The sequence below is a fragment of the Pseudomonas sp. N040 genome, assembly GCF_015637705.1.
GTDB lineage: Bacteria > Pseudomonadota > Gammaproteobacteria > Pseudomonadales > Pseudomonadaceae > Aquipseudomonas.
In genome coordinates, this window is record NZ_JADOBE010000001.1 from 229,412 (window position 1) to 341,373 (window position 111,962).

Below are 111,962 nucleotides of genomic sequence, written 5' to 3' on the forward strand. Positions count from 1 at the left end.
CACACGGAAACGCCGGCAGCCACCGCCAGGATCAGGCCAAGCAGCAACACCCGGTGGGCGCGGTATTCGTGCCCTGACTGCTCGATCATCTGCGCCAGACCTTCCATTGTTGGCAGCTGCTCCAGCCATGCCGCCATCGGCGACATGCGGGTCAGGTACTTCTGCCGCAATACGGTCTGCAGATTTGGCTGATTGCTGGCTCGCTCCAGCAGCTGCAGGCGGTCACGAATCCGCTTGCGCACCTTGCTCGCTTCACCGAACACCGGCACCGTCAGCCCCTGGCTAAGCAGGAACACGGCAGTGAACACCATGCCGAGAAAAGCCAGGATATATTCGTTGGGAATCTGGTTCATGACTGCGCCTCCATCCACTCCGGACGGAACAAGCTGAGGGGCAACTCGATGGCACGCTTGGCCAGTACATCCCGGAAGCCCGGAACCATGCCGGTGGGATGATACTCGCCGAGCACCTCGCCATGCTCACCGATGCCGCGGCGGGTGAAGGCAAAGATCTCGGTCATGGTAATGATGTCGCCTTCCATGCCATTGATCTCCTGCACGCTGACCAGCCGCCGCTTGCCATCTTCCTGGCGCTCCAGCTGGATCACCACATCGATGGCCGAGGCGATCTGCTGGCGCAGGGCCTTGATCGGAAAAGTGGCACCGGCCATCGACACCATGTTCTCGATCCGTCCCAAGGCATCGCGCGGGGTGTTGGCGTGAATGGTGGTCAGCGAGCCATCGTGACCAGTATTCATTGCCGTCAGCATGTCCAGCGCCTCGGCGCCGCGCACCTCGCCGACAACAATACGGTCCGGACGCATGCGCAAACTGTTGCGCACCAGTTCGCGCTGGCTGACCTCGCCACGGCCCTCGATATTCGCCGGACGGGTTTCCAGGCGCACCACATGCGGCTGCTGCAGTTGCAGTTCAGCCGAGTCCTCGATGGTGACGATCCGCTCGTTCAGAGGAATGAAGCTGGACAGCACATTGAGCAGGGTAGTCTTGCCGCTGCCGGTACCGCCGGAAATCAGCACATTCAGCCGGCCGCGAACTATCGCCTTGAGCATCAGGGCCATCGCCGGCGTCAGGGTGCCACTCTGAACCAGGCTGTCGGCATTCAGCAAATCTACCGCGAAGCGACGAATCGACAGGCTTGGCCCGTCGATGGCCAGCGGCGGGATAATCGCATTGACCCGCGATCCATCCTTGAGGCGGGCGTCCACCAGTGGCGACGACTCGTCGATGCGCCGCCCAAGGCTGGAGACGATGCGGTCGATGATGTTCAACAGATGCTGATCGTCGCGAAAATGGACGTCTGTCCGTTGCAGTTTGCCGAAGCGCTCGACATACACCGAGGCATGACCATTGACCAGGATATCCGACACACTGCGATCAGCCAGCAGCGGCTCCAGCGGCCCAAGACCAAGCACTTCATCGCTGATCTGCTTGATCACCAGCTGGCGACTTTGAGCGCTGACCGGAGCCGCATGCTCATCCAGCAGGCGCTGGCATATCTCGCGAATCTGCCGCACAGCATCGTCCGGCTCCAGCGAGTCCAGCAGGGACAGGTCCATGACCTTGAGCAGCTGCTGGTAGATTTTCTCCCGCCACTCGGTCTCGACAGGGCTGAGGTGGGATTTGGTCTCGTACAACGTTTCCGGCGCGACGCGCTCCCACGCCAGCATCTCATCAACCACCGCGTCATCAACACTCGTTTCGGGCGACGACTTGGTCTCGGCTTTGCCTGCCTGCACACGCAGGCGATTTCGCAAGTCACTAAACACGGGTCACTCCCTGCACAAAATGCTGAAAACGCTGAAGCAGGCCTGGCTCACTGACCAACGAGGTGCCGAGCAACTCTTTACTCAGCTGATCCAGCGCTTGGGTGATCGGCGCCCGCGGCGCCTGCATGGCCAGCGGGATCCCGCTGTTTTGACTCTCGGTGACCGCAACGAAGTCATTGGGTAGCTTGTGCAGCAAGCTGCACTGCAGCGCCGTCGAAATATCCTGCAGACTGATGGATGCCGCCTTGTTGTAGCGGTTCACCACAACATGCAGATTTCCGCTCTGCACGCCCAGCTCATCACGCAGGATGCGCACCAGCCGGCTGGCATCATGCAGATGACTAAGACTTTGCTGCACCACGACATACACCCGGTCAGCCTGCTCCAGAGTGATTCCGGTAAGGTGATCGATCTGCCGTGGCAGATCCACCACCACCCAGTCGTAACTGTTGCGTGCCAGCAGTAGCAAGGCTTCGAGTTGTTCGAGACGAACATCCGAAGACAGGCACAATTCGTTTTCGCGCCCGCCCAGCACATGCAATGCCGGGCTGAAATGGCTACAGAACCCGCGCAAGGCCATGCTGTCCATGCCATCGATCTGCTGCAACACCTCGACATGACTGTGGGTGGTTTTCACATCGAGACAATTGGCCACGCTGCCGAATTGCAAATCCAGATCGAGCAGCAGGGTGCTGCCGCCATTGACACTCAGCTGGTGGGCCAGATTGCAAGCCAGCAACGTGGCCCCCGACCCTCCTTTGGCGTTGATCACCGCCACCAGCTTGCCGCCGCTATCGCTGTTAACGCGCGACTCTTTGAGCATGCGACTAAGCGCGGCCAGCAACTCCTCGGCCGCCACTGGCTCAGGCAGAAAATCGCGCGCGCCCGCCTGCATCGCCAGGCGCATACCTTCGCGCTCATCCAGTGGCCCGCAAACCAGCAACGGCGGGCGCTCGTGCGCCGGACGGCGCAATAGCGCCGCCAGCTCCTCACGCCACAGATTACTGACCCTGAGCAAAAGGAAATCCGGCAGCTGTTCCAGATCATGCAACGGATCGGTATGGCCATTACTCACCAGACGCGTACTTACCAGCAAGCCCGGCGCAGCTTGGCAGATACCTTCCAAGTGATGCAGGGCATCCGCATCACGACTGGTGATCAACAGGCGCAAACCCTGTTTTTTGTGCTTGCCCAAGGGCAGCGAGACTTCTCTGGAACTCAACATGGTGTTATCTCCGGTACTACACCCTCCTCGGCATGCCGGCCAAGGCTTTCTCGCGGCAAGGTGGCCCTGAATGCTGGCAGGGTGAACCCCTCACCAAACCCAGGGATCAACAAGGTAAAGGGGAAATTGACAATACTCAGCTGAACGTAACGGATCGAGGAAAAGCCGGCACCGCCATCATTGGGGCTAGCCACTACAGCACCGTTTGCATCCAGATAAACCAGGGTCACATCGGAGGTATCGAGACTATTGATCAGATTGCTTGCCCCGCTCTCGGTCGCCGCATTGAAAATCGCCCGGCGCAGTATCAGTGGCTCGTGGATATCGCATACTGCCGCCAGCCGTGTGCCACGGCGAACCACTTCGTTGAGCGTTCCAACAGTGAAAAACAGGCGGCCCATTTCCAGCACACCGAACAGCAGAACGAACAGCATCAGACCGACAATGGCGAACTCGACCACATAGACCCCGCGCATGTGTTTTCTGTTCATCAGAGCACCCTCATCACGGTGCTGGCGACCAGCGGAATGCCCAACCCAAGCGCTCCCCCATAGAAGCCAGGTAACTGCCCGGTGCAATTGCCACCACCAATCACCGGGCAGAAGGTGTAATTGATGCTCACCTGGACATGCTCGGCGCCCTGCGCGCTGACCTGCACATTGGCAGCCGTCAGTCCCGTCACCACTGCCGGATAACCGCCCGGATTGGCCGGCACACCATAGAGGGCTACGTTTTGCGCCTGCGCCAGCAAGGTGGCGTTCAAATCGATCTGTCCAGTGGTTGCATTCCAGGCCTGACCGGCAACGAACCGCACGCTATCGCGACTGGCCTGCAGCAGGGAGTTGTACTGGTAGAGCATGCGGCCGAACTCCCCGATGGCCAGCAACAGCAACAGCAACAGCGGCAGGGTAATGGCGAACTCAACCATGGCCACACCACGCTGGGCCCTCGATCGTCCGCACCCACGAGATTGCATGAAATGTCTCCTAGGAATCCGTGCTCGGTGTCTGACTGTTGTCGATATAGGTCTTGTACAGCTGGATGATCTGCGGCCCGGCATCCTCCACCGGATTCGGGCCGGGGAAATCATCCCCCTCGCACACACTGGAAAACTGGCCGAGCAACCAGGCCTGTCCGCCCGTCTGGTCCATTGGTTGCAAAGCGAAGAAACAGGCAAAACCCAGTACCGGTACCGATGCCGTGCCACCATCGGTACCGCTGCACTGGCCGATGACAATCTTCAGCATCCGCCGCTCGAAAACCCCGTCACTCTGGCAGCCGCTGGCCGATGGATTGGCAACGCAGTCCGCCGAGGCGGCCTTCCAGTCGTTGAGATCGAACAGTCCGGTACCACTTGCTGTCAGGATATTGCCGGCCGAGTCCGAGTGCACCAGACCGCCCCCGGTGCCGAGGTAGCTGACACTGTCGTCGGTCAGGTCGACGGTCAGCGCGCCATTGCCATTGCCCAGCTGGTTAAAGGTGGTCACCAGATCTGGTGGATAAATGCTCTCGGTTCCGCCCATTGGACCGACGTACTGACCGAAGCGGGTATTGAACCCTTGCGCGGATGGCCCCACGGTGTTGCCGGGCTTGGTTCCGACATTCTCGCCAGCGGCCGGACAGAGCGTTCCCCCGCCGGCTAGCGCCTCTCTGACGGTCTGGCCACCCGACCCGAAATCCAGCAGCTGGAAATTGCCCGGACCAATCCCGGAGGTATTGTTCTTTGCCGATTTCAGCACCTCAAGCTCGCCAAGCTGGTAGCCCCAGAAGAGCCCTGTGTCCGGGTCGTGCTGGGTGGTATCACCACAGACCATCAGCGGCGCCAAGTCGCAGGGACTGGTCGGGCTCGGTCCTGCCGTAGCGATGGCCGCCACCGCCTTGGCCCCTAGTCCGCCACCCGCAAAGGCCTGGGCGAAGTTCCAGAAGAAGCCGCTCAAGGGATAGTTCGGCACTGAAACCCGCACGTAACTGGCATTGGCAGGGCCAGGAAAAGAAAATGGTCCATAGACGCTATTGGCCAGTTCCACCACGGCAAAGGCACCGGCTCCCCCCGCCGCGGTGACTGCGGTCGCCAACTCGCTATTGCCGCTGGCATTGGCATTCAGTGTCAGGGTCGCCAGCGCGGCACTGCGACTCACGATCGCGGCGTTACTCGAACCCAGTACCTGCTGGAGGGTCTTGGCGCCGCTGAGGGCTGCGGCATCCACGCTGTTCTGCAGGCGCGTCTTGTTCACCAGCATGTGTCCACCATCCAGCGCCAGCGCGGCCATCAGCAGCATGGCAACCATGGCCAGCGTCACCAGCACTATCACCGCCCCCCGCTGGCGCTCGGGAGCCGTGTAGGACGGCCACTGCTTACAGGGGTTCATGGCTGCAATCCTCAGTTACTGACGGTGGTACCCATATCGATCTCGATCGGCTGCTCGACCTGTTGCGCATCGCCGGTCACGCCGCGGTAGTTATCCATCACCCGCTCGGTCAGCGGACCATCGGTGCCTGTCGGCGAAATTTCGGTGCCCGGATTGGCGGCAAGCGCCTTGTTGTCGATCTGCTGGTACAACGTCTGATTGACACTGGAACCGAATGGTCCGACCCGGGCCTCGTCGTAACCCATGCACCCGGAGAGGGCCGATAGCAGCAAACCAGACAAGATAATCATGCGTTTCATGCGCAGGCTCTCCGCTTCAGTTGAGGTCATGGCCAAACTGGCCACCGGTAACTCCGAGACTGACAGGAACCGCACGTCCCGGCCCGGTGCCCTTGGTTCTGCCCAGCAGGTAAAAGTCGAGATCGCTCGGCTCGACGAAGTTCTGCGTGGGCAGCTGCACGGTTTTTGCGTCCAGTGGCCGGACCAGATGCGGGGTCACCAGAATCACCAGCTCGGTCTGGCCGTTACGGTATTCCTGGCTGCGAAACAGAAAGCCGAGAATCGGAATATCACCCAGGCCGGGGAAACGATTGACCAGATCGCGGGTGTTCTCGCTGATCAGGCCGGCAATGGCGATGGTCTGCCCATCCCCCAGTTCAAGGGTGGACTGGGCGCTGCGTTTGGTCAGCGACGGAACCAGCTGGGTTATCCGCTGATCCACTACGCCGCCACCCTCACCGCTATCCACACCGGTATCCAGCAGCAGCGAGTTGCTATTGGAAATCTCGCTGACCGAGACATTCAGGTTGAGATTGATCCGCCCCGTGTCCAACGCCACCGGGATGAATTTCAGGCCGACACCGAACTCCTTGTACTCGATAGTGGTGCCGTTATCGCCATCATCGACCGGGACCGGAAACTCGCCGCCTGAAATAAATTCCGCCTGCTGCCCGGTCAGGGTGGTCAGCGTCGGCTCAGCCAGTACCTTGGCAGAACCATCGTTCTTGGCTGCGTCCAGCACCATGTTGAATTGAAAGCTGTCGGAAGCGAACTGCGCCAGCAGGGCCTTGCCGCTGCCCGGCGAGATACCCCGGTTGATGCCGCCCAGCACCCAGTTCCCCGCCCCCGTGCCCAGTGCGGCAAAGTTGATGTTCATGCTCTTGAGCAGGCTGCGCTGCACTTCCGCCACCTTGACCTCCAGCATGACCTGCTGGCTGCCGCCGATGGTCATCAGGTTGACCACATCCGGCGCATCGCCGGGTGCAGCGCCTGCTGCGGCGCCCTTGCCCTTGTCATCGACTACGCCGGCGGTTTGCGCGGTATAGGTCTTGGCCAGCCTGAGCGCCGTATCCATGGCCGCCGCACTGGTTACCTGGCCGCGCAATACCAGCGCCCCCTGGGCGCTGAAGACCTCGATCTTCTCGTTCGGCATCAACTGATGCAGCTTGTCCTTGAGGCCGCTCAAGTCATGGCCAACCTCGACGTCGAGGCTGTCGATCAAGCGATTGCCATGGTCCCAGAGCAGCACATTGGTACTGCCCAGTTTGCGGCCGAGCAGGTACAGCTGGGTGGGGCTGGTGACCAGGATATCGGCAATTTCCGGGTTGCCCACCGAGACCCGCTTCACCGCCGCGCGGGTCGCCAGCACGCGCGACTTGTAGATCGGCACCTGAATGATGTTGACATTGGCCGCGGGCATCGGACTGACCGGGGGCGCCGGCGGAGCCGCCTGGGCAATCCCCGGCAGCAGCAGACCGGCGGCCAGCAGCTGCAGCAGGTAGATCCTGATCCTGTGGATGGTCGCCATACGTGACTCCTTGATTGCTATCGCACTCTTGCCGGAAAACCGCTCGTCCCATGGGCCACATCGACCCATGGCGCACTACAACCTGGCCTTCGATGGTTCGACACTGGTACTGGTACCGCGGATAACGGTGACCCCGCCACCGCTGCTCATGACTCGCTTGGTTGCGACCGGTGCCGGAGCCGCCACCGCAGCCGGTGGCGGCTCCGGCACTGGCTTCTTCTGGTTATCCAGCGGATTGCGCAGGGCCAGTTGCAACTTGCCCTCGGTTTGCGCCTTGACCAGAATTTCCGCCTCGGCGCTGCTCATCTCCAGAGTCACCGCACGCACCACCACCGGCTGGGTCTTGTCGGTGCCCGCGGTCTGGTCCACCGCCAGCACACGCAGATCCTCGAGGATGGTTTTCGACTCGGCTTCATTGCTGGTCCCGATCTTCTTGGTCGCCAGCACATCGACCCGGTTGCCCGGCAGCAGGAAGCCGGCGACACCGACGACATCATCCACACGTACCGAGATGGCGCGCATTTGTGGCGCAATCAATGAGGCCAGCGTGCTGCCGCCAAGGTGCTCGGCCAGACGCGCGCCACGGACGATATCGCCGCGCAGGATATCGAAGGTGGCGATCTTGCCGACCACCTTTTCGCTGGCATCGAACGCATCGTCAGGCACCGTTTCCTTGGGCATGCGCACCACGCTGACATGCTGGGTATCGATCATCTGGCCGAAGGGGATCTGCGTCGTGGCCACCACCACTCCCTGCAGATTGTCGTCAGAACTGGCATTCAGGCGTGCGCTCAGCCAGCTATTGGCCAGGAACGCCGCACCCAGGCCAAAGACCAGTGAAAGAACAATCAACACAAGGGTGCGCGAGTGCATGGTGATGTCTCCTGAATTCAGCTGGTTTCGAGGCTGACGAAGTAATTGCGCCAGGCCCAGCTGAGGGTCTCGGCGCAGAGGGCTGCAGTTTTGTCCCCGCCCAGGTAGCGCTGGCGATCCAGCGCCATGCCCAGCAGATCGCGTGGATGACAGGGCAGTAGCGGCGTCTGCGTTGGCTGGTGCAAGTGCTCGATCACGTATGTCACCAGCTCGGGGTCATACGGCACACCCTGCTTTTCACATTCCTGCTGCCAGATACGCGCGTACTCATCGGCGCGTAGATGCTCGAAATGCAGTTTGTAACCAATCCGCCGCAGGAAGGCTTCGTCGGCCAGCGTCAATGGATTGAGGTTAGTCGAAAAAACCAGGAGCAGATCGAAAGGGATCTCGCAATGCCGGCCACCGCCCAGATTGAGAAAATCCTTCTTTTCCTCCATCGGCACTATCCAGCGGTTGAACAGCTCTAACGGCGGCATGCGCTGACGACCCAGGTCGTCGATGATGAAAATTCCGTTGCTGGCCTTGAGCTGCAGCGGTGCCTGGTACTGCCGGTTGTAGGGATCGAAACGGACGTCCAGCATGTCCATGGTCAGCTCGCCACCGGTAATGACGATCGGGCGCTGGCAGCGCACCAGCCGCCGGTCCACGCCCTGATCCAGGCGCAGGTTGGGTTTCTTCGGTTCCAGCGGCAGCGGCTTGTGCAGCTGTGGATCGAGGATCTCCAGCACCGTCTCGTTGATGGCGATGGCATGCGGTATCCACACCGCGTCACTGAACAGCCGGATCAGCCGCTGGCTGATATAAGTCTTGCCCGTGCCTGGCGGACCGTAAATCATCATCGCCCGCCCGGAGTTCATCGCCGGGCCGAGTTGATCAAGCAGCTCGTCGCGAATCACGATGTCGGCAAAGGCCTCATGCATGCTGTGCGCGTCGATTTCACAGTGGTGCACCGTCTGTGCCAGCAGCAGTTGCCGGTAACGGTCAACCGGATAGGGCGCCGGGCCGAGGTAACCACTGCGTGCCAAGGCATCCCTGGCCGCACTGCGACCGCGCTCGGTCAAGCCATAACGCAGCCCCTGGCTACCCACCTGACCCAGCACCTCGATGCGGCCATCCTTGCGCAAAAACGCCAGCAGCTCCTCCAGCACCGGACCAGGCAGGGCCAGGCGCTCCACCAGTTGCGGCATGTCCAGCACCCCGGCGTCATGCAGATGCTTGCAGAGCAGATCAACCAGCAGAACTTCTGTCAGTCCGGTATCCGCCACGCTGCAGGGTTGCGGTGCCAGTTGCTGCAGCGCATCGGCCTGGGCTTGAGCCTGCTCTTGATAACGGCTCAGCGAACTGAGTACTGGCATGGCTAGCCCCCCACACGAGCGAATCGCAAACAAGCACTGACCAGGCTGCCGAGCAGAATGGCGCTACTGTAGGGGAAGCGTTGCCGGGCGACTGCATCATCAGGCGGGGCGATGTAGGTTCTTAAACTGGCAATCGCCCAGTAGCGCTGCAAGAAACGCAGCAACTGTTTCTTGTAGAGCAGAAACAACACCCCCAGAACTCCACCGGCAAGCAAACTGTAAACCGCCGCCCACCAAGCACCGGTGGCGCCCAGATAACTGCCTGCGACCGCCATCAGCTTCACATCGCCGGCGGCCATGCCGCCCAGCAGGTACAGCGGCAGAAAACACAGCAAGCCGACAACCAGGCCAGCAGCCCAGACCAGCAAACCGTCCAGACCACCGAGCACTAGCTGTCCTGCCATGGCAACCACCACGCCCAGCGCCAAATAAAGATTGGGAATACGGTGCGTACGAATATCGCTGTACACCGCACTCCCCAGCATCACGCTCAGCGAAACCAGCAGCACCAAGTCCACAGGAATGCTCCACACCCAGACTGCAGGACATAACAAACACTGACTTTCCAATGTCTAAAGGCAACAACCATCAAGGACCGTTAATCGCATCGGTAAGGTCGGTGATAGCATTCGCAACGGCAGTACCCAGATCGGTAAATGCTATGACTGTAGCCCCAGCAACCAAGGCCCCAGCCACGGCATACTCCACAGTGGTCAGGCCTTCCTCATCCTGCAAAAACTTCAACACAGCCGTTTTGATCATTTGCAGATTCATTTTCCCACCTCACTCAATTGCAGATTCTTGAAAAGCGGCGCCCTCTGCACCTGCCTCCGATTACAACGCTAGTTGTCAGGCCAGCATGCGGTTAGGACTTTTTCGCAGATCAACAGGAGGCTTTTGCAGGCGACCCCTGGCGCCGCGTGAACGCCAGGAACAAACAGGTTCAGACGGCTACTGAGCTTCTGCCGGAAGACGACTGCTGGAGGTTCCCTGCCCGGAACTTCCACCAAGTATTAAGCCCAGCGTTGCTTATAAGGATTCAATCTTTACACCAGCCGTTTTTGGCTATTCCCTTGCGTTGCGTGAGGGCTATTCCGGCTAAAGTAAAAAGTATCTTTATCAACCGCCGAGATACACATGATCCCGCACGCGCCCATCTCACCGCGGCTGTTGTGGTTCGATCTCACCCATGACCAGTCTGGTCCGAACTGCCTGACAGCCTTTGCTGACACCTGCCAGATCACCTTGGTGCGCGATCTGCAGGCCTGCCGACAGAGACTGAACACGGGGCAATCTCCGGACATGATCTGCATGCACTACGACCGTCCGGATGCGGTGGGCCTCGATCTGCTGCTGCAAGTAAAACGCGCCGCTCCGTCCATTCCGATCACCATGCTGAGCCTGCAGCACTCGGAGGAACTGGCTACTTGGGCTTTCCGCTCCGGGGTCTGGGAGTTCTTGCCTTGGCCGTTGCCGCCCGCTGAGCGGCAACGCTATCTGCAGGTATTGCACCAACTCTGCCAGTTACGCGGCTCGCAGCACGCGGAATGCAGACAGCCCCTGTTACGCACCAACAGCTTGCCGGATAGCGTGCGCCTCACCGCACAATACCAGCGCCAACAGCCACTGCTCAGCGCAGTCCACTATATCGAGGAGCATTTTCACGAGCACATCGAGCAGAAGGCCGTGGCCGAGCAATGCGGCATGACACCGTTCCGCTTCAGCCGGCTGTTCAAGCAGACCTATGGCATTGGTTACCTCGAATTCATCCAGCGCAAACGCATGGAGAAAGCCGAAGAGCTGCTGTGCAACAGCGAAATGCCAATCACCAGCATCGCCTATGCCGTCGGCTTCCAGGATCCGTCTTATTTCGCGCGCGCCTTCAAGCAATATTTCGGCTGCTGCCCCAGCCAGCTTCGACAGGAAGACTCAGCCCCCTCACTGTTCACTGACGAGAGCACCAGCTGCCCAGTCGAACAGTAGTTGCCGGCTTCAACCACCAATGCAGCAGTCGGCGTCGAGTCAACCCGCAAAGGCCAAAGCTCGCGCCGGGGGTGGCGCTCCCAGCAGAGCCAAGCAGCGCGAATCACCCAACGCGGCAGTGTTGCTTGCCGCGCACCTAACCGCCGGTCATGTTCATGAAGCGCAGCACCTGCACCTCGTCGTTCCGGCGGAAGTCGTGGCCCCAGGGCTTGCGGGCGATGGCACCAAGCAGGGCGTCGCGGATGCGCGCCGGCTCGCCGGGGTAGCGGCGCAGGATGGCTTTCAGGTCCAGCCCCTGTTCGTTGCCCAGGCACAGCAGCAGGCGGCCCTCGGCCGTCAGGCGCACGCGGTTGCAGCTGGAGCAGAAGTTATGGCTGTGCGGCGAAATAAAGCCGATGCGGGTGTTGTCCACGCCGGGTATGCGCCAGTAACGCGATGGCCCCTGGGTTGATTCGGCGGACTCCACCAGACTGTGGCGCTGCTCGATCAGCCCGCGCACTTCGGCACTCGAACAGAAGGCTTCGGCACGGCTGTGCTCGCTGATGCTGCCCAGCGGCATTTCCTCGATGAAGCTGATGTCCAGCCGGTTGGCGATGGCGAAGTCGACCAGCGCCGGTACTTCGTCATCGTTGCGCCCCTTCATCACCACCACGTTGAGCTTGATGTGGGCAAAGCCTGCGTCCTGTGCTGCGCTAATTCCGGCCAGCACCTGCGCCAGATCGCCGGTGCGGGTTATGGATCGGAAACGTTCGGCGTCGAGGCTGTCGAGGCTGATGTTGAGACGCTTGACCCCGGCGCCGAACAGCCCGTCAGCGTAATGCTTAAGCTGCGAGCCGTTGGTGGTCAGCACCAGTTCGCGCAGGCCCGGCAGACTGGCAATACGCTCGCACAGGCCGACAATGCCGTTGCGCACCAGCGGCTCGCCGCCGGTCAGGCGGATCTTCTTCACCCCCAGGCCGACGAACTGCTCGGCCAGCAGGTACAGCTCTTCCAGCCCCAGCACCTGCTGGCGCGGCAGGAAGGTCATGTCCTCGGCCATGCAGTAGACGCAGCGGAAGTCGCAGCGATCGGTCACCGACATGCGCACATAGTCGATCTGCCGGCCGAAGCCGTCCTGCAACAAGCTGCCCATCTCCACCCCTCCTGTGGGTGAGTGATCCGTAGGTTGGGTTGAGGCGCGAAGCGCCGAAGCCCAACATTAGCGACACATGACTTTCGTTGGGCTTCGCTGCGCTCAACCGCAACCTACGGGCGTGCGACAGCGGTTCCAAGTTCAGCCAGCGCTTTACTGCAGCAATGGCGAATCGGCGCCGGCCAGCTGAATGCTCTGGATATCCGCCGCCCCTATCAGGGTCTGGATGTACTGCGCCACGGCCTTCTGCCAGACGCGCTGATACAGCTCGCGGCGGATATCCTGCGCCACCGTCTCGTAGGGCAATTGCACGCCCTCGATGCGCTGATCGACATAAACCAGATGAAAGCCATAACGGCTTTCCAGCGGCTGGGTCACCAGACCTTGCGGCTGGCGAAACAACTGCTTCTCGAACTCGGGCACGGTCTGGCCCTTGCTCAGCTGGCCGAGGGCGCCACCCTGCGCTTTCGACGGGCAGGCCGAATGAGCCAGGGCCAACTCGGTGAAACGCTGCGGGTCGGCCTGCAACTGCAGCAACAGGGCGTCGGCCTGCTCGCGCCTGGCAATACGCGCCTCGATATCGTCCGGCGCACAGTCCAGCAGGATGTGCCGGGCGGCCAGCAGCGGCGCACTGACAAAACGCGCCAGATTGCTCTGGTAGAAATGCGTGCAGGCTGCCTCATCGGCTTCCGGCACCGGCACTTCACGCTCGATCAACTGGCGCAGCGCCGCCTCTTCGGCACTTTCACCCGCCACCGGGCTGGGCTGAATCGCCAGTTCGCGGCTGCGTTGCTGCAACAGCTCGCGAATCACCAGCGCCTGCGCGGCAAGGAACATCGCCTCGCTCTGTTCGGCGGCCGGGTGATATTGCAGTTCCAGCGCCAGTGCTTCCGGCTCGATCAGCACGCCATTCACGCGAATCCGCGGCCAGTCCTGCTCGCTGCTGGCGATCAGCAACGGCTCGGCTGGCTGTTGGGCTTCGCTGAGCTCAACCCAACCTACGGGCTCATGCGCCAGCTCGGTTGCCAGCAAAGGATTGGCCAATGGCTTGTCGCCACCGCAACCACCGGAACCACCATTCGCACCACCACATCCACAAGCCATCACAACCTCCAACCTTTTCACTCGTAGGGTGGATAACGGCGCAGCCTTATCCACCAAGCGGATCACGCTGTGGACAAGCCGCAAGCGGCGTTGTCCACCCTACAAACCGGTTTCAATTCAACATACCAAGGATCGAGCGAGCTAGAGCCAGGCTAGGCGCAATCAGGCGAGGGACGCGGAGTTTACGGGCTGTAAATGAGCAGTCCCGAGCCTGATTGCAACGACGCATGGCCGACGCGCAGCCGATCCGATCACTTCTGCCGCACGATCTGGTAGCGCCGTCCCAGGTACCACACCGGCGCACTGACGATGTGCACCAGGCGGGTGAAGGGAAACAGCACGAACAGGGTCAGGCCGAGGAACACGTGCAGCTTGTACACCAGGCTCACCGAGGCGATGGCTTCAGCGGCCTGCACCGGCTGCAGGGTCACGGTGTATTGCGCCCAGTTGGCCAGCAGCACCATCACCGAACCGTCCATGTGCTGAGTCGAAGCGAAGATGGTGCCCAGCCCGAGCAGCAGCTGCGCCAGCAGTACCAGCAGGATCATGATGTCCGAGGGATTGGACGAAGCCCGCACGCGCTCATCGGTCAGCCGGCGTTTCACCAGCATCAGCAAGCCGATCAGGCACAGGGTGCCAAACAGGCCACCGGAAACCATCGCCAGCAACTGCTTGTTCTCGGTACTGATCACATGGTGATAGACCGACTCGGGCGTCAGCAGGCCGACAAAGTGTCCGGCCAGCACGAACAGCACGCCGACGTGGAACAGGTTGCTGGCGATGCGCATATAGCGCTGCTCGGCCGCCGTGCGGTTGAAGATCTGGCTGGAGCCGGCCTTCCAAGTGTATTGCGACAGATCGAAACGCGCCCAGCTGCCGATCAGGCAGATGGCCAGCGCGATGTACGGGTAAACCCCGAACAGCAACAAGTTCAACTTAGACATGACGTGCCTCCTGAGTCAGCTCGGTGGCCAACCCGTCCTGTTGGAAATCCACCCAGTGCAGCGGAATCGGTGATTCTTCGCGGGCCTTGCCCGGGGCGCTGGCCATGCTCGGGCAGCGGTCCTGCTGCTCGGCCTGCATGAAGTCCACCGCCTCCTCTTCCCAGAGCTTGTCGAGGGCCTCCAGCGAGTCGTCGCGCACTTCCGCGGCGACCTGCTCACGCACCTCGGCCAGTGCCACCTGCGGCTCGACGCCGGCAATCTGCAGCAAGGCGCGGAAGCAGCCGGCATAGGCGCTTTCGCGCTCGTCCAGCCGTGCTGCCAGCAGCGTCAGCAGATGCGCGACATCGGCCAGCCCCTCGCGGGCTTCGAGGTCGGCGCGGGTGGCGAGAAACTCCAGATACAAAGGGATGTAATCCGGCAGCTCCCTGACGCCGATGGCAAAGCCGGCGGCTTCGTACTGCGCCATCAGGTCAACCATCGCCTGACCACGGTCGCGCGACTCGCCGTGCACATGCTCGAACATCAGCAGCGACAGCGAGCGACCACGGCCGAACAGGGCGCCGTAGTGCTCCTGGCCGTCCATCAGGTCGTTGGCGCAGATCAGTTCGAGCAGTTCGTGCAATGCACTGCGCTGCTGCGGACTGATTTCGCGACTGGCAGCAATCGCCTGATCCAGTTCGTCACGCCCGGCCAGCAGCTGCTCGGCCGGGTAATCCAGCAGCAGGGAAATCACCTTGAGGATTTGCATGCTCATTCCTCCCATACCTGCACGGTTTTCAGGATGTCGCGCTGGTTGGCCTTCTTCGCCCCGAACAGGTTGGTGTCGGAGCCGCTGCTGCAACCGCTGCCGAAGCTGAAGCCGCAACCGGAACGTTCGGCAAAGGCATCGCTCATGGCGTCCTCGCGGTGTGCGCTGGGCACCACGAAACGGTCTTCGTAGTTGGCAATCGCCAGGTAGCGGTACATCTGCTCGACCTGATCGACCGACAGCCCTACGTCTTCCAGCACCTTGAGGTCTTGCACGCCATCCACTTGCTCGGAGCGCTTGTAGGCGCGCATCGCCAGCAAGCGCTTGAGCGCCAGTTTGACCGGGGCCACATCGCCGGCAGTCAGCAGGTTGGCCAGGTAGCGCAGCGGAATGCGCAGGCTGTCGACATCAGGGATCACCCCGTTCATGCCTACAGTGCCAGCGGTCGCGGCGTTCTGGATCGGAGACAACGGCGGCACGTACCAGACCATCGGCAGCGTGCGGTATTCCGGGTGCAGCGGCAGTGCCAGCTTCCAGTCCACCGCCATCATGTACACCGGCGAGCGCTTGGCCGCCTCGAGCACCGAATGCGGCACACCGTCGGCCAGCGCCTGCTTGATCACCGCTGGATCATGCGGGTCGAGGAAGATATCCAGCTGCTTCTGATACAGGTCCTGCTCGTTCGGCGTGCTGGCCACTTCGTGGATGCGGTCGGCGTCGTACAGCAACACGCCGAGGTAGCGGATGCGGCCGACGCAGGTTTCCGAACAGACGGTCGGCATGCCAGCTTCAATGCGCGGGTAGCAGAAGATGCACTTCTCGGATTTGCCGCTCTTCCAGTTGAAGTAGATCTTCTTGTACGGGCAGCCGCTGATGCACATGCGCCAGCCGCGGCACTTGTCCTGATCGATGAGGACGATGCCATCTTCTTCACGCTTGTAGATCGCACCACTCGGGCACGAGGCTGCGCAGGTCGGGTTGAGGCAGTGCTCGCACAGCCGCGGCAGGTACATCATGAAGGTATTTTCATACTCGCCGTAGATGTCGGCCTGGATCTGGTCGAAGTTCTTGTCCTTGCGCCGTTTGGCGAACTCGGTACCGAGAATCTCTTCCCAGTTCGGGCCCCACTCGATCTTCTGCATGCGCTTGCCGGTCAGCACCGAACGCGGCCGCGCGGTCGGCTGGTGCTCGCCCAGCGGCGCGGTGTGCAGGTGCTGGTAGTCGAAGTCGAATGGCTCGTAGTAGTCGTCGATGCTCGGCAGATCCGGGTTGGCGAAGATGTTCGCCAGCACGCGGAACTTGCCGCCAATACGCGGGTTGATCGAGCCGTCCTTGTTGCGTACCCAGCCGCCTTTCCACTTGTCCTGGTTTTCCCACTCTTTCGGGTAACCGATACCCGGCTTGGTCTCGACGTTGTTGAACCAGGCGTATTCCATGCCTTCACGGCTGGTCCAGACGTTCTTGCAGGTGATCGAGCAGGTGTGGCAACCGATGCACTTGTCGAGGTTCAGGACCATTCCAACTTGTGAACGAATCTTCATGGCATTAATCCTCAGAGGTCTTTGGGCAGGGGTTGTGGCAGAGCGTCATCGCCCAGACCGCCGACATCGGTGCCGTCGAGCCAGTTGACCTTGTCCATCTTGCGCACCACGACGAATTCGTCGCGGTTGCAACCGACCGTGCCGTAGTAGTTGAAGCCGTAGGCCTGCTGGGCGTAGCCACCGATCATGTGGGTCGGCTTGAGCACCACGCGGGTCACCGAGTTGTGGTGGCCGCCGCGGGTCTTGGTGGTCTCCGCGCCCGGCATGTTCACGATGCGTTCCTGGGCGTGGTACATCATCACCATGCCGTCTTTCACGCGCTGGCTGACTACCGCGCGGGCGACCAGCGCACCGTTGGCGTTGAAGCATTCGACCCAGTCGTTGTCCTCGATGCCGGCACGCCTGGCGTCGGTCTCGGAGAGCCAGATGATCGGCCCGCCACGGCTCAGGGTGAGCATGATCAGGTTGTCGCTGTAGGTGCTGTGGATGCCCCACTTCTGGTGCGGGGTGATCCAGTTGAGGACGATCTCGGTGTTGCCGTTCGGCCGTTTGCCCTTCACGTAGTCGATGGTGCGGGTGTTGATCGGCGGCCGGTAGCTCATCATCTGCTCGCCGAAGGCCTGCATCCACGGGTGATCCTGGAAGAACTGCTGGCGACCGGTGATGGTGCGCCACGGGATGTACTCGTGAACGTTGGTGTAGCCGGCGTTGTAGCTGACGTGTTCGTCTTCAAGTCCCGACCAGGTCGGGCTGGAGATGATCTTGCGCGGCTGCGCCTGGATGTCGCGGAAGCGGATCGCTTCGTGCTCTTTCGGCAAGGCCAAGTGGCTGTGATCCAGACCGGTGAACTCGGAGAGCGCCGCCCACGCCTTGACCGCCACGTGGCCGTTGGTTTCCGGCGCCAATGACAAGATCACTTCGGCCGCGTCGATGGCCGAGTCAATCTGCGGCCGCCCTTTGCTCACGCCTTCATCACGCACGGTATGGTTCAGTTCGCCGAGGAACTTGACCTCATGCTCGGTGTTCCAGTTGATGCCCTTGCCGCCATTGCCGAGTTTTTCCAGCAGCGGCCCGAGCGAGCTGAATTTCTTGTAGATGTTCGGGTAGTCGCGCTCGACCACCGTCATGTTCGGGCAGTTCTTGCCCGGCTTGGGCGCCTCGCCGGCGGTTTTCCAGTCGGTGCCGCCAAACGGTTGCGCCAGTTCGCCGGGACTGTCGTGCAGCAGCGGTATGGTGACCAGATCCTGCTCGACGCCCAGATGGCCCACGGCCATTTCCGAGAAGCGCTTGGCGATGCCCTTGTAGATTTCCCAGTCCGAACGCGATTCCCACGCCGGGTCGATCGCCGCCGACAGCGGGTGGATGAACGGGTGCATGTCCGAGGTGTTCATGTCGTCCTTCTCGTACCAGGTTGCCGTCGGCAGCACGATGTCCGAGTAGACGCAGGTGGAGGACATGCGGAAGTCCAGGGTGGTGACCAGATCGAGCTTGCCGATCGCGCCATCCTCAACCCACTCGGCCTCGCCCGGCTTGACCCCGCCACGCTTGCCGAGGTCTTCGTTCATCACGCCGTTTTTGGTGCCCAGCAGGTACTTGAGCATGTACTCGTGGCCCTTGCCCGACGAACCGAGCAGGTTGGAACGCCAGATAAACATGTTGCGCGGGAAGTTCTCCGGGCTGTCCGGCTGCTCGCAGGCAAAGCGCAGGCTGCCGTCCTGCAGGGATTTGGTCACGTAGTCGACCGGTGACATGCCGGCGGCAGCCGCGTCACGGGTGATCTGCAGCGGGTTGCGATTGAGCTGCGGTGCACTCGGCAACCAGCCGGCGCGTTCGGCGCGGATGTTGTAATCCAGCGCGTGCTCGGGGAACTGCGCCTTGTCGGCCAGCGGCGAGAGCACTTCGTGCATGCTCATCTTCTCGTGGCGCCACTGCGAGCTGTGGTTGTAGAAGAAGCTGGTGCCGTTCATCTGGCGTGGCGGCCGGCTCCAGTCCAGGCCGAAGGCCAATGGCAGCCAGCCGCACTGCGGACGCAGTTTTTCCTGACCCACGTAATGCGCCCAACCGCCACCGGTCTGGCCGACGCAACCGCACAACATCAGCATGTTGATCAGGCCGCGGTAGTTCATGTCCATGTGGTACCAGTGGTTCATCGCCGCACCGACGATGATCATGCTGCGACCCTTGGTCTTGTCGGCGTTGTCGGCGAATTCGCGGGCGATCTGGATCGCCTTCTCGCGGGAAACCCCGGTGATCTGCTCCTGCCAGGCTGGCGTGCCCGGTACGCTGGCGTCGTCGTAGTCCCGGGCGACGTTGCCGCCACCCAGACCACGGTCTATCGCCAGATTGGCGGCGGACAGGTCAAACACCGTAGTGACCTTGGCCTGTGTACCATCGGCCAGAGTGATGCTGCGCACCGGCACCCGGCGCAGTTGCACATCGTCACCAGCCACATGCTGGAAGTGCTCGTGGGTCTGGCCGCCGAAATACGGGAAGGCCACTTCGGCAACGTCTTCGCCGATCAGGCTCAGCTGCAGCTTGACCTCATTCCCGGCACCGCCTTCGCGGGCCTGAATGTTCCACTTGCCCTTCTCGCCCCAGCGGTAGCCGATCGAACCCAGCGGCGACACCAGCTGGTTGGTTTCGCTGTCCAGCGCGATGGTTTTCCACTCGGGGTTGTTGTCCTGCTCGAGGTTGGCGGTGAGGTCGGCGGCGCGCAGGAAGCGGTCGGGCTGGTAGTTACCTTCGCCATGATCCTTGAGCAGCACCAGCATCGGGAAGTCGGTGTAGCGGCGCACGTAGTCGGTGAAGTACTCGCTCGGCTGGTCGAGGTGGAATTCCTTGAAAATGACGTGGTTGAACGCCTGCGCCAGCGCCGCGTCGGTGCCCTGCTTGGGGTTCAGCCAGAGGTCGGTGAGCTTGGCCACCTCGGAGTAGTCCGGGGTGATCGACACGGTCTTGGTGCCCTTGTAACGCACCTCGGTGAAGAAGTGCGCATCCGGGGTGCGCGTCTGCGGCACGTTGGAGCCCCAGGCGATGATGTAGTTGGAGTTGTACCAGTCGGCCGACTCCGGCACGTCGGTCTGCTCGCCCCACACCTGTGGCGAGGCGGGCGGCAGGTCGCAATACCAGTCGTAGAAGGACAGGCAGACGCCGCCGATCAGCGACAGGTAACGTGAGCCGGCGGCATAGCTGACCATCGACATCGCCGGGATCGGCGAGAAGCCCACCACCCGGTCCGGGCCGAATTTCTTGACCGTGTAGACGTTGGCGGCAGCGATGATTTCATTCGCCTCGTCCCAGCTGGAACGGATGAAGCCGCCCATGCCGCGCTTGCTCTTGTACGACTCGGCTTTCACCGGGTCGCTGACGATGCTGGCCCAGGCTTCCACCGGCGCCATGGTCAGGCGCGCCTCACGCCACAACTTGAGCAGCGGCTTGCGGATCTTCGGGTACTTCAACCGATTGGCGCTGTAGATGTACCAGCTGTAGCTGGCCCCGCGCGGACAACCGCGCGGCTCGTGGTTGGGCAGGTCGTTGCGGGTGCGCGGGTAGTCGGTCTGCTGGGTTTCCCAGGTGATCAGGCCGTTCTTCACGTAGATCTTCCACGAGCAGGAACCGGTGCAGTTCACCCCGTGGGTAGAGCGCACGATCTTGTCGTACTGCCAGCGCGAACGGTAACCGTTTTCCCAGTCGCGGGATTCCTGGCGGGTCTCGCCATGGCCGTCGGCAAATTCACCCTGCTTGCGATTGAAGAAGCGCAGCTGGTCGAGTAAGTGGCTCATTGTGGTGTCCTCAACAAATTTCAACACGTAGGGTGGGCTTCAGCCCACCATGTGCACGGCTATCTGGTGGGCTGAAGCCCACCCTACGAATGTCACGGCCTCAGCAGGGCGTCTCGGCGCCCTTGCGCGAGTACCACCACCAGGTCACCAGGATGCAGCTGACGTAGTAGGCGACGAACAGGTACAGCGCCGCCTGCGGGCCGCCGGTCAGGGCCATCGAGGTGCCGAAGGATTTCGGGATGAAGAAGGCGCCGTAGGCACCCACCGCGGAGCTGAAGCCGAGTACCGCGGCGGCTTCCTTGCCGGCGTTCTTGATCGCCGCGTCCTTGCCCGCTGCGCCCTGGCTGCTGCTCAGGCGCTCGTGGAGGGTGCGGAAGATCACCGGGATCATGCGGAAGGTCGAACCGTTGCCGACCCCGGTGGTGACGAACAGCAGCATGAACATGATCAGGAAGCCGTAGAAGTTGCCCTCGCTGCCGGCCTGCGGCAGGAACTGCAGCACGCCGAACACCGCGGCGATCATCACCCCGAAGTTCCACAGGGTGACGCGCGCGCCGCCCAGCTTGTCGGCCAGCCAGCCCCCGACCGGACGGATCAGCGCACCAACCAGCGGGCCGAGGAAGGCGAACTTGAGCGGATCGACACCTGGAAACTGGGTCTTGATCAGCATCGGGAAACCGGCGGCGAAACCGATAAACGAACCGAAGGTGGCCAGGTACAGCCAGCACATCAGCCAGTTGTGCTTGCGCTTGAAGATCACCGCCTGCTCGCTGAACGAGGCGCGCGCCGAGCTCAGGTCATTCATGCCGAACCAGGCGGCCACGGTCACCGCGAGGATGAACGGCACCCAGATGAAGCCGGCGTTCTGCAGCCACAGCTGGCTGCCCCCGGCGACTTCCTGCGGGCTGCCACCGACGGCGCCAAACAGGCCGGCACCGATCACCAGCGGCACACCGAACTGCATCACCGACACGCCGAGGTTGCCCAGGCCGGCGTTCAGACCCAGCGCGGTGCCCTGCTGGGCCTTGGGGTAGAAGAAACTGATGTTGGACATCGATGAGGCGAAGTTGCCGCCACCGAAGCCGCAGAGCAGCGCGATGATCACGAACACGCTGTACGGCGTGCTCGGGTCCTGCACGGCAAAGCCCATCCACAGCGCCGGCAGGAGCAGGGAAGCAGTGCTCAGCGCGGTCCAGCGCCGGCCGCCGAAGATCGGCACCATGAACGAGTAGAAGATGCGCAGGGTGGCGCCGGACAAGCCGGGCAGCGCGGCCAGCCAGAACAGCTGGTCGGTGCTGAAGCTGAAACCGATGGCCGGCAGGCGCACGGTCACCGCGCTCCACACCATCCACACGGCAAACGCCAGCAGCAGCGCCGGGATCGAGATCCACAGGTTGCGCGAGGCCACGGCCTTGCCGCCATTGGCCCAGAAGGTGGGATCTTCCGGACGCCAGTCGTGGATCACCGGTCCGGTATTGGGCAGCCCGGCTGCCGGGGCACTTTTGGTTACGGACATGTTGAATCTCCTTCAGGCGTCAGAAGCGATGGCCATGGGGCTGCTGGAGCCCTGGCCCATCATTGGGGTCTTGCGAACTTCGCTGAGGTACATCCAGATCAGGGAGACCCAGACCACGCCGTACATCAGCATGAAACAGGAAGAGCGCACGCCGGTGAGGTCGACCAGCGCTCCGAACAGGATCGGCAGGACAAAGCCGCCCAGGCCGCCGGCCAGGCCGACGATGCCGGACACCGCGCCCATGTTGGTGGGGAACTCGTCGGAGATGTACTTGAACACCGAGGCCTTGCCGAACGCCCAGGCGATGCCCATCAGGAACATCAGCGCGGTGAACAGGTAGACGTTGAGGCCGATGTGGAAGGTCTCGGGGCCGGTGACGGTGTGGATGGTGAAATCGGTCTGCGGATAGGACAGCAGGAACAGGCAGATCCAGCTCACCCACATCACCCACCAGGTCACGCTGTGCGCGCCCCACTTGTCCGACAGCCAGCCGCCGATGGCGCGCAGCACGCCGCCCGGCAGGGAGAAGCAGGCGGCCAGCAGGGCCGCGGACTGCAGGTTGAAGCCGTATTCCTGCACGTAGTACTTGGTCATCCACAGCGACATGGCCACGTAACCGCCGAAGACGATCGAGTAGTACTGGCAATAGCGCCACACGCGCGGGTCGCGCAGGGTTTTCAGCTGCTCGGCCAGCGGCACGCTACCGGCCACACGGTGGTTCTTGTCCTCGTAGGTGAGGAACCAGAACAGCAGCGCGGTGACGAACATCACCAGCGAGTAGACCTTGGGCACCATCTGCCAGCTGGCCGCAGCGATGATCGCCGGCGCCGCAAATTTGGTTACCGCAGCACCGGCGTTGCCGGCACCGAAGATGCCCATCGCCGTGCCCTGGGTGGATTTGTCGAACCACTTGGCGACGTAGGCGATCCCCACCGAAAACGAGCCGCCGGCCATGCCGACAAACAGCCCCAGCAGCAGGAAGTGCCAGAACTCGGTGGCCATGCTGATCAGGTAGATCGGCAGCACACAGACCAGCATCAGCACGAAGAACACGATGCGCCCGCCGAACTTGTCGGTGAGCAGACCGAGCGGCAGGCGGATCAGCGAGCCGGTCAGCACCGGGGTCGCCGCCAGCAGGCCGAACTGGGTTTCATTGAGCTGCAGCAGTTCCTTGATCGGCACGCCGAGTACGGCGAACATCATCCAGACCATGAAGCAGACGGTGAATGCCGTGGTACTCATGCCCAGCACCAGGCCTTGCTTGAGTTTCTGACCAGCCATGACCGGTTCCTTTTTCAGTTGTCATGGCGGCACACTAGACCGGGAACCCCGCAGAAAGTTGATCTGCATCAAGCTCGGCGCTGCTGGCGAAACCCGCCGACAGCGTGCTCTACCTCCAAAGAGGTAGAGCTGAAATTTCAAATTAACTCCATTATTTTCAACAAGTTAATTGCTCCCCCAGCAGCCCTTCAGGGATCCCTGGGGCATACCGAACTCTTTAGGGGTAGCCCACCCATGTTGCAGTGGCTGAAAAGCTCGTTACCGGCGCGCGCCGGCCTCGCGGTGATCCTGATCGCCGTGCTGGCCCTCTCCAGCGCGATCAGTGCCGGGTTGCTGGCCTGGGTCAGCGAAGACGATGCGGCGGCGATCAACACCGCCGGTTCGCTGCGCATGGCCACTTACCGGCTGAGCTGGAAACTCGAGAGCGGCGCCAGCCCGGAGCAGATCGGCGCATTGCAGGCCGATCTCGACCAGCGCCTGCACAGCAAGGCGCTGCGCAAACTGCTCAGCGGCAAGGCCGACGACGCGCTGCAGCAGTCCTTCAACCAGCTGCTGGGCAACTGGCAGGACAACCTGCGCCCGGCGCTCGAGCGCGGCGACAAGGCCTTCTTCCAGCAGCAGGCCGACACCTTCGTCGCCCAGCTCGAGCATTTCGTCTCCCTCCTGCAGCAGCAGAGCGAGCGCCGCCAGGGCTGGCAGCAGAGCATCCAGGGCGCCGCCCTGCTGCTAACGGTGTTCATCCTGCTGGTCGGCATGTACCAGTTGCAGAACGGCGTGATCATCCCGCTGAACGACCTGGTCAGCGCCACCGAGCGCTTCCGTGCCGGCGATCTGGATGCGCGCATCGAGTACCGCTCCGAGGACGAGCTGGGGCTGATGGCGCTGAGCTTCAACGCCATGGCCGATGCCATCGAGGAATCGCACCGCACCCTGGAAAGCCGCGTGCGCGAAAAGACCCAGAACCTGGCACAGAGCAACGCCGCGCTGGAACTGCTCTACCTGAGCAGCCGCAGCTTCGCCAGCAGCCCGGCCAACGCCGCGCAACTGGACCAGCTGATCGACCGCTTCCAGCAGCGCCTGCCCGGCCTGCGCCTGAGCCTGTGCCTGCATGGCAACCCGCTGGAGCCGGGCGAGCAGCTGATCGCCCTGCATGGCAACCAGTCACGCGAGGTCTGCTCGATCAACGACTGCGACAGCTGCGAGCGCCAGAACCAGCCGAGCGTGCAGTCATTTAGCATTACCAGCCAGGGCCACAACTTCGGTGACCTGCGCGCCCATTACGATGACGGCCATGCGCCGCAGACCTGGGAGCGCGAACTGATCGGCGCGCTGACCAACCTGATCGGCACCGCGCTGTCGCTGGAACGCCAGCGCGAGCAGGACAACCGTCTGCTGCTGCTGGATGAACGCACCACCATTGCCCGCGAACTGCACGACTCGCTGGCGCAGGCGCTGTCCTACATGAAGCTGCAGGTCAGCCGCCTGCAGACCCTGATCCGCCGCGGCGAGAGCGCCGAGCAACTGGAAGCGGTCAGCGAGGAAATTCGCGAAGGGCTGAACAACGCCTACCGCCAGCTGCGCGAACTGCTGACCACCTTCCGCCTGCAGATCCAGGACGGCGGGCTGCAGCAGGCCCTCGAGGATACCGCCCACGAATTCGCCAGCCGCGGCAACTTCGAGGTGCAGCTGGACTGCGCGTCACTGCCGTTCAGCCTGACCGCCACCGAGCAGATCCACCTGCTGCAAATCGCCCGCGAAGCGCTGTCCAACTGTGCCCGCCACGCCGCTGCCGCGCATGCCTGGATCAGCCTGCGGCAGCACGAAGAGGACCTCGAACTGCTGATCGAGGACGACGGCTGCGGCATCACTCCCGGCTTCGACAGCCGCCAGCACCATGGCCTGACCATCATGCAGGAGCGTGCCCGCAGCCTCCACGGACGCCTGCAGATGGGCGCCAGGGCGGGCGGCGGGACACGTATCGAGCTGCACTTCCGCCCGCACTTTCTCAGCCAGCACAGTGACAAGGAGTCCGCATGAACAGCCCCGTGGCCCATACCCTGCTGCTGGTCGACGATCACCCGATGATGCGCCGCGGCCTGCGCCAGCTGCTCGACCTGGAAGACGACCTGCTGGTGATCGGCGAGGCCGGCAATGGCCTGGAAGCCCTGCAGCTGGTCGCCGAGCTGCAGCCGCAGCTGGTACTGCTGGACAACAACATGCCGGAAATGAACGGCGTGGAAACTCTCAAGCGCCTGCGCGAACAGGGCTACAAGGGCAAGATCCTGCTGTTTACCGTGTCCGACGATGAAACCGACGTGCGCGACGCCCTGCGCTTTGGCGCCGATGGCTACCTGCTCAAGGACATGGAACCGGAGAAACTCATCCAGCAGCTGCGCGAGGCCCTGCAGGGCGCGCTGGTGATCAGCCCGGCACTCACCCGCGTACTGGCTCAGGCGCTGCGCACCCCGCCGAGCGCCAGCCAGCTGGACCTCACCGACCGTGAACGGCAGGTGCTGAAGATGATCGCCGGCGGCAACAGCAACAAGGTGATCGGCAACAAGCTGGGCATCACCGAAGGCACGGTGAAAGTCCACGTGAAAAACCTGCTGCACAAGCTCGGCCTGCGCTCGCGCGTCGAAGCCGCCGTATGGGCCATGGAGCATATGCGCTGAAGCTTGGCGCAACCCCACAACCCCTGTAGGAGCGGCGCCCTCGCCGCGACAAGGCCAGCTCCGCACGGCCGGACCAGAGCCGGGGTGCCGCCCAGCCGGCGCCGCTGACTGTCACCCGAGCGTCCCGAAAAGTTGCCGTTACACCGCGATTATGCTGTGATGCCGCCGCCATCTGCGCGCCAGGCGCAGGCTGCGCAGAGCACTCTCTCCGGATGACTTGAGCATGACTGAACCGATCTGCCCGCCGGCAACCGCCCGACGGGCCAGACCCCTTGCGGACGCGGCCCAGCGCTGATGGAACTGCGCACCTTGCTGGCCTACGCCACACCCTACCGCTGGCCGCTGACGCTGGTGGCCCTGCTGATGCTCTGCAGCTCGGCGCTGACCCTCGCCGTGCCGTGGCTGGCCGGGCAACTGCTGGGCGGCCTCTTCACCGGGCAGGGCGCGGTTCCCGACGCACTGGTCGGTTGGCTGCTGCTGGCGCTGGGGTTGATTGCCGCGCTGAAGATCGTCAGCGCCTGGCTGTCCGGCTCGATCTCGACACGCCTGCTGGCCGACCTGCGCCAGCGCGTCTACGACCATTTGCAAAGCCTGCCGCTGGCCTTCCACCAGGCGCACCGGCAGGGCGATACCCTGGCTTTGATGACCTGGGAAGTGTCACGCCTCAGCCAGTTCCTCAGCGGCACCCTGGTCAGCGTGCCGCCGCTACTGCTCACCGCGCTCGGTGCCTGCGTGCTGATGCTGCGCATCGATCCGCTGCTGGCGTTACTGGTGCCGCTGCTGGTGCCGGCCTTCTACCTGATCCTGAAGATCGTTGGCCGGCGCCTGCGCGGGCTGGCGCAGGCCCTGCAGGAGGCCGAAGCCGGCGTGGTCAGCCTAGCCGAGGAGAACCTGGAAATGCTCCCGGCGCTGAAAAGCTTTACCCGTGAAGCCGCAGAGTCGCACCGCTATCGCACCCAGATCGACCAGGCCATGCGCCTGACCCTGCGGCAAAACCGCATCTACGCCGCCATGGAGCCGCTGATCGGTTTCATCGCCGCCGCGGCCGCCGTGCTGCTGCTGTTCTTCGCCGGGCAGAGCCTGCACGCCGGCAACCTGAGCGCCGCCGAGCTGTTCAGTTTCCTCTTCTATGCCGCGCTGCTGACCCAGCCGGTCGGCGCGCTGGCCAACCTGTACGGGCAGATCCAGACCACCCGCGGCACCCTGGCGCGTTTGCAGAACGTCCTGCAGGAACCACCCGAGCCCGGCTATGCCGCCACTGGCCGCTTGCCCGCGGCGCATGGCGAGATCCGCTTCGAGGGGCTGCGCTTTGCCTACCCGGGCCGCGAACTGACGCTGGACGGCGTCGACCTGCTGCTCCGCGCTGGCGAAACCGTGGCCCTGACCGGGCCCAACGGCGCCGGCAAGAGCACCCTGGTCGCGCTGCTGCTGCGCCTGTACGAGCCCCAGGGCGGGCGCATCCTGCTCGACGGCCAGGATATCGCCGGCATCCAGCTGCAGGACCTGCGCCGGCAGATCGGCGTGGTCCCGCAGCGCGCGCTGCTGTTCAACGGCAGCGTGCGCGCCAATATCGCCTACGGCCTGCCCGGCGCCAGCGAGGCGCAGATCGAGCACGCCGCTCGCCTGGCCCAGGCCTGGGCGTTCATCCAGCACCTGCCGCAGGGCCTCGACACCGAGATTGGCGACCATGGCGTGCGCCTCTCCGGCGGCCAGCGCCAACGCATCGCCCTGGCCCGCGCCTTCGTCAAGGACCCGCCGATCCTGGTGCTCGACGAAGCCACCTCGATGTACGACCTGGAAGGCGAGAGCGCCTTCATCGAAGCCTGCGCCGACGCCCTGCACGGCCGCACGGTGATCCTGATCACCCACCGCCCGGCCAGCCTGGCGCTGGCCCAGCGCATCCTGCGGGTGGAAAATGGCAGGGTGATCGAAACCGGGGAAACACGGCCATGAGCGGTATTTGCGGATATGTCAGCCTCGCCGGCCAGGCGCCCGAGTCCGGCCAGATCGAGGCCATGACCCGGGTGCTGCAACGGCGCGGCCCGGACGGCAGTCACCAGTGGCAGGATGGCCCGGCCGCGCTCGGTCACACACTGCTGGCCACCACCCCCGAGGCGCTGCACGAAGTCCTGCCGCTGACAGATGTCGCCAGCGGCTGCAGCATCACCGCCGACGTGCGCCTGGACAACCGCGAAGAGCTGCTGCCGGCCCTCGGCCTGGCCGGGGAAAGCCGGGTGATCGGCGATGGCGAACTGCTGCTGCGCGCCTACCTGCAGTGGGGCGAGGCCTGCCTTGAGCATTTCCTTGGCGACTTCGCCTTCGCCATCTGGGACCCGCGCCACCAGCGCCTGTTCGCCGCCCGCGACCAGATGGGCATGCGCCAGCTGATCCACTGCCACCTGCCCGGGCAGCTGTTCGCCTTTGCCACCGAACCGGAAGCCATTCTTGCCCTGCAGGCGGTGCCGGAGCGGATCAACCAGGCCCGCATCGCCGACTTCCTCGAAGACCTGGAAGCCGCGGACTTCACCTCGACCTTCTATGAAGACCTCTACCGCCTGCCACCCGCGCACTGCCTGAGCCTGGACGCCAGCGGCCTGCAGATCCGCCGCTACTGGACCCTGCAGCCGGTTCCGGAGCTCAAGCTGGGCAGCGACGAAGCCTACGCGGCGGCCTTCCTCAAGGTGTTTACCGAAGCGGTGCGCAGCCGCCTGCGCAGCGCCGGGCCGGTCGGCTCGATGCTCTCCGGCGGCATGGACTCCGGTTCGGTGGTGGCGGTGGCCAGCCGCCTGCTGCAGGCCGAGGGCCGCGGCCCACTGCACACGTTTTCCGCCATCGGCCCGGACCCGCAAACCTGCATCGAAACCCGCACCCTCTTCGAGTCGCTGAAAACCCCGGGGCTCGAACCGCATCTGGTCAACTGGGCGGAACTGGAGCCCTGGGCCGACGACCTGCTGCGCCTGCTCGAGGAAGAGTCCGAACCGTTCGATGGCCATATGACCCTGCCGCGCGCGGCCTATCTGGCGGCCCGGCGTGCTGGCCTCAAGGTGGTGCTGGATGGGGTGGCAGGGGATGTGGTGCTGGGTGCCGGCAACCTGATTCCGCGCCTGTTGCGCCGCGGCCAGTGGCGCCAGGCCTGGCGCGAGATGCGCGGCGAGCGACGCTTCTGGGGACCCTATTTCTCCATGCGACGACAACTCTTCATTAATTTTCGCAGCGCTCTGACCCCGAACTGGGTCCGCCATGCCCGGCGGCATATCCAGCGCCAGCTGAGCAAGCTGCGACCCAAGCTCGGCAGCGTCATCAACCCGACCCTTGCCAAGCAGGTAAACCTGGCCGCGCGCCATGAGGGCTTCCGCAATCTGTTCCAGGTGGGCTGGCGCGATCCGGCCAGCGAGCGTGTCGACGGCATGACGCATATCTACCTGCCGGTAGGCCGCGAACGCTATGACCGGGTCAGCGCCGCGCTGGCCATCGAGCCACGCGACCCGTTCATGGACCTGCGACTGATCAACTTTTGCCTGTCATTACCGGCCAGCCAGCTGCAATTCGATGGCTGGCCAAAGATGATCCTGCGCCGCTCAATGGCAGGCCTGCTGCCGGACAGCGTTCGCTGGCGCTGCGGCAAGGAGCATCTGGGCTGGGCCTTTACCCAGCAACTGGTGCAATCAAGACCTGAATGGCGGCAACAGCACACTGAGAGCATGCCGCTACTGCGGCCATTGGTCTCTGCTGACGCACTCAAAGAGTCGCTGGAGATGCTGAGCGACCGCGAGAGCTTTACCACTGTGCACCAGCTTGCAATCTGGATTCGCCAGATAGTTGGCGCCAAAAATAATTATCCGCGAAGCTCGCCGTTACTGAACCCTGAACGCCACCAGAGCCAAGCAACCCTAGCAAGCGTTACCCACAATAAAGCTTGATCTGACGCAATTTTCAAAGCAAATTGTTTGATAGTAAACTTCTGTCAAATTTCAGGCATATCAGACACTTTTAGTACTGAAACTCCGAATTCCATGAAGGGGATTTAACAATGAGCAATGCGAAAATACAGAAACTCAAATCCAAGCACGCCTACAAGGCACCACAACTTAAAGTTTATGGCGAGCTAACCAAACTAACTTTATCGGGTACTGGTTCCGTTCTAGAACCCGCTAACAGTGGTCAGGGCTCGCCCCAAAAGCGCGCGTAACTTTTCGGGGTGACTTAGCCTGACTGTGTTTTGACCACTTTGAAGTGCGCAATTCAGTGCGTGGATTTTTACAATTTCAGTAAAAGAGCCAAAACCATGCCTTCTATTATTATGGGAAGCTGGTCGGCGAGTTTGTTTTCATCACTAGATCAGTCCACAACACTTCCTGCTGGGCAAATCCGATGGACAGACTCCGACTGGAGCCTTACTCAATATGGCTCCAGGACTGATACTGAATTCCGTTTACAGTTCTGGGATCAAGCCCTGGCGCAGATCAACCCCGAGAAAAAAACCATCCGCATGCACGCGCTTTCCGCGGATACAACACAAGCGACCCTTGAGCATCTGCTGTACGACCAAGTATTTCCGCGCGTACTGGGTCAGGAAGGGCTGCTGATTCTGCATAGCGGCGCGGTGCAGATAGAGGGCAATCTAGCGCTGTTTCTTGGCAAATCAGGAATGGGCAAATCGACCATGGTGGCCAGCCTGTACCAGGCTGGCGCTACGCTGCTGGGGGATGACGCGCTGTTGATCACCGCGGATGCCCAAGGCTTTACCGGGCAGGAGTTGTATCGCGGCCTGCGCCTGCTGCCGGACTCGATGAGCAGACTGTTTCCACAGCAACCCAAAACCACCCAGATGGCCCATTACAGCCTGAAGCAACGGCTGAATGTATCTGTAGCAGCAACAGACGACAGCGCCCCCAAGCCTGTAGGCGCGCTGTTCTTCCTAGCTCCCGCCAGAGGTGACGCGGAAGTTACCCTGCGTCGGATGTCCGCAGCGGAAACCTGTATGGGCATCATCACCAACAGCTTCAGCCTGGATCCAACCGACCCCCTGCTGGCGCGGCAGAAACTGCAACAGGCTGCCGCCTTGGCCAACGGTGTGGCCGCCTTCGAACTCAGCTACCCGCGCGACTACGCGGTACTGCCGCAAGTGCATGAAAAAATCCGCAAGCAGATGACAATGTGCTGCAGCCAGGGGGGCGAACCCAAATCAGTTTCTGCAGTGCGAGGATAGCGTCGCTCCAATTCGATGAGCGGGCTGCACCAAGCTGCTGCAACCCTTGTACATAACTTGAAAGAGGCAGAATCATGGACAACCCAACGCGCAATGAGCCCAAACGCGCCCCCCGTTACAAAGCGCCACGGCTTTCATTGTATGGAGACATGGGCAAGTTGACTGCCAACGGGAGTGGCTCAATGGCTGAAAGCACGGACGTAAACGGCGCTTGTGTGATCAACAAAAACAAGAGCAGGTGCTGAAGCAGGGCAACAGCCCTCAATGAAAACCTGATTGGTGCCTGACTCAATTGTTCTTCCCCCAGGCCAATGTCGTTGTTGCTTGCAGATAGCCTTGTACGCCTTGAACTCCTCCACAATCCCTGCAGATACGGGCACCCAGTGAGCGGACCCACCGACTACTCCGTCAGTTCCTACGGCGACATGATTACCTGCGAGCCACGCATGCCGGCCTATGCCGAAGCCCTGCGCCAGGCGATAGTGCCGGGCTGCACGGTGATCGACATCGGCGCCGGTACCGGCATCTTTTCCCTGCTGGCCTGCCGGTACGGGGCAGGCAAAGTGACAGCCATCGAGCCCGCCGATCCCGTCTTGCTGCTGCAGGAAACTGCCATCGCCAATGGCTGTGCCGAGCGAATCAGCATCGACCAGGGGCTGTCGACCGCACATCTGCCCGAGCAAAAGGCCGATGTTATCGTCTCGGACCTTCGTGGCAGTCTGCCGCTGTTCGAGAACCACATCGCCACCATCGTCGATGCCCGGGAGCGCCTGCTGGCGCCCGGCGGCACGCTGATCCCGATGCGCGACACGCTCCACGCGGCATTGGCGAATAATCCGGACAACTACAAGTTCTGCGAGGAGCCCTGGCTGCGCAACCGCTATGGTCTGGACCTGCGTGCGGGCCATCGCTATGCCGTGAATAACTGGAGCAGGGTCCATCTGCAGCCGGGGCAACTGCTGTCCACCAGCGCCGAATTGGCGGAGCTGGACTATCGGACCATCCGCGACCCGAACATGAGCGGCAAGGTGGTATTGCAGGCCGAGCGCGATGGCACCGCCCATGGCCTGCTGCTCTGGTTCGACGCCGAACTGGCTCCCGGTATCGGCTTCTCCAACGCGCCGGACCAACCCAGCCTGGTGTACGGCCAATCCTTCTTTCCCTTCGAGCAACCGCTGACGCTGAGCAAAGGCGACCGCGTCGAAGCCACGATCAAGGCCAATCTGGTCGATGGCTCTTATATATGGTCGTGGACCAGCCAGCTGTTTAGCGGCGCAGCAGACAAACCCGAGCTGACCATGCGCCAGTCCAGTTTCCTCTCCCAGGTGCTGTCACCAGAGAAACTGGCCAGGCGCGCCGACAGCCATATCCCCCAGCCCACTTCGGCCCATGCCGTCGACCAGCTGTGCCTGGCGCTGATTGACGGCCAGCACTCGCTGGGCGAGATTGCCGATATCCTGCTGCAGCGCTTCCCGGAGCGCTTCAGCCAGCGCACGGCGGCGCTCAACCATATTGCCGGGCTGGCTGCACGTTATTGACTGGGCCGACGCTGTAGGGTGGAAACCGGCGATAGCCTTTTCCACCAATGCGGAGCTGGTGGACATTCGTTGCACGCGATGTCCACCCTACGTTGCCGCCACTTTGACGTGCGCTCAGCCCCAACCATTTCAGCAATGCATACAGGCCTCATCCAATGGACATCCTCACCAGCAAACTGACCCCCTCCGACCAGGCCATTGAAAGCAGTGTCGGTGACGAAACCGTGCTGCTCAACCTGGAAAACGGCACCTATTACGGGCTCGATCCGGTGGGTACGCGGATCTGGGCCCTGCTCAAGCAGGAGCACTCGCCCGCGGAAATCTGCGACCTGCTCAGCGCCGAGTACGAGGTGGAGCAGGTGACGATCGAGAATGACGTGCGCAGCTTCCTTACCGACCTCAAGACCCACGGCATCGTGATCGAGGGCTGAGGTTGATGCCCCTGCTGCGTACTATCCGCGCCGTGCTCGAGCTGGGTCTGGTGGGATGGGGCGACTTGGTCCGCGCCGCCTTCGAGCTGGCCCTGGCGCGTTACCGTCTGAGCGCGAAGCACCCGCAAGAACTGCTGCGCCAGGCCCGCCAACTCGGCCGGCCGAGCCGGACGCCGCCAGCGGACGCCCATGCCATCGCCGCACGGGTTGCCTTTGCCGTGCCGCGGGTTGCCGCGCGGGTGCCCTGGCGTGCCGACTGCTTCGTGCAGGCCATGGCCGCGCAGCGCTGGCTGCAGCGCCGGGGCATCGCCAGCAGCCTGAGCATTGGCACGCGCAAGGATCCGCACGGCGCGTTCCAGGCCCATGCCTGGCTGACCTGTGACGGCATGAGCATCACCGGCGGCGACAGCCGCAGCTACGTGCCGCTGGTGACTGCGGAAACTCCGCTGCCGGATGACGGCAGGCGTTAGCCAGACCGCTTCAGCGCGGCGAGGGAACCGACAAAAACCCCTCTCCCCAACCCTCTCCCGCAGGCGGGAGAGGGGGTGGCTCCGGGTGTGCGTTGCCCCCGGCGCGAGCTGTTGCATGTTGCAGCCCGCCGGACGGCGACCCGCGGGTTGCACCCGCCCTACAACAGCGCCCACCGGAAGTGTTTGAGCCGGGACGACGGGTGGCGTTGCGGCTTGTGTGGGCGGCGCTTGCGCCGCGCTGAAGGCCGGCAAGCCCGCAGGGCGGGTGCAACCCGCCGGGCAGGGGTGCGCGGGCTGCACCCGCCCTGCGCCAGCCGCGGTTCAGTCTTCGTAGAGAAAGCTGGCGTCGAGCTGGCCGGCCGCGTCGATGGTCACGCCGAGGTCCTTGACCAGCCCGTCCTCCAGGCCGTAGATCCAGCCGTGCACGGTCAGTGGCTGGGCGCGCTTCCAGGCGTTCTGCACGATGGTGGTGTGGCACACGTTGCGCACCTGGCGCTGCACGTTGAGCTCGCACAGCAGGTTGACCTGCGCCTCCTCATCCAGCCCGGCAAACCGGTCGAGATGCTGGTGATACAGCCCCTTGAGCGCGCGCAGCCAGTTGTCGATCAGGCCCAGCTCGGCGTGCCCGAGCGCGGCCCGCACGCCGCCGCAGCCGTAGTGGCCGCAGACGATGACCTGCCGGACCTGCAGCACATCCACCGCATACTGCAGCACCGAAAGAAAATTCATGTCGGTGGCCACCACCATGTTGGCCACATTGCGGTGCACGAACAGCTCGCCGGGCATCAGGCCGACCACCTCGTTGGCCGGCACGCGGCTGTCGGAGCAACCGACCCAGAGGAACTCCGGACGCTGCTGGCTGGCCAGGCGGGCAAAGAACTCCGGGTCGCGCGCGCGCAGGGATTCCGACCAGAACCGGTTGTTGTCGAGCAGTTGCTTGATGTCCATCGGGCCTCCGGGCGTTTGCTTGGTTTGTGCCTGTCTGTTGTCCGCGCCGGCGCGAGCCTGGCCCCAGGCACAGTGGCATGCCAGGCGCTGAATGTAACGCCACTTGGCCAGGCTGCGCCCACCTCTTTGGAGGTAGTGCGGCAGAGGAATGGGCACTGCTGGCCGGGCACCATAGGATGCAGGTCACGGAGGTGTCTCATGCTCACCGATCCCGCCATCCTTGCCGCACTGCGCCAGCATCACCTGTTCGCCCGCCTGCCCGAGCCGGCGTTTCAGGAAGTCTGCAGCCTGGCCAACCTGCGCCGCCTGGAAGTCGCTGACTGTCTGTTCCATCAGGGCGACCCGGCCGAGCGCTTCTACCTGCTGCTCGATGGCCAGATGAAGCTGATCCGCACCCTGCCCGAGGGCCAGGAAAAGCTGGTGGAAGTCATCCAGCCCGGGCAGAGCTTCGCCGAAGCCCTGCTGTTCAGTGGCGCGCGCTGTTACCCGGTGACCGCCAGCGCACTGCGCGGCAGCAGCCTGCTCAGCATCGACGGCGCGCACTACCGGCACCTGCTGGAAGAGCAGCCGAAGATCTGCCTGGACCTGCTGGCCAGCTTCAGCATTCGCCTGCACCAGCGCCTCAACGAGATCGACACCCTGACCCTGGCCAACGCCAGCCGCCGCGTGGTGCGCTACCTGTCGCAGGCGCCGCAGGACGCCAACGGCGAGATCCAGCTGGGCGTGTCCAAGCGCCTGATCGCCTCCCAGCTGGGCATCCAGCCGGAAACCTTTTCGCGGATCCTGCACCGTCTGATCGACGCCGGGCTGATCGCCATGCAGCAGCGCAGCATCCAGATTCTCGACCGGCCCAGCCTGGCCGGCTATTGCGACTGAACGCGCAGAGGAGAACCCCGCATGTCCAAACCTGCCTTGCCCCTGGTGTATTCCTGCTCCGGCTGTTCCAACGTCGCGCAACTGGCCAACACCCTGGCGGTGCGCCTGGACCGTGCCGGGCTGGCCGAGATGTCCTGCATCGCCGGGGTCGGCGGACGGGTCTCCTCGCTGGTCGACAAGGCCAATTCCGGCCGGCCGATCCTGGCCATCGACGGCTGCCCGCTGCAGTGCGTCAAGGGCTGCCTGGCGCAACACGGGGTGAGCGCCAGCTACCACCTGATTCTCAGCCAGCGCGGCCTGAAGAAGCGCTACGGCGAGGACTGCAGCAGCGCGGACGCCGACCAGCTGTTCGCCGAACTCGGCGAGCTGATCGCCAGCGACCGCCTGCAGCCGAAACCCCCGCGCCAACCACTGCGCCCGGTGAGCTGAACCGGTAGCGACACCGGTCCATCGGCCCCGACGCCGCACTGTCGCGCAACCAACACTGTAGGAGCCAGCTTGCTGGCGATGCTTTTGACCTGCCAGGATCGCCAGCAAGCTGGCTCCTACAGGGCCCGTTATTTTATTAATTCATATATAAAACAACGATTTATTTATTTCCAAGCGCGGCTTGAGCCGTTGACGGCGCACAGCTCGTCCCCCAGATCACCCAGCAGGCGCCACAGCGGCGCCGGCAGATCATCCGGATCAAGGCTGTCGATCAGGTTCTTCAGCGCCAGGCCCAGCTCGGTATCGCCTTCGATCAGCAGACGCCGACGGAAGAACAGGGTGTCCGGATCCTCGCGGCGGCTGGCCAGCAGCAGGAACTCGCGCCAGTTGCCGCGGATGCACACATCCACCGGCGCCTGCGCCGCCACCTGCAGGCCCGCCGGGCCGCGGCTGACGCACCAGGCCAGGCCGAGGTCGCTGACCTCCAGGCGCAGCCAGCGCCCGCGCAGCAGTTCGAAACGGCCATCGGCCAGCGCCGCGGCAAACAGCCAGCCGGTCAGCTGCTGCAGCGCCTGCTGCTGCAGCACGAAGGGCAGATGACGCCCCAGCGGCAACAGTCGCTCGCCCAGGCGCAAGGCCAGGCCCGCCGGCTTCAGCATAAGCCGGCCGCCTCGGCCCGCAGCATGCCCGGAAGGCCGTGCCAGTAGCCGTTGCAGCCGTCGACGGCGAGCGGTGGCAGCGCGCCGTTGCGCACCCGGTCGAAGGCCGCGACCACTTCGCGCATGCCGCTGGCCCGCGGGCTCAGGCGCAGCATGTCGACGCCCAGCGCCTGCAGCCGCGGGTAGTCGGCCAGCAGGTTGCTGACCCCCGCCGACAGGGTCTGGATGCCGTTGAGGGTGAACAGTTCGGCGCCTTCCTGGCTGCGCAACGCAATGCCCTCCGGGTAGTTGCGGCAGCACAGCGCGCAATCGTCCTTCGGCCGGTTCTCCGCCCGCGCGCTGAAGCAGCGCGCCGAGTAGGCCAGCGGCAGGTGGCCGTAGGCGAATACTTCCACCTCGGGGCGGGCCACGCCTAGGCTGTCGAGCTGCTGCAGGGTGGCCTCGAGCAGTGCCGCGGAACACTCCACCGGCGGCACCCAGCGCTGCAGGCCGCAATCGATCAGTTCGGCCAGGGCATGGCCGTTGTACAGGTTCAGTGCCGGACCGGCGACGAAGGGCAGGCCGCGCTCGCGCAGGAACTGCACCGCGCCCATGTCGTTGGCCTCGACGCGCAGCTCACCGTTGTCGCACAGGCGCCGCAGGCTGGACAGCTCGGAACCGGCCTCGACCAGCGCCAGCCCGGACAGCAGCAGTTCGGCCCTGCTGCACTGGCGCAGCTCGCGGGCCAGCCCGAGCCAGTCATCCAGGCCCAGTTCGCGGCGCTTGGAGCAGACCGTCTCGCCCAGGTAGATGGCGTCCAGCGGCTGGGGCGCCAGCTCGGCATAGAATTCCAGCAGCGTTGCGCGCGGCCAGAAGAACAGCAGCGGCCCCAGACTCAGTTTCATCGCGTGTTCCTCATTGCCAGGCCCGATGGTAGGCGCCCAGGGTGGTCTGGCTGCCTTCGGAGACTGCCTGCAGCGCCCGCTGCCACTGCGGCTGCACGCTGAACGCCTGCGGGGCGCGGGCATGCGCATCCAGCGCCGCGCGCCAGACCCGGGTGACCTGCTCGACATAGGCCGGGCTGCGCTGGCGGCCCTCGATCTTCACCGCCGCGATGCCGAGCGCGGCCAGCTGCGGAATCAGGTCGAGGGTGTTCAGGCTGGTCGGTTCCTCCAGCGCATGAAAGCGCTGGCCATTGACCAGGAAGCGGCCCTTGCACAGGGTCGGATAGCCCGCAGGCTCAGCGGCTCCATAGCGGTCGATCAACACGCCGTTGAGCCTGGCACTGAGCCCGTCGGCGTCTTCCTGCCAGCGCACCGCGCTGGCCGGCGAACAGACCCCGCACAGGTTCGGCGACTCGCCGGTCAGGTAGGACGACAGGTGGCAGCGGCCCTCGGCCATGATGCACAGGCTGCCGAAGGCGAACACCTCCAGCGGTACCGGGCTCTTGCCGGCCAGTTGCCGCACCTGCGCCAGCGACAGCACCCGCGGCAACACCGCCCGGCGAATGTTGTAGCGCTGCTGGTACAGCAGCAGGGCCGCCAGGTTGGTCGCCGAGCCCTGCACCGAAAGATGCAGGTTGAGCCCGGGATGGCGCCGGCTGGCATAGGCCAGCACCCCGGGATCGGCCGCGATCAGCGCATCCACGCCGAGGTCGGCGGCACAATCCACCGCCCGCTGCCAGCGCGCCCAGCCGGCCGGCTGCGCGTAGGTATTCACCGCCAGGTAGAGCTTGCGGCGCTGCTGGCGGATCAGCTGCAGGCCGCTATCCAGCTGCTGTTCATCCAGGTTGAGGCCAGCGAAATGGCGTGCATTGGTGTCATCGCGAAAGCCCGCGTAGATCGCATCGGCACCTTCGCGCACGGCGGCCTTGAGTGCGGGCAGGCTGCCTGCCGGACAAACCAGTTGCATGGGATTCACTCCATCACTAATCGGTGGCGGCCACTTTAGGCGCTGGCGCGGCAATCACCATGATGCCGGTCAAGGCTGCCAAAATGCCGAAGGGATCGGCAGCGCAAAGGGCTTGCTGGGGTGTGCCGCGGCAGCGGGGTGCGCGGCCAGCGGAGTCCGGCTCCGTGCCCGGCGGCTGCCGCCTCAAGGGCCGAGCAGGGCGCTGAACGGCAGGTAAGCGACCGCTTCGCCGGCGTCCAGCAGCTGGCCAGCCTCGACCAGTGCCAGACCATCGGCCCAGCAGGCCGAGGTCAGCATGGCCGAGCCCTGGCGCGGGTGCAGGCACACGCACAACTGGCCATCATGGGTTTCCAGACGCGCGCGCAGGTACTGGCGGCGGCCGTTGGCCTTGTGCCAGGCAAACCCCGCCGGCAGGCGCAACGCCTGCGGCAACACGTCCTGGCAACCCTGGGCGCGCAGCAGGAAGGGCCGCGCCACCACCAGCGCGGTGATCAGCGCTGCCGCCGGATTGCCCGGCAGGCCGAGCCACGGCTTGCCGGCCACCGCGCCGAATGCCAGCGGCTTGCCCGGCTGGATCGCCAGGCGCCACAGCTGCAGCTCGCCCAGCTCGGCCACCGCCTGCTTGAGATGGTCTTCCTCGCCCACCGAAACGCCGCCGGAGCTGAGCAGTACATCGCATTCGGCCGCTGCGCGCAGCAAGGCTGCACGGGTGGCCGCCAGGTCGTCGGTGCTGCAGCCGTAGTCACGCACCTCCAGCCCCAGGCCCTGCAGCACGCCGCGCAGGCTGTAGCGGTTGGCGTCGTAGATCTGCCCGGGCCGCAACGGCTCGCCGGGCTCGCGCAGTTCGTCGCCGCTGCTCAGCAGACCCACGCGCAGGCGCCGGTAGACCGCCACCCGGGCCAGGCCGCAGCTGGCCAGCAAGCCCAGTTCCTGCGCGCGCAGGCGTTGGCCGGCGGCCAGCAGCGGGGCGCCGGCGGCGAGTTCTTCGCCCTGCCGGCGCACATGCTGGCCCGGCACCACGGCGGGCAGCCAGACGCGCCCGTCCGCCAGCCGGCAATCTTCCTGCGCCACCACGCTGTCAGCGCCCGACGGCAACGGCGCGCCGGTGAAGATCCGCGCGACATGCCCGGCGAGCAGCGCCTGTTGCGCGCTATCGCCGGCGGCAATCCGCCCGCCCAGCGGCAGGCTGCCGCCGCCCGGCGCCAGGTCGGCGGCACGCAGGGCATAGCCGTCCATGGCGCTGTTGTCCCACTGCGGGACGGCGAAGGGCGCCGCCACTGACTCGGCCAGCACCCGGCCGAGCGCGTCCGCCAGCGCCACTTGCTCCACTGCTGGGAGGGGCGGAACCCGTGCCAGCAGCTCGGCGATGGCCTGGTCGACCGGGCGCAGGCCGTCGGCAGCGCAGCCGCAGGCACTCATGTGCGCGTCCCGCAGAGCGGCGTTGGCTGCTCGGCCTGGCGCTTGAGATGGGGGACGAAATTGCACGGCCGGGTACGGCTGTCGAGCTGTTCGAGGAGGATCTTCTGCCAGCCGGTACGGCAGGCATTCGGCGAGCCGGGCAGGCAGCAGACCAGGGTGCCGTTGCTGATCCCGGCCAGCGCCCGCGACTGCAGGCTGGAGGTGCCGATTTCTTCCAGCGAGAGCAGGCGGAACAGTTCGCCGAAACCGTCCACCTGCTTGTCCAGCAGCGGGGCCACCGCCTGCGGCGTGTTGTCCCGCGCGGTGAAGCCGGTGCCGCCGGTCAGCAGCACGACCTGTACCAGCGGGTCGGCAATCCACTGGCTGACCCGCGCGCGGATCTGCCAGATGTCGTCCACCACCAGGGCGCGGCCGGCGAGCTGATGGCCGGCGGACTGCAGGCCATTGACCAGCACCTGCCCCGAGGTATCGGTCTCCATGGTGCGCGTATCGCTGATGGTCAGCACGGCAATCTGCAGGGGCTGGAATTCGCTAACGGACAGGTGGGCCATGACGGGAGTCTCCGGAAAAGGTCTGCCGGCAGACTGCCTGTCCCGGCGCCGTTCAACCATTCCCCGTTGGAGGTATGACCTGGAACCGCGCCGGCCTCAGCCGGGATGGCCGTCCGCCCGCGTGCGGCAGAGCATCGGCGCATAGCGCCAGAGGAACAGGCCGAATGCCAGCGTCCAGCACAGCAGCGCCAGCCACAGGCTGCCCTGCGGCCACAGGCCGACCAGGAATACCCGGGCGAACGCCCCGGCATTGAGCAGGGCAAAGGCCCACGACATGCCCCTGGGCAGCACCAGCGGACGCCCGGTGTGCCCCAGGCTGACCCGCGCCAGCATGGCCAGAATCAGCCCGGCCATGCCACCCACCGTCAGCGCGTGCAGCGCCTGGCTCGAACTGGCCAGCCAGCCGGCGTGCCACAGCGCCATGCCGGCGCAGGCCAGCACCAGCCAGGCATAGGCCAGGTACAGCGACCACAGCAGCGGCACCCGCCACAGGCCGCGATCCTGCCAGCGCAGCAGGCGCAGGCCATGACCGAGCGCCAGCAGCAGGAACAGCAGCCCGACCAGCGGGCTCGGCTGCAGGGCCACACCGCCGGCATGCAACAGCGCCACCAGCGCGGTGCCCAGCAACAGCGCCCAGTCCAGCCACACCAGCGGCGCCACCGCGGTCGCCCGGTTCAGCCCGCGCTGGATGAAGAACGGAATCACCCGCCCGCCGATCAGCGTCATCATTGCCGCCACCAGCCACACCGCCGCCAGCACCGCGCGGCGCTGCCAGTCCTGGTCGTCCAGCGCCAGGCCGGCCAGACACTGCGCATCGGCGAGCCACAGCAACAGCAGGATGGCCACCACCGGGTAGTTCTTCTGCTGCCGCACCGCCCACAGCAGGCGTGCCATGGCCAGCGCCACCAGCAGCAGGAACAGCAGGTTCAGCGCCAGCAGCAGCCACAGCGGCGAACCCGGCAGCCAGCTCAGGCGCGCCCCCAGCCAGACGCCGAACAAACCGGCCAGCGGCCAGCCGGACAGGCTCGGCCGCCCGGTCCAGGTCTGCACCGCGGTGAGCAGGAAGCCGGCGATGATCGCCGCGGCAAAGCCGAACACCAGCTCATGCCGGTGCCAGGCCAGCCAGCCGCCCTGCGGTTGCCAGCCGCCCGTCATGCCGAGGTACGCATGCACCCACAGGGTGATCGCCAGCACGGCGAACAGGCTGCCGAACAGGAAGAACGGACGGAATGCCAGACGCAGCAATGGCGGGATTTTCAGGGCCTGGCGTTTTTCCACGATCTGCATGGGTCTGCCTGCAAGAGGTTAGGGGAGTGACACTGTGCCCGGCCCGGCGCAACCGGCCTTGACCGTGGTCAAGCCTGGCCTGCGCAGGCCGGCGAGTTAACCGGCCGTTGAACAATTACCGGCGTTGCCGATTCTGCGTTTGCCCAGGTGTTGTCCGCGTGAGTGGTTGAACCTGCTGTTTCCCGCATAGGGTCGGCGTAGGGTGGGCGTAGGGTGGGCTTCAGCCCACCATTTGCGCGGCCTGTTTTGGTGGGCTGAAGCCCACCCTGCGACAAGCACGCGTACAGATCCTTTTCAACGGCGTGTTAAGCACGCATTTGCCGGACCGGCTGGCTCAGCGCGCCGTTTGTTCGAGGTATTGCTCCAGTCCCGGCTGCAGGTTGCCCGGCTTGAGCAACGCCTCGGTCAGTGCCAACGCCTGCTTGACCTCGTCCAGCGGCATCTGGTTGGCCAGGCCCTGGCGGTTCTGCGCGGCCTGGGTCTGGCCGTTGCCGGCATAGGCGACCGAAACGTTGTACAGCGCCAGCGCCAGCACCTTGTCCTGCGCCACCCCCTGGCCGTTCTGATAGAGCACGCCGAGGTTGCTCAAGGCATCGATGTCGCCCTGCTCGGCAGCCGGACGATACCAGCGTGCCGCCTCCGGGTAGTTCACCGGCATGCCGACGCCGTGTTCGTGCATCGCGCCGAGGTTGTACTGCGCATCGCTGTTGCCCTGCTCGGCCGCCTTCAGGTACCAGGCCGCGGCCTGCGGCAGATCCTTGCTGACCCCGAAGCCGTTCTCATAGAGCACGCCCATGGCGTACTGGGCGCGCGGGTCGTGCTTGTCCAGAAGCGGGCGCAACTCGCTCTGCGCCGTGGCGTAGTCGGCCGCGGCAAAGGCCGCCGCCGCTTCGTCGAAACCGGCCAGGACGGCTGGAGCAGCCAGGGCCAGCAGCAGGCCGAGACCGGCACAGGTTGGTTTCGGGGTCATGCAAACTCCTTGAGCAAGGCCCGCAGGCCGAACATAAAAACGGGGCGCCAAGCGCCCCGCATTCTAACGCCAGGGAGGTTCAGTCCTTGGTCTGCATGGCCGTCTCAAGCTTCTTGATGTCTTCCGGCGTGAGTTTCGGCCGGTCGATATCGACGGTCAACTTGTTGAGCTTGCCGGTGAAAGTGAAGGGCGGCTGGTAATCGGCATCGTTCACCCCGGTCAGGGTGTCGGAACCGATATCGAAGCTCTCGTCCCACTGCAGGATCATCGGCAGGGTCTTGTTCATCTCTTGCGTGGCGACCACCTTGCCGTCCACCTTCAGCGTGCCAACCCCCGGCCGGCCTACGCCGGAGAAGTTGTTGTACGCCAGGGTCCCGGCGCCCAGGCCTGAGTACCTGAAGTCAAACTCAAGGGTATGGCGGCCCGGGGACAGCGCCTCGCTGCCCTCCCACTTCAGGCGCTCCAGGTCGACCAGATTCCACAGAAACACCGGCTTGCTGTCTTTCAGGTAGAAGCCATACCCGGCAAACCGGCCACCGGAGGTCACCAGCATGCCTTCGGCGCCACCCTGCGGCACCTCGATGTCGGCGCTGATGGTGTAGGACGCATTGAGAATGCTCGGCGAGTCGCCTTGCGGCAGGCCAACCATCGGCTGGGTGTAGACGAACTGGCTGCGCCCGGCGGTGATATTCGGGCGCGGCGCGACGATCCGCGCGGCCACCGAGGCATCCATCGGCAGTACCTGATGCTGCTTCGCTTCGGCGAGGAACCTGGCGCGCATTGCCTCGACCTTCTGCGGGTACTTGGCAGCCACATCTTCCGTCTGGTTGAAGTTTTCATTCAGGTTGTACAGCTGGAACACCTGATTGTTCAGCGGGTCCGGATTGGCCGGCCCGAACGCCTGCCACGGGGCCCGGTTGACCTTGGTGCTGAGCAGCCAGCCATCTTCATACAGCGCCCATTGGCCCATCATCTCGAAGTACTGGACCTTGTGCTGCGACGGCACCTTGGCGTTGGCCTTGTCGAAGGTGTAGAGGAAGCTGGTGCCCTCGATTGGCGCCTGCTTGATCCCGTCGACCACTTCAGGCGCCTTGATCCCAGCGGCCTGCAGAATGGTTGGCACCACGTCGATGACATGCACGAACTGTTCGCGCAGCGCGCCCTTGTCCTTGATCCGCGCCGGCCACGACACCACCATGTTCTGGTTGATGCCGCCCAGGCGCGAGGCGTTCTGCTTGAACCAGTCGAACGGCGTATCGAAGGCCCACGACCAGCCGGCCGACATGTGGTTGTAGGTCTGCTCGGTGCCCCAGACGTCGTACCACTTCATTTGCATTTCGGCCGGCATCGCACCGATGCCATTGAAGAACGCCACCTCATTCGGGGTGCCCAGCGGCCCGCCTTCGGCCGAAGTGCCATTGTCACCGTTGATGTAGATGACCAGCGTATTGTCGAGCCGCCCCAGATCCTCAAAGCCCTGGATCACACGGCCGATCTCATGGTCGTTGTAGGCCGCGAAAGCAGCGAACACCTCGACCTGGCGGATGAACAGCTTCTTCTCCACGTCGGTGAGCTGATCCCAGGGCTTGATCACCTCGCTCGGCCAGGGGGTCAAGGTCAGATCCTTGGGAATCACACCCAGCTTTTGCTGGTTGGCGAAGATGCGCTCGCGCAGTTTCTCGTAACCATCATCGAACAGGTGCATGGCGCTGATCTTGTCCACCCACTCCTTGGTCGGGTGGTGTGGTGCGTGGGTGGCACCCGGCGCGTACTTGATGAAGATCGGCTTGGTCGGGGCGATCTGGTGCATCCGCGTCATGTAATCGATCGCGTCATCGGCCATGGCCGTGACCAGGTTCCACTTGCCTTCCTGGCCTTGGAACGGGTAGATCTGCGTGGTGTTGCGGAACAGGTTCGGCGCCCACTGGTTGGCATCACCACCGACAAAACCGTAGAAATACTCGAAGCCCATGCCGGTTGGCCATTGATCAAACGGGCCGGATTGACTGGCGGCAAAAGCCGGAGTGTTGTGGTCCTTGCCGAACCAAGCGGTGGAGTAGCCATTGTCTTTGAGGATACGGCCGATGGTGGCCTTGTCCTCGGCGATGATCGAGTTGTAACCGGGGTAGCCCGTGGACTGCTCGGAGATCACCCCAAAGCCGGCGGAGTGATGGTTGCGTCCGGTGATCAGCGCCGCGCGGGTTGGCGAGCAGAGTGCGGTGGAGAACATGCGGTTGTAGCGCAGGCCCTCGGCGGCAATACGGTCCATGGTCGGCGTGGGAATCACCCCGCCGAAGGTGCTGGGCACACCAAAACCGGCGTCATCGGTGATCACCAGCAGCACGTTGGGCGCACCCTCGGGCGGCACGATGCGCGGCTCCCACCAGGGCGTGGACTGCAGCGCACCCTCCTTGATTGTGCCAGCGAAGGGCATCTCCGGCGCCGGCAGCTGCTGACCGGAGAGCACGCGGCTGGCACTGGGAGAGCCGGACGTGCCAATGATCTGGTCGGCGTGGAGCGCCGGGGCCAACTGGGCGCACCAAGCGGCCAGGGCAAGGCTGAGCCCTGCACTACCGCGCCGCCAATTGAAGCTGTACATATGCGTGACTCCTTTGCCTGTTGCAGATGATCTGTTTGCGCCTTGACGCCAATCAGGAGGATAGCCCGGCATTGACTATTGATCGGGCCCTTGAATAGTAGTCCCGCGGGTAGAAACGCCATCCCGCAGGCTGTGTGAGAACTACTGCGCTGCAGGCAGGACAGGATCCACCCCGCCCGCCGTCATCTCCGTCGAAGCCGCTGGCTCGCGACCGCCGCCAGCACTCAGAAGCGCCAGGTCATGCTGCCGCTGAAGGCCTGGATCCAGGCATCATTGAAGCTGCCGGAAACCTGGGCCGGGTCACTCGCCGGCAGTGTCCGGGTCTGTGAAACCGAGATATCGCCGAACCACACCAGCGCATAGCTGAAATTGACATCGGTCTGCGGGTCCAGCGCATAGGTCAGTCCGGTGCCCAGCCGCCAGACGTCGCCCATGGGCAACGCCCAGCTGCGCTTGCTGTCAGAGACAGGCGAACTGTCATAGGCCACGCCGAGGTTCCACAATAGTTGCTCGGTCGCCTGGTACTGGCTGCCCACCGAGAGGTGCCAGGTATCGTCATACTCTTGGTCGAGCGTGGTCGCGCGCTGGGTATCGGTATCCAGCTGGACATACACCTCGCCGAACTCCGACCAGTCCTGCCAGCCGGCGCTGGCCAGCATTGCCCAGCGCGGCGTGACCTGCTGGTACAGGCTCAGGGTCGCGGTCTGCGGCACGGTCATATCCAGCTTGGTATTCACCCCGTTGAGCGGCTCGTAAAGCGCATCGATACTGGAGAAATCCAGGCCGTCCTCGAAATCCAGATCAATCTTGCTGGTGTAGCTGAGGCCGATCCGGGTGCCTTGCCGCGGGGCGAAAATCAGTCCGAGATTGCCGCCATAGCCCCAGTCCTCGTCCTTGTACTTGAGCTGCCCGTCCGGGCGGTTGAGCACGCCGAGCGGATCGTTGTTGACGGCCATCTGGCTCTCGACGATGCCGTACATGGCCTGCAGGCCAACACCCAGCGACCACTGCTCGTCGAGCCTGTAGGCCGCGCCGGGCACGAAGGACAAGCCGCCCAGGGTGGCGTTCTGCATGTAGTAGCGGCCCGACCAGTCATTGTCGTAGTTCTCGCTCAGGCCGAAGTTGCTGAAGGTTCCGAAGCCCAGCGTCCACTGCTCGTCCAGCCGGTGGCTGGCAAAGAAGCTGGCGCCGGGAATGAACTCCACCGCATTGCCGCTGTTGCCGCCCGGAACATTGGTGCTGGCGTCGTAATCCACCTCCAGATGCCCTACCAGCCCCACCAGGCCACCGCTGACCTGAGTGCCTTCCAGGTAGCTGAGCCCGGCAATGTTGCTGGCGATGGTGGCGGGGCCCTGGGCCCGTGCGGCGGCGCCGGCGTTGGCCAGGCCGGTATTGTCGCTACCGATTTCATAGAGCATCAGCCCGCCCGCCTGGGCCAGCTGGGGTCCGGCCATGCCAAAGCTTGCCAGTACAGCCAGGGGGAATAGACGATATCTGCAGTGCATGTGGACACCTTTGTATTTGTAGGGAAAACCGCTTGCGCCGCGGAGTCTTCTGGCTGATCCGCATGCTCGGAGCAAGGATAATAGCCCGCCCGCCAGGAAAGCGGAGTTGTTCGCAGCAGACAGCGGATCGGCAAAGCCACGGGCGATTCTAGCCAGCCGCTGCACCATCGACCACGGGTCGGTATGTCCAGCTGCAAGCAATCCACTTTGGCTGCCGGCCCGCATCTGCTAAGTTGCGCATCAACCCTGCCTGCCTGGATGCGCCATGAGCGATAGCGACGACAATGAAGAAGCGTTCACCGAGGCGACCCTGATCGGGGCCATCGAAAACCAGATCGAGGCCGATGACCCGCCGGCGGCGCGGGCGACCTGCAACAAGCTGACGCTGGTCGGCTATCCGCGCGAGGAAATCCTGCAGATGATGGCACTGGTGCTGGCCCGCGAAATTGGCGCGATGCTGGCGGAAGACCGGCCTTTCGACCGCGACGGCTACGAACTGGCCCTGCGCCGCCTGCCGGAGTTACCCCCGGAGTGCGCCGAAGATTGAATCGCGCGTCGATGCCGGCCCGGCCCGGCGGCCTGCAGCCTTGAGACGACAACTGCTCCGGGCCAGCCTCTGCGGCAGTCTGCTCGCTGCCTGCCTGCTCAGCGCATCGCTGCACGCCGAGCGCTACCTGATCGGCGCAGAGGACGACTGGTATCCCTACACCGCACTGAAGGATGGCGAGAGCCGGGGGATGTCAGTGGATATCGTCCGGGCCGCCTTCGCGGCCACCTCCGCCGACATCCAGCTGGTTGCCTATCCCTATGCGCGCTGCATGCAGATGGCCCTGCGCGGCGAGCTGGTAGCCTGCTTCAACACCGCGCCCGACGCCCGGATTGCTGACGATTACCTGCTGCCGGCGACTCCGCTGTTCCGCGATGACATCCTGCTCTGGGCGCGCAGCGCTGAGGCCACGCCACTGCAAGACCTGGGGCTACTCGGCGGCAAGCGGGTGGCGGTGACCATCGGCTACGAGTACGGCAGCCGCTTCGACGATGATTCGAGCATTGTCCGCGTCAAGGTGCGCAAGGACCTGATGGGCTTTCTCATGCTCGAGCACAAGCGCGTGGACTACTTCGTGGCCTACCGTGGCACGGCGGCACAGCTGTTTCACGATGAGCCCGGCCTGGCCGGCAAGTTCACCGCGGTGGCAACGGTGCACCAGCCGCAGCTGTTCCTCAGCTTTTCACGGCATAACCGCCTGGCGGCAGAGGCCCTGAACGACTTCGAACAGGGCATGCGGATCATCCATGACAACGGCCGCTATCAGCAGATTCTGCAACAGTGGCAGCATAATCCTGCACACTGAGTCCGGCCTCGCTACACTGCAACCGACTGCACGCCAACGGGCGGGCAGATCCTTCTGACAAGACCGGAGTGCTTATGGCGTACACCCCCGAGTTGATAGCCGAGCTGGAAATTCTCACCCTGTTCAATCTGGCCAACACCACTGAGGGCATCAAGGTTCACCACACCGCCGCACCCAGCGCCATTGCCGCCGCCCAGCGCCTGCACGACAAGGGCCTGATCAGCCAGCCCGATGGCGGCTACCTGACCAGCCTGGGCCTGGATGCTGCCGAGCACGCCCAGTCGCTGCTGACGATTCTCACGCCCTGAGCAGGCGCAACTCCCTGCCCGGCCACGGCACCGCCGCCCTGCCGGGCAGTTGCTCAATCCGCCCCGCCTGACGCCGAGAACCGCTGCTGCCGGGCCCTGAGGCGGTTGTGCGCATCGGTGCAGATGACCTGACGGCGCTCGTTATCGGCCGCATACCATTCGAGAATTTCGCCCAGACTGCGCCCGCAACCCACGCAGATATCCTCATCGTCCAGGCAGCAATTGCGCACACAGGGCGAGGCCTGCCGCCCGGCCGGTGCCGCCTCGGTAGCCGTGCCGGGTGGCGGTTCAGTCGAATTCGAACTCAAGTTCAGCGCCTCCCTGCTCTCGGCAGATCCGCTCCAGCATCTCGCCGAGCAGTTCGCCACTGCTGTCGCAGATCCAGCCACCCTGCTCATCGTCGTAGTCGAAATGAAAGCCGCCGGAACGCGCCGCCAGCCACAGCTGGCGCAGGGGCTCCTGGCGACTGAAGATCAACTGGCTGCCATTCTCGAAGCGCACGGTGAGCACCCCCGCGCTGTTCTCCAGATCGACATCCAGGTCACTGTCATCGAACACATCCTCGATCGCCTGCTGCACGGCATCAACCAGATCGTGAAAACGCGCTTCGCTCAAACTCATTGCAGGTCCCTCGGAAAAGTCTGGATAGTCGCAGCCTGCTGCGTGCCGCCAGCTGCCGGACAAAACCGGATAATGCCGGACATCCGCGCGCCTGTCTTGCCAAGCCTGCCGGGGCGCCGCCTGCGCCAGCGATCGCGCGGCTTGCACAGCGCGCTCGCCCCGGCCCCGCGTGCATAGGCAAGCTGTCAGGTGGCCGGTATACTGCCGGCAATCATCGATTTCAGGATTTTCAACATGAAGCGCCTGCTGCTGTCCTTCATTGCGCTTGCCGTACTGAGTGTCTCCCTCGCCGGTTGTGGCCAGAAAGGCCCGTTGTACCTGCCGGACGACGAGAAAGCCGTCAAAGAACGCGACAAAGACGTCTTTCTCTAAGGGGGTTACATGGAAGCTTTCACCCGCCGCGACGGCCAACTGTTCGCGGAAGGCGTTGCGTTGTCTGCTATCGCCGAACGTTTCGGCACGCCGACCTACGTCTATTCACGCGCCCACATCGAACAGCAATACCGTGCCTACGCCGACGCCCTGCAGGGCATCGAGCATCTGGTGTGCTTCGCGGTCAAGGCCAACTCCAACCTCGGCGTGCTGAATGTCCTGGCGCGCCTGGGTGCCGGCTTCGACATCGTTTCGCGTGGCGAGCTGGAGCGGGTGCTGGCGGCCGGCGGCCGGCCGGACAAGATCGTGTTCTCCGGCGTCGGCAAGACCCGCGATGACATGCGCCGCGCACTGCAGATCGGTGTGCACTGCTTCAATGTCGAATCCACCGACGAACTGGAGCGCCTGCAACTGGTCGCCGCCGAGCTGGGGGTCAAGGCGCCGGTGTCGCTGCGGGTCAACCCGGACGTGGATGCCGGCACCCATCCGTACATCTCCACCGGGCTGAAGGAAAACAAGTTCGGCATCGCCATTGCCGACGCCGAGGCCGTCTATGCCCGCGCTGCCGCCCTGCCAAACCTGCAGGTGCTCGGCGTCGATTGCCATATCGGCTCGCAGCTGACCAGCTTGCCGCCGTTCCTCGACGCCCTCGATCGCCTGCTGGCACTGATCGACCGTCTGGCTGCCCGGGATATTCACATCCGCCACCTCGACCTCGGTGGCGGCCTCGGCGTGCAGTACCGCGACGAGCAGCCGCCGCTGGCCGGTGACTACATCGCCGCGGTGCGCGAACGCCTGGGCAAGCGCGCGCTGGCCCTGGTGTTCGAACCGGGCCGCTCGATCGTGGCCAATGCCGGCGTGCTGCTGACCCGCGTCGAGTACCTCAAGCACACCGAGCACAAGGATTTCGCCATCGTCGATGCGGCGATGAACGACCTGATCCGCCCGGCGCTGTACCAGGCCTGGATGGACGTGGTCGCAGTGCAGCCGCGTGACGCGGCAGCGCGCAGCTACGACATTGTCGGACCGATCTGCGAAACCGGTGACTTCCTCGCCAAGGGCCGTGACCTGGCGCTGGCGGAAGGCGACCTGCTGGCTATCCGCTCGGCTGGCGCTTATGGCTTTGTCATGAGCTCCAACTACAACAGCCGCGGCCGCGCCGCCGAGGTGCTGGTGGACGGCAGCGCGGCCTTCGAGGTGCGCCGGCGCGAAAGCGTGCAGGAACTCTTCGCCACTGAAAGCCTGCTGCCGCGCGACGCGCAAGGATAAAGCCATGCTATTGCGCTTTACCAAGATGCACGGCCTGGGCAACGATTTCATGGTCATCGACCTGGTCAGCCAGCAGGCCCATATCCAGCCCAAGCATGCCAAGCAATGGGGCGACCGCCACACCGGCATCGGCTTCGACCAGCTGTTGCTGGTGGAAACGCCGACCCGTCCGGATGTCGACTTCCGCTACCGCATCTTCAACGCCGACGGCTCCGAGGTCGAGCAGTGCGGCAACGGTGCGCGCTGCTTCGCCCGCTTCGTGCTCGACAAGCGCCTGACCGTGAAGAAGCGCATCCGCGTGGAAACCCGCGGCGGCATCATCGTCCTGGAAATGCGTGCGGACGGCCAGGTGACTGTCGACATGGGCGCCCCGCGCCTGGATCCGCCACTGATTCCGTTGGTGGCCGACGCCGAAGCACTGACCTACGCTGTGGACGTCGAAGGCCAGAGCATCGAGCTGGCCGCGCTGTCCATGGGCAACCCGCACGCGGTGATCCGGGTGGCAGACGTGGACAGCGCGCCGGTACAGAGCCTGGGGCCGAAGCTCGAAGTGCATCCGCGCTTCCCGCAGCGGGTCAACGTTGGCTTTCTGCAAGTCATGGATCGACAGCACGCCAGGTTGCGCGTCTGGGAGCGCGGTGCCGGGGAAACCCAGGCCTGTGGTACCGGCGCCTGCGCCGCGGCAGTCGCGGCCATTCGCCAGGGCTGGATGGATTCCCCGTTGCAGCTTGAGCTTCCTGGCGGCAAGCTATGCATCGAGTGGGCAGGAGTGGGACAGCCGGTTATGATGACCGGGCCTGCAGTCCGCGTGTACGAAGGGCAGATTCGACTCTAAGCGAGCATTGCCATGATCCTGGAAGCCTCAGCTGGCCGCTTGTATAAAGCGCATAAGGTGATGATGCTGAAAAGATTATTTGAACGCCCGAAATTCACCTGCCTGGTGCATGCGCTACAGGCCGAATTGCACGAATTTCATTACGCGCGGCTGCGTTGTAACCCCCTGGAATGGACTGGCCATTCCGCGTCGTTACGCCTTGCCCTGCACCCCAGAATCCGCACCCTTCAGCCTGTCCAACCGAGGTTTCCGGGATGACCGAAGAACGCAAGGATCCAGTGCCTCTCGATTCGGATATGGTGGCCGCCTATCTGCGCATGCATCCGGAGTTCTTCGTCGACCACGACGAGCTGATTCCCGACCTGCGCATCCCGCACCTGCCCGGCGAGGCCGTCTCGCTGGTGGAGCGCCAGGTCAAGCTGCTGCGCGAGCGCAACATAGAGATGCGCCACCGCCTGTCGCAGCTGATGGACGTGGCCCGCGACAATGACCGCCTGTTCGACAAGACGCGCCGGCTGGTACTCGACCTGCTTGATGCGGCGAGCCTGGAGGAAGTGGTCAGCGCGGTGGAAGACAGCCTGCGGCATGAATTCAAGGTGCCCTTCGTCAGCCTGATCCTGATCAGTGACAATCCTGGCGGCGTCGGTCGGTCGGCCAGCCTGGCCGAAGCCCATCAGGCGATTGGCGGCCTGCTCTCCGGCAGCCGCAGCGTCTGCGGCATCCTGCGCCCGCAGGAGCTGGCATTCCTGTTCGGCGAAGAGGAGGGCGCCAAGGTCGGTTCGGCGGCGATGGTCAGCTTGAGCCATCAGGGCCTGCATGGCGTGCTGGCGATCGGCAGCGCCGATCCCCTGCACTACAAGAACTCGCTCGGCACCCTGTTCCTCGGCTATGTCGCGGAAGTGCTGGCACGCGTGCTGCCGCGCTTTGCCACACCACTGCGCTCGGTGCGCTAGGCGGTCGGGCACCCCTCGTTTTCGCAGGTATACAGTCAGCATGCACAGCCCGCTCGACGCCTACCTCAGCCACCTGCGCAACGAACGCCAGCTTTCTGCGCACACCCTGGACGCTTACCAGCGCGACCTGCGCAAAGTGCTGGCCTACTGTGAACATGAACAACTGCACAGCTGGGCCGAGCTGGACGCGGCGCGCCTGCGCCGCATCGTGGCCCGGCTGCACCAGCAAGGCCAGTCGGCGCGCAGCCTGGCGCGCCTGCTCTCGGCCGTTCGCGGGCTCTACCAGTACCTGCTCCGCGAAGGGCTGTGCCGGCATGATCCAGCCGACGGCCTGAGTCCGCCCAAGGGCGCGCGCAAGCTGCCGCGGGCACTGGATGCTGACCGTGCCATGCAACTGCTCGACGGCGGCGTGGAGGATGATTTTCTCGCCCGTCGCGATCAGGCACTCCTCGAGCTGTTCTATTCCTCCGGCTTGCGCCTGTCCGAGCTGGTCGGCCTGAACCTCGAGGCGCTTGACCTGCCCGGGGCCATGGTGCGTGTCCACGGCAAGGGCGGCAAGACCCGCGACCTGCCGGTCGGGCGCAAGGCCGTGGCCGCCCTGCGCGACTGGCTGGCGCTACGCAGCAGCGCCAACCCGCCGGACAGCGCCGTGTTCATCAGTCGCCAGGGCCGCCGCCTCAGCCCGCGTGCGGTGCAGCTGCGCGTCGGTCAAGCCGGTGTGCGCGAACTGGGCCAGCACCTGCACCCGCACATGCTGCGTCACAGTTTTGCCAGCCACATGCTGGAGTCCTCCCAGGACCTGCGCGCCGTGCAGGAGCTGCTCGGGCATGCGGACATCGCCACCACGCAAATCTATACCCACCTCGACTTCCAGCATCTGGCCAAGGTCTACGACAACGCCCACCCGCGCGCCCGCCGGCAAGACAGCAGCAGTGCGCCGGCGGACAATGACACCGCCAGCGGGGAAACCCCATGAGCATCGCGCTGGTCACTTTCGATCTGGACGATACGCTGTGGAGTGTCGCTCCGGTCATGCACGGCGCCGAAGCCGCGCTGCGCGAATGGCTGGCCGCCAGCGCGCCCCTGCTCGGCCCGGTGCCGGTCGAGCACTTGTGGGGCATCCGTGGTCGCCTGCTGCAGCTCGATCCGTCCCTGCGCCACCGCCTGAGCGAACTGCGCCGACGCATCCTTCACCTCGCCCTGCGTGAAGCCGGCTACTCCGATGTGCAAGCCCTGGCGCTGGCCGAACAGGGCTTTCAGGTATTCCTGCAGGCACGCCACCAAGTCGACCTGTTTCCCGAAGTGCATCCGACCCTGGAGACGCTGGCCAACCGCTATTGCCTGGGTGTCATCACCAACGGCAATGCCGATGTGCGCCGCCTGGGCCTGGCCGATTACTTCCGCTTTGCCCTGAATGCCGAGGAGCTGGGTATCGGCAAGCCTGACCCGCGGCCCTTTCGCGAGGCGCTGCAGCGCGCCGGGGTAAGCGCACGGGAAGCCGTGCATATCGGCGATCATCCCGGCGATGACATTGCCGGCGCACTGAACTCCGGCCTGCGCGCCATCTGGTTCAACCCGCTGGGCAAGGCCTGGGAAGGCGAGCAACCAGCCCATGCGGAAATTCGCAACCTGGCCGAACTGCCGGCAGTGCTGGAGCGCCTGGCGCGCAGCCAGGGCTGAAGCCCGAGCATAAAAAACCCGCCTGTAGCGGCGGGTTTTTTCATGCATCACCGGTTCAGATCGGCCGGCTACCGTATTTGCTGTCGGGCTTCTTGGGTGGATCGGCCACCACATTCGGATCGATTTCCTGCACCTTGCCGCCGCGCGCGAGAAACTCTTCCATTGCCTTGGCCAGCGCATCACGTTCTGCCTGCTTGGCCTCGACGGAAGGCAGCTCCTCTTCCTCGACCACTACCTTGGCTTTGCCTTTGCTGCTGGGCGCCGCCTCGGCACTGTCGCCGTCGCCGTCGCCATCATCAATATCGCTGTCGTCGGCGGCAACGTCCTCGCCATCCTCTTCGTCAACACCTTCGATGTCGTCTTGCTCGAGTTCTTCGTCGCTCATGTTCTACCTCATGGCTTGCCAAAGCAGTTTATTTATAGCGCAGTCGCACAGGCTGGTGCGTGCAACCGGAAAATTTCTGAAAGCTCTGATCGACAATCCCTCGCCATGCTGAACAAGGTAGACGCTAAATGCACGGAGCGCTGCCTGACAGTTCTTCCGGCGCGCATTCTAGCGCGGCGCCAGAAAAAACAAAGGGCACCCGAAGGTGCCCTTTTCCAGAATCGTCCGGGATGAGCCGGACGCCGGGTAACGTGTTACAGGTTGTAGCCGCGTTCGTTGTGCAGGGACAGATCCAGACCGATGGACTCTTCTTCCTCGCTGACGCGCAGGCCCATGACCATATCCAGCACCTTGAGAATCACGAAGGTGACGATGGCGGTGTAGATCACGGTGAAGGCTACGCCCTTGAACTGGATGAGCAACTGGCCGGGAATGTCTTCCACGGTGCCGAAGCCACCCAGTGCCGGCGCTGCAAACACGCCGGTCAGCAGGGCACCAACGATACCGCCGATGCCATGCACGCCGAAGGCATCCAGGGAGTCGTCATAGCCCAGCTTGCGCTTCAGGCTGGTCGCGCAGAAGAAGCAGATCACGCCGGCTGACAGGCCGATCACGATGGCACCCATCGGGCCGGCGGTACCGGCGGCAGGAGTGATGGCAACCAGGCCGGCAACCACGCCCGAGGCGATGCCCAGAGCGCTTGGCTTGCCATGGGTCAGCCACTCGGCACCCATCCAGCCCAGAGCAGCGGCGGCGGTGGCGATCTGGGTAACCAGCATGGCCATCCCTGCAGTGCCGTTGGCAGCCACCGCGGAGCCTGCATTGAAGCCGAACCAGCCGACCCACAGCATAGCCGCGCCAACCAGGGTGTAGCCCAGGTTATGCGGTGCCATCGGCGTGGTCGGGAAGCCCTTACGCTTGCCGAGCACGATGCAGGCTACCAGGCCGGCGATACCGGCGTTGATGTGCACCACGGTGCCGCCGGCAAAGTCGAGCACGCCCCAATCCCACAGCAGGCCACCGTTACCGGCCCAGACCATGTGCGCAATCGGTGCGTAAACCAGGGTGAACCAGACCGCCATGAAGATCAGCATCGCGGAGAACTTCATGCGCTCGGCGAAGGCACCGACGATCAGCGCCGGAGTGATGATCGCGAAGGTCATCTGGAACACCACGAACACGCTTTCCGGCACCAGATAGGTCAGGCTGGCAGGGGTCAGGCCGCTGAGGAAGGCCTTGCCGAAGCCACCGACGAAGGAATTGAGGTTGACCACTCCCTGTTCCATGCCGGTGGTATCGAAGGCGATGCTGTAGCCGTAGACGACCCACAGAATGCTGATTACGCAGGTGATGGCAAAGCACTGCATCAGGACGGAAAGGACGTTCTTCGAACGCACCATGCCACCGTAGAACAGCGCCAGACCGGGAATGGTCATGAACAGAACGAGCAGTGAAGCTACCAGCATCCAGGCGGTGTCGCCTGAGTTGAGGACCGGAGCAGCCTCGTCAGCCAGGGCCAGGCCGGGGGTAACGAGGGACAAAAGGGCTCCTAGCCCTGCGATTTTGCGCAGAGTCATGGTGTTTCTCCTGGGGCTTGGGGGTTTGGAAGTGTTAAACCGCGTCGGTGCCGGTTTCGCCGGTACGAATACGGATGGCCTGTTCCAGATTGACCACGAAAATCTTGCCGTCACCGATCTTGCCGGTGTTGGCAGCCTTGGTGATGGCTTCGATCACAGCATCGAGCTGGTCATCGGCGATCGCCACGTCGATCTTCACTTTTGGCAGGAAGTCGACAACATACTCCGCACCGCGATACAGCTCGGTGTGGCCTTTCTGCCGACCAAATCCCTTGACCTCGGTAACGGTAATGCCCTGCACGCCGATCTCGGACAACGACTCGCGCACATCGTCCAGTTTGAACGGCTTGATAATCGCAGTGACTAACTTCATGTAACTCTCTCCCGTATTTGGTGGACTTGCCCCAGGCAACAAACCCGCGACAAGTCTATGCGCTGTGTCCGACTTTTGTAACAGTCCGGACCAACCTGATCCGGTCACTCCGGGTTCCAACCTGCCTGGTGGCGGCAATAGCCATCAGTCCTGATGCACCTGAACCGCCTCGGTGCATGCGTCGATCGAACCTCTGCAGAATGCTTGCCAAGTTTTTAAAAGCTTTATTTTTCAGACAGATATGCGCTCTTTACGGTGATCCTGGCGCAAATAGAGCAATCCACAGCGCACCGTTATGGTGCGTCATCCGATCCTTCCCTGCGCGAAAGTCGTGCGTCAACCGGCCGGCAGCCTTGCGCGCAGGCCGCGTGCTAAACTGCCGGCGTCATTTCGAGGAACCTCGCCATGCTGCCGCCCAAAGCTTTGCTCGACACCCTAGCCGGTCATGCCTCCCGCCTGTTCAACGGCGAAACCCCGCTGCCCCACGCGGAAATCGAGGCGCAACTCAAAGCCCTGCTGCAAAGCGCCTTCAGCAAGCTGGACCTGGTCAGCCGTGACGAGTTCGACAGCCAGATGACCGTTCTGGCGCGCACCCGCACCCGCCTGGAAAGCCTGGAAGCCAAAGTTGCCGAGCTGGAAGCCCGGCTCAATCCGCCCGCCAGCTAGATCCTAGCCGGCGGGACTGATCAAGGAGCGATCATGTCCCTGGCCATCGTCAACAGCCGCGCCCAGGTGGGCGTGGAAGCGCCCGTGGTGACCGTCGAGGCACACCTGGCCAACGGTCTGCCGTCCTTCACGCTGGTCGGTCTGCCGGAAACTGCGGTCAAGGAAAGCAAGGATCGCGTGCGTAGCGCGATCCTTAATTGCGGCTTCGAATTTCCAGCGCGGCGGATCACCCTCAACCTCGCACCGGCCGACCTGCCCAAAGACGGCGGGCGCTTCGACTTGGCCATCGCCCTGGGCATTCTCGCTGCCAGCGGCCAGATCCCTGCAGACAGCCTGGCCAGCCTTGAATGCCTGGGGGAGCTGGCACTGTCCGGCGCGATCCGCCCGGTGCAAGGCATCCTGCCGGCGGCGCTGGCCGCCCGCGCGTGCGGACGCACTCTGGTGGTGCCGAAGGAAAATGCCGAGGAGGCCTGCCTGGCTTCGGGCCTGCCGGTATTGGCCGTCGACCACCTGCTGCAACTGGCGGCACACTGTTCAGCTCGCGAACTGCTGCAGCCCTACCAGTCCCAGGGTCTCGCGCGCATCCCCGAACCCTACCCCGACCTGGCCGACGTACAGGGCCAGCCAGCTGCCAAGCGCGCCCTGCTGATTGCCGCCGCAGGTGCACACAACCTGTTGCTCAGTGGCCCGCCAGGCACCGGCAAGACCCTGCTGGCCAGCCGCCTGCCCGGCCTGCTGCCGCCACTGGCCGAGCAGGAAGCCCTGGAAGTGGCGGCCATTCACTCGCTGGCCAGCAGCATTCCGCTGGATCGCTGGCCGCAACGGCCATTTCGCCAGCCGCACCACAGCGCTTCCGCTCCGGCGCTGGTCGGCGGCGGCAGTCGGCCCCGCCCCGGTGAAATCACCCTTGCCCATCAGGGCGTGCTGTTCCTCGACGAACTGCCCGAATTTGACCGCAAGGTCCTCGAAGTGCTGCGTGAACCGCTGGAGAGCGGCCAGATCGTGATTGCCCGCGCCAACGACAAGGTGCGCTTTCCGGCGCGCTTTCAGCTGGTGGCGGCGATGAATCCCTGTCCCTGCGGCTATCTGGGTGATCCCGGCGGGCGCTGCCGCTGCTCGCTGGAGCAACTCCAGCGCTATCGCAACAAGCTCTCCGGCCCCTTGCTCGACCGTATCGACCTGCACCTCACGGTGGCCCGCGAAGCCACCAGCCTGAACAGCACACCCGACCCGCGCGACAACACTGCCCGCGCGGCTGCCAGGGTAGCTGCCGCGCGCCAGCGGCAACAGGTTCGCCAGGGCTGCGCCAATGCCTTTCTCGATCTCGACGGCTTGCGCCAGCACTGCAGCCTGGCCGGCAGCGACCTGCATTGGCTGGAGACCGCCTGCGAGCGCATGGGCCTGTCACTGCGGGCCGCCCACCGCACCCTCAAGGTGGCCCGCACCCTGGCCGACCTCGAGGGTTGTGCGGCGATCAACCGCGACCATCTGGCCGAAGCCCTGCAGTACCGGCCGAGCAGCGCACCCTGAGCTCCGCCAATGTCAGCGGTGGCGTCAGGCCTGCCCCGGAGCGCCAAGCCGCGCCACGGCGGGCAACTGCATGGCGGCGATTTCAGCCAGCAGATAATCACGCAGGCGGCGAAAGCGCTGCTGCCCGCGGCGGGCCTTCGGCCACACCAGGTAGTAACTGCTGCCGCTGAAGACTGCCGTCGGCAAGGGCAGGGCGAGCCGGCCCTGCTCGACGTCTTCGGCAACCAGCAACAGGTCGCCAATTGAGACCCCGTAGCCCCGGGCGGCCGCGACTATGCCCAGCTCCAGCATGTCGAACACCTGCCCGCCCTTGAGCGGCACCTGGTCACTCAGGCCGGTGGCCTGCAGCCAGTGCCGCCAATCGCGCCGGTCCGGGGTCGGATGCAGCTGCTCGGCTGCCAGCAGCCGCGCCACGTCCCAGTTGCCGGTGGCCACGGCTTCCGGCGCACACACCGGGATCAGCCACTCCTCGAACAACTTGGCGTGCTCCCAGTCCTGCGGAAATACCCCGTCATTCAGCAGCACCGCACAGTCGTAGGGTTCACGCTCGAAATCGACGCGGTCGACATCCATCCAGGCCGCCGTCAGCTGCACCTCGACTTCCGGCTGCTGCAGACGAAACCGCGACAGTCGCGCCAGCAGCCAGCGCATGGTCAGGGTGGAGGGGGCCTTCAGGCGCAGCACACCTTCTTCTACGCGCAGGCTGGCGCAGGCGCTTTCCAGCGCGGCAAAGCCCTGCTGCAAGCCCGGCAGCAACAGCCGACCCGCCTCGGTCAGGCGCAGGCCACGGCCGGCGCGCTCGAACAGGCGGCAACCGAAGTCGGTTTCCAGGGTGCGCACATGCCGGCTCACCGCGCTCTGGGTGAGTGCCAGCTCTTCCGCCGCCCGGGTATAGGACAAATGCCGCGCAGCTGCCTCGAAGGCGCGCAGGGCATAGAGTGCCGGCAAACGGTTGATCAATGATTAAAACTCATGCAAGGCATGGCTTTTATCCTTTTGTATCTGGCGGATCGTCGCCTGAGAATAGCCTTCGATGAACTGGCCAGGCCAGCCTGTAACCACCAAAGATGACTAGAGATCATGCCTGAACTACGCCGCCGAGAGCTTGTTGCCTTGCTTCGGCTCGCCGGACCGCTGGTGGCTGCGCAACTGGCCGCCGTGCTGATGGTGTTCACCGACACCGTGATGATGGGCCTGCTCGGGCCACAGGCGCTGGCTGCCGGCGCGCTCGGTGCGGCGGCCTACAACCTGGTATCGATCTTTTGTGTCGGGGTGATGGCGGCGGTTGGCAACCTGGTGGCAATCCGCCATGGCGCCGCCGACAACGCCGGCGTTCGCGCCATGGCCCAGGCCGGGATCTGGGTGGCACTGGGCCTGGCCCTGCTGGCCGGGCTCCTGCTCTGGCAGTTCGAGCCGCTGCTGCGGCTGGCCGGACAGCAACCGCAGAACATCGAAGGCGCCATGCAGTTTCTGCACTGCCTGGTGTTTGCCCTGCCCGGCTACCTGCTGTTCATGGCCCTGCGCGGCTTCACCAGTGCCCTGGGCAAGCCCGGTCCGGTGCTGGCGATCAGCCTGTGCGGGGCGGTGCTGAATTTCCTGCTCAACTACACGCTGATCAAGGGGCTGTTCGGCTTGCCGCAGATTGGCCTGGCCGGCATCGGCCTGGTCACCGCCGTGGTGATGAACGGCATGGCCCTGCTGCTGGCCCTGTTCATCCGCCGGCAGCCCTTCTATCGGCCCTGGCCGCTGCTGGCCGGGCTGCTGCAACCCAGACTGGAAGACCTGCGCGAGAACCTGCGCCTGGGCCTGCCGATTGGCGGCACCTACATTGTCGAGTCCGGCCTGTTCTTCGTCGCCGCGCTGTGCATGGGCGCGCTCGGCAGCACGGCGCTGGCAGCCCACCAGATCGCCATTCAGGCGGTGTATGTGGCGTTCATGGTGCCGGTGGGCATTTCCTACGCCGCCAGCCTGCGCATCGGCCAGCACTTCGGCGCCGGCAACTGGCTGGCGGCACGCCAGACCGGCCGCCTGGCCATCGGCCTGGGCGCCGTGTGCATGTCCGGCTTCGCCCTGCTGTTCTGGCTGGCCCCGCACTGGGTAATCGTGCTGTTCCTCGACCCGCAGCTGGCGGCCAACCGCCCGGTCATCGACATGGCCATCGGCCTGCTGGCGATTGCCGCCTGGTTCGAGTTGTTTGACGGCCTGCAGACCATTGCCATGGGCACCATCCGCGGCCTCAAGGACGCCAAGACCACCCTGCTGGTGGGGCTGCTCTGTTATTGGGCCATTGGCGCACCCGCAGCCTGGACGCTGGCGTTCATTGCCGACTGGGGACCGACAGGGGTCTGGTGGGGGCTGGCAGTGGGCCTGGCCTGCGCCGCCCTGGGGCTGATCCTGGCCTTCGAATGGAAAACCACCCGGCTGCTGGCGGCAATGCCGATTCAGGCGCCGACTGCCCGAGTGCCCGCTGCTGGCGGCTGAGGCCTAGTGAACGCCGCGCAACTGGCGGGCGCCACGCTCGTCACGGTCGATCAGGAAGTTGGCCAGTTCCGACAAGGGCAGGGCATGGCTGATCAGGTAGCCCTGGGCCTGATCACAGCCGAACTGGCGCAGCATATCCAGCTCCTGGGCGGTCTCAACACCCTCAGCGACCACTTCCAGGCCCAGCGAATGGGCGAGGTTGATGATCACCTTGACCATCTGCCGCTGCTCCGGGTTATCCACCATCCCGGTGACAAAGGTCTTGTCCACCTTGAGTACCGCGATCGGCAGGTTGGCCAGGTGCGAGAAAGAGGAAAAGCCGGTGCCAAAGTCATCCAGGGAGAAGCGTGCACCCAGCTCGCCCAGCGTCTGCATGGTCTTCAGCACGTAATCGCTGCGGCTCATCATGGCGGTTTCGGTGAGTTCGAACTCCAGGCAGTGCGCATCGACGGTCGAGCCGGCAATCAGGTGCTGCAGGGTGGGCAGCAACTGGCTGTCCTGGAACTGGCGGAACGACAGGTTCATCGCCATGTGCAGGGTCGGCAGGCCACAGGCATGCAGCCAGCCGGCATCGCGCAGGGCACGGGCAATCACCCAGTAACCCAGCGGCACGATCAGGCCGGTCTGCTCGGCCAGCGGAATGAACTCGACCGGCGGCAGCAGGCCGCGCTCCGGGTGGCGCCAACGCACCAGCGCCTCCAGGCCAACCACCTTGCCGCTGGCAAGATTGAGGCGCGGCTGGTAATGCAGCTCCAGCTCGTCACGCCGCAGGGCCAGGCGCAGCTCGGCTTCCTGATCGGCCAGGCTGTGCGCACTGCTGTAGACCCGCTCATCGTAAATCTGGAAGGTGCAGCCGTCCTTGGCCTTGGCCTGCTGCATGGCGATGTGCGCATGCCAGAACATCAGGTCGGGACCCGCCGCGCCACGCTCCTGCACCAACCCCAGGCTGCAGCCCAGCAACAGGCTTTCGCCATCGATCCAGAACGGCTCGGCCAGGGCATCGATCGCCCGCTTGGCCTGCCCCTCCAGCCAGCCCGAGGGCATGTTGGGCGCCTCCAGCAGAACCGCAAATTCATCACTGCCAATCCGCGCCAGCAAGGCGTCCTGGCCGAACGTTGCGCGCAGGCGCGAAACCACCTGGCGGATCAGCCGGTCACCGCCCAGCTGACCAAGGCTGGCATTGACCTGCTGAAAATTGTCCAGATCCAGATAACCGAGGATCAGCCGCTCGATATCACCCTGCTCCAGGCGTTCGGCCAGCTGGGCCTGGAAAGTCTGGCGGTTGGCGATCCCGGTGAGGGTGTCCTGACCGGACTTGCGCTGCTGGTTGAAATGCTCGCGCAACGCATGCATGCAGCGCCGCAGCACTTCCGCATTCAGCGAATCCTTGGCCAGCCAGTCCTGGACATGGGTGGGCAGGTCGACGGGAGAGGCATCCAGCAGCAAGACCTGCGGCCACCGGCAGGTACCCGGATCGGGCAGGCATTCAGGGGTGGCAAAGATCAGTGCCGGTGCTTCCTGGCAAAAGCGCCGACCGGCGTCCCAGCTGGATGCGGCAAACAGCAAGCCCGCCTGGCCCAGGCCAAGCAACAGGGTACCCAGCCGTTCCGCCCAGAAGGCATCTTCGGCAAGCACCAGCAGTCGAGGGGCATCGCTCTGGAAGGACAAGAAGCCTCCGCCGTGACTTGAGAAGTCACTTTAAAGAAATCACATTAACTTTGCGCTGAATCTCAATATACAACATAGAGTTATCTATGCAACAAAGGACCAACATTTAATTTGCGAATTTTTGACGCGAGCCCCTCGCGCTCGATAGAAAGTCGTCTTTTTGACGCTTTCGCCCCCGATAAGGCGCCATGCCCGGCCTGACCAGCGGTGCAGCAGCCAGTACCACGCCGGATGCTTTGTCTGCCTCTGTGCCCTAAAATACCTCCCCGATCCAGTCTTTGGCCGCCGCATGTCCCGACTCAACCCCCGCCAGCAGGAAGCCGTCCATTACACCGGCGGCCCCTTGCTGGTACTGGCTGGTGCCGGCTCCGGCAAAACCAGCGTGATCACCCGCAAGATTGCCTACCTGATCCAGCAGTGCGGCATCCGCGCCCAGCACATCGTCGCGGTGACCTTCACCAACAAGGCCGCGCGCGAAATGAAAGAGCGCGTCAGCAGCCTGCTGCATGGCAGCGAAGGCAAGGGCCTGACCGTCTCGACCTTCCACAATCTGGGCCTGAACATTATCCGCAAGGAACATTTACGTTTAGGTTACAAGCCGGGTTTTTCCATCTTCGACGAAACCGATGTGAAATCCCTGCTCACCGACATCATGCAAAAGGAATACGCCGGGGATGATGGCGTCGACGAGATCAAGAACCTGATCGGCAGCTGGAAGAATGAACTGGTCATGCCCGAGCAGGCTCTTGCAGCCGCGCGCAATCCACGCGAGCAGACCGCCGCAATTGTCTACCTGCATTACCAGCGCACGCTCAAGGCCTACAACGCCGTCGACTTCGATGACCTGATCATGCAGCCGGTGAAACTGCTGCAGGAGCATGCGGACATCCTCGAAAAGTGGCAGAACCGCATTCGCTACCTGCTGGTCGACGAATACCAGGACACCAACACCAGCCAGTACCTGCTGGTGAAACTGCTGGTCGGCATGCGCAACCAGTTCACCGTGGTCGGCGATGACGATCAGTCGATTTACGCCTGGCGCGGGGCGCGCCCGGAAAACCTGATGCAGCTGAAAGTCGACTACCCGTCGCTGAAAGTGGTGATGCTCGAACAGAACTACCGCTCCACCAGCCGCATCCTCAAGTGCGCCAACACGCTGATCGCCAACAACCCGCATGCCTTCGACAAGCAACTGTGGAGCGAGATGGGCCACGGTGACGAGATCCGCGTGATCCGCTGTCGCAACGAGGAAGCCGAGTGCGAACGGGTGGCCATGGAAATTCTGACCGAGCACCTGCGCAGCGAGCGCCCGTACAGCGATTTTGCCATCCTCTACCGCGGCAACTACCAGGCCAAGCTGATGGAGCTGAAACTGCAGCACCACCAGATCCCCTACCGGCTGTCCGGCGGCACCAGCTTCTTTGCCCGCCAGGAGGTCAAGGACCTGATGTCCTACTTCCGCATCCTGGTCAACCCGGATGATGACAACGCCTTCCTCCGCGTGATCAATGTGCCACGCCGGGAAATCGGCTCGACCACACTGGAAAAACTCGGCAACTACGCCACCGAGCGCAAGATCAGCATGTATGCCGCCTGCAGCGAGGCCGGCCTGAGTACGCAACTGGACAGCCGCTACGGCGAGCGTCTGACGCGCTTCACTGCCTGGATGGACAGGATCCGCCAGCAGTGCGCCGAGAGCGAACCAATTGCCGTGCTGCGCAGCATGGTTATGGATATCGACTACGAGAACTGGCTGCGGCAGAACGCCTCCAGCGACAGGGTCGCCGATGCCCGCATGGGCAACGTGTGGTTTCTCATCGAGGCGCTGAAGAACACCCTGGAAAAGGATGAAGAAGGCAACATCACGATCGAGGAAGCCATCGGCAAGCTGGTGCTGCGAGACATGCTGGAACGCCAGCAGGAAGAAGAGGACGGCGCCGACGGGGTGCAGATGATGACCCTGCACGCCTCCAAGGGCCTGGAATTCCCCTCGGTATTCATCCTTGGCGTGGAAGAGGAACTGCTGCCGCACCGCTCCAGCATCGAGGCCGACAGCGTCGAGGAGGAACGTCGCTTGGCCTATGTCGGCATCACCCGCGCGCGGCACAACCTGACCCTGACCTTCGCCGCCAAGCGCAAGCAGTTCGGCGAAATCATGGACTGCTCGCCCAGCCGCTTTCTCGACGAACTGCCGACCGACGACCTGCAATGGGAAGGCCTGGACGACACCCCGGTCGAGGTCAAGGCGCAGCGCGGCAACTCGGCACTGGCGGACATTCGCGCCATGCTCAAGCGCTGAAGCGCAGGCAATAAAAAACCGCCTCGCGGCGGTTTCTCACAGACCCAGCCAGATTACAGGCCGGACATTTTCTCGATGGCGCCTTTCAGTTCGTCATCCGAGCAGGTCGCGCAGGTGCCTTTCGGCGGCATCGCATTGATGCCGGCAATGGCTGACTTCAGCAGGCCATCCACGCCGCCCTTGGCATCGGCACGCGTCTTCCAGGCCGCAGTGTCGCCGATTTTCGGCGCGCCCAGCACGCCGCTGGCATGGCAGGCACCGCAATGCGCGGCAATCACATCGTCAGCCGACCTGGCGCCGCCACCGGCAACCGGTGCAGCCACGGCAGCCACGCCCTTGCACTCTTCGCCCTGCACACAGACCTGGCCTACCGGCTTGATCCGCTGGGCAATTTCGTCATCGGTGGTCGCTGCCTGAGCGCTGACCGCCCAGAAAGCCAACACGACAGCCTGGGCTGTCAGCATCTTTTTAATCAGGTTCACTTTGCACCCTCATCCTGGCTAGTCGGGCCCGCAGCCACGGTGTTGGCGGGCAGGCTGCAGTATAGCGGCAAGCCTGCCGCGCTGAAACAGCACAACTTGTCGCAGTGACGCACCGGCGTCAGAAATTCGCTGGTGTGGTGGCACTGATCAGCCGCGCCGGCTCATCGAACGGGTTGCGAAAGCGGTGCGGACGGGTGCTCTCGAAGTAATAACTGTCGCCAGTTTCGAGGATGAACAGCTCGGCGCCAACTGTCAGCTCGAGACGGCCCGAGACCAGCACGCCGGCCTCCTCACCCTCGTGGTTGAGCATCTCGGCGCCGGTATCGGAGCCGGGCGGATAGGTTTCATCGAGGAAGGCCAGTGCCCGGACCTGATGGCCCTTGCCCACCAGGCGCATGCTTACCGTGCCACTGGACAAGTCGGTGAGCTCATCGGCCTTGTAGACGATCTGCGCCGCATTGTTTTCTTCAAAATCGACGGAGAAGAACTCGACCAGCGACATGGGAATGCCGGCCAGCACCTTTTTCAGCGAACTGATCGAAGGACTGACGCTGTTTTTTTCGATCATCGAGATAGTGCTGTTGGTGACACCTGCACGCTTGGCCAGCTCGCGCTGGGACAGGCCTTTCAGCTTGCGTATGGATTGCAAACGAACACCGACGTCCAATGGATAAACCCCCTCAAGAGCAAATTGCATTCAAGGGGGCATGATGGCAACAGTGTTCAGTATTTTCAACAGGGCGCGGTTAAATACTGCTCAATTCGTTGATTTAGCATCCAGATAGATCCGTTCCGCCCGACGCAGGTTGCAGAACAGCTCGTAGGGGATGGTTTCCGCCCGCAGCGCAACCTCGCTGGCGAGCACGTTCGGCCCCCACAGCTCGACCCGGCTGCCCAGGCCCGCCTGCGGCAAATCACTGAGGTCGACCGTCAGCATATCCATCGACACCCGGCCAATCAGGCGTGCCGGCTGGCCATCGACAAATACCGGGGTGCCGGTTGGCGCATGCCGTGGGTAGCCATCGGCATAGCCCATGGCCACGACCCCGACACGGGTCGGCCGCGCAGCCACAAAGGCTGCACCGTAACCGACCGGTTCGCCAGCGGGCAGTTCGCGCACACTGATGACCTTCGACTCGAGGGTCATCACCGGGCGCAGCCGGCTGGCCTGGGCCTGCGGCTGCTCGAAGGGACTGGCGCCATACAGCATGATCCCGGGGCGCACCCAGTCGCTCGGCACCTCCGGCCAGCCGAGAATGGCCGGCGAATTGCGCAGGCTGACTTCCGCCTGTAAGCCTTGGCGCGCCTGCTCGAACACCACCAGCTGCTCGCGACTGCGCGGGCAGTCCAGTTCGTCGGCGCGGGCGAAGTGGCTCATCAGCACGATACGCTCAACCTTGCCGCTGGCCTGCAGGCGGCGCCAGGCGTCACGGAATTCCAGCGGACTCAACCCGACCCGGTGCATCCCGGAATCCAGCTTTAGCCAGATCCGCAGCGGCTTGCGCAGTGGCGTACGCTCGAGCGCCTCGAGCTGCCAGTTCGAATGCACCACGCACCACAACTCATGCTGCTCGATCAGCGCCAGCTCGCTCGCCTCGAAGAAGCCCTCCAGCAGCAGGATCGGCTTGCCGATGCCGGCAGCCCGCAGTTCCAGCGCTTCCTCGATGCAGGCCACGGCGAAGCCATCGGCGTCTTCGTCCAGCGCCTGCGCACAGCGCACCGCACCATGTCCGTAGGCATCCGCCTTGACCACCGCCAGCGCACGCGCCGAACTCAGTTCGCGGGCCAGCCGGTAATTCTGACGCAGGGCTTGCAGATCAATCAGGGCGCGGGCTGGACGCATGGCAACAGGCTTCTTGGGGCTGAGTAAAAAGGCTATGTAGCCGCTAGCTGGGGTGGGTCGATTTTGTGGGGCCGACACCACCCGTAACGGGTACATGGACAATAAAAAACCGGCGCATAGCGCCGGAAAAGTGCAGCAAATTATGCCAGCGCGGCAATCACCGACAGCTCGACGAGAATCTCCGGCTCGCAGAGCCTGGCTTCAACGGTAGCGCGAGCGGGGGCCAGTCCGGCGGGCAGCCACTGGTCCCAGACCTGATTCATGCCGTCGAAATCGGCAGCGATATCCTTCAGGTAGATGGTCACCGAGAGGATCCGCGACGTGTCGCTGCCAGCCTCGGCCAGCAGCTGCTCGATATTGTCCAGCGTCTCGCGGGTTTGCTGCTGGATCCCGGCAGCCATGTCGTTACCCACCTGCCCCGCCAGATAGACGGTGCCGTTGTGGATGACGACCTGACTCAGCCGGCGGTTAGTTTGCAGCCGCTGGACGGACATGCAGATGCTCCTCGAAAGTCTTGCCGTAGCGGGAAATATCCAGGCCGGCGGCACTGATCTGCGGGCGCTTGTGGGCGATCAGGTCGGCCAGCAGACGACCGGAGCCGCAGGCCATGGTCCAGCCCAGTGTACCGTGACCGGTGTTCAGGAACAGATTGCGATACGCCGTGGCACCGACAATCGGCGTACCGTCCGGGGTGGTCGGGCGCAGGCCGGTCCAGAATTCCGCCCGCTGCAGGTCGCCGCCCTGCGGGTACAGATCGTTGGTGATCATTTCCAGGGTGGCGCGCCGCTTTGGATTCAGCGACAGGTCATAACCGGCGATTTCCGCCATGCCGCCCACCCGGATGCGCTGGTCGAGGCGGGTGATCGCCACCTTGTAGGTCTCGTCGAGGATGGTCGAGGTCGGCGCCATGGCTGCATTGCTGATCGGCACGGTCAGCGAATAGCCCTTGAGCGGGTAAACCGGCGCCTTGATCCCCAGCGGCTTGAGCAGTTGCGGGCTGTAGCTGCCCAGTGCCAGCACATAACGGTCGGCGGTTTCCAGCTGGCCGTCGATCAGCACGCCGTTGATCTGGTCACCGGCAAATTCGAGGTGCTGGATGTTCTGCCCGAAACGGAACTCGACGCCGAGGTCGCGCGCCATTTCCGCCAGCCGGGTGGTGAACAGCTGGCAGTCGCCGGTCTGGTCGTTGGGCAGGCGCAGGGCGCCGGCCAGTTTGTGCGCAACACCGGCCAAGGCCGGTTCGACACGGGCGATGCCGGCGCGATCGAGCAGCTCGAAGGGCACGCCGGACTGCTGCAGCACGGCGATGTCCTTGGCCGCGTTATCCAGTTGCGCCTGGGTCCGGAACAGCTGCGTGGTACCCAGCTGGCGGCCTTCGTAGGCGATGCCGGTTTCGGCACGCAGCTCGTCGAGACAGTCGCGGCTGTACTCGGACAGGCGCACCATGCGCTCCTTGTTCACCGCATAGCGGGCGGAAGTGCAGTTCATCAGCATCCGGCTCATCCACAGGTACTGATCGACATCGCCGGTCAGCTTGATCGCCAGCGGCGCATGCTTCTGCAGCAGCCACTTGATGGCCTTCAGCGGCACGCCGGGGGCGGCCCACGGCGAGGCATAGCCGGGCGACACCTGGCCGGCGTTGGCAAAGCTGGTTTCCAGGGCCGGCGCCGGCTGACGGTCGACCACCACCACCTCGAAGCCGGCACGGGCCAGATAGTAGGCACTGGCCGTACCGATGACACCGCTGCCAAGAACCAGAACACGCATGATTGACTCCCTCGCCGCGAGCTTTCGCTGGCGTTTGTTTTACTGAGCACTGTGCTGCGCAGTATAGGAAGTCTTGCCCAGGCGTTTTAACTGTTTATCACGCATTGTTTAGCGATTTATTCCGCAATAACCAGAATCAACAGGAGCTGATTTAGCGTATTAGGCGGACTTTTGCGCAGCTGAACAGGTAAATCCCCTAAAAATAGTTTTGCTGCCCTCAGCCACGGCACGGCTACCCGTCTATTTGCGCAACCACTTGCCGTTGATCTGGATGTATTGCCCCGGCGGGGTTTTCTCCAGGGCCTTCTGCCCGGCCAGCGCTTCCACATCCCCCAGTTGCAGGCCATTTTCCTCGGCCAGACGCTGGTATTCGGCCTGGCGTGCCTGATTGATCAGTTTGGCGATCTCCTCGGCAGAGCCGCCGGGGCTGACTACACCGAGATATCCGTTGGGTTGCTCGCCCAGTTGGCCGCTGGTCTTCGCCGGACCGAGAGCTGCCATCGCCTGGCTCAGATCCATGGCCAGCGCCGACAGGCTCAGGCTCAGTAGCAGCAGGCCAGCGGCCAGTGTGTGCTGCAGTTTCATCGGTGGCTCCTTACAGCGGCTCAGAACAGGCCGCTGTCCTTGTTAATGATGGTATCCAGGCCCTTGTCGACCTTGATGTAGATTTCGTGCTCGATCTTCACGTTAAGGTTGATGTTGATCGGTTCACTGGGCATGGCCAGCTTCACCGTCGGGGTGCAGGCGCTACTCAGGCAGCCAAACAACGTGGCGGCCAGCAGGGTGCGCAAGCGCATGGCAATTTCTCCTCGCTCAGGGGGCAGGGCGCGGGCGCAGGCTTTCTTGCACACGCTGGCGGACGGTTTCGCTCACCCGGTCGGTGAGCTGCAGGCTGGTCAGTAACGCCGGGATATCTTCCTGCAGATTGACGTTTAGGTTGATCGGCCGGCCCTTCTCCACATCCGGATTACGCCCCAGCAGGTGCAGGGCCAGCGACAGCTTGCCGCTGGGGTCATAGCTGACCGTACTCTCCAACAGCTCGAAGTGGAAGTCGGCAAGGGCATCCACCATTACCTGCGTCGCCGGGTTGCTGCGCCCCAGTGCGTCGATCCTGGCCGAGCGGAACTGCAGGTAGCCCGGCGCCTGGGCGGCCAGCCGGCCCTGGTCGATATGCAGCCCGGAGGCATCCAGGCGCAGTGGCAGCTCGCCGCCCAGGCTGCCGCGCCCGGCCAGGCCCTCTGCCGGGTAGACCCGGAACAACTCTTCGAGTTGCACGTCCTTGAAACGCAGCGGCAGCTGCTGGGCACTTTGCGCCAGATCCAGCTGCCCGGGCGGCAGCCAGGCCAGGCCATTGAACAGCCCGCCCTGCGCCGTTTGCCAGGCCAGTAAGCCGCGCCGCGGCTGGGCAAGCGCGGCAGCGTAGCTGCCTTGCAGCTGCAGCGGGCCGATTGGCACACCCGGATTAAGTTGTTCAAGGCTTAACTCTGGTAGCTCCAGACGCAGCTGGTCGCCACGCACCTGCGCCTGCAGCCGGCCATCCAGGCCACTCAGCTCGCTGCGATCATAGATCCCGGCCAGGCCCTTGAATTGCAAGCCCAGGTCCAGCTCCAGCCGCTGCGGAGCCGTCGGCCAGCGCAGGCGGGCCTGCCCCAGCAGGCGCCCACTGCTGAACTGTAGCAACGCCGGCCAGGCACGGAAGGTCTGGCTCAGCGGGTTGCCGGCGTGGAAGAACACCTCGGCCAGCTCGGCAGACAGGTGCAGCGCGGCCTGCGCATCGCGACTGGCGTCGACCTGCAGGCGCAGTCCCGCGGCGTTGCTCAGCACGCCCTGCAGTTGCTGCTGTACCGCGCCGGCGTCGAGCCGGCCGCGGAACTGCCAGGCTTGGGGCAGCAGGTCGGCCTGCTCCAGGCTGGCCACACTCAGCTGCAACGGGCCCGTCAGGCGCGGGCGGGCGTCTGGCTGGTTGGCCAGCTGCACGTTCAGCCCGGCCAGCCTGGCCCGCAGTTGCCGCCCTTGCACAGCCGGGCCCACCCGGTAGCGCCCGGCGCGCAGGCTGGACGATGGTCCCAGGCGGACCTGCACGTTGTCCGCAGCCAACTGGCCGTCCAGCTTGAGCTCAAGCTGCACCTGCTCAAGGCGCAGATCGCCCTGCTGCAACAGCGGACTCTGCAGCTGCAGCGCGGCATTCAGGGTGCCGGTCGCGCCGCGCAGGTGCTGCAACGCCAGCGGCGCCTCACCGGGGGCCAGCGCCAGCTGCCAGCCGGCCTGCAGCCTGAGGACCGCCTGCGCATCGATCAGGCGCTGATCGGTGCTCTGCCACTGCTGTAGCCAGGCCAGCAGGGCGCGGCTGTCGCTCAGCGGCTGCAGTTCCAGGGCGCCGCTCCAGTGGCGGAGCGCCGCCTCGGTACGAATCTGGCTATCCAGCTTGAGCAAGGACTGCTGATCGAACAAGAGCTCGGCCAGCAACTGCCACTGGCCCTGGTTTTGCGCCAGTCCGGCCTGCAGGCGCAGGCTGTGCCCGGCCTCCTGCAGCTGCACCAGCAGTTCGGCCGGCTGTTGCAGCTCACCGGCATGCTTGAGCAGCAGATTGCCGCGCAGCACGCAGCGCCCGCGCACGCAGGGCAGGTCCAGGCTCAGCTGCTCGACCTCCAGTTGCCGCGGCAGCCAACCAAGGCTCTCGGGCAGGACCTGCGGCGCCGCGCCCCCGGCAGCCTGGCCGGGCAGCCAGTTGATCTGCAGGTCCTGACTGCGCAGGGCCGGCAGGAAGAAGCCGTGTGCCGCGCGCGCCGGCCAGGCCAGTTGCAGCCCCGAGGCCTGCAGCTGCAGGCGACTGCCATCGGCCGCGGCGGACTGCAGACGCAACTGTTCCAGCCGCAGACCCTCGCCCGACAGGCGCAACCCCTGCCAGTCCAGCGTGCTGATGCCCTGCGCCGCCAGCAGCGCCCGCCAAGCCAGCCACAGCGCCAGCACCAGCAGCGCTGCCGCCAGCAACAGGCCGCGCAAGAGCCTGCTCACACGATGGTGCGACGACATTCTGCGCAATCCTCGGCAACCGGCCATTCGCCTCAGGGTGGCGGCAGCCTCCGGCAAGATCAAGGCGTTTCGCCTGGCCAGTGTTTTCTGCTGGCTACGCCGCTATATTTGCCGAAGAACACCGGTACTCCAGGCCCTTTCACAGAGATATCCCCCATGCGCACCCAACACCAGAGTCGCCGCGAACTGGACAAGATCGACCGCAACATCCTGCGGATCCTGCAGGAAGAGGGGCGCATCAGCTTCACCGAACTGGGCGAGCGGGTCGGCCTGTCCACTACGCCCTGCACGGAACGGGTCCGCCGGCTGGAGCGCGAAGGGGTGATCATGGGTTACCACGCACGGCTCAGTCCGCAGCAACTCAAGGCCAGCCTGCTGGTGTTCGTCGAGATCAGCCTCGACTACAAGTCCGGCGACACCTTCGAGGAATTCCGCCGCGCCGTGCTGAAACTGCCCCATGTGCTCGAATGCCACCTGGTCAGCGGCGACTTCGACTACCTGGTCAAGGCGCGGATCAACGAGATGGCGTCCTACCGCAAGCTGCTCGGCGACATCCTGCTCAAGCTGCCGCACGTGCGCGAGTCGAAGAGCTATATCGTCATGGAGGAGGTCAAGGAGAGCCTGACGCTGCCGGTGCCGGACTGAGCGCGGCCAGCGCTGCACCGGCGAAACAGGCCGGACTGCTCATTATTCCTCGCGGAACAAGGTGTTTTTCCTGTTGTGCTCTTGGCGCCCCGGGGCTGTGCGCTTATCCTTTGTAAAATTTTGCAAACACCCAATACAGGATTTCACACATGCATGCCCCCGTTCATTCCGACCAGCACGCCGCCTCCTACTACGCTGCCTCGATCAATCGCAGCCTTGGCTGCGGCCGGCTGGAAGGCGACTCCAGCGCCGACGTGTGCATCATCGGCGGCGGCTTCTCCGGGCTGAACACCGCCATCGAACTGGCCGAACGCGGCCTGTCGGTGATCCTGCTGGAAGCGCACAAGATTGGCTGGGGCGCCAGCGGGCGCAATGGTGGCCAGCTGATTCGCGGGGTCGGTCACGACGTCGATCAATTCAAATCGGTGATCGGCGCCAGCGGCGTGCGCGACCTGAAATTGATGGGCCTCGAGGCCGTCGAGATCGTTCGCCAGCGTGTCGCAAAGTACAAAATAGACTGCGACCTGACCTGGGGCTACTGCGACCTGGCCAACAAGCCGGCGCACCTTGAAGGCTTTCAGGAAGATTTCGAAGAGCTGAAAAGCCTTGGTTACCGCCATGAGATGCGCCTGCTGCGGGCGGATGAAATGGCCAGCGTGGTCGGCTCCAGCCTGTATGCCGGTGGCATGATCGACATGGGCTCAGGCCATCTGCACCCGCTCAACCTGGCCATCGGCGAAGGACTGGCAGCGCAGTCACTGGGCGTGCGCCTGTGTGAGGACTCCGCCGTGACCCGCATCGACTATGGCCGCGAAGTGTGCGTGCACACCGCGCACGGCCGGGTTCGCGCGAAAACCCTGGTGCTGGCCTGCAACGCCTACATGAATGACTTGAACCCGGAGCTCGGCGGCAAGATTCTTCCGGCCGGCAGCTATGTCATCGCTACCGAGCAGCTCGGCGAATCCCTGGCCAGGCAGCTGATCCCGCAGAACATGGCGCTCTGCGACCAGCGCGTGACGGTGGATTACTTCCGCCTGTCCGCTGACAACCGCCTGCTGTTCGGTGGCGCCTGCCACTACTCGGGCCGCGACCCGGCCGACATCGCCGCCTACATGCGGCCGAAAATGCTCAAGGTGTTCCCGCAGCTGGCCGAGGTGAAGATCGACTACCAGTGGGGTGGCATGATCGGCATCGGTGCCAACCGCCTGCCGCAGATCGGCCGCCTCAAGGATCACGCCAACGTGTTCTACGCCCAGGCCTATGCCGGGCATGGCGTGAATGCCACCCACCTGGCGGGCAAGCTGTTGGGTGAGGCAATCAGCACGCAGCACAGCAGCGGTTTCGACGTCTTCGCCAAGGTGCCGCACATGACCTTCCCCGGCGGCAAGCATCTGCGTTCGCCCCTGCTGGCACTGGGCATGCTCTGGTATCGCGCCCGCGAGGCCGCTGGCCTGCTCTGAAGCACTCGCTGCAACTTGCCCGCCGCAATGGCGGGCAACGCTCTTAGCGCAAGCCCGGTTCGGCAAATGGTGGCCGGCGCAACGCCAGCACGACAAATCCCGCCGCCCCCAGCGCCATCAGCAGGGGCAAAGCGTGCCCGGTCAGCCACTGACTGGCGGCGCCGGTACTGACCGGGCCAAGCAGGCAACCCAGCCCCCACAACAGGGCCATGTGGGCATTGGCACGGACCAGCGCCATGTCACGATAATGCTGACCAACCATGATCAGCGCCAAGGTGTACAAGCCCCCCGCCGAGGCACCAAACAGCAACAGCAACGGCCACACCAGCGCGGTCTGCAACATGGCCGGGAGCGCCAGACTGCTGAACAGCAAAATCACCCCGCACAGCCGAAGCAGCAACGTGCGCGACATGCGATCCGCCAGCAAACCGATCGGCAACTGCAGCGCCGCGTCACCCACCACCACGATGCTGACCATCAGCAAAGCGCGATCCTGATCGAAACCTTCATGCAGCATGTAAACCGGCATCAAGGTCAGCACCATGGCCTCGAATGCGGCAAACAGCACCACTGCCCACGCAATGGTCGGCTGTGTGCGACAAAACTCACCAAGACCACCGCCGAACACGCTATGCCGATCCACCTTGGGCGCACCGGTCTGGCCGAGCAGCATCAGGCTGCCGAGTACCAGCAATATGATCGCCACCCAGAAACCCCGGTCATCCGCAGTGCCCAGCGCCGCCAGCAGCAACGGGCCTGACAGCTGACTCAGGGCAAAGCCAGTGCCATACAGGGCCACCAGGCGCCCGCGCAAATGCTCCTCGACCAGCTGATTGATCCAGCTTTCGCCAAGCACAAACACTACGCACAGGGTCATGCCGATCAGCAGCCGCATCAGTAACCACACCGGGTAATACGGCAGCACTGCCAGGACGGCCAACGACAGCGCACAGGCCAGCAAACAGCAGAACAGCGCACGCGAGACGCCCAGCCAACCCGCTAACGGCCCTGTCAGGCGCGAGCCAAGCAGCACGCCAATCGCCGGCATGCCGGCCATCACGCCGATGGCGAACTGGCCGTAACCCCAGCCCTCAAGCCGCAACGACACCAGCGGCAAACTGACCCCCAGCGCCAGGCCAACAATGACCATCGCACTGGTCAGGACAAGGTAGGTTCCCCAGCGCATAGCGCTCTCCCGCAGACGCATTGAAAAGCAAAAGGCCGGACTCCCCGACACAAGGAGATCCGGCCACAGGCCTGAGCTTTCCAGCCGACCCTGGTTGACGCCTGAAGCGCTACAGCTTGATCCAGGTGGCCTTGAGCTCGGTGTACTTGTCGAAGGCGTGCAGCGACTTGTCACGACCGTTGCCCGACTGCTTGAAGCCGCCGAACGGCGCGGTCATGTCGCCGCCGTCGTACTGGTTGACCCACATGCTGCCGACGCGCAAAGCCTTGGCCGCCAGGTGTGCCTTGGACAGGTTGCTGGTCCAGATCGCCGCGGCCAGGCCGTAGATGCTGTCGTTGGCGATAGCAATGGCTTCCTCGGTGCTGTCGAAGGTGATCACCGACAGCACCGGGCCGAAGATCTCTTCGGCAGCGATGCGCATGCTGTTGTTGACGTTGTCGAAGATGGTCGGCTCGACATAAACCCCGCCGGTTTCCTCCAGGGTGCGCTTGCCGCCGCACAGCAGCTTGGCGTTCTCGGCATGCCCGGCTTCGATGTAGGACAACACGCTGTTGAGGTGGCCGGTATCAACCAGCGCGCCGACGGTGGTGGCCGGGTCCAGGGCGTGACCGGCTTTCCAGCCTTTCATCGCTTCCAGCAGCAGGGCCATGAATTCATCTTTCACCGAACGCTCGATCAGCAGGCGCGAACCGGCGGTGCACATTTCGCCCTGGTTGAAGCAGATCGCCGCGGCGGCGGCTTCGGCCGCGGTTTTCAGGCACGGCGCATCGGCGAAGACGATGTTGGCACTCTTGCCGCCGGCTTCCAGCCAGACGCGCTTCATGTTCGATTCGCCGGCATAGATCATCAGTTGCTTGGCGATCTTGGTCGAACCGGTGAACACCAGGGTGTCGACGTCCATATGCAAGGCCAGCGCCTTGCCGACGGTGTGCCCGAAGCCCGGCAAAATGTTCAACACACCCGCGGGAATACCTGCCTCGATGGCCAGCTGGGCCAGGCGAATGGCGGTCAGCGGCGACTTCTCGGACGGCTTGACGATCACCGAGTTGCCGGTGGCCAGCGCCGGGCCGAGTTTCCAGCAGGTCATGATCAGCGGGAAGTTCCACGGCACGATGGCTGCGACCACGCCCACCGGCTCACGAGTGACCAGACCCAGTTCATTGTGCGGGGTGGCCGCGACTTCGTCGTAGATCTTGTCGATCGCCTCACCGCTCCAGCGGATCGCCCGCGAAGCGCCCGGCACGTCGACGCTCAGGGCATCGCCAATCGGCTTGCCCATGTCGAGGGTTTCCAGCAGTGCCAGTTCTTCGGCGTGCTGGTCCATCAGCGCGGCGAAACGAATCATCGCCTGCTTGCGCTTGACCGGCGCCAGGCGTGACCACACGCCCGACTCGAAGGTCGCGCGGGCATCGGCTACCGCCAGTTCGGCGTCGGCCAGGTCACAGCTGGCAACCTTGCCCAACAACCGGCCATCAACCGGACTGATGCAATCAAAGGTGGCTCCGGCAACCGCATCGGTGTACTGGCCATGGATGAAAGCGCGGCACTCAATGGCCAGCGTCTGGGCACGCTGCTCCCAGTCGGCACGGGTAAGGGAAGTCATTGGGGAATCCTCATATCGATAGAAGGCGGCAGCGGCTGGGCAGCCGAAGTGTCAATTATTCTGCAAGGACGGCGTACGTCCAGTCATGCGCGCAACCCTAAACCAGAGGTCCGGCATTTTCAATATAATTGACACTTTACGGGCAATATCGCCTTGTATTGTTCGTTTTGTTAAACATAAACTTCGACTTTAGCTGCTTCAGCCACACTCTGCCGCATGACGAAGAACCGGGCAGGTAGCAAATTTCAGCTGCAATTGATCGATATACGCAACGAACCCAGATCGAATCCGACCCCACATCCACCCACCCATTTCCGGACACGCGCATGAACATTGACCAGCTGATCAACTTCGCCGAAGCCACTACGCCTGCCGACAACTACCGCCCCGCCGCCGAAAAAATCCTCAAAGGCGATCCAGCCCAGAGCGTTCGCAATCACTACTCCAGCCCCTGCAAGCAGTTCCACGCAGGCATCTGGGAAGGTGCCGTCGGCCAGTGGAAAATCAATTACACCGAACATGAATACTGCGAAATCCTCCAAGGCGTCTCGGTGATTCGCGACCAGGATGGCAATGCCGCGACCTATCGCACCGGCGACCGCTTCGTTATTCCAGCAGGCTTCTCCGGCACCTGGGAAGTCTTGGAAGATACCCGCAAGGTCTATGTGATGTTCGAGCAGGCCTGATCGCACTAGCGTTTCATGGCGTTACTTTGGCCCGCCCCTGGCGGGCAATTTTTTTGCCAACAAAAAACCCGCCGAAGCGGGTTTTTCTGAAGCAGGATCAATTACTTGATCTTGGCTTCCTTGTACGGAACATGCTTACGCACAACAGGATCGAATTTCTTGATTTCGATCTTGTCGGGAGTGGTGCGCTTGTTCTTGTCGGTGGTGTAGAAGTGGCCGGTACCGGCACTGGACACCAAACGGATCAGTTCACGCATGACGAGCTCCTTAAACCTTTACGCCGCGAGCACGAAGCTCACTGAGAACGACATCAATGCCGCGCTTGTCGATGATACGCATACCCTTGGTCGAAACGCGCAGACGCACAAAACGGTTCTCGGTCTCGACCCAGAAACGGTGATGCTGCAGGTTCGGCAGGAAGCGACGACGGGTTTTGTTTTGTGCGTGGGAAATGTTATTCCCGGTAACCGGACCCTTACCGGTTACTTGACAGACTCTCGACATACCATCAGCCCTCTAAAACCACATGCCCAACCCGGCATGGGTTGGCTGCTTAAACTCAAAGTCATTTGGCGCTCTGCGCCACGTTTCTTCAGGGTCTTACCGGTCAACGTGCAGAACAGTGAGCCGGGCCCCTAGAAAAGAGCGCGCCTTTATATCAGAAAGCCCGGCACACAGCAAGAAATACGCACAAGCGAACTTGCCTGACCGCGCCCCGGCTCAGATCCAGCCCTGCTCGGCCATGGACAGGGGCTCGCCATCGCCGACAATGAAATGATCCAGCACCCGGACATCCACCAGCGCCAGCGCCTCCTGCAGGCGTTTGGTCAGCACGCGGTCAGCCTGGCTCGGCTCGGCGACGCCGGACGGATGGTTGTGGGTCAGGATCAGCGCCGCCGCATTGTGCGCCAGGGCGCGCTTGACCACCTGCCGCGGATACACGCTGGCGCCGTCGATGGAGCCATGGAACAGCACCTCGAACGCCAGCACCCGGTGCTTACTGTCGAGAAACAGGCAGGCGAAGACTTCATGCAGCTCATGCCGCAGGCAAGCCTTCAGGTAATCGCGCACTGCCTGCGGGCTCTCCAGTGCCGAGTCGCGGCGCAGGCGTTCGGCCAGATGGCGACGGGACATCTCCAGCACCGCCTGCAGCTGCGCATACTTTGCCGGGCCGAGCCCCAGATGGCGGGAAAAATCCGCCAGCGGCGCCTCCAGCAGCGCGCGCAGGCTGCCACAATCCGCCAGCAGCCGGCGCGCCAGATCCACCGCAGACAGTCCGGGCACGCCGGTGCGCAGAAATATCGCCAGCAGTTCCGCGTCACTCAGGGCTGCCGCGCCCTGTTCCAGCAACTTTTCCCGCGGCCGCTCGGCCGCCGGCCAGTCCCGAATGCTCATGTCACCTCCCTGTAGAGCCCGCGCCACTGCTCCGTTGCTGGCGCTGTGATAATGTAGCCGACGTTTATGGCGCCACAAGGCCTGCAACGGCCTGCCCGGCGCCATGTATCCCCAACACCGATCAAGGCGAGCCCATGCAACGGCTTTACAGGAAACGCGTTGTGCTTGGCGTAGGTGGCGGCATTGCCGCCTACAAGAGCGCCGAACTGGTGCGCCGACTGCGCGACCAGGGCGCCGAAGTCCGCGTCGTGATGACCCGCGGCGGCCGCGAATTCATTACCCCGCTGACCATGCAGGCGCTCTCCGGCAACCCGGTCATGCTCGACCTGCTCGACCCCGCGGCAGAAGCCGCCATGGGCCATATCGAGCTGGCCCGCTGGGCCGATCTGGTACTGATTGCGCCGGCCACCGCCGACCTCATGGCCCGCCTGGCACAAGGCATTGCCGATGACCTGCTGACCACCCTGGTACTGGCTACCGATGCGCCGATCGCCCTGGCGCCGGCGATGAACCAGGCCATGTGGCGCGACCCGGCGACCCAGCACAACAGCCAGCTCCTGCAATCACGCGGCATGCACCTGTTCGGCCCGGCGGCCGGCACCCAGGCCTGCGGCGATGTCGGCCCCGGACGCATGCTGGAAGCCGAGGAGCTGGCGCAGCGCGCCGCCGATACCTTCAAGCGGCAGCTGCTGACCGGCCAGCATGTGCTGATCACCGCCGGCCCGACCCAGGAAAATATCGACCCGGTGCGTTACATCACCAACCACAGCTCGGGCAAGATGGGCTTTGCGCTGGCCGAGGCTGCGGCAGAGGCGGGGGCGCGGGTAACCCTGGTCAGTGGCCCGGTGTTCCTGCCCACCCCCGACCGGGTCGAGCGGATCAACGTGGTCAGCGCGACCGAGATGCTGCACGCCTGCGAAGCGGCCATGCCCTGCGACCTGTTGATCGCCGCCGCCGCGGTGGCCGACTATCGCCCGCAGGTGATTGCCGAGCACAAGCTGAAGAAGGATCCGGCCAATGGCGATGGCCTGCTGCTGGAGCTGGTGCGCAACCCGGATATCCTCGCCACGCTAGCCGCCCGCAGCGACCGCCCCTTCAGCGTCGGCTTTGCCGCGGAAACGCAGAACCTGCTCGATTATGCCGCGCGCAAGCTGCGCGACAAGAACCTCGACCTGATCGTGGCCAATGACGTGGCCAACCCGAGCATCGGCTTCAACAGCGAGGACAATGCCATCACCGTGATTGACCGCGCCCTGCAGCCCACCAGCTTTGCCCTGACCAGCAAGAGCAAGATTGCCCGCCAGCTGATTTCCTTTATCGCCGACCGACTGAAGCAGAACTGACCATGCATAGCCTGCAAGCCAAGATTCTCGACCCGCGCCTGGGCAACCAGTTCCCCCTGCCGCAATACGCCACCCCCGGCTCGGCCGGGCTCGACCTGCGCGCCATGCTGCAGGCAGACCTGTGCCTGGAGCCCGGCCAAACCGTGCTGATCCCCACCGGCCTGGCGATCTACATTGCCGATCCGGGGCTGGCGGCGCTGATCCTGCCGCGCTCGGGGCTCGGTCATAAGCACGGCATCGTCCTGGGCAACCTGGTCGGCCTGATCGACTCCGACTATCAGGGCGAACTCATGGTGTCCTGCTGGAATCGCGGCCAGCAGGCTTTCACCATCGCCGTTGGCGAGCGCATCGCCCAGCTGATACTGGTGCCGGTGGTGCAGGCGCACTTCGAACTGGTCAGCAGCTTCGATGAAAGCCAGCGCGGCGCTGGCGGATTTGGCCATTCGGGAAGCAACTGACCGCAGCACCAGGGGACTCGCAGTGACAAGGCTCAAACGCAACAAGGCAGCTGCCGCACCAACCACGACCGCAGTAACCAGCAGCGCCCAGCCGGCGCTGAAAGCCCTGCTGCCCGGCCTCGGCATTGCCGCGGGCGGCTTGCTGGCGGCCATTCTGCTGCTCTGGTTCGGCATCCTCAGCGACAGCCGCCAGCTGCAGCTGGAACAGCTGACCCAGGCCTGGGGCCAGGCCCAGGCCAATGTGCTGCAGCAAGCGCTCAACCAGCTGAGCAACGATACCCAGCGGGCCGCCAGCAACCCGCAGCTGCTGCAGGCGCTGCACAGTGCAGACCCCGAGCAGATTGCCGCGGCCGAACGCAGTCTCGGTTACCTGGACGGGGTGGTGGATGCCCAACTGAACCTGAACGGGCAGGCGCTACCAAACAAACAGCGCGCCGCGCCGATGAACTTTGCCGCGCTGGACCTGCTGAAACGTGTTGAAAATGGCCAGCTGCCGGCGGCGGAAGCCTACCGGGTCGGCGACCGCTGGCTGATCTACAGCGTGGCCCCGCTGCGCATGGCGGCCGACCAGCCTGTTCAGGGCACCCTGCTGCTGGCGGTTGACCTGCAGCGCCTGCTCAAGCTGCTTCCCGCGATGCCACCCGGCACCGGCCAGTTTCAAGCGACCCAGCAGTTCGGCAATGCCCCGCCACAACAACTCTTCAGCCTCGGCGAGGAAACCCCGGGGCCTCGCACGCAGCTGTCCGGCAGCCATCCGCACTGGAAATTCAGCTTCACCCCAGGCCAGCCATCGCGGATAACCGCAGCATCGCTGCTGATACTGTTGCTGGCTGTACTGCTCGCCCTTGGCGGGGCCCTGCTGGGGCTGCGCGTGGTTACCAGCGCAGCCCGGCGAACCTTGGAAGCGGATACCGAGCAACTCCAACAGATGCTCGGCGAGCTGGCGTCCGGCAAGCCAGTGAAGCCCTTCAGCCTGTCCCTGCCAGCGCTCGACGAACTGGCCAAGAGCCTTGCCCAGCTGTCGCAGCGCCGCAGCGAGACGAACAGCAAGCCGGCACCCAAACCGGCGCCAGCCAAACCGGCACCGACAGCCGCGCCAGCAGAGCCGCCAGTGAGCCACGACACGCCAAGCGCTGAAACGACCGCACCGACCGATGTCCTTGATATTGATATCGACGAGGAAAATCTGCTTGCGCTCGACCTGAATGCAACCCAAGCAACAGCGCCAGCGGAAACCGAAGACCGGCGACCGGAGCTGCCCGCCAGTATTTTTCGCGCCTACGACATTCGCGGTGTTATCGGCACCACCCTGACCAGCCGCACGGCCTACTGGATTGGCCGGGCAATCGGCTCGGAAAGCCTGGCCCGCGGCGAGCCGTCGATCGTGGTCGGTCGCGACGGTCGCCTGTCCGGCCCCGAGCTGGTGCAGGCGCTGAGCCAGGGCCTGGTTGACTGTGGTTGCCGGGTGATCGACCTGGGCATGGTGCCAACCCCGGTACTGTATTTTGCGACCCACGTGCTGGAAGCCAGCTCCGGCGTGATGGTAACCGGCAGTCACAACCCGCCGGATTACAACGGCTTCAAGATCGTACTGGCCGGCAATACGCTGGCCAACGAGGAGATTACCGCGCTGCACACGCGGATCCAGCATGACGATCTGGCCAGCGGGGCAGGCAGCCTGGAGCAGCAGGACATCCTCGAGCGCTACTTCCGCCAGATCAGCGACGACATTGCCATCGCCAAGACCCTGAAAGTGGTGGTTGACTGCGGCAATGGCGTGGCCGGGGTGATTGCCCCGCGCCTGCTCGAAGCGCTCGGCTGCACCGTTATTCCGCTGTTCTGCGAGGTAGACGGCAACTTCCCCAACCACCACCCGGATCCGGGCAAACTGGAAAACCTGCAGGACCTGATCGCCAAGGTCAAACAAGAGGGCGCCGACCTCGGCCTGGCCTTCGACGGTGATGGCGACCGCGTCGGCGTGGTGACCAACCAGGGCAACATGATTTACCCGGATCGGCTGATGATGCTGTTTGCCAAGGACGTGGTCTCGCGCAACCCGGGGGCCGACGTGATCTTCGACGTCAAGTGCAGCCGCCGCCTGAGCTCGCTGATCCGCAGCTACGGCGGCCGGCCGATCATGTGGAAAACCGGGCACTCCCTGATCAAGCAGAAGATGAAGGAAACCGGTGCCCTGCTGGCCGGTGAAATGAGCGGGCACATCTTCTTCAAGGAGCGCTGGTTCGGCTTCGATGACGGCATCTACAGTGCCGCCCGCCTGCTGGAAATTCTCAGCCTGGAAACACGCGATGCCGAGCTGGTCTTTGCCAGCTTTGCCAGCGGATTGTCGACGCCGGAAATCAACATCGCGGTCACCGACGAGAACAAGTTCGAGCTGATCGAGCGCCTGCAGACCCAGGGCCAGTGGGGTGAAGCCAACCTCACCCTGCTCGACGGCATCCGTGCCGATTACGCCAAGGGCTGGGGCCTGGTACGCGCCTCCAACACCACCCCGGTACTGGTACTGCGCTTCGAGGCCGACAGCAGCGAAGAGCTGGAGCGCATCCAGGATGTGTTCCGCGCGCAACTACAGCAGGTCGCGCCCGACCTGAACCTGACCTTCTGACCCCCGATACGGAGCCCCACATGCTCAGCCGCGACGCCGCCACCCAAGTAGCCCAGGTCCTTTCCGAAGCCCTGCCGTACATCCGCCGCTTTGTCGGCAAGACCCTGGTGATCAAATACGGCGGCAACGCCATGGAAAGCGAAGAACTCAAGGAAGGCTTCGCCCGCGACATCGTGCTGATGAAAGCGGTCGGCATCAACCCGGTGGTGGTGCACGGCGGCGGCCCGCAGATCGGCGACCTGCTCAAGCGCCTGGCGATCGAGAGCCACTTCATCGACGGCATGCGCGTCACCGATGCGCAAACCATGGACGTGGTGGAGATGGTCCTGGGTGGCCAGGTCAACAAGGACATCGTCAACCTGATCAACCGCCACGGCGGCAGCGCCATCGGCCTGACCGGCAAGGATGCGCAGCTGATCCGCGCGAAGAAACTCTCGGTGACCCGCCAGACCCCGGAAATGACCCAGCCGGAAATCATCGACATCGGCCATGTCGGCGAGGTCACTGCAGTCAATACCGACCTGATCAACATGCTGGTCAAGGGCGACTTCATTCCGGTGATCGCGCCGATCGGTGTCGGCCCGGCAGGCGAGTCCTACAACATCAATGCCGATCTGGTCGCCGGCAAGGTGGCCGAGGCGCTCCAGGCGGAAAAGCTCATGCTGCTGACCAACATCGCCGGGCTGATGGACAAGCAGGGCCGGGTGCTCACCGGGCTGACTACCGAACAGGTAGATGCGCTGATCGCCGACGGCACCATCTACGGCGGCATGCTGCCGAAGATTCGCTGTGCACTGGAAGCGGTGCAGGGCGGCGTCACCAGTGCCCACATCATCGATGGCCGGGTACCGCATGCCGTGCTGCTGGAAATCTTCACCGACAGCGGTGTCGGCACCCTGATCAGCAACTGCACGCCGGCATGAAAGCGCTCCTGCAGCGCAGCGACTTCCGCCACCTGCACCCCTTGCGCGTGCGCTGGGCGGAAGTCGACCCACAGGGCATCGTGTTCAACGGCAACTACCTGACTTACGCCGATGTCGGCATCACCGAATACTTCCGCGCCCTGGGCATCGCCTTTCCCACCGACCTGGCGCGCGACGGGACGGACTTCTTTGCCGTCCGGACACTGCTGGAGTACCTGGCGCCCGCGCGTTTTGACGACGAAATTGCAGTGGGTATCCGGGTCAGCCGGCTGGGCCGCTCGAGCATGACCTTCAGTCTGGGGATCTGGCGCGGCGACAGCGCACTGACTTCGGGCGAGATCGTTTATGTGCTGGCCGACCCGCTCAGCCGCAGCAGCCGCGCGCTGCCCGACTGGCTACGGGCGAAAGTCCGCGGCTTCGAGGTGCTGCCGCCGGCAGAGCAGGCGTCTCAGGGCTGACGGCCGAGGATCTCGCCGAGCCGCACCCGATCCGCAGCGAAGCTGGCTTGCGCTTGCGCGCGCACGGCCATGTAGCGGGCAATATCCTTGTCCAGGCGGGCCTGCTCAAACTGCAGGTCATTGATCTGGCTGACCAGCTGTGCTGGAACCTCGTGCCCGGAACGCTCCAGCTCGGCGGCCTGTTTCTGCAGTTTGTCCTGCTGGTTGGTCAGCGACAGCTGGTTGCCCTTGACCACGCTGATCATGCCATCGACTTCTGCCAGCTTGCGCTCGAGCGCCCGGTCAATATCTTCCTGGCTGGAATAGAGCTGCAGCAGCTGCGCATCGGAATTGGCCCGCGCCTTCTCCTCGGCCTGGCGCTGGCGTTCGGCCGCGCTTGGCGCCGGGGGTACTACCTTGATTACCCGGCCCTGCTCATTCAGCACCTGGTAACCGTTGCCAATGAACTGCGGCGGGACGCCCTGGCGATCGAGCACCGGCTGGCCACTGGCATTCGTATAGCGATAGATCTCCGCGGCGCCGCTCAGCAATGGCAGCAGCAACCCAACCAGCAAGGTGATGCGGGCAAGTACCACAGCCATACCGGCCTCCCTGTTCAATCAGACACCGTATTGCGCACGATAGGCTTCGACCGCGGGCAGATACTGCTTCAGTGAAGCATCCCCGGCCAGATAAACAATCAGCTGGTCCAGGCTGACGATACTCACTACCGGCATGCCGAAATCCTGCTCGACTTCCTGAATCGCCGACAGCTCGCCCTTGCCGCGTTCCTGGCGGTTCAGCGCAATCAGTACCCCGGCCGCCGTCGCGCCCTGCGCCTGAATGATCTGCATCACTTCACGGATCGCCGTACCGGCAGTAATCACGTCATCCACGATCAGTACCCGACCCTGCAGCGGGGCGCCGACCAGCGTGCCACCCTCGCCATGGGCCTTGGCTTCCTTGCGGTTGAAGCACCAGGGCAGGTCGCGCCCGTGCCGCTCGGCCAGCGCCACGGCAGTAGCGGTCGCCAGCGGGATACCCTTGTAGGCCGGACCGAACAGCACATCGAAGGCAATCCCGCTGGCCACCACGGCCTCGGCATAGAACCGCCCCAGCTGCGCCAGCGCCATACCGCTGTTGAACAGCCCGGCATTGAAGAAGTACGGGCTCACCCGGCCCGACTTGAGGGTGAACTCGCCAAAGCGCAAAACCCCGCGCTCGATGGCAAAGCGGATGAATTCGCGCTGGTATGTGTGCATGCAAAGCCCCGAACGGCATGGACTGGCCATGTATTTAGCTAATTGGAAGTGAGCTCGGCTATGATACACGCACGCCTTTGGGGGGGCCATTTATGCGGATCATCAGCCTGAACGTGAACGGAATTCTGCCAGCAGTCGAACAGGGACTGTTCAGCTGGCTGCAGGCGCAGAATGCCGACGTGATCTGCCTGCAGGATACCCGCGCCACCCTGTCCGACTTCGATGAGCCCTCCCTGCAGATGGATGGCTATTTTGTCTATGCCTGCGATGCCGAAGTGCCCAGCCAGGGCGGCGTCGCCATCTATTCGCGGCTGCAACCCAAGGCGGTGATTACCGGGCTCGGTTTCGAGTCGGCGGATCGCTACGGCCGTTACCTGCAGGCCGATTTCGACAAGGTCAGCATCGCCAGCCTGCTGCTGCCCTCCGGCTTTTCCGGCGACGCCAGCCTGAACCAGAAATTCAAGTTCATGGACGACCTGGCGCAATACCTGGGCAAGCAGCGGCGCAAGCGACGTGAATACATCTACTGTGCTTCGCTGTTTGTTGCCCACCAGAAACTCGACGCCAAGAACTGGCGCGACTGCCAGCAACAACCGGGCTTTCTCGCCCCCGAACGGGCCTGGATGGATGAAGTACTGGGCAATCTGGAATACGTCGATGCCCTGCGCGAAGTCAGCCGCGAAGGCGACCAGTTCAGCTGGTGGCCGGATACCGAGCAGGCCGAACTGCTCAACCTGGGCTTCCGCTTCGATTACCAGCTGCTGACCCCCGGCCTCCGCCGCTTTGTGCGCAATGCGCGCCTGCCGCGCCAGCCCAGGTTCTCCCGGCACGCACCACTGCTGGTCGACTACGACTGGACCCTGAGTACCTGACCAGGCCATGCAAAAGCTGCAAAAGCGCAAACAGGTGTTCCACATACCGGGGCGGATCACCCAGCTGCCGCGCATTCGCAAGCGCATCATGGCGGCCATTGCGTTGCTGCTGATGATGCACCTGATTGGCGCTGCCGGCTTTTATGCCCTGTCGGACCGGCCGGTCAGTTTCTCCGACGCTCTGCACATGACCATGATCACCATCACCACAGTCGGTTATGGCGAGGTGATCCCGCTGAACACCCTCGGCGAGCGATTGTTCGCCGGTATCTTCGCCATCGCCGGGTTCGGCACCATTACCTTCCTCTTTACCAGTCTCGCAACCTTCTTTCTCGAGAGCGATCTGGACTACAGTCTGCGCAGGCGTCGTATGGAAAAAGCCATCAAGAAACTCAGCAACCACTACATTGTCTGCGGCTTTGGCCGGGTCGGCTGCAACGTCGCCCATGAGCTGGTACTTACCCGCCGTCGCTTCGTCGTCATCGACCTGGACGAGCATCGGCTGCTGGAGCAGCTCGAGCACTTTCCCGATCTGCTCTATCTGCATGGCGACGCCAGCGACGACGAACTGCTGCTGACGGGTGACATCGCCGATGCCGCCGGGGTGTTTGCCGTCACCGGCGATGACAGCCTCAACCTGATGATCGTCATCACCGCCCGCCAGCTCAATCCGGAGGTGCGCATCGTGGCGCGCTGCCACGAAATCCGCAACGCGCAGAAAATGCGCAAAGCCGGCGCCGATGTGGTCATTTCACCGGACTTCAGCGGCGGCATGCGCATCGCCGCGTCGATGATCCGCCCGCATGTAGTGAACTTTCTCGACGAAATGCTGCGCTCGGAACAGAAGATTCGCCTGGAGGAGCTTGTGCTGGAGCAGCATCATCGGCTGTGCAGCGTCGGCGAACTGCGCGAGCGCTGCCCGGGCTGCGTGATGGTGGCCCTGAAGAGCGGTGAAGACTTTGTCTTCAATCCCTCAGACCATCTCATGCTGACGCCGGGTCAGGTGCTGATCACCATGGTGCCGCCAGACGGTCGCAGCGAACTGCTGGATGCCCTCAACTAAGCCGACGTGGCAGTGCCAACCGCGGCTCAGCGCAGCAGCCGCCAGGAGAACGGGTAGCGGTACGCCTGGCCTTCATTGGCCTTGATGCCGGCAATCGCCGTCAACACCACCGCCGCCACCGAAACCAGCGCCAGCAGCGGGAAGCCGATCACCACCACCATCAGCAGAAAGCACAGCGCGGCGGCCAGCGCGACGCTGATCTGGAAGTTCAGGGCTTCCTTGCCCTGCTCATCGACAAACGGATGCAGGTCTTTCTTGATCTGCCAGACGATCAGCGGGCCGAGCAGATTGCCAAACGGGAAGATCAGCCCGAAAAATGCCGCGAAGTGGCAGAACATGGCCCACTGCCGGACTTCCGGACTCAGCTCTGGTTGCAGGTTTTGCTCATTCATACACATCTCTCCGGCAGGTTCTGTCCATCAGTGAAAAGTCGCCCGCAGCTTACACGGGATCCTGCATGGCCAACTGCTGCAGTTCGAACAAGCGCTGCAGGCCATCCCGCGCCAGGTCAAGCATGGCGGTCAGTTCCTCGGCATGGAAGGGTGCACCCTCGGCCGTGCCCTGGACTTCGATGAAGCCGCCGGCACTGGTCATCACCACATTCAGGTCGGTTTCCGCGGCCGAGTCTTCCGGGTAATCCAGATCGAGTACCGGCACGCCCTGGTAGATCCCCACGGAAACCGCGGCGACCATCTGCTTGAGCGGCTCGCCTTTCAGCGCGCCGCGCTTCTTCAGCAGCTTCAGCGCATCGAGCAAGGCCACCATGGCGCCGGTGATCGACGCCGTGCGGGTACCGCCGTCGGCCTGGATCACATCGCAATCGATATAGATGGTGTTCTCGCCCAGCTTGCTCATGTCCAGTGCGGCGCGCAGCGAACGGCCGATCAGGCGCTGGATTTCCAGGGTGCGGCCACCCTGCTTGCCGCGACTGGCTTCGCGATGGTTACGCTCGCCGGTAGCCCGTGGCAGCATGCCGTACTCCGCCGTCAGCCAGCCTTGCCCCTGGCCCTTGAGGAAGCGCGGAACCCCGGACTCGACACTCGCCGTGCAAATCACCTTGGTATCGCCAAACTCGACCAGCACCGAGCCTTCGGCATGCTTGGTGTAATTCCGGGTAATACGGATCTGGCGCAGCTCATCGGCCGCGCGGCCACTGGGACGTTTCATCGGGAGTACCTGCAAGGGAGGAAAATCTGCCGGCATTATACGGTCAAGCACAGCAGAGCACAGCGCCGGATTGGGCCAGACCCGCGCACTGCGTTACAATCGCGGCCCTTGAACCCAGTTGCCACGCCAGGAGGCGCCAGCATGGTGCACAGCATGACCGCATTTGCCCGCGTCGAGCAAAGCAGCCCGCAGGGCACCCTCAGCTGGGAGATCCGCTCGGTCAACCATCGCTACCTGGAGCCGCACCTGCGCCTGCCGGAAGCCTTCCGCGACCTCGAAGGCAGCGTGCGCGAAGCCCTGCGCCAGGGCCTGTCGCGCGGCAAGGTCGAATGCACCCTGCGCCTGGCGGAGGACGCCAGCGGCAAACCGCTGCAGATTGACCGCGACCGCGCGGCCCAGCTGGTGGCTGCCGCGGAAAGCATCGCCGGCCTGATCAGCCAGCCGGCCCCGCTCAATCCACTGGAAGTCCTGGCCTGGCCGGGCGTGCTGGTGGCCGACGCCACCGACCCGCAGGCGCAGAATAGCGCCGCCCTGCTGCTGTTCGGCCAGGCCCTGGAAGAGTTGCGCAGCGGTCGCGCGCGCGAAGGTGCCGAGCTGGCCCGCCTGCTCAACGAGCGCCTGGAGCAGATGCGCGGAGAGATCGCCAGCCTGCGCGAACTGGTTCCGCAGATGCTGGCCAGCCAGCGGCAGAAGATTCTCGAACGCTGCAGGGACATGCAGGTCGAGCTCGACCCGCAACGCCTGGAGCAGGAAATGGTCCTGCTGGCGCAAAAGAGTGATGTCGCCGAAGAACTGGATCGCCTCAGCACCCACGTCAGCGAAGTGCGCCGTGTGCTGCAGGCGGGCGGGGCGGCGGGACGGCGCCTGGACTTCCTCATGCAGGAGCTCAACCGCGAAGCCAACACCCTCGGCTCCAAGGCATTCGATCCACGCTCCACGCAGGCTGCCGTCACCCTCAAGGTGCTGATCGAGCAGATGCGCGAGCAAGTCCAGAACATAGAGTGAGGCGCAGGCCCGAATGAGCATCCCCGGTACGCTGTATATCGTTTCCGCCCCCTCCGGTGCCGGCAAGACCAGCCTGGTCAAGGCCCTGGTCGACAGCGCCCCGCTGGTGCGCGTGTCCGTCTCGCACACCACCCGCGCCATCCGCCCCGGCGAAGTCGACGGGGTGAACTACCACTTCGTCAGTCGCGAGCAGTTCACCGCGATGCTCGAGCGCAATGAGTTCCTCGAGCACGCGGAAGTCTACGGCAACCTCTACGGCACCTCGCAAAGCTGGATCGAGCAGACCCTCGCCGAAGGTTTCGACCTGGTCCTGGAAATCGACTGGCAGGGCGCCCAGCAAGTCCGCCACCTGCTGCCGCAGTCGCGCTCGATCTTCATCCTGCCGCCAACCCAGGAGGCCCTGCGCCACCGCCTGACCAACCGCGGCCAGGACAGCGGCGAGATCATCGAGCGGCGCATGCGCGAGGCGGTCAGCGAGATGAGCCACTATGTCGAATACGACTACCTGCTGATCAATGACGACTTTGCCCATGCCCTCGACGATCTGCGCTCGATTTTCCGCGCCAATCAGCTGGCCCAGGCCCGCCAGCAGCAACTGCACCATGGCCTGCTCGCCGAATTGCTGGCCTGAACCGCCATTCCAGAGGGCTACGGGCCGACCGCATGAAATCAGCGCTTCCCTTAATGCTGGTGTTTTTTTAGACTACCCAGTCCGATTGCCCGTTTGGGCGCCTAGATACAAGTTAGAGGATCACCATGGCCCGCGTCACAGTTGAAGATTGCCTGGATAACGTCGAGAACCGCTTTGAGCTGGTCATGCTGGCCACCAAGCGTTCGCGCCAACTGGCCACTGGCGGCAAGGAGCCCAAGGTCGCCCCGGAAAATGACAAGCCGACCGTCATCGCCCTGCGCGAAATCGCCAGCGGCCTGATTGACTACGCGGTCATCGCCGAAGAAGAGCTGATCGAGGAAGAGCCGCTGTTCGCCAGCTACGAGGACGAGGCCAACGAGCCTCTGTAACGGCATGCCCGATAGAGCGCGCAGAGCAAGGCCGCCAGCCTGGCAGGAGCACCCCGCTTGCCTAGCATAGACAACCTCGCCGAGCGACTCTCTACCTACCTGAGCAAGGACCAGGTCAACCTGGTCCGTCGCGCCTACTACTATGCCGAGCAGGCGCACGATGGCCAGCAGCGCCGCAGCGGCGAGGCCTACGTCACCCACCCTCTCGCGGTAGCCAGCATCCTCGCCGACATGCACATGGACCATCAGAGCCTGATGGCCGCCATGCTGCACGATGTCATCGAAGACACCGGGATTGCCAAGGAAGCCCTGGCCACCCAGTTTGGCAGCACCATCGCCGAACTGGTCGACGGTGTCAGCAAGCTGAACCAGATGAGCTTCGAGACCAAGGCCGAGGCCCAGGCGGAGAATTTCCAGAAAATGGCCATGGCCATGGCGCGCGACATCCGCGTGATCCTGGTCAAGCTCAGCGACCGCCTGCACAACATGCGCACCCTCGAAGTGCTGTCCGGCGAGAAACGCCGGCGCATCGCCAAGGAAACCCTGGAAATCTACGCGCCGATCGCCAACCGGCTGGGCATGCACAGCATGTACGTGGAATTCGAGGATCTGGGCTTCAAGGCCATGTACCCGATGCGCTCCGAACGCATCCGCGGCGCGGTCAAGCGCGCACGCGGCAACCGCCGCGAGCTGGTCAACAAGATCGAGGAGTCGCTGACCCACTGCCTGGCCCGCGAAGGCATGGAAGGCCAGGTGGCCGGCCGCGAAAAACACCTCTACAGCATCTATCAGAAGATGCGCGGCAAGCGCCGGGCGTTCAACGAGATCATGGACGTCTACGCCTTCCGCATCGTCGTCGACAAGGTCGACACCTGCTACCGCGTGCTCGGCGCCGTGCACAACCTGTACAAGCCGTTCCCCGGACGCTTCAAGGACTACATCGCGATCCCCAAGGCCAACGGCTACCAGTCGCTGCACACCACCCTGTTCGGCGCGCATGGCGTACCGATCGAAATCCAGATCCGCACCCGTGAGATGGAAGAGCTGGCCAATCACGGGATTGCCGCGCACTGGCTGTACAAGTCCAACGAGGAAGAGCAGCCCAAGGGCAGTCATGCGCGCGCGCGCCAGTGGGTCAAGGGCATCCTCGAACTGCAGCAGCGCGCCGGCAATTCGCTGGAGTTCATTGAAAACGTAAAAATTGACCTGTTCCCCGACGAAGTCTACGTGTTCACCCCCAAAGGCCGGATCATGGAGCTGCCCAAGGGCTCCACGGCGGTCGACTTCGCCTATGCGGTACACACCGATGTGGGCAACGCCTGCATCGCCTGCCGGATCAACCGGCGCCTGGCGCCGCTGTCCGAACCGCTGCAGAGCGGGGAAACCGTCGAGATCGTCACTGCGCCCGGCGCCCGCCCGAATCCGGCCTGGCTGAACTTCGTGGTCAGCGGCAAGGCACGCACGCACATCCGCCACTCGCTGAAACAGCAGCGCCGCTCGGAATCGGTGGCCCTCGGCGAACGCCTGCTGAACAAGGCGCTGGCCGAACAGGACAGCCGCCTCGACCAGCTCCCCGGCGAACGCCTGAAACTGGTTCTCGGCGAGTACAAGCTGGCGGAACTGGATGACCTGCTGGAAGACATCGGCCTGGGCAACCGCATGGCCTACGTGATCGCCCGCCGCCTGCTGGCCAACGGCAGTGTCGGCGCCGGCCCGGCGCTCAGCGAGGCGCCACTGGCGATTCGCGGCACCGAAGGCCTGGTACTCAACTACGCCAAGTGCTGCACGCCGATCCCCGGCGATCCGATCGTCGGCTACCTGTCGGCTGGCAAGGGCATGGTCGTGCACCTGGACAGCTGCAAGAACATCAGCGAATTGCGCAACAACCCGGACAAATGCATCGCCCTGTCCTGGGCCAAGGACGTGGTCGGCGAATTCAATGTCGAGCTGCGCATCGAACTGGAGCACCAGCGCGGCCTGATCGCCCTGCTGGCGGCCACCGTGAATGCTGCCGACGGCAATATCGAAAAAGTCAGCCTGGACGAGCGCGACGGGCGGATCAGCGTGGTGCAACTGGTGGTCAGCGTGCATGACCGCGTGCACCTGGCCCGTGTGATCAAGCGCCTGCGCGCGCTCAAGGGAGTGACCCGCATCACCCGCGTGCGGGCCTGAAACGCCCGACCCGGTCCGAAAATCCGCATTACCCGGAAGAACTCCATCCACCCCACAGCCTCAGGAGCATTTCATGAGCAAGACTGTCATCAGCAGCGACAAGGCACCTGCCGCCATCGGCACCTACTCGCAAGCGATCAAGGCCGGCAACACGGTGTACCTGTCCGGGCAGATCCCGCTGGATCCGCAGACCATGGAGCTGGTCGAGGGCTTCGAGGCGCAGACCGTGCAGGTGTTCGAGAACCTCAAGGCCGTCGCCGAAGCCGCCGGCGGCTCGTTCAAGGACATCGTCAAGCTGAACATCTTCCTCACCGACCTCAGCCACTTCGCCAAGGTCAACGAAGTGATGGGCCGCTATTTCCAGCAGCCCTATCCGGCGCGGGCGGCGATCGGTGTGGCGGCCCTGCCGCGCGGCGCAGCCGTGGAAATGGACGCGATTCTGGTTATCGGTTAAGTCCGGCAGGCTCCTGACCGGCTGCCAGCAGCGCCGCATAGCCCTGCCGATAGTCGGCATACTGCGGCGCCCAGCCCAGCGCCCGGGCACGGGCATTGCTGCAACGTTTGCTGCCGGCACGGCGCACGCTGGCCGCAGCCGCCCAGCCGGTGACCCCGAGGCGCTCGCGCAGCCAGGCCACCACTTCATGCAGCGGCGCCGGGCAGTCGTCGACACCGATATAGAGGTCCTCCAGCGCCTGCCCGCGCTGGGCGGCCTGCAGCAGGAACGCCAGCAGGCCGGCGGCATCCTCGGCATGGATGCGGTTGCCATACAGCGGCGGTTCACTGGCGACGCGATAGCCCTGGCGCACCTGGTTGAGCAACCAGCTGCGGCCCGGCCCGTAAATCCCGCTGAGGCGCACCACGCTGGCCGGCCACTCGCTGCCGAGCAGCAACTGCTCGGCCTCCAGCAGGATGCGCCCGGAATAGCCGTCAGGCGCGGCGGCAGACTGTTCGTCCACCCATTCGCCATTCTGCTGGCCGTACACACTGGTGCTGGAAACGAACAGCACCCGGCGCGGCGACTGCCGGCACTGGCGCAGCCAGCCGAGCACATGGCGCAAGCCCTCGACATAGGCGGCACGGTAACCCGCTTCGCTGCTCTCGCTGGCCGCCGCGCAGTACACCAGGTAGTCCAGCGCGCCGCTCGGCCAGGCGGCCGGACGCTCCGCGCACTCCAGGTCGGCCGCCACCGGCCGGACGCCCGCCGGCAGTGCGGCTACCGTGCGGCGCAGGCCATGCACGCTCCAGCCCTGCGCCAGCAGGCGCCTGGCCAGCCGGCAACCGACATCGCCGCAACCGGCAATCAGCAATGAAGGGGCAACCGCCATTGGTATTCTCCGCGAGCAAAGCCAGCAGCCTACCCCGTGCTTGATGCGGCGCCAAGCCGGGACCGGGCGGCCGGTCAGCACCCGGCCGGTTAGCCGGCGGCCATGCGATAGCACCGGCCGCCTATTGGTTCGGCGCAGAGTAGCGACTATGCTTCAGCCATCCCTGATGGAAATTCGCTATGACTCTCACCGAACTGCGCTACATCGTCACCCTCGCCCAGGAACAGCATTTCGGCCATGCCGCCGAGCGCTGCCATGTCAGCCAGCCGACCCTGTCGGTCGGGGTGAAGAAGCTCGAGGACGAACTCGGCGTGATGATCTTCGAGCGCAGCAAGAGTGCGGTGCGCCTGACCCCGGTCGGCGAGAGCATCGTCGCCCAGGCACAGAAGGTCCTCGAGCAGGCCCAGGGCATCCGCGAGCTGGCGCAAAGCGGCAAGAACCAGCTGGCCGCGCCGCTCAAGGTCGGCGCCATCTACACCATCGGCCCCTACCTGTTCCCGCACCTGATTCCGCAGTTGCACAAGGTGGCACCGCAGATGCCGCTGTACATCGAGGAAAATTTCACCCACGTGCTGCGCGACAAGCTGCGCAACGGCGAGCTGGACGCGATCATCATCGCGCTGCCGTTTCAGGAAGCTGATGTACTGACCAAGCCGCTGTACGACGAACCCTTCTGCGTGCTGCTGCCGGCAGCCCATCCGTGGACCGCGAAGAGCAGCATTGATGCGGCCCTGCTGAATGACAAGAGCCTGCTGTTGCTCGGCGAGGGCCACTGCTTCCGCGACCAGGTGCTGGAGGCCTGCCCGGCAACCACCGGCAAGGGCGGCAGCGGGCACCAGCACACCACCGTCGAATCCAGCTCGCTGGAAACCATTCGCCATATGGTGGCTTCCGGCCTGGGAATTTCCGTGCTGCCGCTGTCAGCCGTCGACAGTCACCATTACGCCCCCGGCATCCTGGAAATCCGCCCGCTCAGCGCACCCGTGCCGTTTCGCACCGTGGCCATCGCCTGGCGCGCCAGCTTCCCGCGGCCCAAGGCAATCGAGATGCTGGCCGACTCCATTCGCCTGTGCTCCGTCAGCCAGCCTGCCCACAAATAAATGACTGAACTGGCACAGGTTCCGCTCACGGCACTCAAGGGCGTGGGCGCGGCGCTGGCGGAAAAGTTCGCCCGCGTCGGCCTGGAGAACCTGCAGGACATCCTCTTTCACCTGCCGCTGCGCTACCAGGACCGCACCCGGGTGACGCCGATTGGCGCCCTGCGTCCGGGCCAGGATGCCGTCATCGAAGGGGTGGTCGCCGGCGCCGACATCGTCATGGGCAAAAGACGTAGCCTCCTGGTGCGCCTGCAGGACGGCAGCGGCCTGTTGAGCCTGCGCTTCTACCATTTCAGCCAGGCGCAGAAAGAGGCCCTCAAGCGCGGCACCCGGGTGCGCTGCTATGGCGAGGCGCGCCCCGGCGCCTCCGGGCTGGAGATCTACCACCCGGAATACCGCGCCCTGCATGGCGACGAGGCGCCGGCGGTGGAGCAGACGCTGACGCCGATCTACCCGACCACCGAAGGCCTGACCCAGCAGCGCCTGCGCCAGCTCAGCCAGCAGGCACTGGCGCGCCTCGGCCCGCACAGCCTGCCGGACTGGTTGCCGGCCGAGCTGGCACGCGACTATCAGCTCGGGCCACTGGATGAAGCCATTCGCTACCTGCATCGGCCACCGGCCGGCGCCGACCTGGAACAGCTCGCCGAGGGCCAGCACTGGGCACAACGCCGGCTGGCCTTCGAGGAACTGCTGACCCACCAGTTGTCGCTGCAGCGCCTGCGCCAGGCCGTGCGCGCGCAACGCGCGCCCAGCCTGCCGCTGGCGCGCAGGCTGCCGCAGCAATTCCTGCAGAACCTCGGCTTTCAACCAACCGGCGCCCAGCAGCGGGTCGGCGCCGAGATCGCCTACGACCTCAGCCAGCACGAACCGATGCTGCGCCTGGTGCAGGGCGACGTCGGCGCCGGCAAGACGGTGGTTGCCGCGCTGGCCGCCCTGCAGGCGCTGGAGGCCGGCTATCAGGTGGCGCTGATGGCGCCGACCGAGATCCTCGCCGAACAGCACTACCTGACCTTCAGCAAATGGCTGGCGCCGCTGGGTATCGAGGTCGCCTGGCTGGCCGGCAAGCTCAAGGGCAAGGCGCGCGCCGCGGCCCTGGCGCAGATCGCCGGCGGCACGCCGATGGTGATCGGCACCCACGCGCTGTTCCAGGACGAGGTGCAGTTCCAGCGCCTGGCGCTGGCGATCATCGACGAGCAGCACCGCTTCGGCGTGCAGCAGCGCCTGGCGCTGCGGCAGAAGGGCATCGCCGGGCGCCTCTGCCCGCACCAGCTGATCATGACCGCCACGCCGATTCCGCGCACCCTGGCGATGAGCGCCTATGCCGATCTGGACACGTCGATCCTCGACGAGCTGCCGCCCGGACGCACGCCGGTGAATACCCTGGTGATCGGCGAGAGCCGGCGCATCGAGGTGCTCGAGCGGGTGCGCGCGGCCTGTCGCGAGGGGCGCCAGGTGTACTGGGTGTGCACGCTGATCGAGGAATCCGAGGAACTGACCTGCCAGGCCGCCGAAACCACGTTCAGCGAACTGGCTGCGGCCTTGCCGGAAGTGCAGGTGGGCCTGGTCCACGGGCGCCTGAAGCCGGCGGAAAAAGCCGCGGTGATGGACGCCTTCAAGCGCGGCGAGTTGCAACTGCTGGTCGCCACCACGGTGATCGAAGTCGGCGTCGACGTGCCCAACGCCAGCCTGATGATCATCGAGAACCCCGAGCGCCTGGGTCTGGCCCAGCTGCACCAGCTGCGCGGCCGGGTCGGACGCGGCAGCGCCGCCAGCCATTGCGTGCTGCTGTATCAGGCACCGCTGTCACAACTGGGGCGCGAGCGGCTGGCGATCATGCGCGAGACCACCGACGGCTTTGTCATCGCCGAGAAGGATCTGGAGCTGCGCGGCCCCGGGGAAATGCTCGGCACCCGCCAGACCGGGCTGCTGCAGTTCAAGGTCGCCGACCTGCTGCGCGATGCCGCCCTGCTGCCGGCGGTGCGCGACGCCGCGCAGACCCTGCTCGAGCGCTGGCCGCAGCATGTCAGCCCGCTGCTGGAACGCTGGCTGCGGCATGGCCAGCAATATGGGCAAGTGTGACCGGCTTCTGCGTTAGTGCTTGAACGTGCTTTTCCCCGCGCAGGGCGGGCCTTGGCCCGCCAATGTCTTGCACCCGTTGCGGTGGGCTGAAGTCCACCCTACGCCCACCTGCTCACCCTGCGACAAGCGAGGGATTCAACCCGTAACGAGTACAGCGCCTTACTCCAGGGCCCGATCAGTCGGTCTTTTTCACCGGCAGCAGATGGCGGGTCAGCCCCTGGAACCAGATCAGCAGCAGCGGATTGCCCTTGATGCGGATATCCCGGTTCTGGATGCCACGGAGGAACGCCGACTGCTTGTCCCTGGCGGTCAGGGTCGCGTAACCGCAGGCCGCATCCCTGAACCCCAGGGCAAATGCCGGCTGCGCACAGGCGCCGGAACAGCTGCGGATGCGCTGGTTCTTGACCACGAAATGGCGGGCCACCTTGCCATCCAGGGTGTGCAGCTGAAACGTCAGGTCCTTGCCGGCCAGCTGCTGCTGGAAAGCCGGATTGCTGCGGCTGGCCTTGCTCATCAGGCGGCCGAGCAGCCACAGCAGAATACGGAATTTCATCGACGCAACCTCGGGGCGGGCGGAACGGACAGCGGATTGTAGCGGCAGGCGGGGGAGGATGGGGCAGGTGTGCGGGAGGCCCGGGTCCATGCGGAACCCGGGCAGGCCGCCTCAGTTGACGGCGTCTTTCAGGGATTTGCCGGGCTTGAAGGCCACGGTGTTGCTGGCCTTGATCTTCACCGGAGCGCCAGTCTGCGGATTTTGTCCGGTACGGGCGCCACGGTGGCGTTGCAGAAAGGTGCCGAAACCGACCAGGGACACACTGTCCTTGCGGTTCAGGGCGTTGGTGATTTCATCGAGAACGACGTTGAGAATACGACCGGCCTGTTCCTTGGTAAGGTCGGCCTTGTCAGCGATGGCGGCGGCGAGTTCCGGTTTGCGCATAAGTGCCTCGAGCATAATTATTGTTTTTCTTGTACCGCCCGCAACGGGCGGCAGCCTGCCCGGAGCCCGAACAGGCCGGCTCCAGAGCTTTCGAGAATGGCACGCCGCCCGCCACCACGCCAGTCGCGGCGGCCGGATTATCCAGTGAATTTTATGACTTACCCGACAGAATTGCCGGCAATCACGCCAGCAGTGCCGGCAACTGCTTGTTCAGCGCGAGCTTTTCCTGCACGGCCGTGCCAGTCAGCGCATAGCCGAGCAGGCTGCCATCGGCACCCCGGCAGAGCACCTTGAGATCACTGCCGCTGCCCTCGGCCTGCCAGTCGCCCTGGCTGCCACGCGGTGGTGGCGACACCACCAGCGGACACGCCGGGGTCTTCACGGTCACCGGCATCGGCCCGTAGCCTACCCGGGTCGGGTTGCCGGCGAGGGTCTGGGCCAGGGCCCGCGCACAGTTCATCAGCGGCAGCACATAGAGCAGGTTGAGGCCGTCGACTTCGGCGCAATCGCCCAGCGCGTAGATGTTGGCATGCGAGCTTTGCAGCAGGCGGTCGACGGCAATCCCGCGGCCGCAGGCCAGCCCGGCCTGTTCCGCCAGCGCCGTGCGCGGGCGCAGGCCGACCGCGGACAGCACCAGGTCGCAAGGCACCCGGGTGCCATCGGAGAGTTCGGCCAGCAAGCCCTCGGCGGCGTGCTCGAGGCTGTTCAGCACCGGCCCGAGGTGGAAGCGCACGCCGAGGCTTTCCAGCCCGGCCTGTACCGCCGCCGCGGCTTCGGCCGGCAGCAGGCCGGGCATTACCTGCTCGCAAGGCGCCACCAGCTCGACCTGGTAGCCGCCAGCGCTGAGGTCATTGGCAAACTCGCAACCGATCAAGCCGGCGCCCAGCACCAGCACGCGCCGCTTGCCGGCGGCGGCCTGGCGAAAGCGCGCATAGTCTTCCAGATCATTGACCGGCAGGATCAGCTCCGGCGCATCGCCGGCCACCGGTACGCGAATCGGCTCCGCGCCCCAGGCCAGCACCAGGTCGCGGTAAGGCACGGCTTCCTCGCCGATCCACAGGCGCTGGTGCCCCGGATCGATCCCCGTGACCCGCGTATGCGTGCGCACCTCGGCATTCAGCTGCTCGGCCATGGCCCCGGCCTGCGCCATGGCCAGCCCGTCGGCATCCTTCTGCTTGCCGAAACCGGTAGACAGCATCGGCTTGGAATAGGAGCGCCCGTCATCGGCGGTGATCAGCAGCAGCGGGGTGCTGCTGTCCAGCTTGCGCCACTCGCGGGCCAGGTTGTAACCCGCCAGGCCGGTGCCGACTATTACCAGTGGTGCGCTCATCGGATGCTCCCGCAGCGGATCAGTTGATGCCGATCATTTCGAAGTCGGTCTTGCTCACGCCGCAGTCCGGGCACAGCCAGTCGGCCGGCACGTCTTCCCAGCGGGTGCCCGGGGCGATGCCCTCGTCCGGCCAGCCCAGGCTTTCGTCATAAATCAGTCCGCAGACCACACATTGCCACTTCTTCATCAACCACTACCTCGATAATCGCGGCATGTCCCTACCGCATGGAGCAACCCGGATGCTGCCCTGGAATACCCGGGGCCAGCTGTTGGCAAAACCGGGGGCACGGCAGGCGTTTTACTGGTCATCCCGCCTGCATGCAAGTGCCGTATGGCGGGGACCGGCATGTTAAGCTCGTCGCCTGTTCCGCCAACAAGCCCGCCACCGTGCCCCACACCGTCCTTGCCCATCCGCCGCACTGGCGCAATGCCGCCCAGCTGCACCCGCTTCCCGCCGTCGCAGAGCGCGACTGGCTGTTCGATCAGGACTCGCTGACCCGTCGTTTGACTGCGCTGAGCGTCAATGGTTTCAGCGTGACCCCGCTGCAGGAAGGCTGGCAGACCCTGCGCCTGGACGAGACGCGCGCGCTCGGCGTGCCGGCCCAGGCGCAAGGCTGGGTGCGCGAAGTGTTCCTGCGCGGCAACGGCCAGCCCTGGGTGTTCGCCCGCAGCGTGGCGGCGCGCAGCGCGCTGGAAGGCTCCGGCCTGGCGCTCGATCAGCTCGGCAGCCGCTCGCTCGGTGAACTGCTGTTCAGCGACCGCGCCTTCCAGCGCGGCGAGTTGCAGGTCACGCGCTACCCGGCCGCCTGGCTGCCGGCCGAAGTGCGCAGCGAACAGCTGTGGGCGCGGCGTTCGTGCTTTCGCCGCGGCGAACTGGCGGTGCTGGTGGCCGAGGTGTTCCTGCCGGCGCTGTGGCTCGCCGCCGCACAACCGCAGGCCGTGCCCCCTCTATAATTCACCACGCACCGCTGTGGAGACCGTGCATGTACCAGAAGCTGCTGCTTTCCCTGAATCGCCTGCACCCGCGCGCCCTGGACTTCGTCCAGCTGATGCGCCTGGACAAGCCGATCGGCATCTACCTGCTGCTCTGGCCCACGCTGTGGGCGCTGTGGATTGCCGGCAAGGGCCAGCCGAGCCTGGGCAACCTGCTGATCTTCGTCCTCGGCGTGATCCTGATGCGCTCGGCCGGCTGCGTGATCAACGACTTCGCCGACCGCAAGATCGACGGCCACGTCAGCCGCACCCGCCAGCGCCCGCTGGCCAGCGGCCGGATCAGCCCGCGCGAGGCACTGCTGCTGTTCGCCGGGCTCTGTGTCCTGAGCTTCGGCCTGGTGCTGCTGACCAATGCCGGCACCGTCTGGCTGTCCTTCGGCGGCGTGGCCCTGGCCGCCTGCTACCCGTTCATGAAGCGCTACACCTACTACCCGCAGGTGGTGCTCGGCGCGGCCTTCTCCTGGGGCATGCCGATGGCCTTCAGCGCCGAGACCGGCAGCCTGCCGGCCGACCTGTGGCTGCTGTACTGCGCCAACCTGCTGTGGACCGTGGCCTACGACACCTACTACGCGATGACCGACCGCGCCGACGACCTCAAGCTCGGGGTGAAATCCACCGCCATCCTGTTCGGCGACGCCGACCGCGCGATCATCGCCATCCTCCAGGGCATGGCCCTGCTGTGCCTGCTGCTGGCCGGCCAGCGCTTCGAGCTGGGCCTCTGCTACCACCTCGGCCTGCTGGTTGCCGCCGCCTGCTTTGCCTGGGAGTTCCACAGCACCCGCAGCCGCAAACCCGAGGCCTGCTTCCGGGCCTTCCTGCACAACCACTGGGCCGGGCTGGCGATCTTTGCCGGCATCGTCGCCGACTACGCCCTGCGCCCGTAGGCTGGGCGGCGGCGCCCTGCGCCTTTGCCGATGCCGGACCGGGTGCCGGGTAGCGCGGCAGGCTCCTGTCGCTCGCCGCCGCTGTCACATCACTGCAATAATTGCGTTATCTAATGCCATCGACACCCCAAGCGGCGAAATTTCGAGGCTGTGCATGACTGGCAAGACAATCCTCATCGTTGACGACGAAGCGCCGATCCGCGAAATGATCGCGGTGGCCCTGGAAATGGCCGGCTACGAATGCCTGGAGGCCGGCAACAGCCAGGAAGCCCTGGCGATCATCGTCGACCGCCATCCCGACCTGCTGCTGCTCGACTGGATGCTGCCCGGCAGCACCGGCATCGAACTGGCGCGCCGGCTCAAGCGCGACGAACTGACGGCGGACATCCCGATCATCATGCTCACCGCCAAGGGCGAAGAGGACAACAAGATCCAGGGCCTGGAAGTCGGCGCCGACGACTACATCACCAAGCCGTTCTCGCCGCGCGAACTGGTCGCCCGCCTCAAGGCGGTGCTGCGCCGCGCCGGCCCCGCCGACAGCGAAGCACTGCTGGAACTCGACGGCCTGCAGCTCGATCCGGTCAGCCACCGGGTGAGCATCGGCGGCCAGCCGGCCGAGATCGGCCCCACCGAATACCGCCTGCTGCAGTTCTTCATGACCCACCAGGAGCGCGCCTACACCCGCGGCCAGTTGCTCGACCAGGTCTGGGGCGGCAATGTCTATGTCGAGGAGCGCACGGTGGACGTGCATATCCGCCGCCTGCGCATCGCGCTGGGCAAGGCCCATGAACATCTGGTGCAGACAGTGCGCGGAACCGGCTATCGTTTCTCCAGCAAATCCTGAACAGGCAGCAGCAGATGAGCGGCAGTTCCACCTCCTTCGCCAGCCCGGGTCGCGCATGAGCAGCGAGCGGGACTGGCGTGGCGCGCTAACCGGCCGCCTGCTGCTGTTGCTCGGCCTGTGCCTGCTGGCCGGCTGGATCAGCGGCCAGTTCGGCTGGGCCGTGGCCATCGGCCTGGGCGGTTACCTGCTGTGGCTCCTGCGCGAACTGCTGCGCCTGCAGCGCTGGCTGCGCGAGGCGCAGAGCGAGGACAGCCCGCCGCCGGACAGCCATGGCCTGATCGGCGAGATCTTCGACAGCATCTATCACCTGCAACGGCGCAACGCGCGCAATCGCGAGCGCCTGCAGGCGGTGATCCAGCGTATCCAGGACTCCACCGCCGCCCTCAACGACGCGGTGATCATGCTCGACAACCGCGGCGGCCTGGAGTGGTGGAACCCGGCGGCGGAAACCCTGCTGGGCCTGCAAGTGGCCAAGGACACCGGCCAGCCGATCACCAACCTGGTGCGCCATCCGGGCTTTGCCGAGTATTTCCGCCGCGGTGACTTCAGCGAGCCGCTGGAACTGACCTCGCCGGTCAACGAGCAGCGCCGCCTGCAGCTGCAGATCACCCGCTACGGCAACCAGGACCATCTGCTGGTGGTACGCGACATCACGCGCATCCACCTGCTCGACCAGATGCGCAAGGATTTCGTCAGCAATGTTTCCCACGAACTGCGCACCCCGCTGACGGTGATCGTCGGCTACCTGGAAACCCTGCTCGACCATACCGACCAGTTCAGCCCGCGCTGGGTGCGCGCCCTGCAGCAGATGCATGGCCAGGCCCAGCGCATGCAGAACCTGCTGAACGACCTGCTGCTGCTGGCGCGCCTGGAATCCACCGGGCACCCCGCGGAAGTGCAGGCGGTAGCGCTCGAGCCGCTGCTGCAGCTGATCCTCAACGACGCCCGCGCACTGTCTGCCGGGCAGCACACGATCAGCCTGGAGGTCGACGGCGATGCGCGCCTGCTCGGGTCCGAGGCGGAGCTGCACAGTGCCTTCTCCAACCTGGTGTTCAACGCGGTGAAGTACACCCCGGCGCAGGGGCGCATCGCCATCCGCTGGTGGAGCGATGCGCTGGGCGGGCATCTGGCCGTCGCGGACAGCGGCATCGGCATCGAGGCCCGCCACCTGCCGCGCCTGGCCGAACGCTTCTACCGGGTCGATGCCAGCCGCTCGAGCAGCACCGGCGGCACCGGCCTCGGCCTGGCGATCGTCAAGCATGTGCTGCTGCGCCACGACGCCCGCCTGGAAATCACCAGCCGGCCCGGACAGGGCAGTACCTTCATCTGCCACTTCGCCCCCGCGGCCCTGGCCAGCAGCACTCTTGCGCCCACGCCCCAGCGGGGAGAGGGCCAGGGCGAGGGAGTAGCTTATTGATCGAGCCCCTGAATAACAGTACCGCCTGCAGGAGCACCTGTCCTTTGTAGGAGCGCCGCCCCCGGCGCGAGCTTTTGCAGCCCCCTCGCCGCGTGTGCGCCGCAGCAAGTTCAGGGCCGCATCAATAGGTAACACCCCCCTATACTTGGCCAATGAAACCCCGGGCAACTTGCAAACCAGCCCCGGCACCGGCACCCTTGAGTACTCTTTGGCCAGCCTGACCCCCTAATGGACCCTTCCCCCGGCTTTACCGCTGCCAGTTATTTTGCCGATCTCGGCCTGATTTTCTTCGCCCTCCTGCTGGTGTTGCTCAACGGTTTCTTCGTTGCCGCCGAGTTCGCCATGGTCAAGCTGCGCGGCACCCGTGTCGAAGCGATTGCCGATCAGCATGGCTGGCGCGGGCACATCCTGCGCACCGTGCACAACCAGCTGGACGCCTACCTCTCGGCCTGCCAGCTGGGCATCACCCTGGCCTCACTGGGCCTGGGCTGGGTCGGTGAACCGGCGTTTGCCCACCTGCTGGAACCGCTGTTCGCCTGGCTCGGCATCGACTCACCCAAGCTGTTGCACGGCATGGCCTTCTTCACGGCCTTCTTCATCATTTCCTACCTGCATATCGTGGTCGGCGAACTGGCCCCCAAGTCCTGGGCCATCCGCAAACCGGAACTGCTCTCGCTGTGGACCGCCGCACCGCTGTATGCCTTCTACTGGCTGATGTACCCGGCCATCTACCTGCTCAATGCCAGCGCCAATGCCATCCTGCGCTTTGCCGGGCAGGGCGAGCCGGGACCACACCACGAACACCACTACAGCCGCGACGAACTCAAGCTGATCCTGCACTCCAGCCGCGCCAGCGACCCCAGCGACCAGGACATGCGCGTGCTGGCTTCGGCGGTCGAGCTGGGTGAACTGGAAGTCGCCGACTGGGCCAACTCGCGCGAGGACCTGGTCTACCTGCCGCACGATGCGCCGCTGCACGAGGTGTTCAGCGTGTTCCGCCGGCACAAGTACAGCCGCTACCCGGTGCTCGACGAGCGCAGCGGCGAGTTCACCGGTGTGCTGCACATCAAGGACCTGCTGCTGCAACTGTCGCTGCTGGAAATGCTGCCCTCGGCCTTCTGCCTCGGCGACCTGCTGCACCCGATCGAGCGGGTTTCCCGGCACATGCCGCTGTCCAGCCTGCTCGAGCAGTTCCGCCAGGGCGGCTCGCACTTCGCCCTGGTCGAGGAGGCGGACCACAAGGTGATCGGCTTCCTGACCATGGAAGACGTGCTGGAGGCGCTGGTCGGCGACATCCAGGACGAACACCACAAGGCCGAGCGCGGCATCCTCGCCTACCAGCCGGGCAAGCTGCTGGTGCGCGGCGACACCCCGCTGTTCAAGGTCGAGCGCCTGCTCGGCATCGACCTCGACCATGTCCAGGCCGACACCCTCGCCGGGCTGATCTACGAGGCACTGAACCGCGTCCCCGAGGAAGAGGAAGTGCTGGAAGCCGAAGGCCTGCGCATCATCGTGAAGAAGATGAAGGGCCCGAAGATCCTGCTGGCCAAGGTGCTCAGGCTGGATTGAAGTAATGGGATCGGAAGGGGCGACTTACGGCCGGAAGCTGATGGTGGACACGGTGCCAACGGTTCCGTACCGTGCAAAAAGTCATGTCGCTTTTCCCCCTCGCCAATGTCGCACTTGCCAGCTCGACTCTCCGCAAGATCAAGGAGTTACACATGAAAATGGAACGTTATCCGACATTCTGCGGGATGTTATCCGACGTTAATGTCGTCTAATAATAGTTATGCACTGCAGGAAATTCGCATGGAACGCAGCCAAAATTTGCAAAAGTTCCTCAACGGCCTGAAATATGACTTGCCATCATTCGAGGAAGCAGATTTTACGGATATAAACTGGTGCAATCATGAGGGCGAAAACGCCCTACATATCGCCGTTATAAGAAACGAACTATCTCTGGCTAAAGAGCTAATTGACCTTGGCATTGAAATCAATGCCCGCGGTGACCTCGGTCATACACCTTTGCACGAAGCTGCCTCGATGTGCGATCTCTCAATGGTAAAACTGCTTGTTGAATCTGGTGCAGATCTGCATGCACTCACTGAGGGAAACCCTCCATTCACGCTTGCTCGTTTCTCGAAAAAAGATGACATCTGCAATTACCTAGGCGCAGAGATGAACAAGGTGCAACAGAAAGACCCGACTGCTTGGGCTAAAGCACAAATAAGCTATCTCAAGAGAGAAATAGCTAGAATAGAAAAGCAATATGGCGTGGCAAGCGCATAACAATGCGCTCAACTGTCGCTCACTCCGTTCGCTGGACGTCCAAAAGCTGCGCTTTTTGCCGCCCGTTAGCTTAATCGTTAGGCACTTCAAATGAGCCACGGAAGACTCCCAGCTATTGCAATCCTCACTACAGCACTTCTGCCGCTGTCTCTTTTTCTCGCATCACTCTTTTTAGCCTGGAGTGCAACTACCCAGGCCACAGACTCAAACAGCAGCCAATTCTTTCGCATCTGCTCCACAACAGGAACAGCAGAATGCACCACATTTACATGGCTGCACCTCATCGTATTTGGCATAGTCTGTCTAAGCGCAGCAGGTTTGCTAGTGGCAATAGGAGTCAAAAAATTGAGGTCTACCAGTGCCTAACAATGCGCTCAAAGCGCTCACTTCGTTCGCTGGGACCGGCGAAGCCGGCCCCTTAGCTTAATCGTTAGGCTATTTAGTCATGACCGAAGAATTCCCACCAGAAGTAAGAGAGCGCTTTGATCGGTTTGACGCACACTTGCCAGCAATAGACGACCCAATCTTGGTGGTTCTTAAAGGGCACCTTCTGGCCGAAGAAATCCTTGAGAACCTAATCAAGGCAAAATGCCGCAAACCAGAAACCCTTGATAATGTTGAAATTGGATTCTTTCTTAAAGCCAAACTTGCACGCGCGCTAGTTGGAGATACTCATTCTAACGGGCTAATTTTCCCCACCTCCGTATGGGACATGCTCGAAGCTTTAAACTCCTTAAGAAATGAACTTGCTCATGCATTAGAACCAAAAAAATTAGATGCAAAAATCCAAAGATTTCTTGCGCACTCTCCGCCATCCACCAAAAAGCTCACAGACAAGAAAAAAATAAATGAGGCACTATATTTTGCTGTTGTTGGCACACTCTCATATTTAGCCTGCTTTGAAACAATAGCCCTAACTGGAAAAATTCCGCCACGAATACCATAAACAGCCTAACAACTGGTTCAAGCCGTTCGCTTCGCTCACTCGGGACCGCGTTCCGCGGCCCCTTAACCAAACGTTAGGGTTCAAGGAGGATAACCATTGTCCGACAAACAGAGAAAATCACCACTAGCCCAAGCATGGAATATATTTTCGGCTATTGGTGGTGCTATAGGTACCGCCGGAATAATAGATGACCTTAAGCATTGGTCTGGCTTTATACAGAATATAATCAGCAACTATAGCAGTATAGTGCACCCTATCATCGCGCCACTTACTGACTTGTTAGGTTTTCCAGCATGGTTTAATGACTATGTATTTGTTGGGATAATGGTGGCAAGTGCGCGAGTAAGATCAATTTACAACAATATGCATGGCCAATGGTTGTTCGATACATCGAAGTATAAATGGTACTCGTTTTGGGCGCCGAATCGCGTTGCCGCTTACTTTCTATCAATAATTATGGTCGTTTTTTGGCCACTAGTACTAATAAGCTTTTTGCCTCCAAAAATACTGGGCGTCGAAGAGAAGGCTCGTGACTTTCAGAACAATGTTTGGAAGGATCAATTTCAATGGCTTCTAGTATATTCGTTGATATTTATATCTCTATTCATAGCCAATGAAAGCCTAAAGTTAATAGCTCCAGATATTTCATAATGCCCCCTAACAAGGCGCTCACTGGGACTGCGTTCCGCAGCCCCTTAGCTTAATCGTTAGGTGCCGGGAAAGTTTAGTAGAACGGAGAGCAGAAGATGAGCAGGGATTGGGAATCTGTTTTCAGTACATGGGCGCAGGGGCCAAGCGCTACGGAGCAAGAGCGTTCGGAAAATGCCGAGCGCCAGATACGGGCTGCAATTTCGGCAAGTGAGAAACTCAAGAACAGAGACATTCGCGTATTCACGCAGGGCTCATATAGAAATCGCGTCAATGTCAGGAGAAATAGTGACGTAGATATTGGCGTATTGTGCTTTGACACCTACTTTCCTGAGTATCCAGACGACAATGTTAAGGCGAATCTCTCTGAGAGTTTTGTTCCGGCTACATACACGTATCAAACCTTTAAGAACGAGCTCGAAGTAGCGTTAGTGTCGAAATTTGGTCGCCCGGCAGTAACGCGAGGGAAGAAGGCTTTTGACATCAAGGCAAATACTTACAGGGTGGAGGCTGATGTTGCAGCATTCTTCGAGCACCGTAGATATACATCGGTCTCAAGTTATCTGTCTGGAGTAGAAATGATTCCAGATGATTTTAATCCGGCACGGATACGAAACTGGCCAGAGCAACACTATGAGAATGGTGTTCAGAAAAATAATGAAACGACCAGAACGTATAAGCGAGTAGTAAGAATCCTCAAGACGCTCTCTAACGAGATGGCTGACGCAGGGGTCGCGTCGGCAAAAAATACACCCAGCTTCCTCATTGAATGTTTGGCATTCAATGCGCCAAATTCCGCCTTTGGCTATTCGAGTTACAAGTCGGTCGTTAGAGAAGTCTTGGCAAATCTCTTCAATGACACAATGGATGATAAGAAATGCTCTGAGTGGGGAGAGGTCAGTGAGCTGAAATATTTGTTTCGGGGCTCACAGCCATGGACAAGAGCAACGGCGCATCAATTTCTCAATGATGCATGGAACTACATAGGGTATGAATAATGCTAACTAGACTTCATATTTCCTCATTTATTGGGCTAACAATTCTTGTTTGGTTGGTTGCCTTGTGGGTGCAAGGAATCTCTGTTCTGTCGGCAGATTTTCTAAAACCTTTTGGCTTGGTTGTTGGTGCAATATCTATCATCGTTACGGTATTCAATAAATATCTTTGGGCTCAGCCCTGGCTGCGAGGGTGGTATGTAAAGCGTCCAGATTTGAGGGGAACTTGGGAGGTGGAGTTGCTCAGTAGTTGGGTCAATCCAGACACAGGGCAGCCGATTCCCCCCATTAAGGCCTATGCCGTTATACGGCAGTCGCTCACATCACTTAGTTTTCGGCTAATGACCAAAGAGTCTAGATCTGTCCTGATTGCTCATAGCATCGAGCCACAAGAAGATGACGAGCTTTATAAGTTAGTTGGGGTTTATCGCAACGAGCCAAAAATTGAACTTCAGGGCGTCCGTAGTGAAATGCACCATGGATCATTCGCGCTAGAAATTCACGGGACGCCTGTTTACGAATTGCAAGGTCACTACTGGACCGACAGAGGCACGAAGGGAAGCATGCGTCTCTTCAAGAATGATAAGAAATGCTATGACACCTATGAGCAGGCAAGTAATCAGCACGGTACCCAACAATTCGCTGCAGGCCGACGTCCCTGACGGGCCGCGGCCTGAGCTCAGACGTTAGCTACATTGCTATATCCCGCGCTGAAAAAATCAAATATTTTTGCGCAATGATCTTGCAAGGAAAAACATGTCAAGTAGATGCAGCAATTGTGGACTTCCAACCGAATCTGGAAAATGTTGTTTTTTCAGTGCGCCGGAGGAAAATTTCAAAGAAGACCTAAAAGCCAACTACTTTAAGGCTGCTGGCGAATTCGCATCCGCAAAAGGACTTTCTAACTTTGTTTGGCGTCAACTTTTAAATGCAAAGCATAGTGAAAATAAGGCATGGTCTGAAAAACAGTACGCAATATCAAATATCGCACCTAGTTACGCTAAAAAATATGACTCAATAATTTCCGAAAAAAATAAAGAAATCGAATACCAAAAAAACCTAATAACAAAATTACAGCATATGCTCCTAAACTCTGAGCCACCTGCAACAAACACTGAAAAAACACACACCACTTCAGGTTGTACTATTTGCGGTTCAAAAATCGGATGCTATTGCAAATAATGCAGCTAACAAGGCGCTCACTGGGACGACGTACCGCCGCCCCTTAGCTTAATCGTTGGGCATCTGAATGATCTTATCCATGCTTCGTTACGCCGCCCTTCTATTCGCCAGCGTCCTATTGCCTGGTTGCGCATGGTACGTCTACGACGCCACAAACAGACCGGTCGCATCAAGCATCGTCGGCAGGTGTTTTGCGCTGCGCGAGAATGCGATCCTTTCGGGGTACGCCGGCTACTCCCTTGTACACATGCTTAACCTGGTCGGTGCCAACGAATGCACCCCACAAGAGGTTGCGCCCACGACCAAAGACGAGGAGCGCTACAAGTTCAGCGGTATGCGGTATCCCAAGTGTATCTGGGTCCCGGTCGCGAATGTCGCGAAGGACACGATGTTCAGAGTCACGGCGGTCACGGAAGACCCCCGGGGAGGGCAATGGACCAAAGGAGGGATCGTGCGATGCTGGAAGGTGGACATCACGTTCATCAGCGGTCCGCACGCTGGCATTCGGACTGGTATACCTGCGTGCCGCTTCGATTTTCCCGAATCTGAGCTATGGGTCCGGATGAAATCGGGGCACGAGTACGTCGAGCCGTTAGAGCTTTCCGACGGCGTCGCAAGACCCTGCGCGGAATAGCGGAAGTGATGCCCAACATTCGGCTGCAGCGGACGCGCGGAACGGTGGGGTCCTGCTTCACTTGCGCAGTTGCCGCGCGCCGCTGAGCCGAGGCGTTAGCTCTCTTATGAAGAATTCCGAGTATTTCAGAACAGATACCGAGCATGACGCCGCGTTCTCCTTGGTCGCCGCATCTGACTTCTTGGCTCTCGCCGACAAGAAACCGCACTACTGGAGATGGGTTGTGCTGGCAGTGCACTCGGCTGTGCAAGGCTCGCTCGCTCTAGCCCTAACAAACGGAAATATCTTGCACGTACAAAAGCCGAGTGTTTTAAGCCGCTTGCTCGCTGCACTTGAAAGTAAAGGTCAGAATCTAAACTTTCCCAACCCACATATGGACAACTTTCTGCGCCTCTACGCAAAGGCAAAGCAGGTTGATTTCCTCCGCAGCGGCGCAACCCCGCTGCCGGCAGACGAGCGACACGAAAGAGCACTGATGTCGCTTGATGAGATGCGAGACGAGTTCGCCCACTTCAACTCCAAGTCATGGAGCATTGAGATTGCTCACATCGCCGAAACTGTGGCAGTTGCATGCGAGGTGATCGAGCACGTTTTTAGGAGTGGCGCCGCCCTATGGCACAGCGATGAATTAGAAGCAGAGGCCTCTCGCG

General features: G+C 63.5%; 114 protein-coding genes (2 of these 114 running past the window's edge). 55 read left to right on the top strand and 59 right to left on the bottom strand.

What is annotated here, in order from left to right; genetic code table 11:
• The 12 genes from ISX93_RS01005 to ISX93_RS01060 all read right to left on the bottom strand — a co-directional run.
• Nucleotides 1-353, bottom strand: partial view of a type II secretion system F family protein gene (locus ISX93_RS01005; RefSeq protein ID WP_195776822.1) — the 5' end (the start) only. The gene continues 634 nt to the left of window position 1, outside the view; 353 of the gene's 987 nt are visible here — the first part of the coding sequence; its start codon is at nt 351-353; its stop codon lies off the left edge, out of view.
• Nucleotides 350-1,786, bottom strand: a complete 1,437-nt coding sequence (locus ISX93_RS01010) for a CpaF family protein (protein ID WP_195776823.1) — start codon at nt 1,784-1,786, stop codon at nt 350-352. Before ISX93_RS01010 ends, ISX93_RS01005 begins: the two co-directional genes overlap by 4 nt.
• A complete protein-coding gene (locus tag ISX93_RS01015; protein ID WP_195776824.1) occupies nt 1,779-3,011 on the bottom strand; it encodes an AAA family ATPase in 1,233 nt (410 codons plus the stop codon). Before ISX93_RS01015 ends, ISX93_RS01010 begins: the two co-directional genes overlap by 8 nt.
• Nucleotides 3,005-3,502, bottom strand: coding sequence for a TadE/TadG family type IV pilus assembly protein (locus tag ISX93_RS01020; RefSeq protein WP_195776825.1), 498 nt, complete (start codon nt 3,500-3,502; stop codon nt 3,005-3,007). The genes ISX93_RS01015 and ISX93_RS01020 overlap by 7 nt, the downstream gene beginning before the upstream one ends.
• Nucleotides 3,502-3,987, bottom strand: coding sequence for a TadE/TadG family type IV pilus assembly protein (locus tag ISX93_RS01025; RefSeq protein WP_374987641.1), 486 nt, complete (start codon nt 3,985-3,987; stop codon nt 3,502-3,504). Before ISX93_RS01025 ends, ISX93_RS01020 begins: the two co-directional genes overlap by 1 nt.
• Before the next feature lie 10 nt (nt 3,988-3,997).
• Complete coding sequence (locus ISX93_RS01030) at nt 3,998-5,380, bottom strand: Tad domain-containing protein (protein WP_195776827.1); 1,383 nt, start codon at nt 5,378-5,380, stop codon at nt 3,998-4,000.
• A gap of 11 nt (nt 5,381-5,391) precedes the next feature.
• Nucleotides 5,392-5,679 (bottom strand): hypothetical protein, encoded by a 288-nt coding sequence (locus ISX93_RS01035; RefSeq protein ID WP_195776828.1) that lies wholly within the window; start codon nt 5,677-5,679, stop codon nt 5,392-5,394.
• 16 nt (nt 5,680-5,695) lie between these two features.
• On the bottom strand, nt 5,696-7,186 hold the full coding sequence (locus ISX93_RS01040) for a type II and III secretion system protein family protein (RefSeq protein WP_195776829.1): 1,491 nt from the start codon (nt 7,184-7,186) through the stop codon (nt 5,696-5,698).
• A 75-nt stretch (nt 7,187-7,261) separates the two neighbouring features.
• Complete coding sequence (cpaB, locus tag ISX93_RS01045) at nt 7,262-8,059, bottom strand: Flp pilus assembly protein CpaB (protein ID WP_195776830.1); 798 nt, start codon at nt 8,057-8,059, stop codon at nt 7,262-7,264.
• Between the two features lie 17 nt (nt 8,060-8,076).
• Nucleotides 8,077-9,414 (bottom strand): AAA family ATPase, encoded by a 1,338-nt coding sequence (locus ISX93_RS01050; protein ID WP_195776831.1) that lies wholly within the window; start codon nt 9,412-9,414, stop codon nt 8,077-8,079.
• Between the two features lie 2 nt (nt 9,415-9,416).
• Nucleotides 9,417-9,932: an A24 family peptidase gene (locus ISX93_RS01055; protein WP_308705268.1), complete on the bottom strand. Its 516-nt coding sequence runs from the start codon at nt 9,930-9,932 to the stop codon at nt 9,417-9,419.
• A gap of 70 nt (nt 9,933-10,002) precedes the next feature.
• Nucleotides 10,003-10,188 (bottom strand): Flp family type IVb pilin, encoded by a 186-nt coding sequence (locus tag ISX93_RS01060; protein ID WP_195776832.1) that lies wholly within the window; start codon nt 10,186-10,188, stop codon nt 10,003-10,005.
• A 363-nt stretch (nt 10,189-10,551) separates the two neighbouring features.
• Between ISX93_RS01060 and ISX93_RS01065 the strand changes: the two genes are divergently transcribed.
• Nucleotides 10,552-11,397 carry a helix-turn-helix transcriptional regulator gene (locus ISX93_RS01065; RefSeq protein WP_195776833.1) on the top strand — a complete coding sequence of 282 codons (846 nt, stop codon included), beginning with the start codon at nt 10,552-10,554 and terminating at the stop codon, nt 11,395-11,397.
• Between the two features lie 136 nt (nt 11,398-11,533).
• Here ISX93_RS01065 and moaA read toward each other — a convergent pair whose 3' ends face one another.
• The 8 genes from moaA to ISX93_RS01105 form a co-directional block, all read right to left on the bottom strand.
• Nucleotides 11,534-12,529 carry a GTP 3',8-cyclase MoaA gene (moaA, locus tag ISX93_RS01070; RefSeq protein ID WP_195776834.1) on the bottom strand — a complete coding sequence of 332 codons (996 nt, stop codon included), beginning with the start codon at nt 12,527-12,529 and terminating at the stop codon, nt 11,534-11,536.
• Nucleotides 12,530-12,682: 153 nt separating this feature from the next.
• Nucleotides 12,683-13,633, bottom strand: coding sequence for a peptidylprolyl isomerase (locus ISX93_RS01075; RefSeq protein WP_195776835.1), 951 nt, complete (start codon nt 13,631-13,633; stop codon nt 12,683-12,685).
• Nucleotides 13,634-13,884: 251 nt separating this feature from the next.
• Nucleotides 13,885-14,577: a respiratory nitrate reductase subunit gamma gene (gene narI / locus ISX93_RS01080; RefSeq protein WP_195776836.1), complete on the bottom strand. Its 693-nt coding sequence runs from the start codon at nt 14,575-14,577 to the stop codon at nt 13,885-13,887.
• Nucleotides 14,570-15,325: a nitrate reductase molybdenum cofactor assembly chaperone gene (gene narJ / locus ISX93_RS01085; protein ID WP_195777184.1), complete on the bottom strand. Its 756-nt coding sequence runs from the start codon at nt 15,323-15,325 to the stop codon at nt 14,570-14,572. Before narJ ends, narI begins: the two co-directional genes overlap by 8 nt.
• 2 nt (nt 15,326-15,327) lie before the next feature.
• Nucleotides 15,328-16,866, bottom strand: coding sequence for a nitrate reductase subunit beta (gene narH, locus ISX93_RS01090; RefSeq protein WP_195776837.1), 1,539 nt, complete (start codon nt 16,864-16,866; stop codon nt 15,328-15,330).
• Between the two features lie 11 nt (nt 16,867-16,877).
• Entirely contained in the window at nt 16,878-20,648 is a 3,771-nt protein-coding gene (locus ISX93_RS01095) for a nitrate reductase subunit alpha (RefSeq protein ID WP_195776838.1), read from the bottom strand.
• 100 nt (nt 20,649-20,748) lie between these two features.
• Nucleotides 20,749-22,164, bottom strand: coding sequence for a NarK family nitrate/nitrite MFS transporter (locus ISX93_RS01100; RefSeq protein ID WP_195776839.1), 1,416 nt, complete (start codon nt 22,162-22,164; stop codon nt 20,749-20,751).
• Between the two features lie 12 nt (nt 22,165-22,176).
• Nucleotides 22,177-23,445 (bottom strand): MFS transporter, encoded by a 1,269-nt coding sequence (locus ISX93_RS01105; RefSeq protein ID WP_195776840.1) that lies wholly within the window; start codon nt 23,443-23,445, stop codon nt 22,177-22,179.
• A 234-nt stretch (nt 23,446-23,679) separates the two neighbouring features.
• On the opposite strand from ISX93_RS01105, the gene ISX93_RS01110 reads away from it, so the two are divergent.
• From ISX93_RS01110 to ISX93_RS01145, 8 genes are all read left to right on the top strand, one after another.
• A complete protein-coding gene (locus tag ISX93_RS01110) occupies nt 23,680-25,482 on the top strand; it encodes an ATP-binding protein (RefSeq protein ID WP_195776841.1) in 1,803 nt (600 codons plus the stop codon).
• Nucleotides 25,479-26,117: a two-component system response regulator NarL gene (narL, locus tag ISX93_RS01115; RefSeq protein WP_195776842.1), complete on the top strand. Its 639-nt coding sequence runs from the start codon at nt 25,479-25,481 to the stop codon at nt 26,115-26,117. Before ISX93_RS01110 ends, narL begins: the two co-directional genes overlap by 4 nt.
• Before the next feature lie 294 nt (nt 26,118-26,411).
• Nucleotides 26,412-28,070 (top strand): ABC transporter ATP-binding protein, encoded by a 1,659-nt coding sequence (locus ISX93_RS01120; RefSeq protein WP_195776843.1) that lies wholly within the window; start codon nt 26,412-26,414, stop codon nt 28,068-28,070.
• Complete coding sequence (locus ISX93_RS01125) at nt 28,067-30,037, top strand: asparagine synthase-related protein (RefSeq protein ID WP_195776844.1); 1,971 nt, start codon at nt 28,067-28,069, stop codon at nt 30,035-30,037. Before ISX93_RS01120 ends, ISX93_RS01125 begins: the two co-directional genes overlap by 4 nt.
• Before the next feature lie 365 nt (nt 30,038-30,402).
• Entirely contained in the window at nt 30,403-31,326 is a 924-nt protein-coding gene (locus ISX93_RS01130) for a hypothetical protein (RefSeq protein WP_195776845.1), read from the top strand.
• A 383-nt stretch (nt 31,327-31,709) separates the two neighbouring features.
• Nucleotides 31,710-32,864 carry a 50S ribosomal protein L11 methyltransferase gene (locus tag ISX93_RS01135; protein WP_195776846.1) on the top strand — a complete coding sequence of 385 codons (1,155 nt, stop codon included), beginning with the start codon at nt 31,710-31,712 and terminating at the stop codon, nt 32,862-32,864.
• Nucleotides 32,865-33,019: 155 nt separating this feature from the next.
• A complete protein-coding gene (locus ISX93_RS01140; RefSeq protein ID WP_195776847.1) occupies nt 33,020-33,295 on the top strand; it encodes a PqqD family protein in 276 nt (91 codons plus the stop codon).
• Between the two features lie 5 nt (nt 33,296-33,300).
• Nucleotides 33,301-33,765: a lasso peptide biosynthesis B2 protein gene (locus ISX93_RS01145; RefSeq protein ID WP_195776848.1), complete on the top strand. Its 465-nt coding sequence runs from the start codon at nt 33,301-33,303 to the stop codon at nt 33,763-33,765.
• Nucleotides 33,766-34,086: 321 nt separating this feature from the next.
• Here the strand turns inward: ISX93_RS01145 and can are convergent, their stop codons facing one another.
• On the bottom strand, nt 34,087-34,713 hold the full coding sequence (can, locus tag ISX93_RS01150) for a carbonate dehydratase (RefSeq protein WP_195776849.1): 627 nt from the start codon (nt 34,711-34,713) through the stop codon (nt 34,087-34,089).
• Nucleotides 34,714-34,911: 198 nt separating this feature from the next.
• On the opposite strand from can, the gene ISX93_RS01155 reads away from it, so the two are divergent.
• Together ISX93_RS01155 and ISX93_RS01160 are read left to right on the top strand one after the other, a co-directional pair.
• On the top strand, nt 34,912-35,589 hold the full coding sequence (locus ISX93_RS01155) for a Crp/Fnr family transcriptional regulator (protein ID WP_195776850.1): 678 nt from the start codon (nt 34,912-34,914) through the stop codon (nt 35,587-35,589).
• Nucleotides 35,590-35,610: 21 nt separating this feature from the next.
• Nucleotides 35,611-36,018 (top strand): putative zinc-binding protein, encoded by a 408-nt coding sequence (locus tag ISX93_RS01160; RefSeq protein ID WP_195776851.1) that lies wholly within the window; start codon nt 35,611-35,613, stop codon nt 36,016-36,018.
• Between the two features lie 164 nt (nt 36,019-36,182).
• Here ISX93_RS01160 and ubiT read toward each other — a convergent pair whose 3' ends face one another.
• The 9 genes from ubiT to ISX93_RS01205 form a co-directional block, all read right to left on the bottom strand.
• Entirely contained in the window at nt 36,183-36,677 is a 495-nt protein-coding gene (ubiT, locus tag ISX93_RS01165; RefSeq protein ID WP_195776852.1) for a ubiquinone anaerobic biosynthesis accessory factor UbiT, read from the bottom strand.
• Nucleotides 36,671-37,561, bottom strand: a complete 891-nt coding sequence (locus ISX93_RS01170; RefSeq protein WP_195776853.1) for a U32 family peptidase — start codon at nt 37,559-37,561, stop codon at nt 36,671-36,673. The genes ubiT and ISX93_RS01170 overlap by 7 nt, the downstream gene beginning before the upstream one ends.
• 10 nt (nt 37,562-37,571) lie before the next feature.
• Nucleotides 37,572-38,567, bottom strand: a complete 996-nt coding sequence (ubiU, locus tag ISX93_RS01175) for a ubiquinone anaerobic biosynthesis protein UbiU (RefSeq protein WP_195776854.1) — start codon at nt 38,565-38,567, stop codon at nt 37,572-37,574.
• Between the two features lie 183 nt (nt 38,568-38,750).
• A complete protein-coding gene (locus ISX93_RS01180; RefSeq protein WP_195776855.1) occupies nt 38,751-39,986 on the bottom strand; it encodes a molybdopterin molybdotransferase MoeA in 1,236 nt (411 codons plus the stop codon).
• Entirely contained in the window at nt 39,983-40,537 is a 555-nt protein-coding gene (gene moaB, locus ISX93_RS01185; protein ID WP_195776856.1) for a molybdenum cofactor biosynthesis protein B, read from the bottom strand. Before moaB ends, ISX93_RS01180 begins: the two co-directional genes overlap by 4 nt.
• A 96-nt stretch (nt 40,538-40,633) precedes the next feature.
• Nucleotides 40,634-41,824 carry an NnrS family protein gene (locus tag ISX93_RS01190; RefSeq protein ID WP_195776857.1) on the bottom strand — a complete coding sequence of 397 codons (1,191 nt, stop codon included), beginning with the start codon at nt 41,822-41,824 and terminating at the stop codon, nt 40,634-40,636.
• A gap of 334 nt (nt 41,825-42,158) precedes the next feature.
• A complete protein-coding gene (locus ISX93_RS01195) occupies nt 42,159-42,794 on the bottom strand; it encodes a tetratricopeptide repeat protein (RefSeq protein ID WP_195776858.1) in 636 nt (211 codons plus the stop codon).
• Between the two features lie 79 nt (nt 42,795-42,873).
• Nucleotides 42,874-45,393: an arylsulfatase gene (locus ISX93_RS01200; protein WP_195776859.1), complete on the bottom strand. Its 2,520-nt coding sequence runs from the start codon at nt 45,391-45,393 to the stop codon at nt 42,874-42,876.
• A gap of 224 nt (nt 45,394-45,617) precedes the next feature.
• The gene (locus ISX93_RS01205; RefSeq protein WP_195776860.1) at nt 45,618-46,847 is read right to left on the bottom strand and encodes an OmpP1/FadL family transporter; all 1,230 of its coding nucleotides are present in this window, start codon (nt 46,845-46,847) and stop codon (nt 45,618-45,620) included.
• Nucleotides 46,848-47,163: 316 nt separating this feature from the next.
• On the opposite strand from ISX93_RS01205, the gene ISX93_RS01210 reads away from it, so the two are divergent.
• The 3 genes from ISX93_RS01210 (at nt 47,164) to ISX93_RS01220 (ending at nt 48,558) form a co-directional block, all read left to right on the top strand.
• Nucleotides 47,164-47,445 (top strand): hypothetical protein, encoded by a 282-nt coding sequence (locus ISX93_RS01210; RefSeq protein ID WP_195776861.1) that lies wholly within the window; start codon nt 47,164-47,166, stop codon nt 47,443-47,445.
• A 40-nt stretch (nt 47,446-47,485) separates the two neighbouring features.
• Nucleotides 47,486-48,250 carry a substrate-binding periplasmic protein gene (locus ISX93_RS01215; protein WP_229731966.1) on the top strand — a complete coding sequence of 255 codons (765 nt, stop codon included), beginning with the start codon at nt 47,486-47,488 and terminating at the stop codon, nt 48,248-48,250.
• 74 nt (nt 48,251-48,324) lie between these two features.
• Complete coding sequence (locus ISX93_RS01220; RefSeq protein ID WP_195776862.1) at nt 48,325-48,558, top strand: TIGR02647 family protein; 234 nt, start codon at nt 48,325-48,327, stop codon at nt 48,556-48,558.
• Nucleotides 48,559-48,611: 53 nt separating this feature from the next.
• Here ISX93_RS01220 and ISX93_RS17210 read toward each other — a convergent pair whose 3' ends face one another.
• Together ISX93_RS17210 and cyaY are read right to left on the bottom strand one after the other, a co-directional pair.
• Nucleotides 48,612-48,788, bottom strand: coding sequence for a DUF1289 domain-containing protein (locus tag ISX93_RS17210; RefSeq protein ID WP_308705277.1), 177 nt, complete (start codon nt 48,786-48,788; stop codon nt 48,612-48,614).
• 58 nt (nt 48,789-48,846) lie between these two features.
• A complete protein-coding gene (gene cyaY / locus ISX93_RS01230) occupies nt 48,847-49,179 on the bottom strand; it encodes an iron donor protein CyaY (RefSeq protein WP_195776864.1) in 333 nt (110 codons plus the stop codon).
• Nucleotides 49,180-49,413: 234 nt separating this feature from the next.
• Here cyaY and lptM point away from each other — a divergent pair, with 234 nt between their 5' ends.
• Genes lptM through ISX93_RS01265 form a run of 7 tightly spaced genes read left to right on the top strand, consistent with a single transcriptional unit; the run spans nt 49,414 to nt 54,288 of the window.
• Entirely contained in the window at nt 49,414-49,551 is a 138-nt protein-coding gene (gene lptM / locus ISX93_RS01235) for an LPS translocon maturation chaperone LptM (RefSeq protein WP_195776865.1), read from the top strand.
• 9 nt (nt 49,552-49,560) lie between these two features.
• Nucleotides 49,561-50,820 carry a diaminopimelate decarboxylase gene (gene lysA / locus ISX93_RS01240; protein WP_195776866.1) on the top strand — a complete coding sequence of 420 codons (1,260 nt, stop codon included), beginning with the start codon at nt 49,561-49,563 and terminating at the stop codon, nt 50,818-50,820.
• A gap of 4 nt (nt 50,821-50,824) precedes the next feature.
• The gene (dapF, locus tag ISX93_RS01245) at nt 50,825-51,655 is read left to right on the top strand and encodes a diaminopimelate epimerase (RefSeq protein WP_195776867.1); all 831 of its coding nucleotides are present in this window, start codon (nt 50,825-50,827) and stop codon (nt 51,653-51,655) included.
• A gap of 12 nt (nt 51,656-51,667) precedes the next feature.
• Nucleotides 51,668-51,913, top strand: a complete 246-nt coding sequence (locus ISX93_RS01250) for a hypothetical protein (protein ID WP_195776868.1) — start codon at nt 51,668-51,670, stop codon at nt 51,911-51,913.
• Nucleotides 51,910-52,608, top strand: coding sequence for a DUF484 family protein (locus ISX93_RS01255; protein WP_195776869.1), 699 nt, complete (start codon nt 51,910-51,912; stop codon nt 52,606-52,608). Before ISX93_RS01250 ends, ISX93_RS01255 begins: the two co-directional genes overlap by 4 nt.
• Nucleotides 52,609-52,648: 40 nt before the next feature.
• Entirely contained in the window at nt 52,649-53,584 is a 936-nt protein-coding gene (gene xerC, locus ISX93_RS01260) for a tyrosine recombinase XerC (protein ID WP_195776870.1), read from the top strand.
• A complete protein-coding gene (locus ISX93_RS01265) occupies nt 53,581-54,288 on the top strand; it encodes an HAD family hydrolase (protein ID WP_195776871.1) in 708 nt (235 codons plus the stop codon). Before xerC ends, ISX93_RS01265 begins: the two co-directional genes overlap by 4 nt.
• A gap of 55 nt (nt 54,289-54,343) precedes the next feature.
• Here ISX93_RS01265 and sutA read toward each other — a convergent pair whose 3' ends face one another.
• The 3 genes from sutA to glnK form a co-directional block, all read right to left on the bottom strand.
• Nucleotides 54,344-54,673 (bottom strand): transcriptional regulator SutA, encoded by a 330-nt coding sequence (sutA, locus tag ISX93_RS01270; RefSeq protein ID WP_195776872.1) that lies wholly within the window; start codon nt 54,671-54,673, stop codon nt 54,344-54,346.
• Between the two features lie 254 nt (nt 54,674-54,927).
• The gene (locus ISX93_RS01275; protein ID WP_195776873.1) at nt 54,928-56,250 is read right to left on the bottom strand and encodes an ammonium transporter; all 1,323 of its coding nucleotides are present in this window, start codon (nt 56,248-56,250) and stop codon (nt 54,928-54,930) included.
• Nucleotides 56,251-56,284: 34 nt separating this feature from the next.
• The gene (glnK, locus tag ISX93_RS01280; protein ID WP_090198361.1) at nt 56,285-56,623 is read right to left on the bottom strand and encodes a P-II family nitrogen regulator; all 339 of its coding nucleotides are present in this window, start codon (nt 56,621-56,623) and stop codon (nt 56,285-56,287) included.
• Between the two features lie 405 nt (nt 56,624-57,028).
• Here glnK and ISX93_RS01285 point away from each other — a divergent pair, with 405 nt between their 5' ends.
• Both ISX93_RS01285 and ISX93_RS01290 read left to right on the top strand, forming a co-directional pair.
• Entirely contained in the window at nt 57,029-57,289 is a 261-nt protein-coding gene (locus tag ISX93_RS01285) for an accessory factor UbiK family protein (protein ID WP_195776874.1), read from the top strand.
• A gap of 33 nt (nt 57,290-57,322) precedes the next feature.
• Complete coding sequence (locus tag ISX93_RS01290; protein WP_195776875.1) at nt 57,323-58,819, top strand: YifB family Mg chelatase-like AAA ATPase; 1,497 nt, start codon at nt 57,323-57,325, stop codon at nt 58,817-58,819.
• Nucleotides 58,820-58,843: 24 nt separating this feature from the next.
• Here ISX93_RS01290 and ISX93_RS01295 read toward each other — a convergent pair whose 3' ends face one another.
• Entirely contained in the window at nt 58,844-59,779 is a 936-nt protein-coding gene (locus ISX93_RS01295; RefSeq protein ID WP_195776876.1) for a LysR substrate-binding domain-containing protein, read from the bottom strand.
• A gap of 120 nt (nt 59,780-59,899) precedes the next feature.
• On the opposite strand from ISX93_RS01295, the gene ISX93_RS01300 reads away from it, so the two are divergent.
• Nucleotides 59,900-61,300, top strand: coding sequence for a NorM family multidrug efflux MATE transporter (locus ISX93_RS01300; RefSeq protein WP_195776877.1), 1,401 nt, complete (start codon nt 59,900-59,902; stop codon nt 61,298-61,300).
• Nucleotides 61,301-61,303: 3 nt separating this feature from the next.
• Here the strand turns inward: ISX93_RS01300 and ISX93_RS01305 are convergent, their stop codons facing one another.
• Nucleotides 61,304-62,968 (bottom strand): putative bifunctional diguanylate cyclase/phosphodiesterase, encoded by a 1,665-nt coding sequence (locus tag ISX93_RS01305; RefSeq protein ID WP_195776878.1) that lies wholly within the window; start codon nt 62,966-62,968, stop codon nt 61,304-61,306.
• A 289-nt stretch (nt 62,969-63,257) separates the two neighbouring features.
• Here ISX93_RS01305 and rep point away from each other — a divergent pair, with 289 nt between their 5' ends.
• Complete coding sequence (gene rep, locus ISX93_RS01310; protein WP_195776879.1) at nt 63,258-65,267, top strand: DNA helicase Rep; 2,010 nt, start codon at nt 63,258-63,260, stop codon at nt 65,265-65,267.
• Between the two features lie 53 nt (nt 65,268-65,320).
• Here rep and ISX93_RS01315 read toward each other — a convergent pair whose 3' ends face one another.
• The 8 genes from ISX93_RS01315 to ISX93_RS01350 all read right to left on the bottom strand — a co-directional run bounded on the left by ISX93_RS01315 (nt 65,321) and on the right by ISX93_RS01350 (nt 72,392).
• On the bottom strand, nt 65,321-65,749 hold the full coding sequence (locus tag ISX93_RS01315; RefSeq protein WP_195776880.1) for a c-type cytochrome: 429 nt from the start codon (nt 65,747-65,749) through the stop codon (nt 65,321-65,323).
• Between the two features lie 118 nt (nt 65,750-65,867).
• Nucleotides 65,868-66,416 (bottom strand): cupin domain-containing protein, encoded by a 549-nt coding sequence (locus ISX93_RS01320; RefSeq protein WP_195776881.1) that lies wholly within the window; start codon nt 66,414-66,416, stop codon nt 65,868-65,870.
• Nucleotides 66,417-66,506: 90 nt separating this feature from the next.
• Nucleotides 66,507-67,592, bottom strand: coding sequence for an alanine racemase (gene alr / locus ISX93_RS01325; RefSeq protein WP_195776882.1), 1,086 nt, complete (start codon nt 67,590-67,592; stop codon nt 66,507-66,509).
• Nucleotides 67,593-67,732: 140 nt separating this feature from the next.
• Entirely contained in the window at nt 67,733-68,086 is a 354-nt protein-coding gene (locus tag ISX93_RS01330) for a RidA family protein (protein ID WP_195776883.1), read from the bottom strand.
• A complete protein-coding gene (gene dadA / locus ISX93_RS01335) occupies nt 68,061-69,359 on the bottom strand; it encodes a D-amino acid dehydrogenase (RefSeq protein WP_195776884.1) in 1,299 nt (432 codons plus the stop codon). Before dadA ends, ISX93_RS01330 begins: the two co-directional genes overlap by 26 nt.
• 240 nt (nt 69,360-69,599) lie before the next feature.
• Complete coding sequence (locus ISX93_RS01340) at nt 69,600-69,944, bottom strand: YdbL family protein (RefSeq protein WP_195776885.1); 345 nt, start codon at nt 69,942-69,944, stop codon at nt 69,600-69,602.
• Nucleotides 69,945-69,964: 20 nt separating this feature from the next.
• Nucleotides 69,965-70,156: a YnbE family lipoprotein gene (locus ISX93_RS01345; RefSeq protein WP_195776886.1), complete on the bottom strand. Its 192-nt coding sequence runs from the start codon at nt 70,154-70,156 to the stop codon at nt 69,965-69,967.
• Nucleotides 70,157-70,172: 16 nt separating this feature from the next.
• Complete coding sequence (locus tag ISX93_RS01350; RefSeq protein WP_195776887.1) at nt 70,173-72,392, bottom strand: intermembrane phospholipid transport protein YdbH family protein; 2,220 nt, start codon at nt 72,390-72,392, stop codon at nt 70,173-70,175.
• A gap of 156 nt (nt 72,393-72,548) precedes the next feature.
• Here ISX93_RS01350 and dadR point away from each other — a divergent pair, with 156 nt between their 5' ends.
• Nucleotides 72,549-73,037: a transcriptional regulator DadR gene (gene dadR, locus ISX93_RS01355; RefSeq protein ID WP_195776888.1), complete on the top strand. Its 489-nt coding sequence runs from the start codon at nt 72,549-72,551 to the stop codon at nt 73,035-73,037.
• 149 nt (nt 73,038-73,186) lie between these two features.
• Complete coding sequence (locus tag ISX93_RS01360; RefSeq protein ID WP_195776889.1) at nt 73,187-74,497, top strand: NAD(P)/FAD-dependent oxidoreductase; 1,311 nt, start codon at nt 73,187-73,189, stop codon at nt 74,495-74,497.
• 43 nt (nt 74,498-74,540) lie between these two features.
• Here ISX93_RS01360 and ISX93_RS01365 read toward each other — a convergent pair whose 3' ends face one another.
• Nucleotides 74,541-75,683 carry an MFS transporter gene (locus ISX93_RS01365; RefSeq protein ID WP_195776890.1) on the bottom strand — a complete coding sequence of 381 codons (1,143 nt, stop codon included), beginning with the start codon at nt 75,681-75,683 and terminating at the stop codon, nt 74,541-74,543.
• Between the two features lie 109 nt (nt 75,684-75,792).
• Nucleotides 75,793-77,286 (bottom strand): aldehyde dehydrogenase, encoded by a 1,494-nt coding sequence (locus ISX93_RS01370; RefSeq protein ID WP_195776891.1) that lies wholly within the window; start codon nt 77,284-77,286, stop codon nt 75,793-75,795.
• A 326-nt stretch (nt 77,287-77,612) separates the two neighbouring features.
• Here ISX93_RS01370 and ISX93_RS01375 point away from each other — a divergent pair, with 326 nt between their 5' ends.
• Nucleotides 77,613-77,972: a cupin domain-containing protein gene (locus ISX93_RS01375; RefSeq protein WP_195776892.1), complete on the top strand. Its 360-nt coding sequence runs from the start codon at nt 77,613-77,615 to the stop codon at nt 77,970-77,972.
• A gap of 101 nt (nt 77,973-78,073) precedes the next feature.
• Here ISX93_RS01375 and rpmG read toward each other — a convergent pair whose 3' ends face one another.
• The 3 genes from rpmG to radC all read right to left on the bottom strand — a co-directional run bounded on the left by rpmG (nt 78,074) and on the right by radC (nt 79,367).
• Complete coding sequence (rpmG, locus tag ISX93_RS01380) at nt 78,074-78,229, bottom strand: 50S ribosomal protein L33 (RefSeq protein ID WP_090198319.1); 156 nt, start codon at nt 78,227-78,229, stop codon at nt 78,074-78,076.
• Between the two features lie 10 nt (nt 78,230-78,239).
• Nucleotides 78,240-78,476, bottom strand: a complete 237-nt coding sequence (gene rpmB / locus ISX93_RS01385; RefSeq protein WP_195776893.1) for a 50S ribosomal protein L28 — start codon at nt 78,474-78,476, stop codon at nt 78,240-78,242.
• 216 nt (nt 78,477-78,692) lie between these two features.
• The gene (radC, locus tag ISX93_RS01390; protein ID WP_195776894.1) at nt 78,693-79,367 is read right to left on the bottom strand and encodes a RadC family protein; all 675 of its coding nucleotides are present in this window, start codon (nt 79,365-79,367) and stop codon (nt 78,693-78,695) included.
• A 134-nt stretch (nt 79,368-79,501) separates the two neighbouring features.
• Between radC and coaBC the strand changes: the two genes are divergently transcribed.
• From coaBC to ISX93_RS01415, 5 genes are all read left to right on the top strand, one after another.
• Nucleotides 79,502-80,710 carry a bifunctional phosphopantothenoylcysteine decarboxylase/phosphopantothenate--cysteine ligase CoaBC gene (gene coaBC / locus ISX93_RS01395; protein WP_195776895.1) on the top strand — a complete coding sequence of 403 codons (1,209 nt, stop codon included), beginning with the start codon at nt 79,502-79,504 and terminating at the stop codon, nt 80,708-80,710.
• Nucleotides 80,711-80,712: 2 nt separating this feature from the next.
• The gene (gene dut, locus ISX93_RS01400; protein WP_195776896.1) at nt 80,713-81,168 is read left to right on the top strand and encodes a dUTP diphosphatase; all 456 of its coding nucleotides are present in this window, start codon (nt 80,713-80,715) and stop codon (nt 81,166-81,168) included.
• A 1,201-nt stretch (nt 81,169-82,369) separates the two neighbouring features.
• The gene (locus ISX93_RS17075) at nt 82,370-83,791 is read left to right on the top strand and encodes a phosphomannomutase/phosphoglucomutase (RefSeq protein ID WP_374987644.1); all 1,422 of its coding nucleotides are present in this window, start codon (nt 82,370-82,372) and stop codon (nt 83,789-83,791) included.
• 20 nt (nt 83,792-83,811) lie between these two features.
• Nucleotides 83,812-84,714 carry an acetylglutamate kinase gene (argB, locus tag ISX93_RS01410; RefSeq protein WP_195776898.1) on the top strand — a complete coding sequence of 301 codons (903 nt, stop codon included), beginning with the start codon at nt 83,812-83,814 and terminating at the stop codon, nt 84,712-84,714.
• Nucleotides 84,711-85,172 (top strand): acyl-CoA thioesterase, encoded by a 462-nt coding sequence (locus ISX93_RS01415; protein WP_195776899.1) that lies wholly within the window; start codon nt 84,711-84,713, stop codon nt 85,170-85,172. The genes argB and ISX93_RS01415 overlap by 4 nt, the downstream gene beginning before the upstream one ends.
• Here the strand turns inward: ISX93_RS01415 and ISX93_RS01420 are convergent.
• Together ISX93_RS01420 and pyrE are read right to left on the bottom strand one after the other, a co-directional pair.
• The gene (locus tag ISX93_RS01420) at nt 85,163-85,753 is read right to left on the bottom strand and encodes a DUF4124 domain-containing protein (RefSeq protein ID WP_195776900.1); all 591 of its coding nucleotides are present in this window, start codon (nt 85,751-85,753) and stop codon (nt 85,163-85,165) included. The genes ISX93_RS01415 and ISX93_RS01420 overlap by 10 nt on opposite strands.
• A gap of 18 nt (nt 85,754-85,771) precedes the next feature.
• Nucleotides 85,772-86,413, bottom strand: coding sequence for an orotate phosphoribosyltransferase (pyrE, locus tag ISX93_RS01425; protein WP_195776901.1), 642 nt, complete (start codon nt 86,411-86,413; stop codon nt 85,772-85,774).
• 92 nt (nt 86,414-86,505) lie between these two features.
• Here pyrE and ISX93_RS01430 point away from each other — a divergent pair, with 92 nt between their 5' ends.
• Together ISX93_RS01430 and ISX93_RS01435 are read left to right on the top strand one after the other, a co-directional pair.
• Nucleotides 86,506-87,285, top strand: a complete 780-nt coding sequence (locus ISX93_RS01430; protein ID WP_195776902.1) for an exodeoxyribonuclease III — start codon at nt 86,506-86,508, stop codon at nt 87,283-87,285.
• Nucleotides 87,286-87,292: 7 nt separating this feature from the next.
• Nucleotides 87,293-88,348 carry a potassium channel family protein gene (locus ISX93_RS01435; protein WP_195776903.1) on the top strand — a complete coding sequence of 352 codons (1,056 nt, stop codon included), beginning with the start codon at nt 87,293-87,295 and terminating at the stop codon, nt 88,346-88,348.
• 26 nt (nt 88,349-88,374) lie between these two features.
• Here ISX93_RS01435 and ISX93_RS01440 read toward each other — a convergent pair whose 3' ends face one another.
• Together ISX93_RS01440 and rph are read right to left on the bottom strand one after the other, a co-directional pair.
• Nucleotides 88,375-88,740, bottom strand: a complete 366-nt coding sequence (locus tag ISX93_RS01440) for a DUF4870 domain-containing protein (RefSeq protein WP_195776904.1) — start codon at nt 88,738-88,740, stop codon at nt 88,375-88,377.
• 49 nt (nt 88,741-88,789) lie between these two features.
• Complete coding sequence (gene rph, locus ISX93_RS01445) at nt 88,790-89,515, bottom strand: ribonuclease PH (protein WP_195776905.1); 726 nt, start codon at nt 89,513-89,515, stop codon at nt 88,790-88,792.
• 141 nt (nt 89,516-89,656) lie between these two features.
• Here rph and ISX93_RS01450 point away from each other — a divergent pair, with 141 nt between their 5' ends.
• The 5 genes from ISX93_RS01450 (at nt 89,657) to ISX93_RS01470 (ending at nt 94,166) form a co-directional block, all read left to right on the top strand.
• Nucleotides 89,657-90,520 carry a YicC/YloC family endoribonuclease gene (locus ISX93_RS01450; protein WP_195776906.1) on the top strand — a complete coding sequence of 288 codons (864 nt, stop codon included), beginning with the start codon at nt 89,657-89,659 and terminating at the stop codon, nt 90,518-90,520.
• A gap of 19 nt (nt 90,521-90,539) precedes the next feature.
• Nucleotides 90,540-91,151, top strand: a complete 612-nt coding sequence (gmk, locus tag ISX93_RS01455) for a guanylate kinase (RefSeq protein ID WP_195777186.1) — start codon at nt 90,540-90,542, stop codon at nt 91,149-91,151.
• A gap of 125 nt (nt 91,152-91,276) precedes the next feature.
• Nucleotides 91,277-91,540, top strand: a complete 264-nt coding sequence (gene rpoZ / locus ISX93_RS01460) for a DNA-directed RNA polymerase subunit omega (RefSeq protein WP_195776907.1) — start codon at nt 91,277-91,279, stop codon at nt 91,538-91,540.
• Nucleotides 91,541-91,597: 57 nt separating this feature from the next.
• Nucleotides 91,598-93,712, top strand: coding sequence for a bifunctional GTP diphosphokinase/guanosine-3',5'-bis pyrophosphate 3'-pyrophosphohydrolase (gene spoT / locus ISX93_RS01465; protein ID WP_195776908.1), 2,115 nt, complete (start codon nt 91,598-91,600; stop codon nt 93,710-93,712).
• 73 nt (nt 93,713-93,785) lie between these two features.
• Complete coding sequence (locus ISX93_RS01470; RefSeq protein WP_195776909.1) at nt 93,786-94,166, top strand: RidA family protein; 381 nt, start codon at nt 93,786-93,788, stop codon at nt 94,164-94,166.
• Here ISX93_RS01470 and ISX93_RS01475 read toward each other — a convergent pair.
• Nucleotides 94,156-95,037: an SDR family oxidoreductase gene (locus ISX93_RS01475; RefSeq protein ID WP_195776910.1), complete on the bottom strand. Its 882-nt coding sequence runs from the start codon at nt 95,035-95,037 to the stop codon at nt 94,156-94,158. The two genes, ISX93_RS01470 and ISX93_RS01475, sit on opposite strands and share 11 nt — an antisense overlap.
• Before the next feature lie 179 nt (nt 95,038-95,216).
• On the opposite strand from ISX93_RS01475, the gene ISX93_RS01480 reads away from it, so the two are divergent.
• Both ISX93_RS01480 and recG read left to right on the top strand, forming a co-directional pair.
• Complete coding sequence (locus ISX93_RS01480; RefSeq protein ID WP_195776911.1) at nt 95,217-96,137, top strand: hydrogen peroxide-inducible genes activator; 921 nt, start codon at nt 95,217-95,219, stop codon at nt 96,135-96,137.
• Nucleotides 96,138-98,213, top strand: a complete 2,076-nt coding sequence (recG, locus tag ISX93_RS01485; RefSeq protein ID WP_195776912.1) for an ATP-dependent DNA helicase RecG — start codon at nt 96,138-96,140, stop codon at nt 98,211-98,213. It abuts the gene before it with no gap.
• Nucleotides 98,214-98,388: 175 nt separating this feature from the next.
• On the opposite strand, the gene ISX93_RS01490 is transcribed toward recG, so the two are convergent.
• From ISX93_RS01490 to ISX93_RS01505, 4 genes are all read right to left on the bottom strand, one after another.
• The gene (locus ISX93_RS01490) at nt 98,389-98,766 is read right to left on the bottom strand and encodes a helicase (protein WP_195776913.1); all 378 of its coding nucleotides are present in this window, start codon (nt 98,764-98,766) and stop codon (nt 98,389-98,391) included.
• 111 nt (nt 98,767-98,877) lie between these two features.
• Complete coding sequence (locus ISX93_RS01495) at nt 98,878-99,150, bottom strand: HU family DNA-binding protein (protein ID WP_195776914.1); 273 nt, start codon at nt 99,148-99,150, stop codon at nt 98,878-98,880.
• A 181-nt stretch (nt 99,151-99,331) separates the two neighbouring features.
• On the bottom strand, nt 99,332-100,480 hold the full coding sequence (locus ISX93_RS01500) for an NAD(P)/FAD-dependent oxidoreductase (RefSeq protein ID WP_195776915.1): 1,149 nt from the start codon (nt 100,478-100,480) through the stop codon (nt 99,332-99,334).
• Between the two features lie 19 nt (nt 100,481-100,499).
• On the bottom strand, nt 100,500-100,667 hold the full coding sequence (locus tag ISX93_RS01505) for a rubredoxin (protein ID WP_195776916.1): 168 nt from the start codon (nt 100,665-100,667) through the stop codon (nt 100,500-100,502).
• A gap of 200 nt (nt 100,668-100,867) precedes the next feature.
• On the opposite strand from ISX93_RS01505, the gene ISX93_RS01510 reads away from it, so the two are divergent.
• The 13 genes from ISX93_RS01510 to ISX93_RS01570 all read left to right on the top strand — a co-directional run.
• On the top strand, nt 100,868-101,434 hold the full coding sequence (locus tag ISX93_RS01510; RefSeq protein ID WP_195776917.1) for a chorismate--pyruvate lyase family protein: 567 nt from the start codon (nt 100,868-100,870) through the stop codon (nt 101,432-101,434).
• Nucleotides 101,435-101,463: 29 nt separating this feature from the next.
• A complete protein-coding gene (gene ubiA, locus ISX93_RS01515) occupies nt 101,464-102,357 on the top strand; it encodes a 4-hydroxybenzoate octaprenyltransferase (protein ID WP_195776918.1) in 894 nt (297 codons plus the stop codon).
• 154 nt (nt 102,358-102,511) lie between these two features.
• Nucleotides 102,512-103,201 (top strand): phosphate regulon transcriptional regulator PhoB, encoded by a 690-nt coding sequence (gene phoB, locus ISX93_RS01520; protein ID WP_195776919.1) that lies wholly within the window; start codon nt 102,512-102,514, stop codon nt 103,199-103,201.
• 55 nt (nt 103,202-103,256) lie between these two features.
• On the top strand, nt 103,257-104,618 hold the full coding sequence (gene phoR / locus ISX93_RS01525) for a phosphate regulon sensor histidine kinase PhoR (protein WP_195776920.1): 1,362 nt from the start codon (nt 103,257-103,259) through the stop codon (nt 104,616-104,618).
• A 228-nt stretch (nt 104,619-104,846) separates the two neighbouring features.
• Entirely contained in the window at nt 104,847-106,187 is a 1,341-nt protein-coding gene (locus ISX93_RS01530; RefSeq protein WP_195776921.1) for a hemolysin family protein, read from the top strand.
• A 240-nt stretch (nt 106,188-106,427) separates the two neighbouring features.
• Nucleotides 106,428-106,907: an ankyrin repeat domain-containing protein gene (locus tag ISX93_RS01535; protein ID WP_195776922.1), complete on the top strand. Its 480-nt coding sequence runs from the start codon at nt 106,428-106,430 to the stop codon at nt 106,905-106,907.
• Between the two features lie 445 nt (nt 106,908-107,352).
• The gene (locus ISX93_RS01540; protein WP_195776923.1) at nt 107,353-107,853 is read left to right on the top strand and encodes a hypothetical protein; all 501 of its coding nucleotides are present in this window, start codon (nt 107,353-107,355) and stop codon (nt 107,851-107,853) included.
• A gap of 96 nt (nt 107,854-107,949) precedes the next feature.
• Nucleotides 107,950-108,504, top strand: coding sequence for a hypothetical protein (locus ISX93_RS01545; RefSeq protein ID WP_195776924.1), 555 nt, complete (start codon nt 107,950-107,952; stop codon nt 108,502-108,504).
• A 95-nt stretch (nt 108,505-108,599) separates the two neighbouring features.
• A complete protein-coding gene (locus ISX93_RS01550; protein WP_195776925.1) occupies nt 108,600-109,499 on the top strand; it encodes a nucleotidyltransferase domain-containing protein in 900 nt (299 codons plus the stop codon).
• Complete coding sequence (locus ISX93_RS01555) at nt 109,499-110,158, top strand: hypothetical protein (RefSeq protein WP_195776926.1); 660 nt, start codon at nt 109,499-109,501, stop codon at nt 110,156-110,158. Before ISX93_RS01550 ends, ISX93_RS01555 begins: the two co-directional genes overlap by 1 nt.
• A gap of 94 nt (nt 110,159-110,252) precedes the next feature.
• Nucleotides 110,253-110,678, top strand: a complete 426-nt coding sequence (locus ISX93_RS01560; RefSeq protein WP_195776927.1) for a hypothetical protein — start codon at nt 110,253-110,255, stop codon at nt 110,676-110,678.
• Between the two features lie 79 nt (nt 110,679-110,757).
• Entirely contained in the window at nt 110,758-111,312 is a 555-nt protein-coding gene (locus ISX93_RS01565) for a hypothetical protein (protein ID WP_195776928.1), read from the top strand.
• Between the two features lie 106 nt (nt 111,313-111,418).
• Nucleotides 111,419-111,962: the 5' portion of a hypothetical protein gene (locus tag ISX93_RS01570; RefSeq protein WP_195776929.1), read on the top strand. Its footprint extends 41 nt past the window's final position; 544 of the gene's 585 nt are visible here — the first part of the coding sequence; it begins with the start codon at nt 111,419-111,421; its stop codon lies off the right edge, out of view.

Excerpts from the sequence above, each read along its gene's own strand:
- ISX93_RS01015 (WP_195776824.1), bottom strand. The coding sequence starts at position 3,011 with ATGTTGAGTTCCAGAGAAGTCTCGCTGCCCTTGGGCAAGCACAAAAAA.
- ISX93_RS01020 (WP_195776825.1), bottom strand. The coding sequence starts at position 3,502 with ATGAACAGAAAACACATGCGCGGGGTCTATGTGGTCGAGTTCGCCATT.
- ISX93_RS01025 (WP_374987641.1), bottom strand. The coding sequence starts at position 3,987 with ATGCAATCTCGTGGGTGCGGACGATCGAGGGCCCAGCGTGGTGTGGCC.
- ISX93_RS01030 (WP_195776827.1), bottom strand. The coding sequence starts at position 5,380 with ATGAACCCCTGTAAGCAGTGGCCGTCCTACACGGCTCCCGAGCGCCAG.
- ISX93_RS01035 (WP_195776828.1), bottom strand. The coding sequence starts at position 5,679 with ATGAAACGCATGATTATCTTGTCTGGTTTGCTGCTATCGGCCCTCTCC.
- ISX93_RS01040 (WP_195776829.1), bottom strand. The coding sequence starts at position 7,186 with ATGGCGACCATCCACAGGATCAGGATCTACCTGCTGCAGCTGCTGGCC.
- cpaB (WP_195776830.1), bottom strand. The coding sequence starts at position 8,059 with ATGCACTCGCGCACCCTTGTGTTGATTGTTCTTTCACTGGTCTTTGGC.
- ISX93_RS01050 (WP_195776831.1), bottom strand. The coding sequence starts at position 9,414 with ATGCCAGTACTCAGTTCGCTGAGCCGTTATCAAGAGCAGGCTCAAGCC.
- ISX93_RS01060 (WP_195776832.1), bottom strand. The coding sequence starts at position 10,188 with ATGAATCTGCAAATGATCAAAACGGCTGTGTTGAAGTTTTTGCAGGAT.
- ISX93_RS01065 (WP_195776833.1), top strand. The coding sequence starts at position 10,552 with ATGATCCCGCACGCGCCCATCTCACCGCGGCTGTTGTGGTTCGATCTC.
- moaA (WP_195776834.1), bottom strand. The coding sequence starts at position 12,529 with ATGGGCAGCTTGTTGCAGGACGGCTTCGGCCGGCAGATCGACTATGTG.
- ISX93_RS01075 (WP_195776835.1), bottom strand. The coding sequence starts at position 13,633 with ATGGCTTGTGGATGTGGTGGTGCGAATGGTGGTTCCGGTGGTTGCGGT.
- narI (WP_195776836.1), bottom strand. The coding sequence starts at position 14,577 with ATGTCTAAGTTGAACTTGTTGCTGTTCGGGGTTTACCCGTACATCGCG.
- narJ (WP_195777184.1), bottom strand. The coding sequence starts at position 15,325 with ATGCAAATCCTCAAGGTGATTTCCCTGCTGCTGGATTACCCGGCCGAG.
- narH (WP_195776837.1), bottom strand. The coding sequence starts at position 16,866 with ATGAAGATTCGTTCACAAGTTGGAATGGTCCTGAACCTCGACAAGTGC.
- ISX93_RS01095 (WP_195776838.1), bottom strand. The coding sequence starts at position 20,648 with ATGAGCCACTTACTCGACCAGCTGCGCTTCTTCAATCGCAAGCAGGGT.
- ISX93_RS01100 (WP_195776839.1), bottom strand. The coding sequence starts at position 22,164 with ATGTCCGTAACCAAAAGTGCCCCGGCAGCCGGGCTGCCCAATACCGGA.
- ISX93_RS01105 (WP_195776840.1), bottom strand. The coding sequence starts at position 23,445 with ATGGCTGGTCAGAAACTCAAGCAAGGCCTGGTGCTGGGCATGAGTACC.
- ISX93_RS01110 (WP_195776841.1), top strand. The coding sequence starts at position 23,680 with ATGTTGCAGTGGCTGAAAAGCTCGTTACCGGCGCGCGCCGGCCTCGCG.
- narL (WP_195776842.1), top strand. The coding sequence starts at position 25,479 with ATGAACAGCCCCGTGGCCCATACCCTGCTGCTGGTCGACGATCACCCG.
- ISX93_RS01120 (WP_195776843.1), top strand. The coding sequence starts at position 26,412 with ATGGAACTGCGCACCTTGCTGGCCTACGCCACACCCTACCGCTGGCCG.
- ISX93_RS01125 (WP_195776844.1), top strand. The coding sequence starts at position 28,067 with ATGAGCGGTATTTGCGGATATGTCAGCCTCGCCGGCCAGGCGCCCGAG.
- ISX93_RS01130 (WP_195776845.1), top strand. The coding sequence starts at position 30,403 with ATGCCTTCTATTATTATGGGAAGCTGGTCGGCGAGTTTGTTTTCATCA.
- ISX93_RS01140 (WP_195776847.1), top strand. The coding sequence starts at position 33,020 with ATGGACATCCTCACCAGCAAACTGACCCCCTCCGACCAGGCCATTGAA.
- ISX93_RS01145 (WP_195776848.1), top strand. The coding sequence starts at position 33,301 with ATGCCCCTGCTGCGTACTATCCGCGCCGTGCTCGAGCTGGGTCTGGTG.
- can (WP_195776849.1), bottom strand. The coding sequence starts at position 34,713 with ATGGACATCAAGCAACTGCTCGACAACAACCGGTTCTGGTCGGAATCC.
- ISX93_RS01155 (WP_195776850.1), top strand. The coding sequence starts at position 34,912 with ATGCTCACCGATCCCGCCATCCTTGCCGCACTGCGCCAGCATCACCTG.
- ISX93_RS01160 (WP_195776851.1), top strand. The coding sequence starts at position 35,611 with ATGTCCAAACCTGCCTTGCCCCTGGTGTATTCCTGCTCCGGCTGTTCC.
- ubiT (WP_195776852.1), bottom strand. The coding sequence starts at position 36,677 with ATGCTGAAGCCGGCGGGCCTGGCCTTGCGCCTGGGCGAGCGACTGTTG.
- ISX93_RS01170 (WP_195776853.1), bottom strand. The coding sequence starts at position 37,561 with ATGAAACTGAGTCTGGGGCCGCTGCTGTTCTTCTGGCCGCGCGCAACG.
- ubiU (WP_195776854.1), bottom strand. The coding sequence starts at position 38,567 with ATGCAACTGGTTTGTCCGGCAGGCAGCCTGCCCGCACTCAAGGCCGCC.
- ISX93_RS01180 (WP_195776855.1), bottom strand. The coding sequence starts at position 39,986 with ATGAGTGCCTGCGGCTGCGCTGCCGACGGCCTGCGCCCGGTCGACCAG.
- moaB (WP_195776856.1), bottom strand. The coding sequence starts at position 40,537 with ATGGCCCACCTGTCCGTTAGCGAATTCCAGCCCCTGCAGATTGCCGTG.
- ISX93_RS01190 (WP_195776857.1), bottom strand. The coding sequence starts at position 41,824 with ATGCAGATCGTGGAAAAACGCCAGGCCCTGAAAATCCCGCCATTGCTG.
- ISX93_RS01195 (WP_195776858.1), bottom strand. The coding sequence starts at position 42,794 with ATGACCCCGAAACCAACCTGTGCCGGTCTCGGCCTGCTGCTGGCCCTG.
- ISX93_RS01200 (WP_195776859.1), bottom strand. The coding sequence starts at position 45,393 with ATGTACAGCTTCAATTGGCGGCGCGGTAGTGCAGGGCTCAGCCTTGCC.
- ISX93_RS01205 (WP_195776860.1), bottom strand. The coding sequence starts at position 46,847 with ATGGCCGGACCCCAGCTGGCCCAGGCGGGCGGGCTGATGCTCTATGAA.
- ISX93_RS01210 (WP_195776861.1), top strand. The coding sequence starts at position 47,164 with ATGAGCGATAGCGACGACAATGAAGAAGCGTTCACCGAGGCGACCCTG.
- ISX93_RS01220 (WP_195776862.1), top strand. The coding sequence starts at position 48,325 with ATGGCGTACACCCCCGAGTTGATAGCCGAGCTGGAAATTCTCACCCTG.
- cyaY (WP_195776864.1), bottom strand. The coding sequence starts at position 49,179 with ATGAGTTTGAGCGAAGCGCGTTTTCACGATCTGGTTGATGCCGTGCAG.
- lptM (WP_195776865.1), top strand. The coding sequence starts at position 49,414 with ATGAAGCGCCTGCTGCTGTCCTTCATTGCGCTTGCCGTACTGAGTGTC.
- lysA (WP_195776866.1), top strand. The coding sequence starts at position 49,561 with ATGGAAGCTTTCACCCGCCGCGACGGCCAACTGTTCGCGGAAGGCGTT.
- dapF (WP_195776867.1), top strand. The coding sequence starts at position 50,825 with ATGCTATTGCGCTTTACCAAGATGCACGGCCTGGGCAACGATTTCATG.
- ISX93_RS01250 (WP_195776868.1), top strand. The coding sequence starts at position 51,668 with ATGATCCTGGAAGCCTCAGCTGGCCGCTTGTATAAAGCGCATAAGGTG.
- ISX93_RS01255 (WP_195776869.1), top strand. The coding sequence starts at position 51,910 with ATGACCGAAGAACGCAAGGATCCAGTGCCTCTCGATTCGGATATGGTG.
- xerC (WP_195776870.1), top strand. The coding sequence starts at position 52,649 with ATGCACAGCCCGCTCGACGCCTACCTCAGCCACCTGCGCAACGAACGC.
- ISX93_RS01265 (WP_195776871.1), top strand. The coding sequence starts at position 53,581 with ATGAGCATCGCGCTGGTCACTTTCGATCTGGACGATACGCTGTGGAGT.
- sutA (WP_195776872.1), bottom strand. The coding sequence starts at position 54,673 with ATGAGCGACGAAGAACTCGAGCAAGACGACATCGAAGGTGTTGACGAA.
- ISX93_RS01275 (WP_195776873.1), bottom strand. The coding sequence starts at position 56,250 with ATGACTCTGCGCAAAATCGCAGGGCTAGGAGCCCTTTTGTCCCTCGTT.
- glnK (WP_090198361.1), bottom strand. The coding sequence starts at position 56,623 with ATGAAGTTAGTCACTGCGATTATCAAGCCGTTCAAACTGGACGATGTG.
- ISX93_RS01285 (WP_195776874.1), top strand. The coding sequence starts at position 57,029 with ATGCTGCCGCCCAAAGCTTTGCTCGACACCCTAGCCGGTCATGCCTCC.
- ISX93_RS01290 (WP_195776875.1), top strand. The coding sequence starts at position 57,323 with ATGTCCCTGGCCATCGTCAACAGCCGCGCCCAGGTGGGCGTGGAAGCG.
- ISX93_RS01300 (WP_195776877.1), top strand. The coding sequence starts at position 59,900 with ATGCCTGAACTACGCCGCCGAGAGCTTGTTGCCTTGCTTCGGCTCGCC.
- rep (WP_195776879.1), top strand. The coding sequence starts at position 63,258 with ATGTCCCGACTCAACCCCCGCCAGCAGGAAGCCGTCCATTACACCGGC.
- alr (WP_195776882.1), bottom strand. The coding sequence starts at position 67,592 with ATGCGTCCAGCCCGCGCCCTGATTGATCTGCAAGCCCTGCGTCAGAAT.
- ISX93_RS01330 (WP_195776883.1), bottom strand. The coding sequence starts at position 68,086 with ATGTCCGTCCAGCGGCTGCAAACTAACCGCCGGCTGAGTCAGGTCGTC.
- dadA (WP_195776884.1), bottom strand. The coding sequence starts at position 69,359 with ATGCGTGTTCTGGTTCTTGGCAGCGGTGTCATCGGTACGGCCAGTGCC.
- ISX93_RS01340 (WP_195776885.1), bottom strand. The coding sequence starts at position 69,944 with ATGAAACTGCAGCACACACTGGCCGCTGGCCTGCTGCTACTGAGCCTG.
- ISX93_RS01345 (WP_195776886.1), bottom strand. The coding sequence starts at position 70,156 with ATGCGCTTGCGCACCCTGCTGGCCGCCACGTTGTTTGGCTGCCTGAGT.
- ISX93_RS01350 (WP_195776887.1), bottom strand. The coding sequence starts at position 72,392 with ATGTCGTCGCACCATCGTGTGAGCAGGCTCTTGCGCGGCCTGTTGCTG.
- dadR (WP_195776888.1), top strand. The coding sequence starts at position 72,549 with ATGCGCACCCAACACCAGAGTCGCCGCGAACTGGACAAGATCGACCGC.
- ISX93_RS01360 (WP_195776889.1), top strand. The coding sequence starts at position 73,187 with ATGCATGCCCCCGTTCATTCCGACCAGCACGCCGCCTCCTACTACGCT.
- ISX93_RS01365 (WP_195776890.1), bottom strand. The coding sequence starts at position 75,683 with ATGCGCTGGGGAACCTACCTTGTCCTGACCAGTGCGATGGTCATTGTT.
- ISX93_RS01370 (WP_195776891.1), bottom strand. The coding sequence starts at position 77,286 with ATGACTTCCCTTACCCGTGCCGACTGGGAGCAGCGTGCCCAGACGCTG.
- ISX93_RS01375 (WP_195776892.1), top strand. The coding sequence starts at position 77,613 with ATGAACATTGACCAGCTGATCAACTTCGCCGAAGCCACTACGCCTGCC.
- rpmG (WP_090198319.1), bottom strand. The coding sequence starts at position 78,229 with ATGCGTGAACTGATCCGTTTGGTGTCCAGTGCCGGTACCGGCCACTTC.
- rpmB (WP_195776893.1), bottom strand. The coding sequence starts at position 78,476 with ATGTCGAGAGTCTGTCAAGTAACCGGTAAGGGTCCGGTTACCGGGAAT.
- radC (WP_195776894.1), bottom strand. The coding sequence starts at position 79,367 with ATGAGCATTCGGGACTGGCCGGCGGCCGAGCGGCCGCGGGAAAAGTTG.
- coaBC (WP_195776895.1), top strand. The coding sequence starts at position 79,502 with ATGCAACGGCTTTACAGGAAACGCGTTGTGCTTGGCGTAGGTGGCGGC.
- dut (WP_195776896.1), top strand. The coding sequence starts at position 80,713 with ATGCATAGCCTGCAAGCCAAGATTCTCGACCCGCGCCTGGGCAACCAG.
- argB (WP_195776898.1), top strand. The coding sequence starts at position 83,812 with ATGCTCAGCCGCGACGCCGCCACCCAAGTAGCCCAGGTCCTTTCCGAA.
- ISX93_RS01415 (WP_195776899.1), top strand. The coding sequence starts at position 84,711 with ATGAAAGCGCTCCTGCAGCGCAGCGACTTCCGCCACCTGCACCCCTTG.
- ISX93_RS01420 (WP_195776900.1), bottom strand. The coding sequence starts at position 85,753 with ATGGCTGTGGTACTTGCCCGCATCACCTTGCTGGTTGGGTTGCTGCTG.
- pyrE (WP_195776901.1), bottom strand. The coding sequence starts at position 86,413 with ATGCACACATACCAGCGCGAATTCATCCGCTTTGCCATCGAGCGCGGG.
- ISX93_RS01430 (WP_195776902.1), top strand. The coding sequence starts at position 86,506 with ATGCGGATCATCAGCCTGAACGTGAACGGAATTCTGCCAGCAGTCGAA.
- ISX93_RS01435 (WP_195776903.1), top strand. The coding sequence starts at position 87,293 with ATGCAAAAGCTGCAAAAGCGCAAACAGGTGTTCCACATACCGGGGCGG.
- ISX93_RS01440 (WP_195776904.1), bottom strand. The coding sequence starts at position 88,740 with ATGAATGAGCAAAACCTGCAACCAGAGCTGAGTCCGGAAGTCCGGCAG.
- rph (WP_195776905.1), bottom strand. The coding sequence starts at position 89,515 with ATGAAACGTCCCAGTGGCCGCGCGGCCGATGAGCTGCGCCAGATCCGT.
- ISX93_RS01450 (WP_195776906.1), top strand. The coding sequence starts at position 89,657 with ATGGTGCACAGCATGACCGCATTTGCCCGCGTCGAGCAAAGCAGCCCG.
- rpoZ (WP_195776907.1), top strand. The coding sequence starts at position 91,277 with ATGGCCCGCGTCACAGTTGAAGATTGCCTGGATAACGTCGAGAACCGC.
- ISX93_RS01470 (WP_195776909.1), top strand. The coding sequence starts at position 93,786 with ATGAGCAAGACTGTCATCAGCAGCGACAAGGCACCTGCCGCCATCGGC.
- ISX93_RS01475 (WP_195776910.1), bottom strand. The coding sequence starts at position 95,037 with ATGGCGGTTGCCCCTTCATTGCTGATTGCCGGTTGCGGCGATGTCGGT.
- ISX93_RS01480 (WP_195776911.1), top strand. The coding sequence starts at position 95,217 with ATGACTCTCACCGAACTGCGCTACATCGTCACCCTCGCCCAGGAACAG.
- recG (WP_195776912.1), top strand. The coding sequence starts at position 96,138 with ATGACTGAACTGGCACAGGTTCCGCTCACGGCACTCAAGGGCGTGGGC.
- ISX93_RS01490 (WP_195776913.1), bottom strand. The coding sequence starts at position 98,766 with ATGAAATTCCGTATTCTGCTGTGGCTGCTCGGCCGCCTGATGAGCAAG.
- ISX93_RS01495 (WP_195776914.1), bottom strand. The coding sequence starts at position 99,150 with ATGCGCAAACCGGAACTCGCCGCCGCCATCGCTGACAAGGCCGACCTT.
- ISX93_RS01500 (WP_195776915.1), bottom strand. The coding sequence starts at position 100,480 with ATGAGCGCACCACTGGTAATAGTCGGCACCGGCCTGGCGGGTTACAAC.
- ISX93_RS01505 (WP_195776916.1), bottom strand. The coding sequence starts at position 100,667 with ATGAAGAAGTGGCAATGTGTGGTCTGCGGACTGATTTATGACGAAAGC.
- ubiA (WP_195776918.1), top strand. The coding sequence starts at position 101,464 with ATGTACCAGAAGCTGCTGCTTTCCCTGAATCGCCTGCACCCGCGCGCC.
- phoB (WP_195776919.1), top strand. The coding sequence starts at position 102,512 with ATGACTGGCAAGACAATCCTCATCGTTGACGACGAAGCGCCGATCCGC.
- phoR (WP_195776920.1), top strand. The coding sequence starts at position 103,257 with ATGAGCAGCGAGCGGGACTGGCGTGGCGCGCTAACCGGCCGCCTGCTG.
- ISX93_RS01530 (WP_195776921.1), top strand. The coding sequence starts at position 104,847 with ATGGACCCTTCCCCCGGCTTTACCGCTGCCAGTTATTTTGCCGATCTC.
- ISX93_RS01535 (WP_195776922.1), top strand. The coding sequence starts at position 106,428 with ATGGAACGCAGCCAAAATTTGCAAAAGTTCCTCAACGGCCTGAAATAT.
- ISX93_RS01540 (WP_195776923.1), top strand. The coding sequence starts at position 107,353 with ATGACCGAAGAATTCCCACCAGAAGTAAGAGAGCGCTTTGATCGGTTT.
- ISX93_RS01550 (WP_195776925.1), top strand. The coding sequence starts at position 108,600 with ATGAGCAGGGATTGGGAATCTGTTTTCAGTACATGGGCGCAGGGGCCA.
- ISX93_RS01555 (WP_195776926.1), top strand. The coding sequence starts at position 109,499 with ATGCTAACTAGACTTCATATTTCCTCATTTATTGGGCTAACAATTCTT.
- ISX93_RS01560 (WP_195776927.1), top strand. The coding sequence starts at position 110,253 with ATGTCAAGTAGATGCAGCAATTGTGGACTTCCAACCGAATCTGGAAAA.
- ISX93_RS01565 (WP_195776928.1), top strand. The coding sequence starts at position 110,758 with ATGCTTCGTTACGCCGCCCTTCTATTCGCCAGCGTCCTATTGCCTGGT.